This window comes from Micromonospora desertarenae, assembly GCF_056150265.1.
Genome location: NZ_JAXCFQ010000002.1, coordinates 490,815 through 603,227 on the forward strand (window position 1 = coordinate 490,815; position 112,413 = coordinate 603,227).

The following is a 112,413-nucleotide window of genomic DNA, read 5'->3' on the forward strand; positions in this document are numbered from 1 at the left end:
ACTGCGGCCACTCGTAGCCGAGCATCGACAGCAGGGAGGCGAGTTCGCCCGGCAGGGTCAGGCCCACCGTGACTCCTTTCGTGCGTCGCTCGTCCGCCCGGCGCGCCGGGCGCTCGTCCGCCCGGCGCGCCGGGCGCTCATCCGCCCAGTGCGCCGAGCATCGAGCGGAAGGACGCCGCGACGTCCTCCTCGACGGCCCGGTAGCCGTCGGCCATCTGGTGCAGCCCGTCGGCGTAGTTGCCCAGCTCGTCGATGTTGGTGCTCAGGCACTCGGTCAAGGCGTCCACGCAGGACTGGTGGGCGATGCCGAGCAGCGAGCCGATGTCGTCGCCGCCGAACGCGGCGGCGTAGCCGGCGACCGCGGCCTGGAAGCTCTCGAAGATCTGCCGGACGGAATCCCGGGCCTGTTCCAGTTCCGCCGCGCCCCGGCGCAGGGCGTCGATGTCGACGTCGAGGTTCTCCATCGTCAGCTCCGCTGCTGCAGCTTCCGCATGGTCTCGCTGATCGCCTGGCTCATCTCGCGCATCTGCCGCAGGCTCTGGTCCTGGAGGCGCTCGACGGTGGCGGTGATCGCGGCGAGGTCGGGCATCGGCTCGGCGGCGGCCGGGCCGTCGTCCTGGCCGTCGAGCGCGGCGTTCACCGCCAGGCGCAGCTCGTCGGCGAGGTAGTCCGAGCCGTCGCGGAGCACCCGGGGGTCGATCTCGATGGCGCTGACCCGACCGTCGGTGCCCAGGGTGACCCGGATCCGGCCGTCCGCCGCCTCGCCCACCGACTCGGTGCGCTCCGGCGGGGTGACCCCGCGGCCCACCTCGCGCAGCGCGGCCCGGGCCTGTGCCAGTTGCTCTTCCAGGGCGCTCTCGCCCAGCATGTCGCCTCCCCAGACAAGCCGTGCCGAACCGGCCCCAGACTATCGGCCGGCCGCAATCCCCGGCGACACCCCACCGCCGGTCCACCCGGGACGTCCGCGGGACCGGCGGGCCGGCACGTCAGCGCAGGTGACCGTTCCCGGTCACCACGTACTTGGTGGAGGTCAGCTCGGGCAGGCCCATCGGGCCCCGGGCGTGCAGCTTCTGGGTGGAGATGCCGATCTCCGCGCCGAAGCCGAACTCGCCGCCGTCGGTGAACCGGGTGGAGGCGTTGACCATCACCGCCGCCGCGTCCACCCGGGCCACGAACTCGCGGGCGGCGGTGGTCGAGTCGGTGACGATCGCCTCGGTGTGGCCGGTGCCGTACCGCCGGATGTGCGCGACCGCGGCGTCCAGCGAGTCGACCACCGCCACCGAGATGTCCGCCGAGAGGTACTCGGTGGCGAAGTCCTCGTCGGTGGCGGGCAGCACCGCTGCGGAGTGCGCGGCCACCCGCTCGTCGCCGTGCACGGTCACCCCGGCCTCGGCGAACGCGGTCAGCATCGGCGGCAGGAAGGCGTCGGCGACGGCCGCGTGCACCAGCAGCGACTCCGCGGTGTTGCAGGTGGACAGTCGCTGGGTCTTCGCGTTCAGGGCGATCGCCACGGCCTTGGCCAGGTCGGCGGCGGCGTCCACGTAGACGTGGCAGTTGCCGACCCCGGTCTCGATCACCGGCACGGTCGACTCCTCGACCACTGTGCGGATCAGCGACGCGCCGCCGCGCGGGATCAGCACGTCGACCAGCCCCCGGGCGCGCATCAGTTCCTTGACCGAGTCGCGCGAGCCGGCGTCGAGCAGTTGCACCGCGTCGGCCGGCAGGCCGGCCCCGGCGACCGCGTCGCGCAGCACCGCGACCAGCGCCGCGTTGGAGTGCGCCGCCGACGACGAGCCGCGCAGCAGCGCCGCGTTGCCGGACTTCAGGCAGATGCCGGCCGCGTCCACTGTCACGTTCGGCCGGGCCTCGTAGATGATCCCGACCACCCCGAACGGCACCCGGATCTGGCGCAGCTCCAGGCCGTTGGGCAGGGTCGAGCCGCGGACCACCTCGCCGACCGGGTCGGGCAGGGCGGCCATCTGCCGCAGCGCGTCGGCGATGCCGGCCACCCGGCCCGCGTCCAGCGCCAGCCGGTCCAGCACGGCCGCGGTCAGCCCGGCCGATCGCCCGGCCGCCAGGTCCGCCTCGTTCGCGGCCAGGATCTCCGGCGTACGCGCCACCAGCGCGTCGGCCATCGCGTGCAACGCCGCGTCCTTGGCGGTACGGGTGGCGACGGCGAGTTGCTCCGCCGCCGTCCGGGCCCGGCGGGCCTGCTCGGTCACGCTCATCCGACACTCCTCACAGCACCACCAGGTCGTCGCGGTGGACGACCTCCCGTTCGTACGCCGGGCCGAGCGCCGCGGCGAGTTCCCCGGTCGACCGGCCGAGCAGGCCCGGCAGTTCGACCGCGTCGTAGTTGACCAGCCCGCGGGCCACCGGCGCGCCCTCGGCGTCCACCAGGTCCACCGGGTCGCCGGCGGTGAACGCCCCGTCGACAGCGGTGATCCCGGCGGGCAGCAGCGACTTGCGCCGGTCGACCACCGCCGCCACCGCGCCCGGGTCCAGGTGCAGCCGGCCGCGGGGCGAGGTGGCGTGGGCGAGCCAGAAGAGCCGGGCGGCCGGCCGCCGCCGGCTGGGGTGGAACAGCGTGCCGACCGGCTCACCGGCGAGCGCCTCGGCGGCCCGGTCGGCGGCGGTGAGCACCACCGGGATGCCGAAGCCGGTGGCGATCCGGGCCGCCTCGACCTTGGTCACCATGCCGCCGGTGCCCACCCCGGCCCGGCCCGCGCCGCCGATGTCCACGCCGGCCAGGTCCCGCTCGTCGTGCACCTCGCTGATCCGGGCCGCGCCCGGCCGGGTCGGGTCACCGGTCCAGAGCGCGTCCACGTCCGACAGCAGCACCAGCAGGTCGGCCTGCACCAGCGCGGCGACCAGGGCGGCCAGCCGGTCGTTGTCGCCGAACCGGATCTCCTCGGTGGCCACCGTGTCGTTCTCGTTGACGATCGGCACCGCCCGCAGGTCGAGCAGCTTGCGCAGGGTCCGGTACGCGTTGCGGTAGTGCGCCCGCCGGGTCACGTCGTCGACGGTGAGCAGCACCTGCCCGACGGTGAGCCGGTGCCGGGCGAAGCTGGCCGCGTACCGCCCGATCAACAGGCCCTGGCCGACGCTGGCGGCGGCCTGCTGGGTGGCCAGGTCGCGCGGGCGCCGGGCCAGCCCGAGCGGGGCCAGGCCGGCGGCGATCGCGCCGGAGGAGACCAGCACCACCTCGCGGCCGTCGGCGGCCCGGGCGCCGAGGGCGTCGACCAGCGCGTCGACCCGCCCGTCGTCCAGCCCGCCGGCGGCGGTGGTCAACGAGGAGGATCCGATCTTGACGACCACCCGCCGGGCGGCCGTGACTACGTCGCGCACCCGCCCATTCTGCGTGGTCGAGCCGGCCGCGCCCCGCGCCGTTCCCATATCCTGGCCGGTCGTGAGCCCTGATGAATATGTCGAGGCGGTGCTCGAACTGGTCGAGCGGATCCCGGCGGGCCGGGTGATGTCGTACGGGGCGGTCGCCGACGCGCTGGCCGAGCGCTCCGGGCGGGCCTCGGCCCGGCTGGTCGGCTCGATCATGGCGCGGCACGGCGGCGGGGTGCCCTGGCACCGGGTGGTGAACTCGGCCGGCCGGCTGCCGCCCGGGCACGAGCGGGAGGCGCGGGCCCGGCTGCGGGCGGAGGGTACGCCGTTGCGCGGAGTCGGGGTAGACATGGCGGCGGCCGCCTGGTCGCCGGAAGAGGGGATGTGACCCCGGCCATAACGTGAGTAACATTCGGCCCCATGGACGCGCCGCCGGCTGGAACCGGTCCGGTCCCGGGCGGGCTACCGCGTCGGGTGCACGCCGGCTACGCGCTGGGCTCGCTGGCCACCGGGGCGTTCGGCACCGTGCCGGGGCTGTTGCTGCTGCCGTACCTCACCGACACCCTCGGCGTCGCCGCCGGGGTGGCCGCCCTGCTGGTGCTCGGGCCGAAGGCGTGGGACGTGCTGGTCAACCCGGCGGCCGGGCGGATCTCCGACCGCACCCGGTCGCGCTGGGGCGCCCGCCGGCCGTACCTGTTGGTCGCCGGGGTGGCGATGGCGCTGCTCTTCGCGGCCATCTTCGCCGGCCCGGTGGACGCCGGCCCGGCCGCCGCCGGGTACGTGGCGGTCGCCTTCCTGGCCACCGCCACCGCGTTCGCCTTCTTCCAGGTGCCCTACGTGGCGATGCCGGCCGAGCTGACCGGCGACTACGCCGAACGCACCCGGCTGATGAGCTGGCGGATCGCGCTGCTGGCGGTCGCCATCCTGGTGTCCGGGGCGGTCGCCCCGCTGGTCGTGTCGGCCACCGGCGGCGGCGTCGCCGGGCACCGCTGGATGGGGCTCTTCGTCGCGGCGCTGATCGTGCTCGGCGCGGTGGGCGCCTTCCTCGGCACCCGGGGCGCGCCGACCGGCACGGTGGCCGAGAGCGAACCGACGCTGCGCGCGCAGCTCGCGGTGGCCGCCCGTAACCGGCCGTTCCGGGCGCTGCTGCTCTGTTTCGTGGTGCAGTCCGCCGGGGTGGCCACCATCCTGGCCGGGGTCAACTACTTCGCCGGGCAGATCCTGCGCGACCCCGACGGCGGGCCGACCCTCCTCTTCGTCTGCTTCGTCGGGCCGGCGCTGCTGGTGATGCCGCTCTGGACCCGGGTCGGCGCCCGGGTGGGCAAGCTGGCCGCGCTGGTCGCCGCGTCGCTGATCCTCGCGGTGGGCGCGCTCGTGCTGGTGGCCGCCCCGGTGCTGCCGCCGGTGGCGGTCTACCTGGTGGTCGCGCTGATCGGCTGCGGCTACGCCGGCCAGCAGGTCTTCGCGCTGGCCATGCTCCCGGACTGCATCGCCTGGGACGAGGCGCGCACCGGCCGGCGGCAGGCCGGCGTGTTCACCGGGCTCTGGACGGCGGGGGAGACCTTCGGACTGGCCCTCGGCCCGGGCATCTACGGGCTGGTCCTCCAGGTCTCCGGCTACGTCTCCTCCGACACCGGGACGGCGGCCGCCCAGTCGGACAGCGCCCGCCTCGGCGTGCTGCTCGGCTTCACCGTCCTGCCCGCCCTGCTGGTGGCCGTGGCCCTGGTGGCGCTCCGCCCGTACGACCTCACCCCCGCCCGCCTCGCCGAGGCCGGACCGGGTCACCCCGGCGACCAGGCAGTCGCGGTGGGGAACGACAGCCGCTGAGCCGCACGGAAAGGGCAGCACAACTTCCATGAACGACGAGGAGCGGGACGAGCGCGCGCCGCTGGGGCCGGGGGTGCCGGCGCAGACGGTGCTGGCCGAGGTGCGGGGACTGCGCAAGCTGGACCGGCCGACCCACGGCGGGCGGCTGTTCGCGTACGTCTACGACCCGGCGGTGCCCGGGCTGGACGAGCTGGCGATCGCCGCGTACGCGGAGAGCGCGCACGTCAACGGGCTCGACCCGACCGCCTTCCCGTCCCTGCTGGCGATGGAGAACGCGCTGGTCGGCGCGGCCGCCCGGCTGCTCGGCGGCGGCCCCGGCAGCACCGCCCCGGACGTCGTCGGCAGCGTCACCAGCGGCGGCACCGAGTCGCTGATCCTGGCCGTGAAGGCGGCCCGGGACGCCCACCCGGAGATCGCCGCGCCGCGGATAGTGGTGCCGGCCAGCGCGCACGCCGCGTTCGCCAAGGCGGCGCACTACCTGCGGGTGGCGCTCGATCCGGTGCCGGTGTCGGCGGAGACGCTCCGCCCGGCGGTCGCCGACGTGGCCGCCGCGATCGGTCCGGCGACCGTCCTGGTGGTCTGCTCCGCCCCCTCGTACGCGCACGGCGTGGTGGACCCGGTGGCCGAGATCGCGGCGGTCGCCGCGGCGGCCGGGGTGCGCTGCCACGTGGACGCCTGTTTCGGCGGCTGGACGCTGCCCTGGCTGCGCCGGCTCGGCGCACCGGTGCCGCCGTTCGACTTCGCCGTGCCCGGGGTCACCTCGATCTCGGTCGACCTGCACAAGTACGCGTACGCGCCCAAGGGGGTGTCGGTGCTGCTGCACCGGGACCCGTCGTTGCGCGCCGCGCAGTACTTCGCGTTCGCCGACTGGCCCGGCTACACGATGATCAACCCGGTGATCGCCTCGACCCGCTCGGGCGGGCCGATCGCCGCCGCGTACGCCACTCTGCGGCACCTCGGCGACGACGGCTACCTGCGGCTGGCGGCGCTGACCCGGGACGCGGTGGCCGGGCTGGCGGACGCGGTGCGCGGCGTCGACGGGCTGCGGCTGATGGCCGAGCCGGAGTCGACGGTGGTCTGCTTCACCAGCACCGACCCGGAGCTGGACCTGTTCGTGCTGGTCGACGAGCTGGCCGCGCGCGGCTGGCACACCCAGCCCCAGCTCTCGTACGCCGACCTGCCGGCCAGCGTGCACCTGACCGTCACCGCGTCGGTGGCCCCCCGGGTGGCCGAGTTCGGCCCGGACCTGCTCGCCGCGGTGGCCGCCGCCCGGGCCGCCGGGCCGGTACGGCTGCCGGCCGAGCTGCGGGCCCTGGCCACCACGCTGACCCCGGAGGCGCTCAGCCCGGACCTGGTCGCCGGCCTGGCCGCCGGGCTGGGCCTCGGCGCCGGGGCGGACCCCGCCGGGGCGGGTGCCGGCGAAGCGGGCGGCGCGGCGTCCTCCGGCGCCGGGCCGCTGCCGGAGCGGATGGCCCTGGTCAACGCGCTGCTCGACGCCGCGCCGCCGGCGCTGCGGGAACGGCTGCTGGTGGAGTTCGTCGGCCTGCTGCAACGCCCAGCCTGGTGACGGCCCGGTGCGGCGGGAACACCCGCCGCACCGGACCCGCGCTCACCGGTAGTCGATCTTCACCAGGTTGTCGCTGTCGTAGACCTCCGCCACGAAATCGGACCGGCTGTCCATCGGCCGGGCGTCCACGTCGGCCGTGCCCTGGCCGACGGCGGCTCCCGCCGTCGCCCGCAGGCCCAGCGTGAGCCGGACCTCCGCGCCGGCCTCGACCCGGTTCAGGTCGCAGGTCACCGGCTGCCGGGTGGCCTCCGGTTCGTTGCGGCAGGCCGACCACCCGTCGCCGTCGGGGCGCAGCGCCGCCGGCAGGTCGAGCCGGAGCGCCACGTACGCGGCCGGAGCGGTGCCCGCGTTGCGGATCCGCACGGTCACCGTGCCCACCCGGGAGCCGTCCGGCAGGGTGTCGAGCACCAGGTCGGTGGCGGTGACGACCAGGTTCATCCCATGCGGGTTCGGCCCGAACGAGGTCGGCCCCTCGACCTGCGCGAACCGCCCGTCGGCCCAGCGGTAGCCGCGCCACTGCCGCTGCGACCACTCGCCGGGCCAGCCGCCGCCCGGGGCGATGTCGGCAACCTGCACCCGGACCACCCCGTCCGGCCGGACCGCCACGTCGGTGAGCCACTGCGGCGTCTCCCGCGCGGTGGCCACCACCCGACCCAGCGTGATCACCTTGCCGGCCGGGTCGCGGTCGAACACCACCACCTGTTCCGGCCCGCCGGTGCCGAGCAGGCAGTGCACCAGCGCGACCGTCTCGGTGGCGCCGTCACCGTCGACGTCGCCGTACGCCAGCCCCTGGAGCACGTTGGTCTGGTCGCGGGTCGCCGCGCCGGCCAGCCGGGTGTCGGTGACCGGGCAGCTCGGTCCGGGGCGCCAGGGCGGCAGCGACACCGGCGTGGCGAGCAGTTGCGCGCGGCTGATCCGGCCGTCCGGCACCGTCGGGGCCGGGCTGGTGCTGGTCGGTGCCGCCGACGGGCTCGCCGAGGCGGTCGCCGACGGGGAGGCGGACGGGGTGCCGGTCGGGTCGACCGGGCCGGGGCGGGGAGCCGGGTCGGTCAGCGCCGCGTACCCGAAGATCGGGCCGGTGCCCAGCGCCAGGACCGCCGCGACGGCCGTGCCGAGCGTCCGGCGGCGGCGCCGCCGCACCGCCCGGCGGACCGCCGCCGGTCCCGGGGGTTCGACCTCGGCCAGCACCTCGGTGCGGTACCGGGCGAAGCGCTCGGCGAGAGCGACTGCGTCGTGCTCAGACATCGCGTGCCTCCTCGGAGTCCCGCAGGGACGCGGCGAGCGCGGCCCGCCCCCGGTGCAGCCAGGACTTGACGGTTCCCTCCGCGACGCGTTCCTGCGTGGCGATCTCGGCGACGGTCAGGTCGGCGAGGTAGTGCAGCACCACCGCCCGGCGCTGCCGGGGCGGCAGCAGGGCCAGCGCGGCGTCCAGGGCCACCCGGTCCGGCGTCGGCCCGGCCACGTGCACCTCGCGCTGCCGGTGCAGGAACGCCTGCGCGGTGCGCAGCCGCCGCCAGCGGCTGTGCGCGAGGTTCCAGGCGACCCGCCGGATCCAGGCCAGCGGGTCGTCGTAGCCGGCCACCCGGTCCCACCGGGCGAAGGCCCGGCAGAACGCCTCCTGCACCAGGTCCTGGGCCTGCCCCAGATCCCCGGTGTACGCCCGCAGCTGCACCACCAGCCCGCGGAAGTGCGCGTGGTAGAAGTCGTCGAAGAGGGGCGGCGACCCGTCGGGTGTCGCCCCGGACAGGGGGTCGGGCGGTGCCCCGCCGACCCGCGCGTCTTCCGTCACAGTCACTCGTCCTCCCCCGTGGCAGTCCGGAGCGGTGAGCCCCGACACCCGTCACACCGGTCGATGGGTGCGAAGGTTGCAGCGGGTCCGATGGCCGTACTGTCGGCTCGCCGTCTGTCCGGCCCGGGCGATCCGGCGTACCGCGGCCATGGTCCCGGCAACCGACGGCGCCGGCCGGGACGAGCCGCCCCGGCGCGCCGGCACTTCGCCAGACGCGGGCGTTCGGCGGTCGGGTTGCCGCCGCGGCGCTGTGGTTGACTGTCGGGTGGAGGACAGGAAGGGGGCGGTCGTGCAGCTGCCGGGGGTGCTCGGCGAGCCGATCCGGTTCGTGCTGAACTGGGGCCGCCGTTACTCGCTCTGGGTCTTCAACTTCGGCCTGGCCTGCTGCGCCATCGAGTTCATCGCCAGCAGCATGGGCCGGCACGACTTCATGCGGCTCGGCGTCATTCCGTTCGCCCACGGCCCGCGGCAGGCCGACCTGATGGTGGTCTCCGGCACGGTGACCGACAAGATGGCCCCCGCGATCAAGCGGCTCTACGACCAGATGCCCGAGCCGAAGTACGTCATCTCGTTCGGCGCCTGCTCCAACTGCGGCGGCCCGTACTGGGACTCCTACTCGGTGACCAAGGGTGTCGACCAGCTCATCCCGGTCGACGTCTACGTGCCCGGCTGCCCGCCCCGGCCGGAGGCGCTGCTGCACGGCATCCTGCGCCTCCAGGAGAAGATCGCCGCCGAGCAGTCCGGCGTCGGTGGGGTGCCCCGGCCGGACCTGCTCGCCGCGCCGGTGGACGCCCCGCCCCGGGACGGCACGCCGCCGCGTCCGGTCGAGTCGCTCACCGCGCCGCCGGTCCGCCCACCGGCGTCCTGACCTGCCGGACCAGCCCACCGGCCCGGTCCGCTCGGCCGAGCGTGGCACTGGCGGCCGAGGGCTAGCCTGCGCACCATGACCGACTCCGCGGAACGCCGTTCCGCCCACATCGTCGACGTGCTGACCGAGGAGTTCGGCGCCTCGATGGCGCTCGACCCGGCCGCGTTCCGGCGCAAGTTCCGCAAGATGGCGGCCTCGCCGTTCGCCTTCTACCGGGGCAGCGCCTCGCTCTTCTACGCCGACCAGCTCGGCGACTTCGCCGACGACCGGTTCCTCGACGGGCGGACCAGCCGGGTGTGGATCCACGGCGACCTGCACGCGGAGAACTTCGGCACCTACATGAACGCCTCCGGCCAGCTGGTGTTCAACGTCAACGACTTCGACGAGGCGTACGTCGGGCCGTTCACCTGGGACCTGCGGCGGCTCGCGGCCAGCGTGGCCCTGCTCGGCTACGGCAAGGCGCTCTCCGACCGGTCCATCGGTGACCTGGTGGCCGGCTTCGCCCGGTCGTACCTGACCGAGCTACGGGCCATCGCGGCCGGCGGGGACGACGCGATCGGCTCGATCACCCTGGACACCGCCGACGGGGTGCTGCGTCGGGTGCTCCAGCAGGCCCGGCTGAACACCCGGGTGGACCTGCTCGCCGCCCAGACCACCATCGACAACTACGAGCGCCGGTTCTCCCTCGGCGACGGGGTCTTCGAGGTGGACCGGGAGACCCGGGACCGGGTGCGCGCCGCCTTCGAGCAGTACCTGGGCACCCTGCCGCCGTCCTCGGCGCGGCTGCGGCCGGTCGCCACCCGGATCAAGGACGTGGTGCTGCGCAAGGGCGTGGGCATCGGGTCGGCCGGGCTGCCGTCGTACAACCTGCTGCTGGAGGGGCACACCCAGGCGCTGGAGAACGACGTCGTCATCTACATGAAGCAGGCGCAGGTGCCGGCGGTCGCCCGGCACATCCGGGACGAGTCGGTGGCCGGCTACTTCCAGCACCAGGGGCACCGCACCGCCGAGTCGCAGCGCGCGCTCCAGGCGCACGCGGACCCCTGGCTCGGCTTCACCGAGCTGGACGGGGTCGGGCAACTGGTCGCCGAGGTCTCCCCGTACGCGGCCGACCTGGACTGGTCCGACGTCAACGAGCCGGAGGAGCTGGCCGGGGTGCTGACCGACCTGGGCCGGGCGGTGGCCCGGATGCACTCGGTGGCCGACGACGAGTCCAGCCACGACCTGGTGGACTACTCCACGGAGGAGGCGATCGTGGCGGCGGTGGGCGCCGACGAGGACGGCTTCGTCAGCCACCTGGTGGACTTCGCGCACGCGTACGGCGTCCGGACCCGGCAGGACCACCAGCTCTTCGTGGACCTGTTCCGCAACGGCCGGCTGCCCGGCATCTGACCCGCGCCGCCGGCCCGGCCGTGGCGACCGTGCCCGGGGTGCCGACCGTGCCGGGCGTAGCGGCTGTGCCCGCCGTGGCGGCCGCGCCGGCCCGACGTGGCGGCCGGGGCGGTCCGGTCAGGCGGCGAAGTCCAGCACCACCTTGATGTCGTCCGGCCCCGGCGTGTACGCCTCGGCGTAGCGCTCCACCGGCACCCGCCGGGTGATGAGCGACTCCAGCCAGGACTGGTCGGCCCGGGCCAGCGCCTCGGCGGCCATGTCCCAGTGCCGGCGGTTCGCGTTCACCGAGCCGAAGACCACGTTGTTCTCCAGCACCAGGGTGCGGTTCAGCGCTCCGGCGTCGAGGTCGATGGTCCGGCCGCCGCTGGAGACGCCGGCCAGGCAGATCACGCCGGTCGGCGCGGCCTGACACATCACGTCGATCACCACGGTGGGCGCCCCGGTGCACTCGATCACCACGTCCGGCTCGAAGCCGATCTGGTCCACCTTCGTCGAGTGGTACGTCGCGCCGAGCGCGCTGACCAGCGCCGGCTTGGGCCCCTCGGTGGCCAGGTCGAGCACGTGCACGGCGAGCCCGCGCTGGGTGGCCAGCAACGCCGCGAGCAGGCCGATCGGTCCCGCTCCGGTGACCAGGACCGACTGCGGCTGCCACTCGGCCCGGTGCCCGATCCGTTCGATGTGGTCCCAGGCCTTGGCCACCACGCTGGTCGGTTCGAGCAGCATGCCGACCCGGGCCAGCGCCGGGTCCAGCCCGACGGCGAACCGGGGCGGGAGCCGCCAGCGGTCCCGGGCGAAGCCCGGCAGGGCCTTGATGCCGTGCTCGGTGAACCGCCCGTTGCGGCACATGTCCCACTCCCCGACGGCGCAGTTCGGGCAGGGCACCGGGTCGGGGTAGCGGACGATCCCGGCCACCAGGTCGCCCGGCTGGAGGGTGCCGGTCGGGTCCTCCAGCACCCGGCCGAGCGACTCGTGCCCGAGCACCAGGCGGTCGAAGCCGGGCGGGGCCTCGCCGTAGTGGCCGGCGATGATCTCGTGGTCGGTGCCGCAGATGCCGACCGCCAGGGCCTCGACCAGGATCGAGCCCTCGTCGGTCGCCGGCTCCGGATAGTCCTCGACGAGCGACAGCGAGCCGGCGGTACCGGGGGTCACAGTCACAGCGCGCACGAGACTCATCTTTCCCCGGCGCTCGGCCGGCCGCCGGGCAAAGCCGGCAGATCGCCCCGTCGGGGTCGGCGGGGCGTACCGCCGGTGCCCGTCCGGCGGCCCGGCTCGCCCCGGCGCGTCCGGCGGAGCAGGCCATAGGATCAGCCGCATGACTCCGGAAGAGGTCGGCCAGCGGGTGGTGGCGCTGCTCGCGCCCGCCGAGGCCACCCCGTCGGTCTCCGGCGGTCAGGCGCACGCCCGCGCCACCGTCGACGTACCGCCGGCGAGCTGGGCGCAGGCGCTCCGCGCCGCCCGCGACGACGCGGAGCTGGCCTGCGACTTCTTCGACTGGCTCTCCGCTGTCGACGAACTTGCCGAGGGCTTCGCGGTGGTCGCCCACCTCTGGTCCACCACCCACCGGCACGGGGTGTTGCTGCGCACCCGGGTACCGCGCGAGGCGCCGGTGGTGGCCTCGGTGGTCGACGTCTACCCCGGTGCCGCCTGGCACGAGCGGGAGACGCACGAGATGTTCGGCATCGACTTCGCCGGCCATCCCGGCCTGCGACCGCTGTTGCTGCCGCCGGAGTTCGAGGGGCACCCGCTGCGCAAGGAGTTCGTGCTGGCCTCCCGGGTGGCCAAGCCGTGGCCGGGCGCAAAGGAGCCGGGCGAGTCCGAGGCGGGTGGCGGCCGCCGGCCGATCCGCCCGCCGGGGGTGCCCGCGCCCGGCGAGTGGGGCACCACGCCGACACCGGCCGGCGCCGGCGGGGCGGGCGAGGGCCCGCGCGGCGGCGTACCGGCCCGGCCGGCCCGGGAACGGCCCGCCCGGCCGGCCCCCGGCACCCGGCCGGCCCGCACCGCCCGCCCCGCCGGCGGCCCGGCGCCGGGCGCGACCGAGGCGGGCCCGCCGGCCGACACGGCCGAGGCCGGTCCGCTACCGGGCGCACCCGGCGGCCGCGGCCCGGGGGCGGCCCGCTCCGGCCCGCCGGCGGACCGGCCGTCCCGGGAGGGGCCGGCCGCGACCGAGCGGGCCGACGGCGACGGAGGTACGGCCTGATGCCGCTCTGGCTGGAACTGGTGATCCGGGTGGGCGGCGTGCTGGTCGCCTTCCTCACCCTGCCGCTGCTCGTCGGGCAGGCCGAGCACAAGGTCATGGCGCACATGCAGGGCCGGCTCGGCCCGATGTACGCGGGCGCGTTCCACGGCTGGGCGCAGCTCATCGCCGACGGGGTGAAGTTCGTGCAGAAGGAGGACGTCACGCCGGCCGAGGCGGACCGGGCGGTCTTCCGGCTGGCCCCCGCCGTCGCCCTGGTGCCCTACCTGCTCGTCCTGCTGGTCATCCCGCTCGGCCCCGGCGACCTGGTCGGGCAGCCGCTGGACATCGGCCTCTTCTTCGTGCTGGCCGTGGTCGGGGTCGGCGTGGTGGCGGTGCTGATGTCGGCGTGGGCGTCGGCCAACAAGTACAGCCTGCTCGGCGGGCTGCGCGGCGCCGCCCAGCTACTCGGCTACGAGCTGCCGCTGGTGCTCGCGGCGGCGTCGGTGGCGATGGCGGCGGGCACCCTCAGCCTGCCCGGCATCGTCGAGGCATGGCAGCCGTGGTGGCTGCTCTGGCAGGCGCCCGCGATGGTCATCTTCTTCGTGGCCGGGCTGGCCGAGATCCGGCGCCCGCCGTTCGACATGCCGATCGCCGACTCGGAGCTGGTGTTCGGCTACCTGACCGAGTACACCGGCCTGCGGTTCGCCTTCTTCCTGCTCGCCGAGTACGTCGGGATCGTGGTGATCGCCGCGCTGACCACCGTGCTGTTCCTCGGCGGCTGGCACGGCCCGTTCGCCGACGCGCAGCTCGGCTGGCTCTGGACGCTGCTGAAGGTCTTCGCGGTGTCCTTCCTGGTCATCTGGCTGCGGGTGGCGTTCCCCCGGCTGCGCGAGGACCAGTTGCAGCGGCTCTGCTGGCTGGTCCTGGTCCCGGCCGCCCTGGCCCAACTGGTGCTCACCGCCGCCGTCCGGGTCGCCCTCTGACCCACCCCGCTCGGTCGATCATGAGGTTGGCGGCGTCGCCGCCGGCGGATCGCGCCGCCAACCTCATGATCAACAGGCTGGGAACCCTCAGCGGAGGGGGGTGTGGGTGGGGTCGATGCGCTCGGCGGGGGGCGGGGGTGGCGGGGGAGTGCCGTCGCCGAACGGGCGGCCGCCCAGCGCCTCCCGGCCGTGCGGGGTGAGCCAGTTCGCCAGGTCGGGCCCCAGCGGCACCACCCCGGTCGGGTTGATGTCCCGGTGCACCTCGTAGTAGTGCCGCTTGATGTGGTCGAAGTCGATGGTGTCGCCGAAGCCGGGGGTCTGGAACAGGTCCCGGGCGTACGCCCAGAGCACCGGCATCTCGGTGAGCTTGCTCCGGTTGCACTTGAAGTGGCCGTGGTAGACCGCGTCGAAGCGGGCCAGGGTGGTGAAGAGCCGCACGTCGGCCTCGGTGATGGTGTCGCCGACCAGGTAGCGCTGCCCGGCCAGCCGCTCGCTGAGCCGGTCCAGCTGGTCGAAGAGCCGCCGGTACGCCGACTCGTACGCCTCCTGGCTGCCGGCGAAGCCGCAGCGGTAGACGCCGTTGTTGACCTCCCGGAACACCGCCGCGTTGAGCTCGTCGATCTCGTCGCGCAGCCGCTCCGGGTAGAGCTCCGGCGCGCCCTCGCGGTGGTACGCGGTCCACTCGGTGGAGAGGTCCAGGGTCATCTGCGCGTAGTCGTTGGTGACCACCTGCCCGGTCGGCACGTCCACGATCGCCGGCACGGTGATGCCCCGGTCGTAGCCGGGGAACCGGGCGAAGTACGCCTCCTGGAGCCGCTCGATGCCGAGCACCGGGTCACGCCCGCCCGGGTCCAGGTCGAACGTCCAGCTGCGGGCGTCGTGGGTCGGCCCGGCCACCGCCATGGAGAGCACCTCCTCCAGCCCGAGCAGCCGGCGGACGATGATCATCCGGTTGGCCCAGGGGCAGGCGTAGCTGACCGCCAGCCGGTAGCGGCCAGGCTCCACCGGATAGCCGTCCCGCCCGTCGGCGGTGATCCGGGTGGCGATGTAGCGCTGGTCCCGGGTGAACTCGCCGCCCGGCTCGACGTACTTGCCGCCGGTCGTCCCGCCTGATTCGCCGCCCACGCCGTCTCCTCCGGTGTCCTCGGTTGCCCCCATCATCGCGGATCTCGGGGCGGCTGGCCCGCCGCCGCTGACTACGCTGCCGGGATGACCGATGTGGAGGCGGCGGCCCGGCGCTTCATCGCCGACGTCTGGAACGCCGGCCGGGAGGAGTCCGCGTACGAGTTGGTCGCGGCGGAGTGCCCGGGGCTCGGCGGCGCCGGACCGGAGGGCACCCTGGCCTGGCACCGGGACCGCCGGGCGGCCTTCCCGGACCTGCGCTACAAGATCGTGGACCTGGTGGCGGCCGGCAACCGGGTGGCGGTGCACTGGCGGGCGGCCGGTACCCAGGCCGGCCGGTTCGGCCCGGTGCCGCCGACCGGCCGGGTGGTCAGCTACTCCGGCGCCAGCTTCCTGCGCTTCGACGACAGCGGCCGGATCGTCGACGTGTGGAGCGTCAACGAGCTGTTCCAGGTCCTCCAGCAACTCGGCGTCGAGATGCTCCCGCCCGCCCCGGGCGACCTCGGTGGCAGCGGCGGGTGACCCGGTCCCCGCCCGACCGGGTGCAGGGGGTGGTCGCGCGCGCCGCTGGCACAGGGCAGGATGGTCCGCATGAGCGACCGCAGCGAGCGCAGCGAGGCCGGCGGCGGCACCGGCGAGCGCGGCGTGCCCGGCGCGGGCCTGGTCAAGGGGCTGGCGGTCACGCTGAAGACGATGACCCGGCGCTCCACCACCCAGCAGTACCCGGACGTCGCCCCCGAGCTGCCGCCCCGCTCCCGCGGGGTGATCGCGCTGCTGGAGGAGAACTGCACGGTCTGCATGCTCTGCGCCCGCGAGTGTCCGGACTGGTGCATCTACATCGACTCGCACAAGGAGGAGGTGGCGGTGCCCGGCGCCGCCCGCCCCCGCCAGCGCAACGTGCTCGACCGGTTCGACATCGACTTCTCGCTCTGCATGTACTGCGGCATCTGCGTCGAGGTCTGCCCCTTCGACGCGCTCTACTGGTCGCCCGAGTTCGAGTACGCCGAGTACGACATCAAGGACCTGCTGCACGACAAGGACCACCTCGGGCAGTGGATGGGCACCGTGCCGCCGCCGCCCGCGCACGACCCGAACGGCGAGCCGGCCAAGGAGGAGACCGCCGCCGCGCGCAAGGCCGCGGTCCCGGCCGCGCCCGTCGACCGGCCGGTCGCCCCGGCCGTACGCCCCGAGCCCGGGGCCGGCGCATGACCGGTGCGGACGTGCTGCTGCTCGCCCTCGGCGCGGTTGCGGTCGGCTCGGGTGCGCTGGTGGTGGGCACGAAACACCTGGTCCGGGCGGGCCTCTACCTGGTCGTCTGCCTGGGTGCGCTGGCCGGGATCTACCTGGTGCTCGGCGCCGAACTGGTGGCCTGGGTGCAGGTGCTGATCTACGTCGGCGCCGTGGTGGTGCTGCTGCTGTTCGCGGTGATGCTGACCCGGGCGCCGATCGGCGCCTCCGACGACCTGGACCGCCCCGGCTGGCCGGCCGCGCTGATCGGCGGCGGGGCCGGGGCGGGGCTGGCCGCCCTGCTGGTCGACGCGTACCGCTGGACGGCCGTGGCGCTGCCCGAGGCGGGCACCGCGGAACGCCTGGGCGACCAGATCTTCCGCGGCTGGGTGCTCCCGTTCGAGGTGCTGTCGGTGCTGCTGCTGGCCGCGCTGGTCGGCGCGATCGTCCTCTCCCGCCCCGACATCGGCCGCCCCGCCGCCGAGCGGGACCGCGCGGGCCGGCCCGCCGAGCGGGACCGGGCCGGGCATGCCGAGCGGGGGCCGTCGCGGTGAGGCCGGTCATCCCGTACGTCACCGCCGCGCTGCTGTTCGGCCTCGGCGTCTACGGCGTGCTGCGCCGGCGCAACGCGGTGCTGGTGCTGATGGCCGTCGAGTTGATGCTCAACGCGGTCAACCTGGTCCTGGTCACCGCGGACAGCACCGTGCGGGCGGCGCTGCCGCACGGCGGGCAGGTCTTCGCGCTCTTCGTGATCGTGCTGGCCGCCGCGGAGATCGGGGTCGGGCTGGCGATCGTGCTCCAGTTCTACCGGTTGCGGGCCAGCGTCGCCGTGGACGAGGTCCCGCTGACCGAGCGCCCGATCGAGCCGGCCACCGCCGCCGGTGCCGCCGTCGAGGCCGGGGTCCGCCCCGCCGCGCGCCCCGAGGGGGAGCGGTGACCACGACCACCCTGCTCGGCGCGCTGCTGCCGGTCGTACCGCTGGTGGCGGGCCTGGTCGGCCTGCTGCTGCCACCCGCGCCGCCCGACGGTGGCGAAGGGCGGGCGCGGCGCGCGGCGATCGCCCTCGGGGTGGCCGGCGCGGCCGGCGCGCTCGTGCTCGCGGTGGCCCTGCTGGTCACCCTCGACGGGCCGGCGGAGTCGTCCGGCAGCTGGGTCGACCTGGGCGGGTTGGCCGTCACCATCGGCGTCCGGCTGGACGGCGCCGCCGCGCTGGTCGCCGTCGCGGTCGCCGCGGTGGCGCTGGCCGTGCAGGTCTACTCGATCGGCTACCTCAAGCGCGGCCCGCACGACGACGTCGACGTCGACCACCGCTACCCGCCGTACGCGGCGCAGATCAGCCTCTTCACCGCCGCCATGCTGCTGGTGGTGGTCGCCGGTGACCTGATCCTGCTGCTGGTCGGCTGGGAGGTGATGGGCATCTGCTCGTACCTGCTGATCGCCCACGACCGCCGGCTGCCCGAGGCGCCCGCCGCGGCGATGAAGGCGTTCCTGGTCACCCGGGTCGGCGACGTCGGCTTCCTGCTCGGCATCGCGCTGCTCGGCGTCTCGGCGGGCAGCTTCCGGATCGCCGACGTGCTGGCCCACGACCACGCGACCGGCACGCTCACCGCCGCCTGCCTGCTGCTGCTGGCCGGGGTGGCCGGCAAGAGCGCCCAGTTCCCGCTGCACACCTGGCTGCCGGACGCGATGGCCGGCCCGACTCCGATCTCCGCGCTGATCCACGCCGCCACCATGGTCGCCGCCGGGGTGTACGCGGTCACCCGGCTCTACCCGCTCTTCGAACGCGCGCCGGCCGCGCTGGCGGTGCTCGGGGTGATGGCCGTGGTGACCCTGCTGCTCGGTGCGCTCGCCGCCACCGCCCAGGACGACCTCAAGCGGGTGCTGGCCTGGTCAACGGTATCCCAGATCGGCTACATGACCGGCGCGCTGGCGGTCGGCGCGCCCGCGGCGGCGCTGTTCCACCTGCTCACCCACGCCGCGTTCAAGGCGCTGCTGTTCCTCGCCGCCGGTGCGGTGATCCACGCGGTCGGCACCACGCTGATGTCCCGGATGGGCGGTCTGCGGCGCGGCATGCCGGTGACCTTCTGGTGCACGGTGGTCGGTCTCGGCGCGCTGGCCGGGTTGCCGCCGCTCGCCGGTTTCTTCAGCAAGGAGAGCATCCTCTACGCCGCCGAGGACGCGCTGCACGGCGGCGGTCCCGCGCCGGTCTGGGTGGGCTGGCTGTTCTGGCTCGCCGGCCTGGCCGGCGTCGCGATCACCGCCTGGTACGCCACCCGGCTGCTGCTGCGCACGTTCCTCGGCCCGGCGCGCAGCCCGCTCGTCCAGCCGCACGACCCGCCCGCCGTGATGCGCTGGCCGGTGCTGCTGCTCGCCGTCCCGGCCGCGCTGCTCGGGCTGGCCGGGTTCGCCGGCGGGTTCACCGACCTGCTGCGGCCGGTGGCCCCGGCCACCCCGGACCGGCCGTCGGACCTGCTGCCGCCGGCGCCGCTGGTGCACCTCGGCCCGGAGGTGCTGCTGCCGCTCGCCCTGCTGACGCTCGGGGCTGGCCTCGCCTGGGCCCGCTGGCGGCGCGACCCGGCCGGTGACCCGGCCGCCACGCTGGGCCCGCTGCGGCCGGTGTTCGCCCGCGCGTTCCGGCTCGACGACGTCCAGCACGCCCTGGTCGTACGCCCCACCGGCGCGGTGGCGCGCGGGGTGCGTACCGCCGACGAGGTGGTGGTGGACGGCGCGGTCACCGGCAGCGGCCGGGCCGCCGTCGGCCTCGGCGGGGGGCTGGCGGCGCTGCACCGGGCGGCGCTGCCCCGCGCGGCGGCCGGGGTGCTGGCCGGCGCGCTGCTGGTCGGCCTGGCCGCCGCCCTGATCGGAGCCGCGGCATGAGCGAGTGCAGCGAGCGAATCGTCAGGCTCAGTGCGGTGGTGCCTCATGTCGGCACGGAGCGAAGCGGAGTGCCGGCATGAGCGAGTGCAGCGAGCGAATCGTCAGGCTCAGTGCGGTGGTGCCTCATGTCGGCACGGAGCGAAGCGGAGTGCCGGCATGAGCTTGGGGGAGTTCCTGCTGGTCGCGGTGCTGGCGGTGCCGGCGCTCGGCGCGGTCGCGGTGGCCGCGACGCCGCGGGACCGGGCCGCCCGGGTGGTCGGCACGGTGGCCGCCGCGGTCACCCTGCTGGCCGCGGCGCTGCTGGCGCTCGGCGACCGCACCTGGTCCGGCTACACCCCGAGCGCCCCGGCGGTGCGCCCCTGGCACCGGATCGACCTGCCCTGGGTGCCCGGTCTGGAACTGCGCTTCCACCTGGGCGTGGACGGCATCTCCTGGCCGCTGGTCGTGCTGACCGCCCTGCTCACCCTGCTCTGCTGCGGGTACACCCTGTGGCGGGTGCCCGAGGGCGGCAGCGGCCGGGCGCTGGTGGCGCTGCTGCTGGTGGTCGAGGTCGGCATCCTGGGCACCTTCCTCGCCCTCGACCTGGTGCTCTTCTTCGTCTTCTTCGAGATCGTCCTGCTGCCCATGTACGCGGTCATCGCCGGCTGGGGCGGCGCGGACCGGCGGCGGGCGGCCCGCAAGTTCGCCCTCTACACGCTGCTCGGCTCGGTGCTGCTGCTGGTCGGCGTCTACGTCGTGGTGGCCGCCGCGGGCACCGCCGACATCGTGGCGCTCACCGGCGGGGCGGGGCTGTCCCGGGGCACCCAACTGGCCGCGTTCACCCTGCTGGCGTTGGCGTTCGCGGTGAAGAGCCCGCTCTGGCCGCTGCACTCCTGGCTGCCCGACGCGCACACCCAGGCGCCCACCGTGGGCAGCGTGATCCTGGCCGGCGTGCTGCTGAAGATGGGCACCTACGGCCTGATCCGGGTGGCGGTCGGGGTGGCGCCGGAGGGCGCCCGCTGGGCCGCGCCGGTGCTCGGCGCGCTGGCGGTCGCGGCGATCCTGGTCGGCGCGCTGGTCTGCCTCGCCCAGGACGAGCTGAAGCGGCTGATCGCGTACTCGAGCGTGGGGCACATGGGCTTCGTGCTGCTCGGCGTGGCCACCCTCACCAGCACCGGCATCCAGGCCGCGCTGATCGGCAACGTCGCGCACGGGGTGATCACCGGGCTGCTCTTCTTCCTGGCCGGCGCGGTCAAGGACCGCGCGCACACCGGGTCGCTGGCCGAGCTGTCCGGGCTGCGGGAGACCGCCCCCCGGCTGGCCGGGCTGCTCGGCTTCGCCGCCGTCGCCTCGCTCGGCCTGCCCGGGCTGGCCGGCTTCTGGGGCGAGGCGTTCGCGGTGGTCGCCGCCGTTCAGGCCGGCGGGGCGCTCTGGACCACCCTGGGCGTGCTCGCGGCGGTCGGCGGGGCGCTCACCGCGGCGTACTTCCTGCGGCTGCTGCGCCGGGTGACGCACGGCCGGCCCAGCCCGGCGGTCGGGCGGCTCGCCCCCGGCCTGGCCCGCGCCGAACTGGTCGCGTGGGCGCCGCTGGTGCTGCTGGCCCTCGCGGTCGGTCTGGCCCCGACCCTGGTGCTCGGCGTCGCCGAGGCCCCGGTCGACGCCCTGGTGGAGGTGCTGCGATGAGCGCGTGGCGTGCGCCGGCGGAACCGGTCGTGGTCGTCCGGACCGATGGGGTGCCGGCATGAGCGAGCGAATCATCGGGCTCAGCGCGGTGGTGCGTCAGGGCGGCACGCAGCGGAGCGGGGTGCCGGCATGAGCGTGGTGCAGAGCGTCGACAGCGTGGCGCTGCTGCCGGCGTACCTGGCCGCCGGCACCGCCGTCCTGGTGCTGGTCACCGATCTCGTGTTGGCCCGGCCGCGGGCCACCGTCGCGGCGGCCGTCCTGGGCGCGGCCGCCACCGCGCTCGGCTCGGCGCTGGTCGGCGCCGGCGACGAGCGGCGCACGTTCTGCGTCGGCGCGGACTGCTCGTACGTCTTCGGCGGCCGGGCCGCGCTGGTCGGCGTGGTCGTCGCGCTGCTCACCCTCGGCGTGCTGGCGCTGTCCGGCCCGGCGCTGCGGGCCGGGCAGTCGCCGGTGGGGGAGTACGCCTTCCTGCTCGCCTGCTCGATGACCGGCGGCGTGGTGCTCGGCGCGGCCGCCGACCTGATCACGCTGATCGTGGCGCTGGAGACGCTCACCCTGCCGCTCTACGTCCTGGTGGGGCTGCGCCGGGGCAGCCTGGCCAGCGCCGAGGCCGCGGTCACCTTCTTCGTGGTGAGCGTGGTCGCCACCACCCTGACGTTGCTCGGCGCCGCGCTGCTCTACGCGGCCACCGGCGCGCTGCACCTGGGCCGGCTCGGCGCGCTCTTCGCCGACCGGCCGGAACTGCTCGACCTGCCGCTGACCGGCGCCGCCGTCGCCCTGGTGGTGCTCGGCCTGGCGTTCAAGGTGGCAGCGGTGCCGTTCCACGCCTGGGCGCCGGCCACCTACGACGGCGCGCCGCTGCCGGTGGCGGCCTACCTGTCGACCGCCTCGAAGCTGGGCGGTGTGGTGGCCCTGCTCGCCGTGGTCCAGTACGCGCTGCCGGCCGAGGTGACCGGCCCGGTGCTCGCCCTGCTCGCGGTGCTGACGATGACCGTCGGCAACCTGGTGGCGCTGCGCCAGCGGCGTACCGTCCGGCTGCTCGCCTGGTCCTCGGTGGCCCAGGCCGGTTACATCCTCGCCCCGCTCGGCGCGCTGGCGCTGGCGGCCGGGCGAAGCGCCGACGCCCGCTCCGCCGCGTACGCGGCCGCCGTCGCGTACGCCGTCTTCTTCGTGGTGCTGGAGCTGGCGGCCTTCGCGGCCGTGGTGGCGCTGCGCCCGGCGGGCGCGGACGGCGGCACGCTGGACGACCTGCGCGGGGCGGGCCGGCGGCACCCGTGGCGGGCGGCGGCGCTCGGCCTGGCGCTGGTCGGGCTCGCCGGCCTGCCGCCGGGCCTGGCCGGCCTGTTCGCGAAGGTGACGGTGGTCCGGTCGCTGCTGGACGGCGGCGCGGGCTGGCTGGCCGTGGTCGTGGCCGTCAACGCGGTGATCGGCCTCGCCTACTACCTGCGCCTCACCGCGACCCTCTGGGCCGCCCCGACCACCGATGCCGCCGCCGCACTCCCGGCCGCCGATGCTGATGCGGCCGGCCCAACCGGCCCGACCGCCGGTGCCGCCGCCCCGACCGGCGCCGCCGCCCCGGCAGGGGAGGTTCCCGTCGTGCGGACGCGAACGGTCGGCGCGGTGCTGGTCGTGGCGACCGTGGTGGCCGTGGTGATCGGCTTCGCCCCGCAGCTCGTGCTCGACGTCGCCGCCCGCTGAGGCGCCCTCGCGGGCGCCCCCTCGGCAGGGCCCAGCCCTCGGCTCAGTTCAAGACCGACGCCGTCGCCCGTGACACCGGACGAGGTCGGGCACATCGACGCCGTGCTGCTGTCCCACGACGAGCACGACGACAACCTCGACCCACGCCGGCCGGCAGTTCCTCACGCGTGTCCCGCTCGTGCTGACCACCGTCAGCGGCGCTGGGCGTCTCGGTGGAACGGCTCGCAGGCTGGAGTTCTGGGAGGAGGCGACGATCACCGCCCCGGACGGCACCGTCGTCACCGTCACGGGGCTACCCGCTCTCCATGGGCCGGAGGGCGGCGAGGCGGTCGCGGGCGACGTAGTCGGCTTCCTGCTCACGGCCCGGGGCCATCCCAGCGTGTACGTCAGCGGGGACAACGCCTCCATGGAACGTCGCCGAGTGAGAAGGCTTGCCCCGCATCGCACTCCGCCCGGGTGCGATGCGGGGCGCGATCCACCTGACCGCTCGGGTCAGACTCCCAGGTCGGCGAGCCATCGGGTGACCGGGCGCGGGAACAGGCCGAGCGCTTTCTGGGCGCTGTTGTCCTCGCCGATCGTGTTGCCGTTCTGAGTGTTCAGGGCCTGATAGAGGCCGACGACCGGAGCCGCGGCAGGGCCGAACATCGGGGTGATGAGGTCGCCGAACATGTCCGGGGTGATGGCCTCGAAGCGGACGTCGCGGCCGAGGTGCTCGGCGAACGCCGTGGCGAGGTCGGGACCGGTCAAACCCGGCAGGTGTCCGACCGCGACGGTGCCGGTGACGCTGGTGTCGGTGAGCAGGCGGACGACGACCTCGGCGACGTCCAGGTGCGAACTCCACGAGACCGGGAACACCTCCGGCAGCGGGTAGCGCAGCACACCGTCCTCGCGTGCGGGCCCGGCCACCACGGGCAGCAGCAGGTTCTCCAGGTACAAGCGCGGTGCGACGACGGCGGTGGACACGCCGGTGTCGGTGACCTTGCGAATCAGCGTGACGATCGGGCTGTCGTCTGCCGCTTGCAGTAGCGTTCCTGGCTGGTCGACGATCTGCCCGCTGGTGGAGATGACGACCCGCTGCGGCCGGGCGGTCGCGACGGCGGCGGCGACCGCCTCGGCCTGCGCGCTGCCCTGGCCGGGTGCACCGAGCGGCAGGTGAACGAAGACGCCATCCGCACCCGTGTAGGCAGCCGTAAGGGACGCGGCGTCGGCAAGATCGACCGCTACCGCATCGCCCCTGTCCGCAAGGTCGCCGGTGTGACGCACGGCAGCGATCGCCCGCTTGCCGGCGGCACGAAGAGCAGCGAGAACGGGCGAGCCCTGGGCGCCGGTGGCGCCGTGAACGATGTAGGTCATGCACCCATTAGTGCATACGATGCAGCAGTTACGTCAACTGCACTAATGAGGTACCTTCACTGGCATGACGAACGAGGTTGAGCTGCCGGAGTGCGGCGTAGCGCGCTTCCTGATGCTGTTCGACGGCCCGTGGGCGACGCTCATCCTCCGAGAACTCATGCACGGCCCCCAGCGCTTCGGCCAACTCCGTGAGGCACTACCAGGCATCAGTGCTCACACCCTGACAAACCGTCTACGGTTGTTCGAATCGCGCGGCATCGTCACCCGCACCTCCTACGCCGAAATCCCGCCTCGCGTCGTGTACGAGCTGACCGCCCTGGGATGGACGCTTCGTCCGGTGCTCGACGCGATGAACGAGTGGGGTGTGAACGCGCCGGCCTCCGCCTTCGTGCCGGCAGCGCCACGATGAAGCCGGGGTGCAGTGGCAGGCAGTACCCGGGCACCGCCAGCCGGGTGGAGAACAGCCAGGTCGGGGTGTTCCTGGTCTCGCCGGCGGCAATCGGGGGGCGGGCACTCCGGACGTCCCAGGCAACTCACAGCCATGAGACGGATGGTTGACGGGTACCGGGTTGTTGAACCGGTCAGCGGATCCTCGCGATCCGTGCACCGAAGGAGCGAACGTGCATCACAACCGTCTGAAGACCGCCGCGCTGCTCGGCCTGCTCACCTCGCTGATCCTGGCGGTGGGCTACTGGTTCGGCGGCAGTGGTGGACTGGTCATCGCCGTCGTCGTGTCCCTGCTGATGAACGGCTTCACCTACTTCTACTCGGACAAGCTCGCACTGCGCTCGATGCGGGCGCAACCGGTCACCGAGGCGCAGTTCCCCGAGCTCTACCGGATGGTCCGCGAGCTGGCCACCGAGGCCCGGCAGCCGATGCCGCGGCTCTACGTGAGCCCGACGTCGCAGCCGAACGCGTTCGCCACCGGGCGCAACCCGCAGAACGCGGCGGTCTGCGTGACCCAGGGGATCACCGAGATCCTCGACTACCGCGAGCTGCGTGGCGTGATCGGACACGAGCTGTCGCACGTCTACAACCGGGACATCCTCATCTCCAGCGTGGCCGCCGGCCTGGCCGGCATCATCACCACGCTGGCGAACATCGCCTGGTTCATCCCGCTGGGCGGTGGGGACGACGAGGACTCGCCGAACCCGGCCGTGCTGCTGCTCACCATCATCCTGGGCCCGATCGCCGCGACGATCATCCAGCTGGCCATCAGCCGGAGCCGGGAGTTCCAGGCGGACGCCTCCGGCGCCCAGCTGACCCGGGACCCGCTGGCCCTGGCGAGCGCGCTGCGGAAGATCCACATGGGCACCCAGCGCCGGCCGCTGCCGGCTCAGGGGCAGCTCACCAGCACCGCCCACCTGATGATCGACAACCCGTTCCGGGGTGGCGGTGTGGCGGCGCTCTTCTCCACCCACCCGCGGATGGAGGAGCGGGTCGCCCGGCTGGAGCGGATGGCCGCCAGCGCCGGCCCGGTGCAGTTCGAGCGTTGACCTGAGAACCACCGGCTCCGCCCGTACCCGGACCTCCGGGTGCGGGCGGAGCCGTGTGTACGGGCACAAACCGTTTCTCCGACGGGCGACCGAGCGTTAGGGTCAAAACGTCTTCCACTCATTACACCCCTGCGAGGAGGTCGATCGTGGCCGCACTGCGCCAGTACCTGGGCGTCTGGCGGATCCCCGGGGCCCCGATGCTGCTGGTCACCGGCATCGTCGGCCGGCTCGGGATCGGCATGACACCGCTGGCGCTGCTGCTCGTGGTCGAGCAGGTGACCGGGGGATACTCGCTCGCCGCGGTCGCCGGTGGCATCTACGCCCTCTCCGGCGCCGCGCTCAGCCCGGTCGCCGGGCGGATCGCCGACCGGGTCGGCCCCACCCCGGTGCTGCTCGGCACCGCGGTCGCCCACCCGCTCGCCCTGCTGGGCCTGCTCGGCGCGGCCCGCCCCGGCGGTGGCAACCTGTCGATGATCTTCCTGGCCGCCGGGGTCGCCGGCGCCACCTACCCGCCGCTGACCGCCGCGATCCGGGGCGCCTGGAACGACCTGACCGCCCCCGCCACCGGCCGGCACCACCTGCGCAACACCGCGCTGGCCGCGGAGACCACCCTGTTCGAGATCGTCTTCGTGCTCGGTCCGCTGCTGGTGGCCGGGTTCGTGCTGGTCGCCGACGCCCGGGCCGCGTTGGTCGGCTCGGCCGTGGTGACCCTCGTCGGCACCACGGCGGTGGCACTCGGCCGGGTGATGCGCGGCTGGCGTCCGCACCCGCACGAGCACCGGGCCCGCGGCCTCGGCCCGCTGCGCGTCGCCGGCTTCCCGGCGCTGCTGCTCTGCGTGGCCAGCCTGGGCATCGCCTTCGGCGCGGCGGGTGTGATCGTGCCGGCCTTCGCCACCGGCTACACCGCCGACGACCCGGACAGCCTGGCCGGGGTGCTGCTCGCCGTCTGGGGCATCGGGAGCGCCGCCGGTGGGTTCTGGTTCGGCGTCCGCCGGCCGTCGCCCAACATGACCCGGCAGTTCGCCTGGCTGCTCGGCGCGGTGGCGGCCAGCTTCGCCGTCTTCGCGCTGATGCCCACCCCGGCCGCGCTGGGCACCGCGCTGGTGATCGGCGGTGCCACCATCGCGCCCGCGCTCACCCTGGAGAACACCCTGGTCGGGCGGATCTCGCCGGTCAGCATGCTGAACGAGGCGTACACCTGGGTGGTCACCATGTCGGTCGGGGCGAGCGCGGCCGGCGGCGCGGTCGCCGGGCTGATCGTCGACCACGCCGGCGGGGTGCCCTGGGCGTTCCTCTTCGCCGGGGCCGCGGTCGCCGTCGGGGCCGCGGTCGCCGCGCTGCCGGGCGGCCCCATCGCCCGCGCGGAGGCCGCGACGGTACGCGTCGACGAGCCCATCCCGGCCTGACCGGGAGGTCTGGGGCCGACCCGGAACGGGTAGAAGGCGACCATGTTCGTCTTCTTCTCGAACCGGGTCGGCTGCCTCGGCTCGCTGCTGATCAGCGCGATCCTCACGGTGATCCTGCTGCTGATCTTCGCCGGCTGACCCGGATGGCCGGTCAGTGGGCACCGCCCCGGTCGCTGCCGTCGGCGAAGGGCAGCGGGCAGCGGGAACTGCCGGCGCAGGCGACGAGGTCGTCGCAGCCGGCCGAGACGGCCGCCCGCAGCGTGTCCCGGATGACCGTCAGGTCCGCCAGCTTCCGCTCCACCTCGGCCAGCTTCCGCACGGCCCGGGCCCGCAGGCCGGTGTCCGGGCGGCCGCCGTGGTGGTGCCGCCCGGCGTCGATCAGGTCGGCGACCTCGGTGAGGGTGAAGCCGAGGCGCTGCGCGGTACGGATCACCCGCAGCAGGGTGACCGTCTCGGCCGGATACAGCCGATGCCCGCCGGGGGACCGCCGCGGGGCGGCGAGCAGGCCACGACGCTCGTAGTAGCGCAGCGTCTGCGGGTTGACGCCGGCCGCCTCGGCCAGTTGACCGCTGCGCAGCCTGGCCCCGCTCACCGCGCGTCCGCCGTCGCGGCCAGGCCGTCGAGCACCTCGACGTACGCCGCCGGCACCCGGACCTCCAGCGTCAGCGCGTCCGGGCCGGACCGGGCGAGGTCGAAGGTGAAGAACGAGCAGCAGGACGACTCGCGGGCGATGAGGTCCCGCGCCGCCTGCTCCACCCGCGCCGAGCCGTCGAGCCGCAGCCGCAGGTGCCGGGCCGACGGCCGGTCGACGCCCCGCACCGCGGTACGGAGGAACTCGGTGAACTCGGCGAGCCGCAGCGGCCGTTCGGCCGTCGGCAGGGTGCACGCAGCCGGCACCCAGGCGTCGTCCGTGGTGAGGTGGTGTCCGCTCATGCCCCGACGGTAAGCCTGTACCCGGGTACCGGATGCAACCCCGATGACGGAAGCCGGGTGGTGCGGTAGCAGCCGTACCGGGCGCTGTGTCCCACGGCCTGGCCGGGGTAAGCCGGAAGGGTGGGCCGTGCCCCGGCCGAACCGCGGATCGAAAGGAAGACCCCATGCGTGGTGCCGTCCTGCACGCCCCCGGCGACGTCCGGGTGGAGGAGCGCGAGGACGCGCGGATCCTCCTCCCCACCGACGCCGTCATCCGCCTCGCCGCCACCTGCGTCTGCGGCTCGGACCTGTGGCCGTACCGCGGCATCGAAGCGGTCAACGGGCCGTCCCCGATGGGCCACGAGTACGTCGGTGTGGTCGAGGAGGTGGGCAGCGAGCTAGGAACGTCAAGCCCGGCCAGTTCGTCGTCGGCTCCTTCTTCGCCTCCGACAACACCTGCCCCATCTGCCGGGCCGGCTACCAGTCCTCCTGCCTGCAACGGGAGCCGGTCGGCGGACTCGGCGCCCAGGCCGAGTACCTGCGCGTCCCGCTGGCCGACGGCACCCTGGTCGCCACGCCCGAGATGCCCGCGGACGACCTGGTCCCGGACCTGCTCGCGGCCTCCGACGTACTCGGCACCGGCTGGTTCGGCGCGGTGGCCGCCGAGGTGGGCCCGGGCAAGACCGTCGCGTTCGTCGGTGACGGTGCGGTGGGTCTGCTCGCCGTGCTGGCGGCCCGGCGCCTCGGCGCGGAACGCGTCATCGCGGTCAGCCGGCACGAGCCCCGCCAGAAGCTGGCGGCCCACTACGGTGCGACCGAGATCGTCACCGAGCGCGGTGACGAGGGCGTGGCGCGGATCAAGGACCTCACCGACGGGCTCGGCGCGCACTCGGTCATCGAGGCGGTCGGCACCCAGGAGTCGATGATGCAGGCCATCCGCTCCACGCGGGCGGGGGGCCACGTCGGCTTCGTCGGCGTGGCACACGGCGTCGAGGTGCCCGGCGAGGAGCTGTTCTTCTCCCACGTGCACCTGCACGGCGGCCCGGCCCCGGTGCGTCGTTTCCTGCCCGAGCTGATCGACCTGATCTGCCGCCGTGAGATCGACCCGGGCAAGGTCTTCGACCTCACCCTCCCGCTCGAGCAGGCCGCCGAGGGCTACCGGGCCATGGACGAACGTCGGGCGATCAAGGTGCTGCTCAACCCGTGAGCCGGGCCGTCGCCGCCGACCGGTGTTCCGCACGATGGCCGGTGGCGACGACGCCCGCCGGGTCGTCGACGACCACTGTCTGCTGTCGCTACCTGTCCGCCGGCTTTTCGAGGTGGACCAGCACCACGTCGGACGTCAACCGCACCCGACGAACCTCGGTGTAGCCGTGCCGCTCGTAGAGGCGGATGTTGGCGCGGCTCAGATGGCCGGTGAACAGCGTGTAGCGGTCCGCCTTACCGGCTGCCTCGCGCTCAACAGCGGTCAGCAGCCGCGTGCCGATGCCGCGGCCCTGGAGATCCGGCGCAACCACGAGGCGGCCGATATGCAGGACCGACCCCTCGAGACGAGCGCGGACCGAGCCCACGATGCGGTGCCCCAGCGTCGCCTTCAGCGCCAGATCCGACCCGAGCTCGGCGGCCAGCTCGTCGTACGTCTGAGTCAGAGCGGGCAGCGAGGCATCGCTGTAGAGCTGGGCCTCGGTGACGTAGGCGGCCCGCTGGAGGGTGAGGATCTCTCCCACGTCCACGGGCAGTACGGGAGAGATCACGACGTCGACCATCGGGCGATCGTAGGAGCCGACGATGGCCCCAACAAACCGAACTGCTCTGCCGCGATGCGCGCGCCCCCGTCGCGGACGGTGAGGGGGCTCCGCGAAGCGCCTTGAGGATCATGTCGGGCCTCAGACGGGACGCGAGTGTCGAGCAATTCGCGGACACGGCAGGCCGGCTGCCGGCGATGTGGACGCTCCTGTTTGGTCGAGTGGGGAGGGCGGCCCGGCGCACAGGCTCGCTGACGAAGCTCGGAGCCAGGCCGCCGCCAGGCCGTCAGAGGGCGACGCTCACCAATGACGGCAACCGGCGGCGGCCTTTGCCCGGGCAGCGGGTCGGTACGAGCCGACCTGCGACGAAGCGCGGGCCTTACCGGTAGTTGGTGAACTGCAGGGCGACCCCGAAGTCCTCGCCCTTGAGCAGGGCGATGACGGCCTGGAGGTCGTCCTTCTTCTTGCCGGTCACCCGCAGTTGGTCGCCCTGGATCTGGGCCTGGACGCCCTTCGGGCCCTCATCGCGGATCTTCTTGCTGATCGCCTTGGCCTTGTCCGAGTCGATGCCCTGGATGACCTTGCAGTCGATCTTGAACACCTTGCCGGAGGAACGCGGGTCACCGGCGTCCAGCGACTTGAGCGAGATGTTCCGCTTGACCAGCTTCTCCTTGAAGACCTCCAGCGCGGCCCGCACCCGCTCCTCGGTCTCGGCCTGGAGGCTGATCGCCTCCTCGCCCGACCAGGAGATCTCGGCGCCGGTGCCCCGGAAGTCGAACCGCGTCGCGAGCTCCTTCTCGGCCTGGCGGAGGGCGTTGTCGACCTCCTGCCGGTCGACCTTGCTCACGATGTCGAACGACGGGTTCGCTGCCATGCTCATGCTCCTGCTGTCCGGCGGTTTGTGGTCCTGTGTCCCCCGCTGACCAGCGGTACGACCCCCTGACGGTACCCGCTTGCACCTGTGCCGGGGGGAGCCGCTATCCTTGCTCTCGCTGCCGCGTCGCGACGCGGTGGGGTGCCCTGGCGGGTTGCCCGAGCGGCCAATGGGAGCGGACTGTAAATCCGTCGCGAAAGCTACAGAGGTTCGAATCCTCTACCCGCCACCAGGAGCGCCAACGGCCCCTGACCAGCAGAGATGCTGATCAGGGGCCGTTGTCTTTGAGCTAGCTGGGTCCGGCTGAGTCCAGCGGGTCGCGAGTCGTCGTGGGCATACCGTGGGCGGGTTGATCAAGCCGGGTTGCTCGTTCGATGCTCGGGTTGTCGACGGCGTTGCCTGGGCCGCTGAGACGGCCTGTGGCTGTGGGACACGGGGCCGGGGGCGAGCCGATCCGGGGTTTGGACTGGCGCGGCAGACGGAAGCCCTGAGCCGGCCGTTGGCCCGCGTTGGTCGGCTTCCGTACCGCCTGCAGCTGATGCGGCGCGGGGCGGATAGCCGGATGACGTGCAGCCAGGCCCGGGTTTGGCCGTCACACGCGTCGTGGTGGACGTGGTCAGCGCCATGCGCGTGAATATCCTGCGGTGGTGACGATTATTCACGTGCCGTACCACCAGGACGAGCGGCTGGCTGACGACAGTCTCCCGGTGTCCGGCGCCGACACTGTGACCGTCGAGGCCGCGCTACCGGACGGGACTGTCTGGCAGCGCCTCAATGTGCTGTACGACGCCGTCGCCGCCGCCGTGGCGGAGCATACCCGCGGGGGCGCGGTACCGACCGTTGTCTCCGGTGACTGCCTGGTCGCCCTGGCAACAATCGCCGGCGTTCAGCGGGCTGGCGCCGAGCCCGGCGTCGTGTGGTTCGACGCGCACGGTGACGTGCACACCCTGGAAACCTCGACGTCGGGATACCTCGGCGGTCTGGCACTGCGTCTGGCCATGGGCGCGCACGACGAGTTGCTGGCCAAGCCTCTCGGCCTGCGTCCGATCGCCGAGGACCGGGCCATCCTCGTGGACGCGCGCGACCTGGATCCGGCCGAGGTCGCATACCTGGCCCAGAGCAGGCTGGTGCGGCGAACCGTCGATGAGGTCGACGACGTGGTCCTACCCGGAGGACCCATCGTCCTGCATGTCGATGTCGATGTCGTCGACGCCGACGAACTGCAAGACCTGCGGTTTCCAGCGTCGGGCGGGCCGTCCACTGACGCGGTCCTACGGGCAGTCCAGCGGGTGCTCGCGACCGGCCGCGTCGTCGCCTTGAATATCGCGTGCCCGTGGCACCCCGCCCGTGCCGAACGCGACCGTGCCGTCCGCACGGCGCTCCTCACCGCGCTCACCGACGCCTGACCGCACAAGCATGGGTCACCGTCCCGCACCGTGGAATTACCTACTAAGCCGATAGATATTGCCGGAGACTGCCGGCATGGCGGATGTGACGGGAGTCGGAGCCGACGTTTCGCCGGGGTCGCCGGCGGCGCCGGCGGTTCCGGTACGGGATGTGGTGCCGTTCGGGCAGGCGGTCCGCGCCTGGTTCTCGATCTCGCTCCAGACGTTCGGCGGCCCGGCCGGGCAGATCGCCGTGATGCAGCGCCACCTGGTCGACGAGCGCCGGTGGATCGGGCAGCGGCGGTTCCTGCACGCCCTGAACTACTGCATGCTGCTGCCCGGCCCGGAGGCCCAGCAGCTCGCCATCTACGTGGGATGGCTGCTCAACGGGCTGCGGGGTGGCCTGATCGCGGGGATCCTGTTCGTGCTGCCCGGCGTCGTGGCCCTGCTGGCGTTGTCGGCGCTGTACGTGGGGTTCGGCGACACCCGGATCGTGACGGCGTTGTTCGCCGGCCTGGCGCCGGCGGTGGTGGCGATCGTCGCCCAGGCGGTGTGGCGGGTCGGCAGCCGCGCCCTGGCGCACCCGGTCCTGCTCGGCTTCGCCGTCACCGCGTTCGCCGCCCTGGCGGTGTTCGGGGTGCCCTTCCCGATCGTCGTGGCGTTGGCCGCGCTGGCGGGGTGGGCGGTCCACCGGTGGCGCCCGGCGTACCTCACCTCCGCCGGCCACGGCTCCGGCGGGACGGCCGGTCCCGCCCCGCTGATCTCGGACGACGCGCTGCACCATGGCCGGCCGACCGCTCGGCGTGCCCTGACGGTCCTGGTGGTCGGCCTGCTCGCCTGGTTCGTCCCGGTCGCCGCGGTGGCGGCGCTGACCGGGGTCGGGAGCGTCTACACCCAGCAGAGCCTGTTCTTCTCCGGGACCGCCGTGGTGACGTTCGGCGGCGCGTATGCGGTGCTCGCGTTCGTCGCGCAGCGAGCGGTGGAGGAGTACGGGTGGCTGACGGCCGGGGACATGGTCCGGGGACTGGCGCTGGCCGAGACCACCCCCGGCCCGCTGATCATGGTCGTGCAGTTCGTCGCGTTCCTGGGCGCGTACCACAATCCGGGCAGCCTCGATCCCTGGGTCGCGGGCGTCGTCGGCTCACTGTTGACGACCTGGGTGACCTTCGTGCCGTGCTTCCTCTTCGTCCTGCTGGGCGCGCCCTACGTGGAACGCCTCCGGGGCAACCACACGCTGTCCGCCGCGCTGACCGGGATCACCGCCGCGGTGGTCGGCGTCATCGCCAACCTCGGCCTCTACTTCGCCGCGCACACCCTCTTCGCCCGGCAGCACCTGGTGACGACCGGCCCGCTGCACCTCGAACTGCCCGTGCTGACCAGTTGGCGGCCGGTGCCGCTGGCCATCGCCGCGATCTCGGCGGTGCTGGTCTTCGGGCTCCGCTGGTCGGTGCTGCGCGTCCTCGGCGTCAGCGCCGCGCTCGGCCTGGCCGCCGGCCTGGCCGGCCTGCCCGTGTCCTGACGCCCGCGGCCGGCCGTTGCTGATGTGGTCAACTGTCCGGGTGACCCGACCTGTCCCGACACGTCTTCCGCCCGGCGTGGAGGTCCGGCTGGCCGACGAGTTGAACGTGTGGCTGTGCACCCTGCGTCGCGACGGCTCGCCCCACGTGACGCCGGTCTGGTTCGTCTACGCCGACGGCGCCTGGTGGATCGGCTGCGACGATCGCAGCGTCAAGGTCCGCAACGTGCTGGCCGACCCGCGGGTCTCCCTGGCCCTGGAGGACGGCACCAGTCCCGTCGTCGCCGAGGGCGTCGCCCAGGTGCACCGCGGCGACTTCCCGACCGGGGTCGTCGCGGCGTTCGCCGGCAAGTACGGGGGATGGGACGTCCGGCAGCGGGCCGCCGGGGGCGGTGGCCGGGTGCTGCTGGAGATTCCCGTCCGGCGCTGGCTGCTCGCCGGCACTGCCCAGTGAGCCCGAGGCGACGCGGGCCGGTGACGTGACACCGCGACGGAAGGGGTGGGAGTTGGCGCCGGAGGTTTCGCCGCGCCGGGCCTGGGCGGCGCTGGTCGTGCTGTCCCTCGCCGCGTTCGCGTTCATCACGACCGAGCTGCTGCCGATCGGCCTGCTCACCCATATGGCGCCGGATCTCGACCGGTCGCGCTCGCAGGTGGGTCTGCTGGTCAGCGGCTACGCCGTCGTGGTCGTGCTGGCGTCCGTACCGCTGGCCCGGCTGACCCGGCGGATCCCCCGCCGCGCGCTGCTCGGCGCGACGCTGGGGCTGTTCGCGGCCGCGAACCTGGTGGCCGCGCTCGCCCCGACGTACACCGTGCTGGCCGGCGCCCGGATCGTCACCGCGCTCGCCCAGGCCCTGTTCTGGTCGATCGTCTCGCCCGCGGTGACCGGCCTCTTCCCGGTCGCCGTGCGCGGCCGGGTGGTGGCACTGTTCGCGGTCGGCGCGGCGCTCGCCCCGGTGCTCGGCGTCCCCGCCGGCACCTGGCTGGGACAGCAGGCCGGCTGGCGCGCGGCGTTCGCGGTGCTGGCCGCCGTCGGCGCGGCCATCGCCGCCGTGGTCGTCGCGCTGATCCCGTCGTACGCCCCGGCGGCCGGCGGCGCCGCCCGGGGCACCGCGCCGGACGGTCGCCGTTTCCTGATGCTCCTGGTCGCCACCGCCGTCGGCATCGGCGGCTTCATGACCTTGCAGACCTACGTCACGCCGCTGCTGCTCGACGTCAGCGGCTTCGCCGACGCCGCGCTGGCGCCCCTGCTGTTCGTCTCCGGCGCGACCGGCGTGGTCGGCACGATCCTGGTGGGCCGCACCCTCGACGCCCACCCGATCGGGTCGCTGCTGGTGCCGCTGGGCGTCGGCACCACCGCCCTGCTCGGCCTGTACGCGCTCGGCACACTGCGACCCGCCACAGTGGTCCTGCTCGCCGGCGTCGGCTTCGCCTACGCGGCGTTCGGCACCGCTGTGCAGAGCCGCATGCTGCAACTCGCCCCCGGCAGCACCGACATCGCCTCGGCCGGCGTCAGCACCGCGTTCAACGTCGGGATCGCCGGCGGGTCGGTGCTCGGCGGCGCCCTGCTGCCCGGCCCCGGTCCGCGGCTGCTCGCCCTCGTCGGTGGACTGCTGACCCTGGTCGCGCTCGCGGTGCTCGTCGTCGACGCGCGACGGCGCGCGGCCCGACCCGGTGCCCGGTCCGCCCCGTCGGCGGTCGACCTCGGCAGGACCGGGGACGACGAGACGGCCGCGGCCACCCGGTGAGGTGGGCCGCCGTACGGTTGCGGCGGCCACCCGACGGTCGCGGGGGTCGGTCGACGGCCGCGCGCCGGCCCGCCCGGCCCCGGCCGGCCGGGCAGGCCGCTGCCAACGTGCCGGCCCCTCAGCCGGCGAACAGGGCCAGCGAGCCGACCACCGGCGCCGCGTACAGCAGCGGGAACGGGACGTGCGCGTACGACCGGGCCCGGAGCACGGTGACGACCGCGCCGGTGAAGTACAGCGCCAGGCCGACCCCGGCCAGCACCCCGACGACCGGCACGACCAGGCCGACCAGCAGGCCCAGGGCGCCCGCGGCCTTGGCGGCGCCCAGCCAGGGCCACCACGAGCGGGGCACGCCGTAGTCGGCGAGCGGCTCCACTACCCACTTGGCGCCCAGGAACACCGAGGCGGCGGAGAAGCCGACCATCGCGGCGGCCAGGACGGTGACGACGACGTAGCTGGTGGACATGGCGCTGCTCCTCATCGTGCGGATGCCGGTGACCCCGGCTGACTGACTTCCTCACCGCGTTGACCCGCCGCACCGCGCGGGTGTGACAGGAGACCGGAAGAACTTTTCCCGGGTGCCCGCCGCGATCCGGTCGCGTGCGGGGCCGGCGGGTTCCGTGGCTCGGCGGCGGTTACGCAACGGAGGGTGGCGGGGTGCTGGCGTCGGGGAGCGGACGATGTATGGTGGTCGATGTGCCCGCCGCGCTGACGTACCGTCGTGTGGGGAAGCCGATGGTATGGCGGGGTGTGAACCGATCCGTCGGGTACGAGTCGATCAAGCAGTTGCCACGGATTGCCGTGAAGGTCGTAATCCGCAGGGTGCGAAGTGGCCGGTGACCCGCGACCCCCGTGATCTGGGCCGGCTCGACGATGGCGGTGGCCCGAACGGCGCAACCTGGTCAACGCTCGGGCGGGGCGGGTTGGCGCGGCTTTTCCGTGCGCCCGCTCGTGTGGCACGATCGTGGAACCTCCACCATCCCTGTGACACTTCCCCGACAGGAGCAAACATGTCTGGTCGATGGCTGGGCCGACTGGCTGGCTCGCTCCTCGTGCTTGCTGCCGCTGCCGTGATCGTCTACACCACCGGTCTCTACGCCGTCGCCGGCAACTACCAGGCCGCCGACATCATCTGGACCATCAGCCCGGGAGACTCCGCGACCTACCTGGCCGGCGACATCATCTGGACCGTCAGCCCGGGAGACGCCGCCGTCGGCAGCGGTCTCTGAACGGAGCCATGAGCATCACCGGCTGACGGCCGAGGCCGCGCCGGTTGTAGGGGAGCGGCATGGCGCAGCGTGAGCGCCCGCGACGGCGGTCGACCGACCATGCCTGGCTCATCACCGGGCCGCTGGCGCTGTTCGCCGTCGTCTGCGCCACGGTGACCGCGCTGGTCGCCGACGAGGCGGTCGGCGAGTGGCCGCAGGCGGCCCTGCTGCTGGTCGTCATGGTCGGAGTCGGCATCCCGGTGCTCAACTTCGTGGTCCGGCGCCAGTCGTTCGGCGTGACGCTCACCGAGATACCGCTCGTCGTCGCGCTGTACCTGCTTCCGCCGCTGACCGTCGTGGTCATCTACACGGTGGCGTCGGTGGTCACCCAGACCCGGCACCGCTTCTCACCGGCCAAGTTCTGGTTCAACGTCGCCAAGGCGGCGGCGGGCACCTCGCTGGCCGGGCTGGTCCTGCAGGCGCTGCCGCCGATGGGGGTGGTGGGCCCCGGCACCTGGCTGAGCCTCTTCGCCGCCGTCACCGCGGTGATCCTGGTCAGCCTCGCCGCGGTGGTCGGCGTGCACACCCTGTTGCAGGGGTGGCAGGCCGGCCGGGACGCGCTCCGTACCGCTCCGCCGGCGCTGCTGACCGCGGCGATCAACGTCTCGATGGGCCTGATCATCCTGATCGCCGTGACCGCCACCTGGTGGTCGTTGGTGCTGCTGGCGGCGCTGGCGGCGGCGCTGGTCCTGGTCTACCGCTCCTACGCCCAGTTCTTCCGCCAGCACCGCACGCTCGCCGAGATGTACGACCTGACCCGGGCGATCGCCGAGCGCGGCCAGGACGGCAGCCTGGTCGACGCGCTGCTGGGCCGGGTGCGCGCCCTCATGCAGGCCGAGTACGCGACGCTCTGGCTGCCCGCCCAGGGCCGGCACCCGGAGGTCCTGCTCACCGCCCGGGTGGACGACCCGGGCCTGCTCGACGTCGTGCCGACCCCGGCCACCCTCCGCGAGCAGGCCGCGGCCGAGGGCCGGACGATCGCTGTCGGCCGGGCCTTCGACGGCGCCCAGGAGGCGCGCCGGACGCTGAGCGACGGCAAGATCAAGGATGTCGTCGTGGTGCCGCTCCGCTCCGGCCAGGCGGTCATCGGCACCCTGGAGGTCGCCAACCGGCTCAGCGACGTCGGCCACTTCAGCCCGGGTGACATCCCCATCTTCGAGACGGTCGCGGCGCACGCCGCGGTCGCTCTGGAGAACTCGCGGCTGGTGGACCGGCTGCGCCACGACGCCTACCACGACGCGCTGACCAAGCTGCCCAACCGCCGCCGGATCGTCGGCGCGCTGGACGAGTCGGTCCGGATCCGGGCACCCGGCGAGGTGGTGGCGCTGCTGCTCTTCGACGTCGACGGCCTGCGCCAGGTCAACGAGTCGCTCGGCCACGCCGCCGGCGACAAGGTGCTCGCCGAGGTCGCCGAGCGGCTGCGGGCCTCCGCGCCGTCGGCGGCCCTGGTCGGCCGGGCCGGCGGCGACGAGTTCCTGGTGACGCTGCGGCTGGAGAGCGTCGACGCGGCCCTCGAACTCGCTGCCCAGTTGCGGGAGCAGATCCGCGACGAGATGGTCTTCGACGGGCTCACCCTGGACGTCGACACGGCGGTCGGCGTCGCCGTGCACCCGGATCACGGCAGCGACGCGGCCTCCCTGCTGCAACGGGTCGACCTGGCGGCGACCGCGGCGAAGTCGGTGCCGGGCAGCGTGCAGCTGTTCAACCCGGCGCTGGAGTCCCGGTCGCTGCGCCGGCTCGGCCTCGCCGGCGACCTGCGGCGGGCGCTCGACGACGGCGAGCTGGAGGTCTACTTCCAGCCGAAGGTCACGCTGCGGGACCGCCGGCTGGTCGGGGTGGAGTGCCTGGCCCGCTGGGAGCACCCGGCGCACGGCACGGTCGCCCCGGAGGACTTCGTCGCGGTGGCCGAGCACACCGGCCAGCTCGGCCGGTTCACCGAGTTCGTGCTCCGGGAAGGGCTGCGGCGCAGCCGCGACTGGGCGCCCGGCGGCCAGCCGCTCGCCGTCGCGGTCAACCTCTCCGCCCGTACGCTCACCGACCAGCACTTCCCGGCCCGGGTCGCCGAACTGCTCGACGAGTACGGCGTACCGCCGCAGCGGCTCACCCTGGAGATCAAGGAGTCCGGGGTGCTGGACGGCACCGACCGGCCCATCCCCACCCTGCGCCGGCTGCGCGACCTCGGCGTACGGCTCTCGGTGGACGACTTCGGTACCGGCGACTCGTCCCTGGCCCACCTGCGCCGGCTGCCGGTGCACGAGGTCAAGGTCGACCGCTCGTTCGTGCAGGGCATGGCGACCGACCCGGGTGACCTGGCGATCGTGAACGCGGTGGTCACCCTCTCCCAGCAGTTCGGGCTCGCCGTGGTGGCCGAGGGCGTGGAGAGCGAGCTGACCCTGGAACTGCTCCAGGACATCGGCTGCGAGATCGGGCAGGGCTTCCTGTTCAGCCGCCCGCTGCCGTACGAGCGGCTGGAGGCCTGGTTCGGCGCCCAGGTGGACCCGGAAACGATCACCGCGGGCGAGCTGCCGCGCCTGCGTGTGGTGCCCTGACCTGGGGGAACGGCCCGGTGCGGGGTGGGCGGGGGATCCGATTTCACCTCCGGCGTGGGGCCGTGTAGTCTTACCCCTGCGCGTCACCCCCCGGGGAGATCGCGCAGGCCCCCTTAGCTCAGTCGGCAGAGCGTCTCCATGGTAAGGAGAAGGTCTACGGTTCGATTCCGTAAGGGGGCTCGAGGGTTCAGCTGGACCCACCGCGGCGGTGTAGCTCAGATGGCAGAGCAAGCGGCTCATAATCGCTGTGTCGCCGGTTCAAGTCCGGCCACCGCTACTCTCGTCCTCCGGGCGTGCTCCCGGTGGTCGGTAGGACGGGCGCCACTGGCGCCCACTTTGCATGTCCGCGTAGTCAGCGCGTAGGCTGATGCGCCGTAGTTGTTACCCGTAGCGAGGAAGGCACTCCGCCGTGGCGAAGGCGACCGATGTCCGGCCGAAGATCACTTTGGCGTGTGTGGAGTGCAAGGAGCGCAACTACATCACGCGCAAGAACCGTCGTAACGACCCGGACCGCATCGAGCTGAAGAAGTTCTGCCCGCGCGACGGCCGGCACACGGTCCACCGCGAGACCCGCTGACCTGCGGCCGGCCCCGCCGGCCCGGTCCACAGCACCTCCGAGCGCCGATCTGTACGGCATGGCGCGGCCTCCCGCCGCCGCCGACCGCGCAGATCGGCGTTCGCGTTCTGCGTGTAGGTTCGCGGCATGTCCCTGGACCCGTCCTTCGTCGGCCGGAGCTACCCGCCGACCGCCCCGTACCAGGTGGGCCGAGAGAAGATCCGCGAGTTCGCGACGGCGATCGGCGCCACCGACCCGGCCCACCACGACCCGGAGGCCGCCCGCGCGCTCGGCCACCCGGACGTGGTCGCCCCGCCGACCTTCCCCGTGGTGATCACCATGGCCGCCAGCCGGCAGATCATCGAGGACCCGGCGCTGGGGGTCGACTACAGCCGCGTCGTGCACGGCGACCAGCGCTTCGCGTACACCCGGCCGGTGGTGGCCGGCGACGAGCTGGTCTGCGTGAACACCGTGGAGGACATCACCTCCCGCGGCGGGCACGGCTTCCTGACCACCCGCACCGACGTCAGCACGGCCGCCGGCGAGCCGGTGGTCACCGTCTGGTCCAAGATCGTCGTACGGGGGGAGGGCTGAGATGGAACTGCCCGCGAAGACCTTCCGGGTGACCCGGGCGGACCTGGTCCGCTACGCCGGCGCCTCCGGCGACTTCAACCCGATCCACTGGAGCGACCGGACCGCCACCAAGGTGGGCCTGCCCGGGGTGATCGCCCACGGCATGTTCACCATGGCGCTGGTCGGCCGGGCGGTCACCGAGTGGGCCGGCGCGCCCGACGCGGTGGTCGACTACAGCGTCCGTTTCACCCGGCCGGTGGTCGTCCCGGACGACGACCAGGGCACCGAGATCGAGGTGACGGCGGTGGTCCGGGAGGTCACCGAGGACGGCCTGACCAGGCTCGACGTGACCGCCACCTGCCTCGGTGAGAAGGTGCTGTCGCAGGCCAGGGCGACCGTCCGGACGGCCCGCTGACCGGGCTCGCGACGCGCGATGGGCAGACCGGTTGGGAAAGTCGTGCCGCTACCCGTACACTGGTCCGCCGTGGGGCAAACGACCCCTGCCCGGCCGTGCGCGGTGGGGTGGGGCGAGCGTTGCCGCACAGGGGTGTAGCTCAATTGGCAGAGCAGCGGTCTCCAAAACCGCAGGCTGCAGGTTCAAGTCCTGTCACCCCTGCGCCTCAGGCCTGACCGTTCCCGTGGGTCGCGCCGCCGTCCGGCGGCGTTCGGCCCGTGGTGGTGGCATCGGCGGGGTGGCTCCGAGGCATCGGGCCCCCCGGTCGATCCGCCGGCCGCGGCCCGTCGCGGGACGGTTGGTCCGGCCGGCGTGACCAAGCGCCGCGCACGCCGACGGCGTGCGACCCGACATCCCGCACGGAGGGCGAAGTGGCCGACAACAAGCGGCGCGGCGAGGACGCCGGCGACGACCGTCTGCACGACGAGGTCGTCGACGACGTGGCCGACGACGACGCCACCGACGCGGAGGAGCCGGTATCCCGGGGCGGTGGCACCGCCACCCGGTCCCGGGCCAAGGCGGAGTCGGCCGACCGGCCGAAGACCCGGGCCGAGACCGACAAGGTGGGGCTGTTCGGCCGCATCGCCCGATTCATCCGCGAGGTCGTCGCCGAACTGCGTAAGGTCATCTGGCCGACGCGCAAGGAGCTGCTGACCTACACCGCGGTGGTGGTCGCCTTCGTCGCGGTGATGCTGACGATCGTGGCCGGCCTGGACTACGCCTTCGCCAAGGGCGTGCTGTGGGTCTTCGGCAACCCCAGCTGACCGGCTGACTGTGCCGATAGTGACGGAAGTGAGCGAGCGTGCCTGAGTACGACGAGACCGCCGGACCCGAGGACGAGCAGTCCACGGTCGCGACGGCGGCTGGTGACGAGTCGGTCGAGGCCGCCAGCGAGCCGGAGTTCCCCACCAGCGAGCCCGCGCCCGACGAGGACTACGACCCGGTCGCCGAGCTGCGCCAGAAGCTGCGCTACGCGCCGGGCGACTGGTACGTGGTGCACTCGTACGCCGGCTACGAGAACAAGGTCAAGACCAACCTCGAGACCCGGATCACGTCCCTCGACATGGAGGACTACATCTACCAGGTCGAGGTGCCGACCCGGGAAGAGGTCGAGGTCAAGAACGGCAAGCGGTCCCAGGTGCAGGCCAAGGTCTTCCCCGGCTACATCCTGGTCCGGATGGAGCTGACCGCCGAGTCCTACTCCTGCGTGCGCAACACGCCGGGGGTCACCGGCTTCGTCGGCGCCACCGACCGGGCCGACCGCCCGGCGCCGCTCTCCCTCGACGAGGTGCTGAAGTGGCTGGCGCCGGCCGTCGAGACCGAGCAGAAGAAGGCCAAGCCCGAGGTCAAGGTCCTCGACTTCGAGGTCGGCGACTCGGTCACCGTCACCGACGGCGCCTTCGCCTCGCTGCCGGCCACGATCAGCGAGATCAACGCCGACCAGCAGAAGCTCAAGGTGCTGGTGTCGATCTTCGGCCGGGAGACGCCGGTCGAGCTGAACTTCAACCAGGTCGCCAAGATCTGACGTACGTCCGCACCGGCGGTGGGCCTCCCGGCCGGCCGCCGGTGCGCCGTCTGGCCGCCCGCCCGACCTCGGCGGGAGGGCGGCGGACGGCTGCGCTACCCTAGAACGTCGGCTGTCCGCACCGCGCTGACCGTGCGCGCCCGCAGGCCGGCGACATCCCAGTTCCAAGCCCCAGGAAGAGACATGCCTCCGAAGAAGAAGCTCGTCAAGACTTTCACGCTTCAGCTGCCGGCGGGCCAGGCCACCCCGGCGCCGCCGGTCGGCCCCGCGCTCGGCCAGCACGGCGTGAACATCATGGAGTTCTGCAAGTCCTACAACGCGCAGACCGAGTCCCAGCGGGGCGACATCGTCCCCGCCGAGATCAGCGTGTACGAGGACCGGACCTTCACCTTCGTGCTGAAGACCCCGCCCGCCGCCCGGCTGCTGATCAAGGCCGCCGGCGTGCAGAAGGGCTCCGGCGTCCCGCACAAGGAGAAGGTCGGCTCGGTCACCCGCGCCCAGCTGCGCGAGATCGCCGAGAAGAAGATGGCCGACCTGAACGCCAACGACATCGACCAGGCTGAGAAGATCATCGCCGGCACCGCCCGGTCGATGGGCCTCAACGTCACCGACTGACCCCGGTCACCGCCAGATCCAGTTCGTGGGAGGGCGCGCGGAACCCGCGGCCCGCCATAGACCACAGGAGTACCAGAACATGCAGCGCAGCAAGAGCTACCGCAAGGCCGCCGAGGTCATCGACCGGTCGAAGCTCTACACCCCCGCCGAGGCCGTGAAGCTGGCCAAGGAGACCACCAACGTCAAGTTCGACGCCACGGTCGAGGTCGCCATGCGCCTCGGCGTCGACCCCCGCAAGGCGGACCAGATGGTCCGCGGCACGGTCAACCTGCCGCACGGCACCGGTAAGACCGCCCGCGTGATCGTCTTCGCCGCCGGTGCGAAGGCCGAGGAGGCCGCCGCGGCGGGTGCCGACGAGGTGGGCACCGACGAGCTCGTCGCCCGGATCCAGGGCGGCTGGCTGGAGTTCGACGCGGCGATCGCCACGCCGGACCAGATGGCCAAGATCGGCCGGATCGCGCGGATCCTGGGCCCGCGCGGTCTCATGCCGAACCCGAAGACCGGCACGGTGACCATGGACGTCACCAAGGCGGTGCAGGACATCAAGGGCGGCAAGATCACCTTCCGGGTGGACAAGCACTCGAACCTGCACCTGATCATCGGCAAGGCGTCCTTCTCGGAGGCGCAGCTGGTCGACAACTACGCGGCCGTCCTCGACGAGGTGCTGCGGGCCAAGCCGTCCGCGGCGAAGGGCACGTACCTCAAGAAGGTCACCCTCACCACCACCATGGGCCCGGGCGTCCCGGTCGACCCGAAGCTGGTGAAGAACCTGCACGAGGCCCCGGCCGAGGGCTGAGCACCCGCTCCCGCAACGGGGCGTCGCCACACCGTGGCGGCGCCCCGTCCGCGTCCGCGGCATGGCAAGCTCACCGCATGCGGCTGGAGAACGTCTGGTTGCGGTACCGCCGGCGGGGGCCGTGGGTGCTGCGGGGCACGCAGGCCCGGATCGGCCCGGGTGAGGTGGTGGTCGTGCTCGGCCGCAACGGCGCCGGGAAGTCCACCCTGCTCCAGGTCGCGGCGGGCGTGCTGCGACCGGTCCGGGGCCGGGTCGCCGAACGCCCCGGCCGGGTCGGCTGGGTCCCCGAGCGGTTCCCCGCCGACCAGCCCTTCACCGTGCAGCGCTACCTGACCGCGATGGCGCGGGTCGCCGGCCTCGACGCCCCGGCCGCCGGCCGGGCGGTGGCCGACTGGACCTCCCGGCTCGGCCTGTCCGCGTTCCGCGCGGTCCGGCTGCCGGAGCTGTCCAAGGGCACCGCCCAGAAGGTCGGCCTGGCCCAGGCGATGCTCCGCCCGCCCGGCCTGCTGGTGCTCGACGAGCCCTGGGAGGGGCTGGACGCCGGCGCCCGCGAACTGGTCCCGGCGGTGATCGACGAGGTGCTGGCCACCGGCGGCTCGGTGCTGGTCAGCGACCACCGCGGCGAGACCGTCCGGCTGCCCGGCGCGCGGCACTGGACGGTGGCCGACGGCACGGTCACCGAGGAGGCGCCGTCGGCCGCCGCGGCGATGGCCGTGGTCGAGGTCGCGGTGCCCGCCGCGCGGGTCGCCGGCGCCGTCGCCCGGTTGCGCGCCGAGGGCCACCACGTCCTGCGGGTACGCCCCGGCGACCCGCCCGCCGAGCCCGCGTCCACCGACCAGCCCGGCACCGACCCCGCGCTGCCCGGCCTCGGCCAGCCCGGCGCCGACCCCGCGGTGCCCGGTCCGGGCGGCCCGCTCGGCTCGGCGCCGGCGTCATCCGGTCCGGCTCCGGGCGGGGCATCGGAACCCGCGCCGGCCGCCGGGGTGGCCGCCGAGGGCGGTCCGGCCACCGGGGTGTCCCGGTGATCGCGCTGGTCCGGCTGCGCCTGGCCGGCTTCCTGCGTACCGGCCGGGCGCTCGCCCCGGTGCTCGCCGGCCTGGTCGCGCTCGGCGTGCTAAACGGCGGCGGCCGGGCCCAGCCCGCGGAGGCGTACGGCGTCTCGGCGGCGGTGCTCTTCCCGGTGCTCGCCTGGCAGACCAAGGTGCTGCTGGACGTCGAGCCGGACGGCCAGCGCCGGCTGGCCCGGGTGGTGGCCGGCGTCCGGGCCGAGGAGGTGGCCGGGCTGCTGGCGGCGGGCGTGGCGGCGCTCGGCACGGTGGCCGTCGCGCTGGTCTTCCCCTGGCTGGTGGGCGGCGTCACCGGTCCGGTCGAGCCGGGGGACCAGCCGGTGGTGATCGGCGTCACGCTGGGCGCCTGGGCGCACCTGCTGGTCGTACCGGCGGCGGTGGCGCTCGGCGCGCTGGCCAGCCGGGCCAGTACGGGCAGCGCGGGGTACGGCGTCGCGGTGCTCGCGCTCGGCGGGGTCGGCGCGGTCGTCCTCGGCCTGAGCGGCTCGGTGGTTCCGTGGCTGGCGCCACCGGTGATGGCGACCGCCCGGGCCGTCGCCGGCGACCTGACCCTGCCGACCGGTGCGCTGCTCACCGGGTGGGCGGCCGCCTGGAGCGCGGTCGCCCTGGCCGGCTACTCCTGGCGCCGCCGCTCCCGCCCCTGACCATCGGGAGCTGCCGGCGCGGACTGATCGTTTGTCCAGCCGGGCCCAGTCCGGCCCGGCCCGGCGCAGCCCAGTCCGGCCCGACCCAGCCCAGTCCGGCCCGGCCCGGACCGGCGCAGCCCGGCCCGACCCGGACCGGCTCGGTCGCTGCCCGGGCTAGCCGGCGGTACCCGGGCCCGGCCCTTCGCCGAGGCGAGCGTTCGGGCAGGTCGGGGCCGCCGCTTCGGTGCCGGATCCGGGGCCGGAGCCAGGATGAGCCGGGGGAGTGAGCCGGGCCACCCGGGGGGCGATTTGGCGGGCGCGACCGGGTCGCGTAACCTTGGCCGCGAAGTTCCACCCAGAGACCGCTGGTCACCGTGCCCCGGCACGGTCGAAGGTCCCGCGACGACGGGCGACCCGCGCAGGGCGGCAAGCGAAAATCGGCAGTTCAGCATGGTCCGCCGACCGTGCCCGCGGCTGCCGGCCCTCGCCCCGTGCGCCCTGCGCCGGGGCTTTTCTCGTTGTCGTGTCGCCTCCGCCACCGTCGACAGCCTCCCGCTGCCCGACGGTGACCAGCCTCGAGCAACGAGAGAGGAGGGACATGGCGGACAAGCCGATCCGGGCCGACAAGGCCACGGCCGTCGCTGAGCTGACCGAGAGCTTCCGCACCGCGGGCGCCACGGTGCTGACCGAGTACCGCGGTCTGACGGTTTCCCAGCTCACCCAGCTGCGGCGCTCGCTCGGCAAGGAGACCACCTACACCGTCGCGAAGAACACGCTGGCCAAGCGTGCCGCGACGGACGCGGGCATCTCCGGCCTCGACGAGCTGTTCACCGGTCCTACCGCGCTGACTTTCGTTTCGGGCGACGTCGTCGAGGCGGCGAAGGGGCTTCGCGACTTCGCGAAGGCCAACCCGAAGCTCGTCATCAAGGGCGGTGTCTTCGAGGGCAAGGCCATTTCCGCGGCCGAGGTCACGAAGCTCGCCGACCTGGAGTCCCGTGAGGTGCTGCTGGCCAAGCTGGCCGGCGCGATGAAGGGCAACCTGAGCAAGGCCGCGGCCCTGTTCCAGGCTCCGCTCTCCAAGGCCGCCCGTGCGGCGGCCGCCCTGGCGGACAAGCGCGAGAAGGAGGGTGCCGAGGCGGCCTGAGGCCCTCTCGCGCATCCGGTCAATTCTTTGTAATTCCAGTTGGAAAGGACGCCAGACATGGCGAAGCTCAGCACCGAAGAGCTGCTCGACGCGTTCAAGGAGATGACGCTGATCGAGCTCTCCGAGTTCGTGAAGCAGTTCGAGGAGACCTTCGAGGTCACCGCCGCCGCCCCGGTCGCCGTGGCCGCGGGTGCCCCGGCCGCCGGCGGTGCCGCCGCCCCGGCCGAGGAGGAGAAGGACGAGTTCGACGTCATCCTCGAGGCTGACGGTGGCAAGAAGATCCAGGTCATCAAGGTCGTGCGCGAGCTGACCGGCCTGGGCCTGAAGGAGGCCAAGGACCTGGTCGAGGGTGCGCCCAAGGCCGTCCTGGAGAAGGCCAACAAGGAGACCGCCGAGAAGGCCAAGGCCAAGCTCGAGGGCGAGGGCGCCAAGGTCACCCTCAAGTGACCTGAGGTACCACCAGGCGCGCGTCCGGCTCACGTGAGCCGGGGCACACCGCGTCGCGGCGGGCGGTGATCCGGAATCGGATCGCCGCCCGCCGTGTTGGTGTACCCGGCCGGCAGCGGCGTGAGCAGGGCGTCCGTCGCCCGGTGCGGAGCGTGCGGCGCCCCGGTGTCGGTAGTCCGTCGGTGGGAAAGACACGCGACCCGGTTACCGGCCCTTGACGCGGCACCGGCCTGCCAGGCACGCTGACACCAGCAAGACCTTCCGCGCTTGCAACGGCCACCACTTGGGTAATGGCAGCGGCAGCACCATCGGCCGCCGCACCCGAGCGGCCCGGCGGGAACGTTGCGTTCCGAGCGGCCCGGTCGACCCGGTTTCCCGGGGTCCCGAGGCACGTTCCGCAACGACCTGCGGGGTGGGCTGGACAGCGGTTAGCCTCTCGGCTACACTGCTAGTTTGCGCTGCCTTCCGACTTGACCCCTGCTCGGAAATGTCCGTTTGCGGATATTTCTGGTGGGGTCATTGGAGTGCACGCGTACCAGCCGTTCTGCAGCACCGGTCCTCGGAAGGACGCATCTTGGCAGCTTCCCGCCCTGCGAAGACCAGTCGTACGTCGAGCGCTTTCGCTCCCCGCCGAGTTTCATTCGGCAGGATCACCGAACACCTCGAGGTCCCCAACCTCCTCGCCATCCAGAACGAGTCCTTCGACTGGCTGGTCGGCAACGAGGCTTGGCAGGGCCGGTCGGCGGACGACCCGCACGCACGCTCGGGTCTCGCGGAGATCCTCGACGAGATCAGTCCCATTGAGGACTTCTCCGGCACCATGTCGCTCTCCTTCTCGGCTCCGCGCTTCGACGAGGTCAAGGCCTCGATCGAGGAGTGCAAGGAGAAGGACCTCACCTACTGCGCGCCGCTCTTCGTGACCGCGGAGTTCACCAACAACACCACCGGCGAGATCAAGAGCCAGACGGTGTTCATGGGTGACTTCCCGATGATGACGCCGAAGGGCACCTTCATCATCAACGGCACCGAGCGCGTCGTGGTCAGCCAGCTCGTCCGGTCCCCGGGCGTCTACTTCGACAAGCAGCCGGACAAGACCTCCGACCGCGACCTCTCCAGCGTCAAGGTCATCCCGAGCCGGGGTGCCTGGCTGGAGTTCGACATCGACAAGCGCGACACGGTCGGCGTCCGCATCGACCGCAAGCGCCGGCAGGCCGTCACGGTCCTGCTCAAGGCCATCGGATGGTCGGCCGAGCAGATCCGTGAGCGGTTCGGCTGGTCCGAGCTGATGATGACCACGCTCGAGAAGGACCACATCGCCGGCCAGGACGAGGCGCTCCTCGACATCTACCGCAAGCTGCGCCCCGGCGAGCCGCCGACGCGCGAGAACGCCCAGACCCTGCTCGACAACCTCTTCTTCAACCCGAAGCGGTACGACGTCGCCAAGGTCGGTCGATACAAGTTCAACAAGAAGCTCCAGCTGGACGTGCCGATCACCACCGGCACGCTGACCGAGGACGACATCGTCGCCACCGTGGAGTACCTCTGCCGGCTGCACGCCGGTGAGGAGGGCTACGAGGCCGACGACATCGACCACTTCGGCAACCGGCGCCTGCGTACCGTGGGCGAGCTCATCCAGAACCAGGTCCGGGTGGGCCTGTCCCGGATGGAGCGGGTCGTCCGCGAGCGGATGACCACCCAGGACGTCGAGGCGATCACGCCGCAGACCCTGATCAACATCCGCCCGGTGGTGGCGGCGATCAAGGAGTTCTTCGGCACCTCGCAGCTGTCCCAGTTCATGGACCAGACCAACCCGCTGGCGGGCCTGACCCACCGGCGCCGGCTGAGCGCGCTCGGCCCGGGTGGTCTGTCCCGGGAGCGGGCCGGCTTCGAGGTCCGTGACGTGCACCCGTCCCACTACGGCCGGATGTGCCCGATCGAGACGCCGGAAGGCCCGAACATCGGTCTGATCGGCGCGCTGTCCACCTTCGCCCGGGTCAACCCGTTCGGCTTCATCGAGACGCCGTACCGGAAGGTCGTCGACGGTCGGGTCACCGACCAGATCGACTACCTGACCGCGGACGAGGAGGACCGCTTCGTCAAGGCGCAGGCCAACGCGCCGCTGAAGGCGGACGGCTCGTTCGCCGAGGACCGCGTCCTGGTCCGCCGTAAGGGCGGCGAGACCGAGGACGTCCCGCCGGCGGCCGTGGACTACATGGACGTCTCGCCGCGGCAGATGACCTCGGTCGCGACCGCGATGATCCCGTTCCTGGAGCACGACGACGCCAACCGGGCGCTGATGGGCGCGAACATGCAGCGCCAGGCGGTGCCGCTGGTCAAGGCCGAGGCCCCGCTGGTCGGCACCGGCATGGAGTACCGGGCCGCGGTCGACGCCGGCGACGTGGTGGTCGCCGAGGTCGGCGGTGTGGTCGAGGACCTCTGCGCCGACTACATCACCGTCCACCAGGACGACGGCCACCGCCGTACCTACCTGCTGCACAAGTTCCGCCGCTCCAACGCCGGCTCCTGCGTCAACCAGAAGCCGGTGGTCTTCGAGGGCGACCGCGTCGAGGCCGGCCAGGTCATCGCCGACGGTCCGTGCACCGACGAGGGCGAGATGGCGCTCGGGCGCAACCTGCTCGTGGCGTTCATGACCTGGGAGGGCCACAACTACGAGGACGCGATCATCCTGTCGCAGCGCCTCGTGCAGCAGGACGTGCTCACCTCGATCCACATCGAGGAGCACGAGGTCGACGCCCGGGACACCAAGCTCGGCCCGGAGGAGATCACCCGCGACATCCCGAACGTCAGCGAGGAGATGCTCGCGGACCTCGACGAGCGCGGCATCATCCGGATCGGCGCCGAGGTCGTCCCCGGCGACATCCTGGTCGGCAAGGTCACGCCCAAGGGCGAGACCGAGCTGACCCCGGAGGAGCGGCTGCTCCGCGCGATCTTCGGTGAGAAGGCGCGCGAGGTCCGGGACACCTCGCTGAAGGTGCCGCACGGTGAGACCGGCACGGTCATCGGCGTGCGTACCTTCTCCCGGGAGGACGGCGACGAGCTGCCGCCGGGCGTCAACGAGCTGGTCCGGGTCTACGTCGCCCAGAAGCGGAAGATCCAGGACGGTGACAAGCTCGCCGGCCGCCACGGCAACAAGGGCGTCATCTCCAAGATCCTGCCGATCGAGGACATGCCGTTCCTGGAGGACGGCACCCCGGTCGACATCGTGCTCAACCCGCTGGGTGTGCCGAGCCGGATGAACATCGGCCAGGTGCTGGAGACGCACCTCGGCTGGGTGGCCAAGACCGGCTGGAGCGTCGATGGCGACGACGCCGAGTGGAAGCGCCAGCTCCGCTCGATCGAGGCGCACGAGTCGGAGCCGGACACCAACGTGGCCACGCCGGTCTTCGACGGTGCCCGCGAGGAGGAGATCTCCGGTCTGCTCGCGTCGACCCTGCCCAACCGGGACGGCAAGCAGCTGATCGGCTCCAGCGGCAAGGCGCAGCTGTTCGACGGTCGCTCCGGCGAGCCGCTGCCGGACCCGATCGCGGTCGGCTACATCTACATCCTGAAGCTCAACCACCTGGTCGACGACAAGATCCACGCCCGGTCGACCGGCCCGTACTCGATGATCACGCAGCAGCCGCTGGGTGGTAAGGCGCAGTTCGGTGGCCAGCGCTTCGGTGAGATGGAGTGCTGGGCCATGCAGGCCTACGGCGCCGCGTACGCGCTGCAGGAGCTGCTGACCATCAAGTCCGACGACGTCCTCGGCCGGGTCAAGGTCTACGAGGCCATCGTCAAGGGCGAGAACATCCCGGAGCCGGGCATCCCGGAGTCGTTCAAGGTGCTGCTCAAGGAGCTGCAGTCGCTGTGCCTCAACGTCGAGGTGCTCTCCAGCGACGGTGTGGCCCTGGAGATGCGCGAGACCGACGACGAGGTGTTCCGGGCCGCGGAGGAGCTGGGCATCGACCTGTCCCGGCGCGAGCCGAGCTCGGTCGAAGAGGTCTGAGGTGAGCGGTCGGGAGCCGGCTCGCCGGCTCCCGACCCCACCCACTAGCTAAGCAGTACAGACGACGACATAGGGGACATAGTGCTCGACGTCAACTTCTTCGACGAGCTGCGTATCGGCCTCGCCACCGCCGACGACATCCGTCAGTGGTCCCACGGCGAGGTCAAGAAGCCTGAGACGATCAACTACCGCACCCTGAAGCCGGAAAAGGACGGGCTCTTCTGCGAGAAGATCTTCGGTCCGCAGCGGGACTGGGAGTGCTACTGCGGTAAGTACAAGCGGGTCCGGTTCAAGGGCATCATCTGCGAGCGCTGCGGCGTCGAGGTGACCCGGTCCAAGGTCCGTCGTGAGCGCATGGGGCACATCGAGCTGGCCGCTCCGGTGACCCACATCTGGTACTTCAAGGGCGTGCCGAGCCGGCTGGGCTACCTGCTGGACCTCGCCCCCAAGGACCTCGAGAAGATCATCTACTTCGCCTCGTACGTCGTGACGAGCGTGGACGCCGAGGCGCGTCACCGCGACCTCTCGACCATCGAGAACGAGATCCTGGCCGAGAAGCGGCAGGCCGAGAACAGCCGCGACTCGGAGATCGAGAAGCGGGCCGCCAAGCTCGAGGCCGACCTGGCCGAGCTGGAGGCCGAGGGTGCCAAGGCGGACGTCCGGCGCAAGGTCAAGGAGGGCGGAGAGCGCGAGATGCGCCAGATCCGCGACCGGGCCCAGCGCGAGATCGACCGCCTGGACGAGGTGCTGGACACCTTCCGCAAGCTGGAGCCGAAGCAGCTGGTCACCGACGAGCTGCTCTACCGCGAGCTGCGCGACCGGTTCGGTGAGTACTTCACCGGCGGCATGGGCGCCGAGGCGATCAAGGCGCTGGTCCAGAACATGGACCTCGACGCCGAGGCGGAGAGCCTGCGGGAGACCATCCGCTCCGGCAAGGGGCAGCGGAAGATCCGTGCGCTCAAGCGGCTCAAGGTCGTCGCGGCGTTCCTCAACACCCGCAACTCGCCGCTCGGCATGGTGCTGGACTGCGTCCCGGTCATCCCGCCGGACCTGCGCCCGATGGTGCAGCTCGACGGTGGCCGCTTCGCGACGTCGGACCTGAACGACCTGTACCGCCGGGTGATCAACCGGAACAACCGGCTCAAGCGGCTGATCGACCTCGGCGCGCCCGAGATCATCGTCAACAACGAGAAGCGGATGCTGCAGGAGGCCGTCGACGCGTTGTTCGACAACGGCCGCCGCGGCCGGCCGGTCACCGGGCCGGGCAACCGTCCGCTGAAGTCGCTCTCCGACATGCTCAAGGGCAAGCAGGGCCGGTTCCGCCAGAACCTGCTCGGCAAGCGCGTCGACTACTCCGGCCGTTCGGTCATCGTGGTCGGCCCGAAGCTGAAGCTGCACCAGTGCGGCCTGCCCAAGCAGATGGCGCTGGAGCTGTTCAAGCCGTTCGTGATGAAGCGGCTGGTCGACCTCAACCACGCGCAGAACATCAAGTCCGCCAAGCGGATGGTCGAGCGGCAGCGGCCGGTCGTGTGGGACGTGCTGGAAGAGGTCATCGGCGAGCACCCGGTGCTGCTCAACCGGGCGCCGACCCTGCACCGGCTGGGCATCCAGGCATTCGAGCCGCAGCTGGTCGAGGGCAAGGCCATCCAGATCCACCCGCTGGTCTGCACCGCGTTCAACGCCGACTTCGACGGTGACCAGATGGCGGTGCACGTGCCGCTGTCCGCCGAGGCCCAGGCCGAGGCGCGGATCCTGATGCTGTCGTCGAACAACATCCTCAAGCCGGCCGACGGCAAGCCGGTCACCATGCCCACCCAGGACATGGTCATCGGTCTCTACCACCTCACCCACCTCACGCCCGACGAGAAGGGCGCGGGCCGGGCGTTCAGCTCGGACGCCGAGGCGCGGATGGCGTACGACAACGGCGAGCTGCACCTGCAGGCTCCGGTGAAGATCCGGCTGCGGGGCGTGGTCGGGGTCGACAACGGCGCCGGCGCCGAGCCGTGGACCGCGCCGGAGGGCTGGGTCGAGGGCGAGCCGCTGACCGTGGAGACCACCCTCGGCCGGGTGCTGTTCAACGAGACGCTGCCGCAGGGCTACCGCTTCGTGAACTACGAGATCCGCAAGGGTCAGCTCTCCGCGATCGTCAACGACCTCGCCGAGCGCTTCCCCAAGGTGGCCCTGGCGGCCACCCTGGACGGGCTCAAGGAGGCCGGCTTCCACTGGGCCACCTGGTCCGGCGTGACGATCGGCATGGAGGACGTCATCGCTCCGCCGCGCAAGGCGGAGATCCTGGAGCGGTACGAGAAGGAAGCCGACCGGATCGACAAGCAGTACCAGCGTGGTCTGATGACCGCCGAGGAGCGTCGCGGCGAACTCATCGAGATCTGGACCAAGGCGACCAACGAGGTCGCCAAGGAGATGGACACCGCGCTGCCGCAGGAGAACCCGCTGTGGAAGATGATCAACTCGGGTGCCCGCGGTAACCTGCTCCAGCTCCGGCAGATCGCGGCGATCCGTGGTCTGGTGGCCAACCCGAAGGGTGAGATCATCCCGCGGCCGATCAAGGCCAGCTACCGGGAGGGTCTGTCCGTGCTGGAGTACTTCATCTCCACGCACGGTGCCCGTAAGGGTCTCGCCGACACCGCGCTGCGTACCGCCGACTCGGGTTACCTGACCCGTCGTCTGGTGGACGTCTCGCAGGACGTCATCATCCGCGAGGAGGACTGCGGCACCGACCGGGCGATCCCGATGCAGATCGGCCAGCGCACCGAGGACGGCCGGCTCGTCGTGCACGAGCACGCGGAGACCAGCGTGCACGCCCGTACCCTGGCCGACGACATCAAGGGGCCGGACGGCACCGTGGTCGCCGAGCGGGGCGCGGACATCAACTCGATCCTGGTCGACAAGATCGTCGCCGCCGGGGTGGAGTCCGTCCGGGTGCGCAGCGTGCTCACCTGCGAGTCGAAGCTGGGCGTCTGCGGTGCGTGCTACGGCCGCTCGCTGCCGACCGGCAAGACCGTGGACGTCGGCGAGGCGGTCGGCATCATCGCCGCCCAGTCGATCGGTGAGCCGGGTACGCAGCTGACGATGCGTACCTTCCACACCGGTGGTGTCGCGGGTGAGGACATCACCCAGGGTCTGCCGCGTGTCCAGGAGATCTTCGAGGCCCGGATCCCGAAGGGTAAGGCGCCCATCGCCGACACCCCGGGCCGGATCCGGATCGAGGACGGCGAGCGGTCGCGGAAGATCATCGTGGTGCCGGACGACGGCAGCGACGAGATCGTCTACGACAAGATCTCCAAGCGGGTCCGGCTGCGGGCCCACGACGGCGATCACGTCGAGGTCGGGGAGAAGCTCACCGAGGGCACCATCGACCCGCACGAGCTGCTGCGCATCCTCGGCCCGCGCGCGGTCCAGGTCCACCTGACCCAGGAGGTCCAGGAGGTCTACCGCTCGCAGGGTGTGCTCATCCACGACAAGCACATCGAGATCATCATCCGCCAGATGCTCAAGCGGGTGACGGTCATCGACTCCGGCTCGACCGAGTTCCTGCCGGGTGTGCTGGTCGACCGGGCGCTGTTCGAGTCGGAGAACCGCCGGCTCGTGTCCGAGGGCGGCGAGCCCGCCGCCGGTCGCCCGGTGCTGATGGGTATCACCAAGGCCTCGCTGGCCACGGACTCCTGGCTGTCGGCGGCCTCCTTCCAGGAGACCACCCGGGTGCTGACGGACGCGGCGATCCACGCCCGCAGCGACTCGCTGATCGGCCTCAAGGAGAACGTGATCATCGGTAAGCTCATCCCGGCCGGTACCGGTATCAGCAAGTACCGCAACGTCCGGGTGGAGCCGACCGAGGAGGCGAAGGCCAAGGTCTACTCGATGACCGGCTACCCGGAGACCGACTACGGCTTCGGGCCGGCCAGCGGCCAGGCGGTGCCGCTGGACGACTTCGACTTCGGGTCGTACCGCTAATCGCACGAGCGAACGAGGCCCCCGGCAGCCGCCGGGGGCCTCGTCGTTTCCGGGCCGGGAGTGCCCGCCGGTGACGGACGGCCGGGGCATGATGGTGGGCATGACGACAGCACCCGGGCAGGTGCCCGTCGCCCCGCAGCCGCTGCGCCACCCGCTCGACCCGGATCCGGCCCGGGCCACCAAGGCCAGGGCGGTCTTCGCGCTGGGGCTGATCGGCGCGTTCACCGGCCTCTTCCTGGGCGGGGTGGTGCCGGCCACGGTGGCGCTCCAGCTCGCCCGGCAGGCGCGCCGGGAGGCGTACGCCTCGGGTGGTTTCCTGACCGGCGCGGCCTGGCTGCGGCGGGGTGAACGGCTGGCCTGGACGGGCCTGGTGCTGGTCGCGGTCAGCCTGGTGGCCGCCGTGGTGATCGGCGTGGTCCGGCTGGCCGACGCGCCCTTCGGGCAGGACTTCGCCCCGAACGTGGACTGACGCCGGCGAGGGAACCCGTCCCCGCCGGGCACGGCCGCCGTGCGTCGCGGCGGTAGCCTGGCCGGTGTCCGTCGCGCGGCGGTGGACGCCGACGGCCGACAGGAGGAGTTCGTGACGGAACCGGCGCGCCCCACCGGCGGTGACCCCGGGCAGCCCGCCGCCGGCAGCGCGGAGACCGCGCCGGAGGGCGGCAGCGGGTGGGTCCGCCCCGATGCCGGGCCCGAGGCCGCCCCGCCGGCGAGCCCGCCCGCCGGGCAGCCGCCGGCGCCGTCCTCGCCGTCCGCCGCGCCGGAGTCGACGTCGGCCCGGCCCGGGGAGTACCCGTCCCCGCCGTCCCCGGCGTTTCCGGCGCCCTCGCCGTTCCCGCCGTCCCCGACGCCCTGGCCGTCCGCGGCGTCCCCGGCGTCCTCGTCGTCCTGGCAGTCCTCTCCGCCGCCGGCATCCGGTTCGTCGTCTCCGCACCCGGCGTCGGGTCCGGCCGGATCGTCCGAGCCGCGCATCGAGGGAGCGGGGCCGGCGCAGCGCGCGGCCGACGGCGCCGGCACGCCAGCCGACCAGCCGGACACGAGTCCGTGGGGTGCCTCGCCCGGCCAGCCGCCGGTCGGCGGCGCGAGCACGCCATCGGAACAGCCGGCCGCGAGCCCGTCGGGTGCTTCCGGCCAGGTGCCGGCCGGTCCCTGGGGTGCTCCTTCGGGCCAGCCGCCCGCGAGCGCCTGGGGGTCCCCGCCGGGCCCGGCGCCGGCCAGTCCGTGGGCCGCGCAGCCGGGTCAGGCGCCCGGAAGCCCCTCGGGCACACCGTCGGGGCAGCCGGCCGTGACTCCGTGGGGTGGCCCGGGCGGCCAGCCGTCGGGGGGTCACCCCGCCGGGTGGGGAGCGCCCGCGCCGGGCTGGGGTGGGCCGCCGCCCGGCGCGCCGGGGCTGCCCCCGCCACCCCGGGAGGTGACCCGCCCCCGGCGGGTCGACCCGGTGCCCGGTACGCCGTTCGCCGTCGTGCACCTCGACGTACCGCCGGTCACCTCGGGACTGGCAGTGGGCTCGCTGGTGGCCGGGGTCGCCGCGATCCTGGTTTCGGTGCTGGTGTTCTGCTTCGGCGCGACCGGGGCGTCCGCCGGCGGCGTCTGGGCCTCCGGCGCGTTCACCGTGCTGGGCGTGCTGGCCGGGGCCGGCGCCGTGGTGGCCGGCCTGCTCGGCGTGCGGCAGATCCGCCGCCCGGCGGCGCCGCCCGGGGTCCGGTTCACCGGCCGCGGCCTGGCCGTGGCGGGGATCAGCTGCGGTGCGGCCGGGCTCGGGCTCTGCCTGCTCGGGTTGGGGCTGGCGGTGCTGCTGGCGCTGGGCTGAGGCGGCCGGGGCCGCCGGCCGGCCCGGCGTCCAGCAGGTGGGACCGGTCGGTCGGGGCCGACGGGCCGCGCCGCCGAGAAGCCGGTACACTTGTGTCCGTAGGTGCCCATCACGGGCGGTCGGGCACGACGGAGCGATCAACGGGCGGTGACACGTCCGGGTGAGCCACTCCGTTTTGACCTGCGCGGCTGTGGTAGGTACTCTTTCCCCTTGTGCCCGGGCCAGCCCGGGCAACTCGTGCGTGCGCTGGTTCCGGTGAGCCGGAGAGCGGCCGACAGCACGACAGAGCCAGAAGACCCGGCGCGCGGAGAGCCGTGTGCCGGCGACAGACCCCGGTACGTGCGCGAGCGTCCGCACCGGGACCGTGATCTGGGCGACACGCCCGACCGCGGGTGCCGGGACCTCCACGTGGGGCCCTGGTCGGAAGGTAAGAGGGTCGATCACCAGATCGGCTACGGCAGACGGCGCGGCCGCAACACCCTGCGGCCGAAGGGAGCGGAGAAACCCGGTGCCCACGATCCAGCAGCTGGTCCGAAAGGGCCGCCAGGCGAAGACGAGCAAGACCAAGACCCCGGCGCTGAAGGGTTCCCCTCAGCGGCGCGGCGTGTGCACCCGCGTGTACACCACCACCCCGAAGAAGCCGAACTCGGCGCTGCGCAAGGTCGCTCGTGTCAAGCTCAGCAGCCAGATCGAGGTGACCGCCTACATCCCGGGTGTCGGCCACAACCTGCAGGAGCACTCGATCGTGCTCGTCCGCGGCGGCCGGGTGAAGGACCTCCCCGGCGTGCGGTACAAGATCGTTCGCGGTTCGCTGGACACCCAGGGTGTCCGCAACCGCAAGCAGGCGCGCAGCCGTTACGGCGCGAAGAAGGAGAAGAGCTGACATGCCGCGTAAGGGACCCGCTCCGCGGCGGCCGCTGGTCGCTGACCCGGTGTACAACTCGCCGCTGGTCACCCAGTTGGTCAACAAGATCCTGCTGCGCGGCAAGCGCCAGCTCGCCGAGCGCATCGTCTACGCGGCCCTCGAGGGCTGCCGGGAGAAGTCCGGCACCGACCCGGTCGTCACCCTGAAGCGGGCGATGGACAACGTCAAGCCGACGCTGGAGGTGCGCAGCCGCCGGGTCGGTGGCGCCACCTACCAGGTGCCGGTCGAGGTGCGCCCGGCCCGGGCGACCACCCTGGGCCTGCGCTGGCTGGTCACCTACTCCCGCGCCCGGCGCGAGAAGACCATGGTCGAGCGGCTGATGAACGAGCTGCTGGACGCGAGCAACGGCCTCGGTGCCGCCGTCAAGCGGCGCGAGGACACGCACAAGATGGCCGAGTCCAACAAGGCCTTCGCGCACTACCGCTGGTAACACCCTGGTTCCGGCGCTCACGAGGCGCCGGAACCGCCACCAGTTGTGTCGAGACGACGATAAGTAGGGATTGAAGTGGCCGCCGCAGACGCGCTCGCCAACGTACGCAACATCGGCATCATGGCGCACATCGATGCCGGTAAGACCACTACCACCGAGCGGATCCTGTTCTACACCGGTATCACCTACAAGATCGGTGAGGTCCACGAGGGCGCTGCCGTCATGGACTGGATGGAGCAGGAGCAGGAGCGCGGTATCACCATCACTTCCGCCGCCACCAAGTGCGAGTGGAAGGGCCACACGATCCAGATCATCGACACGCCCGGCCACGTCGACTTCACGGTCGAGGTCGAGCGGTCGCTGCGGGTCCTGGACGGTGCGGTCGCCGTCTACGACGGCGTCGCCGGCGTGGAGCCCCAGACGGAGAACGTCTGGCGGCAGGCGGACAAGTACAACGTGCCCCGGATGTGCTTCGTCAACAAGCTCGACCGGACCGGCGCGGACTTCTTCCGCTGCGTGCAGATGATGATCGACCGGCTCAACGCGACCCCGCTCGTCCTGCAGGTGCCGATCGGCGCCGAGTCCGACTTCGTCGGTGTCGTGGACCTCGTCGGCATGCGTGCCCTCACCTGGCGTGGGGAGACCCAGAAGGGTGAGGACTACGCGATCGAGGAGATCCCGGCCGAGCTGGCGGACACCGCCGCCGAGTGGCGCGAGAAGCTCCTGGAGACCCTGGCCGACGTCGACGACTCGGTGATGGAGAAGTACCTCGAGGGCGAGGAGATCTCCGTCGAGGACATCCAGGCCGGCATCCGCCGCGCCACCATCGCGGGCAAGGCCAACCCGGTGCTGTGCGGCACCGCGTTCAAGAACAAGGGCATCCAGCCCATGCTCGACGCGGTCGTCGCCTACCTGCCGTCGCCGCTGGACATCCCGGCGATCGAGGGCACCGCGACCGACGGCGAGACCCCGATGCAGCGGAAGCCGTCGACCTCGGAGCCGTTCTCGGGCCTGGCCTTCAAGATCCAGACCGACAAGCACCTCGGCAAGCTCACCTACGTCCGGGTCTACTCCGGCGTGGTTGAGTCCGGGTCCCAGGTGGTCAACTCCACCAAGGACCGCAAGGAGCGGATCGGCAAGATCTACCAGATGCACGCCAACAAGCGGGAGGAGCGCAGCTCCGCCAAGGCTGGCGACATCATCGCGGTGCAGGGTCTCAAGCAGACCACCACCGGTGACACCCTGTGCGACCCGGCGAACCCGGTCATCCTGGAGTCGATGACCTTCCCGGAGCCGGTCATCGAGGTCGCCATCGAGCCGAAGACCAAGGCTGACCAGGAGAAGCTCAGCACCGCCATCCAGCGGCTGGCCGAGGAGGACCCGACCTTCCGCGTCAAGCTGGACGAGGAGACCGGCCAGACGGTCATCTCCGGCATGGGCGAGCTGCACCTGGACATCCTGGTCGACCGGATGCGCCGCGAGTTCAACGTCGAGGCCAACATCGGTAAGCCGCAGGTGGCGTACCGCGAGACCATCCGCCGCACGGTGGAGAAGGTCGAGTACACCCACAAGAAGCAGACCGGTGGTTCCGGCCAGTACGCCCGGGTGATCATCAGCCTGGAGCCGCTGCCGCTAGACAACGACTCGCCGACCTACGAGTTCGCCAACGCCGTCACCGGTGGCCGTATCCCCCGGGAGTTCATCCCCTCGGTGGACGCGGGCGCCCAGGACGCCATGCAGTACGGCATCCTCGCCGGCTTCCCGCTGGTGGGTGTCAAGCTGACCCTGGTGGACGGCCAGTACCACGAGGTCGACTCGTCCGAGATGGCGTTCAAGATCGCCGGTTCGATGGCGCTGAAGGAGGCGGCCCGCAAGGCCGACCCGGCGCTGCTCGAGCCGATGATGGCCGTTGAGGTCACCACTCCGGAGGAGAACATGGGTGACGTCATCGGCGACCTCAACTCCCGCCGTGGCATCATCCAGGCGATGGAGGAGCGCGGCGGTGCCCGCGTCGTCCGCGCCCTGGTGCCGTTGTCGGAGATGTTCGGCTACGTCGGCGACCTGCGGTCGAAGACCCAGGGCCGGGCTAGCTACAGCATGCAGTTCGACTCCTACGCCGAGGTTCCGGCCTCGGTGGCCAAGGAGATCATCGCCAAGGCGACTGGTGAGTGACGCTCGCCTGAGCTGATCCGATGAACCGGGTCTGGTCGCGGGAGGGTTCTCCCGCCCGCGGCCACCTCGGTCGGAATGTGTGAATCCGGGCCTGTAGGCTTCATCGCCGCAGAACCCACAAAGGCTCTCCGGCCGTCAGGTCGGAAAGGCTGTCGACAGAGTCCTAAGCGCCGACCGGCGCACCGGGGCGAACGAACCAAGAAAGTCCACAGGAGGACACCAGTGGCGAAGGCGAAGTTCGAGCGGACTAAGCCGCACGTCAACATCGGCACCATTGGTCACATCGACCACGGTAAGACGACGCTGACGGCGGCCATCACCAAGGTCCTGCACGACCAGTACCCGGACCTGAACCCGTACACGCCGTTCGACGAGATCGACAAGGCGCCCGAGGAGAAGGCCCGCGGCATCACGATCTCGATCGCGCACGTCGAGTACCAGACCGAGGCGCGGCACTACGCGCACGTCGACTGCCCCGGTCACGCCGACTACATCAAGAACATGATCACCGGTGCCGCCCAGATGGACGGCGCGATCCTGGTGGTCGCGGCGACCGACGGCCCGATGCCGCAGACCCGCGAGCACGTGCTGCTGGCCCGCCAGGTCGGCGTGCCGTACATCGTCGTGGCGCTCAACAAGAGCGACATGGTCGACGACGAGGAGCTCCTGGAGCTCGTCGAGCTCGAGGTCCGCGAGCTGCTCTCGTCGCAGGAGTACCCGGGTGACGACCTGCCGGTCGTGCGGGTCTCGGCGCTGAAGGCCCTCGAGGGTGACCCCGAGTGGACCGGCAAGCTGATGGACCTGATGACCGCTGTCGACACCGCGATCCCGCAGCCGGAGCGCGAGACCGACAAGCCGTTCCTGATGCCGATCGAGGACGTCTTCACGATCACCGGTCGTGGCACCGTCGTCACCGGTCGCGCGGAGCGCGGCGTGCTCAAGCCGAACGAGGAGGTGGAGATCGTCGGCATCCGCGAGAAGTCGATCAAGACCACCTGCACCGGCATCGAGATGTTCCGCAAGCTGCTCGACGAGGCCCGCGCGGGTGAGAACGTCGGTCTGCTGCTGCGTGGCATCAAGCGCGAGGACGTCGAGCGCGGCATGGTCGTCATCAAGCCGGGCACCACGACCCCGCACACGGAGTTCGAGGCGACCGTCTACATCCTCTCCAAGGAGGAGGGCGGCCGGCACACCCCGTTCTTCCAGAACTACCGTCCGCAGTTCTACTTCCGGACCACGGACGTCACCGGTGTCGTCACGCTCCCCGAGGGCACCGAGATGGTCATGCCGGGTGACAACACCACCATGACGGTGAAGCTGATCCAGCCCATCGCCATGGAGGAGAACCTCAAGTTCGCGATCCGCGAGGGTGGCCGCACCGTCGGCGCCGGGTTCGTCACCAAGATCATCAAGTGAGCTAGGTAACCCCGATTAGACCCGCCGCCGGTCGTGCGGCATACTAGTCAGGTTGCGTAACGACAGTTCGTCGCTCGTGTTCGGCCTTCACCGAACCGCCGAGCGGTAGGACAGTCGGGCGTAGGGTGGTTGGCGGCCAGTCCGCCAACCACCCTCGCACGGCGTTCAGGTCGCGGTAGTGCGATCGGCGCCTTGACCCACCGCGCGGTCAGAATCGCTCCGGAGTCCCGGGGCGGAGCCTGGCCCGAGGGCGCGACACGCCCGACCGCGGGGGTCGGCGAAGTGGGCCTGTGCCAGCCGGTACAGGCGCCCGCAACACAGCGGCATCGAGAGAAGGAACAGAAGCCACCATGGCGGGACAGAAGATCCGCATCCGGCTCAAGGCCTATGACCACGAGGTCGTCGACTCCTCGGCTCGGAAGATCGTCGAGACGGTGACGCGCACCGGGGCGCAGGTCGCAGGCCCGGTGCCGCTGCCCACGGAGATCAACCGTTTCTGCGTTATCCGCTCGCCGCACAAGTACAAGGACTCGCGCGAGCACTTCGAGATGCGCACGCACAAGCGGCTGATCGACATCATCGACCCGACCCCGAAGACGGTCGACTCGCTCATGCGCCTCGACCTGCCGGCTGGCGTCGACATCGAGATCAAGCTGTAGGGACCGGACAAATGGACAGGCAAGTTAAGGGGATCCTGGGCGCGAAGCTCGGCATGACCCAGGTCTGGGACAACAACCGTGTTGTCCCGGTGACCGTGGTTCAGGCCGGCCCCTGCGTCATCAGCCAGGTTCGTGACGCCGACAAGGACGGTTACTCCGCGGTCCAGCTGGCGTACGGCACGATCGACCCGCGCAAGGTCAAGAAGCCGATCAGCGGGCACTACGCGAAGGCGGACGTGGCGCCGCGCCGGCACATCGTCGAGCTGCGCACCACCGACGCCGCGGACTACTCGCTGGGCCAGGAGGTCACGGTCGAGCAGTTCCCGGTCGGCATGTCGGTCGACGTGACCGGCAAGACCAAGGGCAAGGGCTACGCCGGCCCGATGAAGCGGCACGGTTTCCACGGTCTGCGCGCCAGCCACGGTGTCGAGCGCAAGCACCGCTCGCCCGGCTCGATCGGCGCCTGCGCCACCCCGGGTCGCGTCTTCAAGGGCACCCGGATGGCGGGCCGGATGGGTGGCGTGCGCTTCACCGTCCAGAACCTGACCGTCCAGGCGGTCGACACCGAGAACAACCTCCTGCTCGTCCGTGGCGCCATCCCCGGCCCCAAGGGCGCGCTGGTCCTGGTCCGCAGCGCGGCCAAGACCAAGGTGAAGAAGGGCGGTGTGGCCAAGTGACCACCGTTGACGTCCTCAACGTCGAAGGCGACAAGGCGGGCTCCGTCGAGCTGCCGGCCGACATCTTCGACGCGCAGGCCAACGTCGCGTTGATGCACCAGGTCGTGGTGGCTCAGCTCGCGGCGGCCCGGCAGGGCACGCACAAGACCAAGACCCGCGGCGAGGTCGCCGGCGGCGGCAAGAAGCCGTACAAGCAGAAGGGCACCGGTCGCGCCCGGCAGGGCTCGATCCGCGCGCCGCAGTTCGCCGGCGGTGGCGTGGTGCACGGTCCCGTGCCGCGCGACTACAGCCAGCGGACCCCGAAGAAGATGAAGGCCGCCGCGCTGCGGGGTGCCCTCTCCGACCGGGCCCGCGCCGGGCAGGTGCACGTCGTCGAGGCGTTCGTCTCGGGCGAGAAGCCGTCGACCAAGGCCGCCCTGGCCACGCTGGCCAAGCTGACCGACGCCCGCCGGGTGCTGGTCGTGCTGAGCAGCACCGACGAGCTGAACTGGGTGTCGCTGCGCAACGAGCCGCGGGTGCACCTGATCGAGGCCGGCCAGCTCAACACGTACGACGTGCTGGTGGCCGACGACGTGGTCTTCACCAAGGACGCCCTGGACGAGTTCCTCGGTGTTCCCGCCGAGACCACCGAGGAGGGTGGCAAGTGAGCACGATCGCCGACCCGCGCGACATCATCGTGGCGCCGGTCGTCTCGGAGAAGAGCTACAGCGAGCTGAACCGCAACTGGTACACCTTCCTGGTGCACCCGGACGCGAACAAGACGGAGATCAAGATTGCGATCCAGCAGATCTTCAACGTCCGCGTCCTGACGGTCAACACGCTCAACCGCGAGGGCAAGCGCAAGCGGACCCGCACCGGGTTCGGCCAGCGCAAGGCCACCAAGCGGGCGATGGTGAAGCTGGCTGACGGTGACCGTATCGAGGCCTTCGGCGGCCCGGTCAGCTGAGGGGTGTAGACAATGGCTATCCGTAAGTACAAGCCGACGACGCCGGGCCGGCGTGGCTCGAGCGTCGCCGACTTCGCCGAGATCACCCGGTCGACGCCCGAGAAGTCGCTGCTGGCTCCGCTGCCCAAGAAGGGCGGTCGCAACGCCCACGGCCGGATCACCACCCGGCACCACGGCGGCGGCCACAAGCGGCAGTACCGTCTGATCGACTTCAAGCGGGTCGACAAGGACGGCGTGCCGGCGAAGGTCGCGCACATCGAGTACGACCCGAACCGCACCGCGCGCATCGCGCTGCTGCACTACGCCGACGGCGAGAAGCGGTACATCCTCGCGCCGAAGGACCTGAAGCAGGGCGACACCGTCGAGTCGGGTCCGGGCGCGGACATCAAGCCGGGCAACAACCTGCCGCTGCGCAACATCCCGGTCGGTACCACGATCCACAACGTGGAGCTGCGTCCCGGTGGTGGCGCCAAGCTGGCCCGCTCGGCCGGTGTCGGCATCCAGCTGCTCGGCCGCGAGGGCGCGTACGCGACCCTGCGCATGCCGTCCGGCGAGATCCGGCGGGTCGACGTCCGCTGCCGCGCCAGCGTCGGCGAGATCGGCAACGCCGACCAGTCGAACATCAACTGGGGTAAGGCCGGCCGGATGCGGTGGAAGGGCAAGCGCCCGACCGTCCGTGGTGTCGCGATGAACCCGGTCGACCACCCGCACGGTGGTGGTGAGGGTAAGACCTCCGGTGGTCGCCACCCGGTGAACCCGCAGGGTAAGCCCGAGGGCCGCACCCGTCGTAAGGGCCAGCCGAGTGACCGGCTGATCGTCCGCCGCCGCTACGCCACGCGTAAGCGCGGCTGAGGGAGATAAGACATGCCTCGCAGCCTGAAGAAGGGCCCGTTCGTCGACGACCACCTGCTCAAGAAGGTGGAGACGCAGAACGACAAGGGCTCGAAGAACGTCATCAAGACCTGGTCGCGGCGCTCGACGATCATCCCCGAGATGCTGGGCCACACGATCGCGGTGCACGACGGACGCAAGCACGTCCCGGTGTTCGTGACCGAGGCGATGGTCGGGCACAAGCTCGGCGAGTTCGCGCTGACCCGCACGTTCAAGGGTCACGAGAAGGACGACCGGAAGAGCCGTCGGCGCTGACGCCGCGGGCATACGGATAGAGGAACAAGGGGTTACAGCGATGCCAGGAAAGGGCGACGCTCCGGTGCTTCCGGGCGCGCGGGCGGTTGCGCGGCACGTGCGCATCTCGCCGATGAAGGCGCGCCGGGTGGTCAACCTCGTCCGCGGTTTGCCCGCGAAGGAGGCGCTCACGGTGCTGCAGTTCGCGCCGCAGGCCGCGAGCGAGCAGGTGTACAAGGTGCTCGCGAGCGCGATCGCCAACGCGGAGAACAACGAGCGGCTGGACCCCGACGCGCTGCTCGTCAGCGAGGCGTACGTGGACGAGGGCCCGACCATGAAGCGGTTCCAGCCGCGGGCGCAGGGCCGGGCGTACCGGATCCGGAAGCGCACCTGCCACATCACGGTGGCGGTCGAGGCCGTCGCGCCGGCCGCCCCGCGTAAGGCCGCGAAGAAGACGGCCCCGGCGAAGCAGGCCGCGCCGGCCGAGACGCAGAGCAACACGGAGGGCGCGGAGTAATGGGTCAGAAGGTTCACCCGCACGGGTTCCGGCTCGGTATCTCGACCGACTGGAAGTCCCGCTGGTTCGCGGACAAGCTCTACAAGGACTACATCGGCGAGGACGTCAAGATCCGCCGGATGATGTCCAAGGGCCTGGAGCGCGCCGGCATTTCCAAGGTCGACATCGAGCGCACCCGGGACCGGGTCCGGGTCGACATCCACACCGCCCGGCCGGGCATCGTCATCGGCCGGAAGGGTGCGGAGGCCGACCGGATCCGCGGCGAGCTGGAGAAGCTGACCGGCAAGCAGGTGCAGCTCAACATCATCGAGGTGAAGAGCCCCGAGTCGGACGCTCAGCTGGTCGCGCAGGGCGTGGCCGAGCAGCTGTCCAGCCGGGTCAGCTTCCGTCGGGCGATGCGCAAGGCCATGCAGTCGGCGATGAAGAACCCGGTCTGCAAGGGCATCCGGGTGCAGGTCTCGGGCCGCCTCGGCGGCGCCGAGATGAGCCGGACCGAGTTCTACCGCGAGGGCCGGGTCCCGCTGCACACGCTGCGGGCCAACATCGAGTACGGCTTCTTCGAGGCCCGTACCACCTTCGGCCGGATCGGCGTGAAGGTCTGGATCTACAAGGGCGACGCGGTGCCGGGTCGGGAGACCCCGGCCGAGGCTCCGTCGCGCCCGCGCCGTGAGCGCGGCGACCGCCCCGAGCGGCCGCGCCGTGGTCGGTCCGGCTCGTCCGGCACGACCGCCGGCGGCACCGAGGCCGGCCGGGCCGCCGCGACCACGCTCGCGCAGCAGGCCGAGACGCCGAGTGGTGACGCGGTGGATCCCGCCGCCGTCGCCGCCGCGGCAGAAACGCAGCAGGAGGGCTGACAGATGCTGATGCCGCGCAAGCCCCCGAAGGGCTTCCGCAAGCCGCACCACCCGGACCGCAGCGGCGCGTCCAAGGGCGGTAACCGGGTGGTGTTCGGCGAGTTCGGGATCCAGGCTCTCGAGCCGGCGTACGTGACGAACCGCCAGATCGAGTCGGCGCGTATCGCGATGACCCGCCACATCAAGCGTGGTGGCAAGGTCTGGATCACCATCTTCCCGGACCAGGCCCTCACCAAGAAGCCGGCGGAAACCCGGATGGGTTCCGGTAAGGGCTCGCCCGAGTGGTGGGTCGCCAACGTGAAGCCGGGACGGGTGCTCTTCGAGATGTCCTTCCCCAACGAGCAGATCGCGCGAGAGGCGATGCGTCGCGCGATCCACAAGCTCCCGATGAAGTGCCGCATTGTGACGCGCGAAGTGGGTGAATCCTGATGGCAGCGGGCGTTAAGGCCGCCGAGCTGCGTGAGCTCTCCGAGGAGGAGCTGGTCACGCGGCTGCGCGAGGCCAAGGCGGAGCTGTTCAACCTCCGCGTGCAGGCCGCAACCGGGCAGCTGGACAACAACCGGCGGCTGCAGGTCATCCGTCGGGAGATCGCCCGGATCTACACGATCATGCGTGAGCGCGAGCTGGGGCTCTCGGCCGCGCCGACTGAGGTGACTGCATCATGAGCGAGAACACCACCGCCACCGCGCGGGCCCGCCGCAAGGTGCGTGAGGGCCTCGTGGTCAGCGACAAGATGGAAAAGACCGTCGTGGTCGAGGTCGAGGACCGGGTCAAGCACGCGCTGTACGGCAAGATCATGCGCCGGACCAGCAAGCTGAAGGTGCACGACGAGCAGAACTCGGCCGGCATCGGCGACCGGGTCCTGATCATGGAGACCCGGCCGCTCTCCGCGACCAAGCGGTGGCGGCTCGTGGAGATCCTCGAGAAGGCCAAGTAGCGAAGGCTCGAGCTCGGCCGGCCTCGGTCGGGCGCAGGTTCCGCCAGGCTCCGGCCGCCGCGGTGCGGCCGGAGAACCGGCAGACATAGGAGATAGACGTGATTCAGCAGGAGTCGCGACTGCGCGTCGCCGACAACACGGGTGCCCGGGAGATCCTGTGCATCCGGGTTCTCGGTGGCTCCGGTCGGCGCTACGCGAGCATCGGCGACGTCATCGTGGCCACCGTCAAGGACGCGATCCCGGGTGCCGGTGTGAAGAAGGGCGACGTCGTCAAGGCGGTCGTCGTTCGCACCGCCAAGGAGAAGCGGCGCCCGGACGGCTCGTACATCCGCTTCGACGAGAACGCCGCCGTCATCATCAAGGACGGTGGGGACCCGCGCGGCACCCGTATCTTCGGCCCGGTGGGCCGGGAGCTGCGGGACAAGCGGTTCATGAAGATCATTTCTCTCGCGCCGGAGGTGTTGTGACCGTGAAGGTCAAGAAGGGCGACACGGTCGTCGTCATCGCCGGCAAGGACAAGGGTGCCAAGGGCAAGGTCATCGCGGCCTACCCGCGGCAGGACAAGGTCCTGGTCGAGGGCGTGAACCGGGTCAAGAAGCACACCCGCATCAGCACCACCCAGCGTGGCGCCAAGACCGGTGGCATCGTCACCCAGGAGGCCCCGATCCACGTCTCGAACGTGCAGGTCCTGGACTCCGACGGGAAGCCGACCCGCGTCGGCTACCGGATCGACGAGAACGGCCAGAAGGTCCGCATCGCGCGTAGCACCGGTAAGGACCTGTGATGAGCACGGCTACCGAAACCAAGACCATGCCGCGCCTCAAGGAGCGGTACCGCAACGAGATCGTGGCCCAGCTGCGCGAGCAGTACAACTACGGCAACCCGATGCAGGTGCCGCGGCTGGTCAAGATCGTCGTCAACATGGGTGTCGGCGAGGCCGCCCGGGACGCCAAGCTGATCGACGGCGCCGTCCGCGACCTGGCCACCATCACCGGTCAGAAGCCGCAGGTGCGGCGGGCGACCAAGTCCATCGCGCAGTTCAAGCTGCGCGAGGGCATGCCGATCGGCGCGAAGGTGACCCTGCGCGGCGACCGGATGTGGGAGTTCCTGGACCGGCTGCTGTCGATCGCGCTGCCGCGTATCCGTGACTTCCGCGGTCTGGACGGGCGCAAGCTCGACGGGCACGGCAACTACACGTTCGGTCTGACCGAGCAGTCGGTGTTCCACGAGATCGACCAGGACAAGATCGATCGGCAGCGGGGCATGGACATCACGGTGGTCACCACCGCCACGACCGACGACGAGGGCCGGGCGCTGCTCAAGCTCCTGGGCTTCCCGTTCAAGGAGAACTGAGATGGCCAAGAAGGCGCTGATCCTCAAGGCGGCCGCGAAGCCGAAGTTCTCGGTTCGCGCGTACACCCGCTGCCAGCGGTGCGGGCGTCCGAAGGCGGTCTACCGCAAGTTCGGTCTCTGCCGGGTGTGCATCCGGGAGATGGCCCACCGCGGTGAGCTGCCCGGCGTGTCCAAGGCTTCCTGGTAATAGCCCGGCGCGCTTCGCGCGTCAGCTGAACTGTCTCTTCGCCGTAGGCCCCGGGCCGTGCCCGGGGAACCCCGGCGAGAAAGGTTGACGAATTTCATGACGATGACCGACCCGATCGCAGACATGCTCACGCGTCTGCGTAACGCCAACCAGGCGTACCACGACCGGGTGACGATGCCGTACTCCAAGATCAAGGCGAACATCGCCGAGGTCCTGAAGTCCGAGGGTTACATCTCCACCTGGTCGGTCGAGGAGCCCGAGGAGGGCGCCGTCGGCAAGCGACTGGTCGTCGAGCTGAAGTACGGCCAGAACCGGGAGCGGAGCCTGGCCGGCATCAAGCGCGTGTCCAAGCCCGGTCTCCGGGTGTACGCCAAGTCGGACGGGCTCCCGCGGGTGCTCGGCGGGCTGGGCGTGGCGATCATTTCGACGTCCCAGGGGCTGCTCACCGACCGGCAGGCCCGCAAGCGGAGCGTTGGCGGGGAAGTCCTCGCCTTCGTCTGGTAACGGGAGACAGGTAGAAATGTCGCGTATTGGACGTAAGTCGATCCCGGTACCGTCCGGTGTCGATATCACCATCGACGGCCAGACCGTCAAGGTCAAGGGCCCGAAGGGCGAGCTGTCGCACACCCTGGCCGAGCCGATCACCATCGAGCGGGCCGAGGACGGGCAGCTGAACGTCAACCGCCCGAACGACGAGCGCAAGGCCAAGGAGCTGCACGGCCTGAGCCGGACCCTGGTCGCCAACATGATCGTCGGCGTCACCGAGGGCTACCGCAAGAGCCTGGAGATCGCCGGTACCGGTTACCGGGTCACGGCCAAGGGCAAGGACCTGGAGTTCGCGCTCGGGTTCTCGCACCCGGTCACGGTGCAGGCGCCGGACGGCATCACCTTCACGGTGGAGAAGCCGACCCTGTTCCACGTGGCCGGCATCGACAAGCAGCTGGTCGGCGAGGTCGCCGCCAACATCCGGAAGATCCGTCCGCCGGAGCCCTACAAGGGCAAGGGTGTCAAGTACCAGGGCGAGGTCATCCGCCGCAAGGCTGGAAAGGCAGGTAAGAAGTGAGCGCCACGCTGCTCAAGCGCCGCCGCGGCGTTGCCGCCAAGCGCGCCGTCGGGCGTGCGCGTCGGCACTTCCGGGTCCGCAAGAACGTCAGCGGCACCGCCGAGCGTCCCCGCCTCGTGGTCACCCGCTCCCTGCGGCACATCGTCGCCCAGATCGTGGACGACACCAAGGGTCACACCCTGGCGTCGGCCTCGACCCTGGACGCGTCGCTGCGCGGTGCGGAGGGCGACAAGAGCGCCCTGGCCGGCAAGGTCGGCGCCCTGCTCGCCGAGCGGGCCAAGGCCGTCGGCGTCTCCAAGGTCGTCTTCGACCGCGGTGGCAACCGGTACGCGGGGCGGGTCGCCGCGCTGGCCGATGCCGCCCGCGAAGCCGGGCTCGAGTTCTAACAACCCCGTCACGAGAGAGAAGGAAGGCTGCTGATGCCAGGTCAACAGCGCCGTGGCGGCGGGTCCGGTGGCAACGAGGGTGGTCGCCGCGACAACCGCCGTGAGGGCGGCCGCGGAAACGCGCCCGTCGAGAAGACCCCGCACCTCGAGCGGGTCGTCGCGATCAACCGCGTCGCCAAGGTCGTGAAGGGTGGTCGTCGCTTCAGCTTCACCGCCCTGGTGATCGTGGGCGACGGCGACGGCACGGTCGGCGTGGGCTACGGAAAGGCCAAGGAGGTGCCCGCGGCGATCGCCAAGGGTGTCGAGGAGGCCAAGAAGCACTTCTTCAAGGTGCCGCGGATCGGTCAGTCGATCCCGCACCCGGTCCAGGGCGAGGACGCCGCCGGCGTCGTGCTGCTCAAGCCGGCCTCCGCCGGTACCGGTGTCATCGCCGGTGGTCCGGTGCGTGCCGTGCTGGAGTGCGCGGGCATCCACGACGTGCTCTCCAAGAGCCTCGGGTCGTCCAACCCGATCAACATCGTGCACGCCACCGTGGCGGCGCTGAAGGGGCTGGAGTCCCCCGAGGCCGTCGCCCAGCGTCGTGGCCTGCCGGTGGAGGACGTCGCGCCGGCCGCCATGCTGGCGTCGCGGGCGGGGGTGGCTTCCTGATGGCACGTCTCAAGGTCACCCAGGTCCGGTCCGAGATCGGGACCAAGCAGAACCAGCGTGACTCGCTGCGTTCGCTCGGTCTCAAGCGGATCAACGACGTGGTGGTCAAGGAGGACCGGCCCGAGATCCGCGGCATGATCTTCACTGTGAACCACCTCGTGAAGGTCGAGGAGGTCGAGTAATGACGATCAAGGTCCACCACCTGCGCCCGGCGCCGGGTGCCAAGACCGCGAAGACCCGCGTGGGTCGCGGTGAGGGCTCCAAGGGCAAGACCGCCGGTCGCGGTACCAAGGGTTCGAAGGCCCGCAAGAACATCTCGGCGGCGTTCGAGGGTGGGCAGATGCCCATCCACATGCGCCTGCCGAAGATGAAGGGCTTCAAGAACAAGTTCAAGGTGGTCTTCCAGGTGGTCAACCTGGACCGGCTCGCCGAGCTGTTCCCGAACGGCGGCCAGGTCGGCCCGCTGGAGCTGGTCGAGGCCGGCGCGGTCCGCAAGGGCCAGCCGGTCAAGGTGCTCGGCACCGGCGACCTCGGTGGCGTGGCTCTCCAGGTGTCGGCGCACGCGTTCAGCGCGTCGGCCAAGGAGAAGATCACCGCTGCCGGTGGCTCGGTCACCGAGCTGTAAGGACTGCACGACCCGTGGCGCCCGTCCAGTTGCCCGCAACTGGCGGGCGCCACGGTCTACCTGGGCCCTGTGCGCCGGGTAACATCAAACTCGGTTTATGTAGCCGGGCACATCTGCCCGGACCGGGATCGGGCTGTTAGAGTCCCTTCCCAGCTATGGATATCGGGCACTCGCCCGGCACCCACCCCGACCCGCCAGGGATCACCGGCGGCCCGCCTCGCGCAGGAGGAAGAAGTTGCTGTCCGCCTTTCTCAGTGCGTTCCGTACGCCTGACCTGCGCAAGAAGCTGCTGTTCACAGTAGGCATCATCGCGATCTACCGGCTCGGCGCCACGCTGCCGAGCCCGGGCGTGTCCTACGGCAACGTGCAGAAGTGCCTCGACACCATCCAGGGCGACTCCACGAGCGTCCTGAACCTGCTGAACCTCTTCTCCGGCGGCGCGCTGCTGCAGCTCTCGGTCTTCGCGCTGGGCATCATGCCCTACATCACCGCGTCGATCATCCTGCAGCTGCTGACCGTCGTGATCCCGCGGCTGGAGCAGCTCCGCAAGGAGGGCCAGGCCGGCCAGGCGAAGATCACCCAGTACACCCGTTACCTGACCCTGGGCCTCGGTGTCCTGCAGGCGTCGGCGTTCGTCGCGCTGGCCCGCTCCGGGCAGCTGTTCAACAACCAGTGCGACCAGTTCCCGATCATCCCCGAGGGCACCGGCATCCCGGACTGGCTGACCCTGACCATCCTGGTGATGACGATGACCGCCGGCACCGGTGTGGTCATGTGGCTCGGTGAGCTGATCACCGACCGCGGCGTCGGCAACGGCATGTCCGTGCTGATCTTCACCTCGATCGCCGCCCGGCTCCCCAGCGAGGGCTGGCAGATCAAGCAGAGCCAGGGCTGGTGGAAGTTCTTCCTGGTCATCGCGCTGGTCCTGGTGGTCATCACCGCTGTCACCTTCATCGAGCAGGCGCAGCGCCGGATCCCGGTGCAGTACGCCAAGCGGATGATCGGCCGGCGGATGTACGGCGGCACCTCGACCTACATCCCGCTGAAGGTCAACCAGGCGGGTGTCATCCCGGTCATCTTCGGGTCGTCGCTGCTCTACCTGCCGCAGCTGGCGCTCCAGTTCTTCGACCAGACCAACCCCGGCAAGACGCAGGCGTGGATCCAGAACAACCTGGTCGACCCGACCAGCCCGATCTACATCGCTGTCTACTTCCTGCTGATCATCTTCTTCACGTACTTCTACGTCTCGATCACGTTCAACCCGACCGAGGTCGCTGACAACATGAAGAAGTACGGCGGCTTCGTGCCGGGCATCCGCCCCGGCAAGCCGACCGCCGACTACCTCGACTTCATCCTCAGCCGGATCACCCTGCCGGGCGCCCTCTACCTGGGCATCATCTCGATCCTGCCGAACTTCTTCTTCATCTGGCTGGACAAGCAGCAGTACATGAACTTCCCGTTCGGCGGTACCGCTGTGCTGATCATGGTTGGCGTCGGTCTGGAGACCACCAAGCAGATCGAGAGCCAACTGATGCAGCGGAACTACGAAGGGTTCCTGCGGTAGATGAGACTCGTTCTGGTTGGCCCGCCGGGCGCGGGCAAGGGCACGCAGGCCGAGTTCATCGCCGCGCACCTCTCGGTGCCGAAGATCTCGACCGGAGACATCTTCCGGGCCAACGTGTCCCAGGGGACCCCGCTCGGCGTCGAGGCGAAGCGCTACATGGACGCCGGCAAGCTGGTGCCGGACGAGGTGACCATCAACATGGTCCGGGACCGGCTCGCCGAGCCGGACGCCAGCGAGGGCTTCCTGCTCGACGGCTTCCCCCGCACGACCCCGCAGGCGGCCGCGCTCGACAAGCTCCTCGCCGACCTGGGCACCGCGCTCGACCTGGTGCTCGAACTGGTCGTCGACGACGACGAGGTGATCCGCCGGCTCTCCGGCCGGCGGACCTGCCGGGGCTGCGGCAAGATCTGGCACGTCGAGTTCGACCCGACCACCCGGGACGGCATCTGCGACCGCTGCGGCGCCGAGCTGTTCCAGCGCGACGACGACAAGCCGGAGACCATCGCCGCCCGGCTGCGGGAGTACGCGGAGAAGACCGCGCCGCTGGTCGACTACTACGGCGCCCAGGGCAAGCTCGTCGGCATCGACGCCACCGGTCCGGTGGAGGACGTCACCGTCCGCGCCATCGACGCCCTGCGCTCCTACAGCGGCTGACGTCCCGCCCACGGCGGATAGAGTGCGAACAGCGGGGTACGTCCGGCGTGCCCCGCTGTTCGGCAACGAAAGGTAACGGCTCCATGCGTCGTCCCCAGCTGGACATCCAGCTGAAGACCCCCGACCAGATCGAGAAGATGCGCGCCGCCGGTCTGGTGGTCGCCGAGGCCCTGCGCCGGATGCGTGCCGCGGTCGCCCCCGGGGTCAGCACCGCCGACCTGGACGCGATCGCCGAGTCGACCATCCGCGAGGCCGGGGCGGTCCCGTCGTTCAAGGGCTACCACGGCTTCCCCGCCTCGATCTGCTCCTCGGTCAACGAGCAGGTGGTGCACGCGATCCCGGCACCCGAGCAGGTGCTCCGCGAGGGCGACCTGATCTCGATCGACTGTGGCGCGGTGCTGAACGGCTGGCACGGCGACGCCGCCATCACCGTCGGCGTGGGCGAGGTCGACCCGACCCTGCTGAAGATGGCCACGGTGGCCGAGGACGCCATGTGGGCCGGTATCGCCGCGGCGGCGCGGGGCGCGGCCAGCGGCAAGGGCCGGCTCACCGACATCTCGCACGCGGTGGAGGACGCGGTCCGCCGGGGCGGGCGGTACGGCATCGTCGACGGCTACGGCGGGCACGGCATCGGCACCGAGATGCACCAGGACCCGCACGTGCTCAACCACGGCCGGCCGGGCAAGGGCCCCCGCCTGGTGCCCGGCATGGCGCTGGCCATCGAGCCGATGATCACGATGGGCTCGCCGCGCACCGTGGAGCTGGCCGACGGCTGGACAGTGGTGACCCGGGACGGCTCGGTCGCGGCGCACGTCGAGCACACGATGGCGCTGCTGCCCGACGGGGTGTGGGTGCTGACCGCCGAGGACGGCGGCCGGGCCCGCCTCGGTGACCTGGTCACCGCCCGCCAACCCGCCCCGACCCCCTGACCCAGCCCTCGCACCATCCGCCCCCGTCCCATCCGTCCCCGTCCCACCCGGGCGGGGCGGCCGGTTCGGGGGTTCGTGGGGGTGGTGGGGCGGTGGCATGCTTGCGGGCATGGAGGGGCGGGACGGGATGCGGGCCGCCGATGCCGACCGTACGGCGGTGGCCGACCGGCTGCGGGTGGCGCTCGACGAGGGCCGGCTGAGCCTGTACGAGTACGACGAGCGGTTGCAGCAGGCCTACGCCGCCCGCACGTACGCCGAACTGGACGCGCTGGTGAGCGACCTGCCGGCGGTGACGCCCCCGGCCGCGTCCGCGCTCGCGGAACCGGCGGACGCCGTCCCGGCGCCGGCCCACCCGGCTACCGCCCGCCGGGCGGCCGCTTGCTGGCTGGCCGAGGTCTGGCTGCCCTACCTCCAGGTGGTGCCGATCGTGGTGGCCATCTGGGCGATTTCCTCCCTGTACGCACGCGATCTGCTGTATTTCTGGCCGGGCTGGATGGCCGGGCCGTGGGGCGCGGTGCTGCTGGTGCGCACCGTCACCGGCCTGGCCGGGGGTGAGCCGCGGCGGTGGGAGGCCGAGCGGGAGCGCCGGCGCCGGCGGAAGCTGGCGAAGCGGGCCCGCCGGCGGGCGCTGGAGGCCGGCGGCCCGGACGAGTAGCCACTCACCCGGCGGGATGGGCGGATTTGCCCGGTACGGTGAATCCGCTGGTGGCCGGTTTGGCGACGGCGTGCAGGCGCGCGTACACTGACTGATCGGCGCACAGCGTCCACTCCGGCATGCCCACCAAGCGCTTCGGTGGGACTCGGAGCCGCGGCTGGCGCGGGCTTTCTGATCATGGTCAGTCACCCGTGTAAGACGTTGTGGGCCGTCCGGAGCAACCGACGTCAGGACAGCGGAGGACATGCCGAAAAAAGACGGAGCCATCGAGATCGAGGGTCGGGTCATCGAGCCCCTGCCGAACGCCATGTTCCGGGTGGAGCTCGCGAACGGCCACAAGGTGCTGGCTCACATCAGCGGCAAGATGCGGCAGCACTACATCCGCATCCTGCCGGAGGACCGGGTCGTCGTCGAACTGTCGCCGTACGACCTGACCCGCGGGCGCATCGTCTACCGCTACAAGTAAGCCTGACGACGGCCGGGTCGTCCCGTGTCCGTCTTCGACGTCCGGGTCGCACGTCGCGACTCCGGGCCAGATGGGAAGTAAGGCAACCGTGAAGGTCAAGCCGAGCGTCAAGAGGATCTGCAACAAGTGCCGGGTGATCCGCCGGCACGGCCGGGTCATGGTCATCTGCACCGACCCGCGCCACAAGCAGCGCCAGGGCTGAACCAGTCCCACCGGTCGTGACACGGCCGGTCGGATCGGTCCGGGCCGCAGATCCAGACAACACATCACCTAGCTCGTCCCAGCCGCGAGCGGTACGCAGCGCGTACTCCCTCGTGGTTGACCCCCGGTCGGAGGCCGGGGCCCGCTCGGGCAGCGACCGATCCCGGTCGCCGGCGCGGTAAGCGTCGGAAGGACGGGACGGTCGGTAGCGGGGTGGGACGGGTCCACACCTCCGCCAGAACATCACGAGGAGTACGCCCGCACATGGCACGTCTAGTCGGCGTCGACCTCCCCCGCGAGAAGCGGATGGAGATCGCGCTCACCTACATCTTCGGCGTGGGTCGCACCCGCGCCCTGGAGACGCTCGCCGCCACCGGCATCTCGCCGGACAAGCGCGCCCGGGACCTCACGGACGAGGAGCTGGTCCAGCTCCGCGACCACATCGAGGCCAACTACAAGGTTGAAGGCGACCTGCGCCGCGAGGTCGCCGCGGACATCCGCCGCAAGGTCGAGATCGGCTGCTACGCCGGTATCCGGCACCGCCGGGGTCTCCCCGTGCGTGGCCAGCGGACGCGGACCAACGCCCGCACCCGCAAGGGCCCGAAGCGGACCGTCGCCGGCAAGAAGAAGCCCGGCAAGAAGTAAGACGAAAACCGGAATCCGGGTCGGCGTCCGCCGAGGTAGGCCGGACTCCAACCTGTTTCGGTAAGTCAACTAGGAGCGCACAGACTTATGCCACCGAAGGCTCGTGCCGGAGCCGCCGTCAAGAAGGTCCGGCGCAAGGAACGCAAGAACGTCGCCCACGGGCAGGCGCACATCAAGAGCACCTTCAACAACACCATCGTGTCCATCACGGACCCGACCGGTGCGGTCATCTCCTGGGCCTCCGCGGGCCAGGTGGGCTTCAAGGGCTCGCGCAAGTCGACCCCGTTCGCCGCGCAGCTGGCCGCCGAGGCCGCCGCGCGCCGGGCGATGGAGCACGGCATGCGCAAGGTCGACGTGTTCGTCAAGGGCCCCGGCTCCGGCCGGGAGACCGCCATCCGTTCGCTGCAGGCCGTGGGCCTGGAGGTCGGTCAGATCTCCGACGTGACCCCGCAGCCGCACAACGGGTGCCGTCCGCCGAAGCGTCGCCGGGTCTGAGAGGTAGAGAGAGATGGCTCGTTACACCGGTGCTGACTGCCGCCGTTGCCGGCGGGAGAAGATGAAGCTGTTCCTCAAGGGCAGCAAGTGTGATGGCCCGAAGTGCCCGTTCGAGTCCCGGCCGTTCCCGCCCGGGCAGCACGGCCGCGGCCGCACCAAGGAGACGGAGTACCTGCTCCAGCTCCGCGAGAAGCAGAAGGCCCGCCGCGTCTACGGCGTGCTGGAGAAGCAGTTCCGCGGTTACTACGAGGAGGCCGTGGCCAAGCAGGCCAAGACCGGTGAGGTCCTCCTGCAGATCCTCGAGTCGCGGCTGGACAACGTGGTCTACCGGGCCGGCTACGCCAGCTCCCGGGACCAGGCCCGTCAGCTGGTCAAGCACGGCCACTTCACGGTGAACGGCAAGAAGGTCGACATCCCGTCGTACCGGGTCAAGGAGCACGACATCATCGAGGTGCGGGAGAAGAGCAAGCAGCTCACCCCGTTCCTGGTGGCGCAGGCTCAGGCCGGTTCGCGGTCGGTTCCGGCGTGGCTGGAGGCCATCCCGAGCCAGATGAAGATCCTCGTGCACTCGCTCCCGGCCCGCCAGGTGATCGACACCCAGGTCCAGGAGCAGCTGATCGTCGAGCTCTACTCCAAGTAAGGGCTCGTTGCGGTGGCCCGCCCTCCGGGGCGGGCCACCGGAACAGTTTGTGTCGTGGGCGTCATATAGCGGGCGCCCCGGAAGAGAAGAGAAGACATGCTCATCAGCCAGCGACCGTCTCTTTCCGAAGAGTCGATCAACGAGACCCGCTCCCGGTTCACCATCGAGCCGCTGGAGCCGGGCTTCGGCTACACCCTGGGCAACTCGCTGCGGCGTACGCTGCTGTCGTCGATCCCGGGTGCGGCGGTGACCTCGATCAAGATCGACGGCGTGCTGCACGAGTTCACCACGATCCCCGGGGTCAAGGAGGACGTGGTCGAGCTCGTCATGAACATCAAGGAGCTCTGCGTCAGCTCGGAGCACGACGAGCCGGTCAGCATGTACCTGCGCAAGCAGGGCCCGGGCGACGTGACCGCGGGTGACATCCAGCCGCCGGCCGGCGTCTCGGTGCACAACCCGGACCTGAAGCTCGCCACCCTCAACGGCAAGGGCCGGCTCGACATGGAGCTGACCGTCGAGCGGGGCCGGGGCTACGTCACGGCGGCGCAGAACAAGCAGGCCGGCGCCGAGATCGGCCGGATCCCGGTCGACTCGATCTACTCGCCGGTGCTGAAGGTCACCTACCGGGTCGAGGCGACGCGTGTCGAGCAGCGGACCGACTTCGACCGGCTGATCATCGACGTCGAGACCAAGCCGTCGATGGGCCCGCGCACCGCGCTGGCCTCCGCCGGGTCGACGCTGGTGGAGCTCTTCGGGTTGGCCCGGGAGCTGGACGAGACCGCCGAGGGCATCGACATCGGGCCGTCCCCGCAGGACGCCCAGCTCGCGGCGGACCTGGCCCTGCCGATCGAGGAGCTGGACCTGACCGTCCGCTCCTACAACTGCCTCAAGCGCGAGGGCATCAACACCGTTGGTGAGCTCATCGGGCGTACCGAGGCCGACCTCCTCGACATCCGCAACTTCGGCCAGAAGTCGATCGACGAGGTCAAGATGAAGCTCGCCGGGATGGGGCTGGGGCTGAAGGACTCGGCTCCGAACTTCGATCCGGCGCACGTCGTGGACGCCTTCGGCGAGGCCGACTACGACACCGACGACTACCGCGAGACCGAGCAGCTCTAGTCCGCGCTGCCGCCACACCTGAGGAGCACCAAGCATGCCCACGCCCACCAAGGGCCCCCGCCTCGGCGGCAGCCCCGCGCACGAGCGGCTGATGCTGGCCAACCTGGCCACCGCGCTGTTCCAGCACGGCAAGATCCAGACCACCGAGACGAAGGCCCGGCGGCTGCGTCCGCTGGCCGAGCAGCTCATCACCAAGGCCAAGCGCGGCGACCTGGCGTCCCGCCGGCGGGTGCTGGGTGTCGTCAAGGACAAGGACGTGGTCTACGCCCTGTTCGACCAGATCGCGCCGCGGTACGCCAACCGCAACGGCGGCTACACCCGGATCGTGAAGACCGGTCCGCGCAAGGGTGACGCCGCGCCGATGGCGATCATCGAGCTGGTCGAGGAGCTTCAGGCCGCCGAGCCGAAGGCGAACAAGAAGACCGCCGCCCGCAAGGCGGCCCAGCAGGACAAGGTCGAGGCGCTCGCCCCGGCGGAGGAGACCCCGCGGTCGAACTCCGGCGACCAGGACGCCGAGCCGCCGGTGTCGGCGTCCGGCGACACCCCGGCCGCGCGCGAGGACAGCGACGAGGCCGGCGAGAACGACAAGGCCTGAGCCAGGCCAATCGGGCCCGGCATCCCTCACGGGGTGCCGGGCCCGACCCGTGAGGCGGAGGTACGAGTGGACGAGCGCACCCGGCTGCGGTTGGACGTCGCGTACGACGGCACCGACTTCTCCGGCTGGGCCGCCCAGCCGACCCGGCGCACGGTCGCCGGGGTGCTCGTGCAGACCCTCGACCTGGTGCTCGGCGCGGGTGTCGCGACCGGGCTGACCGTGGCCGGCCGGACCGACGCCGGGGTGCACGCCAGCGGCCAGGTCTGCCACCTCGACCTGCCCACGGCGGTCTGGCGGGAGCGGGCGGGGACGCTGCTGCGCCGGCTGGCCCGGCTGCTCCCCACCGACGTGCGGGTACGCGCGATGACCGAGGTGCCGGCCGACTTCGACGCCCGGTTCTCGGCCACCTTCCGCCGCTACGAGTACCGGGTCACCGACGCCCCGTACGGCGCGGAGCCGCTGCGCCGGCACGAGATCCTGGCCTGGCCGAAGCCGCTCGACCTGGACGCGCTGAACGCCGCGGCGGCCGGGCTGGTGGGGGAGCACGACTTCGCCGCGTACTGCCGGCGCAAGGAGAACGCCACCACGCTGCGCGAGGTGACCCGGCTGGACTGGCGGCGCGACCCGGACGGCGTGCTGGTCGCCACCGTCCAGGCGGACGCGTTCTGCCAGGCGATGGTGCGCAGCCTGGTCGGCGCGATGCTGGTGGCCGGGGACGGCCGCCGGCCGGTGGGCTGGCCGGCGGGCCTGCTGACCCGGCGGGAGCGGTCCAGCGAGGTGACCGTCGCGCCGGCGCACGGGCTCACCCTGGTGGCGGTCGGCTACCCCGACGACCCGGCCGAGTACGCCCGCCGCGCCGACCTCACCCGCCGGCTCCGGGTACCGACCGAGTCCTGACCGGTCGCCCGGGCGGCCGCACGCCGGACGTCTCGCCCGTCGGTAGTCCGCCCGCCCTCGACCAGGATCACCGCGAGCGCGCCGCTGAGCCCGCCCGCACATGCGAACGGGTGCGCGGCCCGCGGCCGCGCACCCGTGCTCGTCGCAGCGGTCAGTCGCCCGACCGCTCGTCCTCCTCGGCGCGGCCGTTGTCGGCGCCGGTGCCGTCGTCGGTCGGGCCCGCCGTCGGCTGGCCGGCCACGCCGCCGTCGGCCCGCCGCTCCAGCACCCCCTGGTTCAGGTGCAGCTCGATCATGTCGAAGAGGATCTCGCGGACCGCCGTGTCACCGGACCGGATGGTCTCGCCGTCGGCCCGGGCGACCACGGCGTAGGCGAGGTAGTGGCCGCGTACCTGCCAGCCCACCCGGGCCGGGGCGGTGGCCATCGCCTCGGTGCCGGCATCGGCGGCCATGCCCCGGAACCGGCCCTGCCGCTCGTCGAGCAGCTGCCGGATCCGGTCCCGGGCCCGCTCGGCGCTGGCCCGGTCGGTGAGGTTGAACAGCCCGGCGGTGACCAGGTGGTCGCCGTCCGGGGTGCGCAGCGTGGCCCGCACCACCTGGCTGCACCCGAGCCGGACCAGCAGGTCGGCGACCTCGTCGGTGGCCGCCACCGCGCAACTGGCGCTGGACTGGGTCTTCAGCACCTGGTATGCGGGCTGCCCGTCGGCGACCGCCAACTGCTTGCCCGGGAAGACCTCCTTGGCGGTGAGCGGCGCCTGGTCGGTGTCCCGGGAGTCGAGGTAGTCGGACTCGGGCGCGGCCGACTGGGCGACGCCCGGCTGGGTGGTGGCCTCCGGTGTCGGGTTGCCGGTGCGGTCCATCAGCAGGGCGGCGGCCCCGAGGCCACAGAGAGCGAGCAGCACCAGGACGGCGGCGCCGCCGATCAGCACCTGCCACATGCGACCGCCGCGCCGGGCCGCCGGCAGCGGCTCGGCCGGTCCGGCGGCGGTGTACGCGCCGGGCGGTTCGGTCGGCGGCGGCGAGTACCGCTCGGCCGGCGTCGACTCGGCCGGCGGCGGGGGGTAGGTCTCCGGGCGGGATCGCTCGACCGGCGAGGCGGCGTAGCTCGGTTCGGCCGCCGGCACCAGGTCGCTCGACGGCACCGGGTCATGCGACGGCACCAGGTCATGCGACGGCACCGGGTCATGCGACGGCACCGGGTAGCGCGGCGGCGCGGGGTCGTCGGCGGGCGGCGACGCCACCCGGGTGACCCGGGGCAGCGACGGGGTGGGGAAGCGGGACGGGGAGGGCCCAGCCGGCGGTGGCGGACCGGCGCCGAGCACCGACCGGTCGGACCCGGACCCCGGGTACTCCACGTATGCGTCCTCATCGGACTCGTACCGATACACCATGTCGCCCAGACTAGGAGTGATTGTCCCTTTAGGGGGTAATAATGGGAAATTGTCGTGCGGGGTGTTTCGGGTCGTGCTGCGTCCGCACCCCGGACGACCCCGGGAGACCCTCGACGGCCCCGGGACACGACCCCCGACGGCCCGGGCCGGGAGCGCGCACCGGCGGTGCGAGAATTGCCGGCGTGACCGGCGACCACTACTTCACCGCTGAACCCGCGACCGCCGCCGCGCCCCGCGAGGTCGAGTTCTCCGTCGCCGGCCGCGACTACACGCTGGCCTCCGCCGGCGGCGTCTTCTCCGCCGACCGGCTCGACCCCGGCACCGCGGTGCTGCTGCGCAAGGCCGACCTGCCCGCGCCCGGCACCACCGGCGACCTGCTCGACCTCGGCTGCGGGTTCGGGCCGATCACCTGCGTGCTGGCCGACGCGGCACCGGCGGCCACGGTCTGGGCGGTCGACGTCAACGAGCGGGCCCGGGCGCTCACCGCCGCCAACGCCGCGCGGACCGGCGCGGCCGACCGGGTACGCGTCGCCGCCCCGGACGCCGTGCCGGACTCGGTGACCTTCGCCCAGCTCTGGTCCAACCCGCCGATCCGGATCGGCAAGGACGAGCTGCACCGGCTGCTGCTGCGCTGGCTGCCCCGGCTGGCCCCGGACGGGGTCGCCTGGCTGGTGGTCGCCCGGCACCTGGGTGGCGACTCGCTGCACCGCTGGCTGGTCGAGCAGGGTTGGCAGGTCGAGCGGCGGGCCAGCCAGAAGGGCTACCGGGTGCTGCGCGTCACCCGGTAATTGGTTGGGCCGCCCGGCGGGTGCTCGGGCAGGATGCCGGCGTGGGATACGTGGACGTGGCAGCGGTCGGGCACATCCTCCCCGACGGCCGGGAACTCTTCGCCGACGTGTCGTTCCGGGTCGGCGAGGGCGCCAAGGTCGCGCTGGTCGGGCCGAACGGCGCCGGCAAGACCACGCTGCTGCGGATGATCGCCGGCGACCTGCCGGTGCGGACCGGCGCGATCGCGCGTACCGGGGGGCTGGGCGTGATGCGCCAGTTCATCGGGATGATCGGCGACGAGTCCACGCTGGCCGACCTGGCGCTGTCGCTCGCCCCGCCGGCGCTGCGCGACGCCGGTCACCGGCTGGCCGCGACCGAGGCGGCCATGCGGGCGGCCGAGGTGCACGGCAAGTACAGCACCGCCGCCGGCAAGGCCCAGCTGGCGTACGCGGACGCGCTCGCGGCCTGGGGTGAGGTCGGCGGGTACGACGCCGAGGTGCTCTTCGACACCGTCGCCACCATCGTGCTCGACCTGCCCTGGGACGCCGCCCGGGAGCGTCCGGTGCGCACCCTCTCCGGCGGCCAGCAGAAGCGCTTCGCGCTGGAACTGCTGCTCCGCGGTCCGGACGAGGTGCTGCTGCTGGACGAGCCGGACAACTTCCTCGACGTGCCCGGCAAACGCTGGCTGGAGGGGCGGCTGCGCGAGTCGGGCAAGTCGGTGCTCTACGTCTCGCACGACCGGGAACTGCTGGCGCACACCGCCGACCGGGTGGTCGCGGTGGAGGGCGGCAGCGCCTGGGTGCACCCCGGCGGCTTCGCCAGCTGGCACTCCGCGCGGGTGGCCCGGCACGCCCGCCTCGACGAGCTGCGCCGGCGCTGGGACGAGGAGCACCAGAAGCTCAAGGACCTGGTGCTGATGTACAAGCAGAAGGCCGCGTACAACGACGGGATGGCCTCGCGCTACCAGGCCGCGCAGACCCGGCTGCGCAAGTTCGAGGAGGCCGGGCCGCCGCCCGTACCGCCGAAGGACCAGGACATCCGGATGCGGCTGACCGGCGGGCGGACCGGCAAGCGCGCGGTGATCTGCGACAAGCTGGAGCTGGACGGCCTGACCTACCCGTTCGACCTGGAGATCTGGTACGGCGACCGGGTGGCGGTGCTCGGCGCCAACGGCACCGGCAAGTCGCACTTCCTGCGGCTGCTGGCCCGGGGCGGCACCGACCCCGACCCGGCCAACGGCCCGGTCGACGGCGCCGCGGCGCTCGCCCCGGTGGCGCACGACGGGGTGGCCCGCCTCGGCGCCCGGGTGCGGCCCGGCCACTTCTCCCAGACCCACGACCGGCCGGAGCTGATGGCGAAGACCCTCGTGGAGATCCTCTGGCGGGGCGACGAGCACCGGGCCGGCATGGACCGGCACGCGGCGATGGCGGCGCTGTCCCGCTACGAGCTGGCCGGGCAGGGCGACCAGCGGTTCGGCACCCTCTCCGGCGGCCAGCAGGCACGCTTCCTGGTGCTGCTGCTGGAACTCTCCGGGGCGACCCTGCTGCTGCTCGACGAGCCCACCGACAACCTGGACCTGGCCAGCGCGGAGGCCCTCGAAGCCGGGCTGGCCGCGTTCGAGGGCACGGTGGTCGCCGTGACCCACGACCGGTGGTTCACCCGCTCGTTCGACCGGTTCGTGCTCTTCCGCGGCGACGGCGAGGTGGTGGAGACCCCCGAGCCGGTGTGGGACGTCGGGTGAACCCGGTGGAGCTGGCCGGCCGGCTCTGCGCCGTCGACGGGGTGGTGGCCGTGGCGCTGGGCGGCAGCCGGGCGCGCGGCACCCACCGGCCGGACTCCGACTGGGACCTGGGTCTCTACTACCGGGGCGAGCTGGACGTGCCGGGGCTGCGCGCGGTCGCCGCGTCCGTCGCCGACGAGCCGGTCACGCTGACCGAACCGGGCGGCTGGGGACCGTGGGTGGACGGTGGCGGTTGGCTCCGCGTCGGCGGGGTGGCCGTCGACTGGATCTACCGGGACCTCGACCGGGTACGCCGGGTGTGGGCCGACTGCCGGGCCGGCCGGTACGAGGTGGGCGTGCAGGCCGGGCACCCGCTCGGCTTCTACTCCCACGTCTACGCCGGCGAGGTGGCGCTGTGCCGGGTGCTCGCCGACCCGACCGGTGAACTGGCCGCGCTGCGCGAGGAGACGCGGGCGTACCCGCCGGCACTGGCCGACGCCCTGACCCGGGGCGGCTGGGAGGCGGGGTTCCTGCTCTCCGCCGCCGAGAAGGCGGTCACGGCCGGCGACAGCGCGTACCTGGCCGGGTGCCTGTTCCGGGCGGTCGGGGTGCTCGTGCAGGTGCTGCACGCCCGGGCCGGGCAGTGGCTGCTGAACGAGAAGGGCATGGTCGCCTCGGCCGGGCGGCTGCCCGGCGCGCCGGCCGACTTCGCGCCCCGCGCGCAGGCGCTGCTCGGCGCCGTGGGACGGGCACCGGCCGAGCTGGCCGCCACCCTCGACGCCGCCCGCCGGCTCTGCGCCGAGGTGCTCGGCTGAGTCCCGGGTCCGCCACCGGATGGGCGGCTGACCCGACCCGCTCCGCCGGTCGGGCATAGGGTTGATCTCGTGACTGAGATGACCTACCGCCGGCTGGGCGACTCCGGGCTCGTGGTGTCCGTGGTCGGCATCGGCTGCAACAACTTCGGCCGCAAGCTCGACCTCGACGGCACCCGGGCGGTGGTCGACGCCGCGCTGGACGCCGGGATCAACTTCTTCGACACCGCCGACATCTACGGCGAGCCGCAGGGCGGCTCGGAGGAACTGCTGGGCCAGGCGCTCAAGGGGCGCCGGGACGACGTGGTGGTGGCCACCAAGTTCGGCATGGACATGCACGGCCTGAACGGGCCGGACTTCGGCGCCCGGGGCGCGCGCCGCTACATCGCGCGGGCGGTGGAGGCGTCGCTGCGCCGGCTCGGCACCGACCACATCGACCTGTACCAGATGCACGAGCCCGACCCGGGCACCCCGATCGACGAGACCCTCGCCGCGCTGGACGACCTGGTACGCGCCGGCAAGGTGCGCTACCTGGGCAACTCCAACTTCGCCGGCTGGCAGATCGCGGACGCCGACTGGGTGGCCTCGTCCAACGGGCGGTCCCGGTTCATCAGCGCGCAGAACCACTACAGCCTGCTGGAGCGCTCGGTCGAGGCCGAGGTCATCCCGGCCTGCGAGCGGTTCGGCCTCGGTATGCTGCCGTTCTTCCCGCTGGCCAACGGGCTGCTGACCGGCAAGTACCAGCGGAACCAGGCCCCGCCGCCGGGCAGCCGGCTCTCCGCCGGCGGCCGGTACGCGCAGCGCCTCGCCGCCGCCGACTGGGACACCATCGAGGCGATCGAGGCGTACGCGGCCGAGCGGGGGCTGTCGATGCTCCAGGTGGCCATCGGCGGGCTGGCCGCCCAGCCGGCGGTGACCTCGGTGATCGCCGGCGCCACCACGCCGGAGCAGGTGCTGGCCAACGCCGCCGCGGGCGCCTGGCAGCCCAGCGACGAGGACCTGGAGGCCCTGCGCGCCATCCTCTGACCGACCGGTGTGGCGGCATCCCCGGCAGCGGGACGCCGCCACCCCGGCGCGGCGACGAGCCCACCGGCGTGCCCGGCGCGCCGCCGCGGCCGCCGGGTCGACGCGACCGGGAGCGTGGGCGTCAGGCGCGGCGGCGCCGGACGAGCGGCACCGCCACCGCCGCCAGGACGGCGAGCCCGAGACCGGCCAGCGCGAGCGGCCACCAGCCGGTACCCCCGTCGCCGGCGGGGGCTCGGGTGCCGGCCGCCGGGGCGGTCACGGCGACCGGGGCGGGGGCCGGCGGGGGCGACTGGGCACCGCGCGCCTCCACCTGGGCGGCGGCCTCGCCCCGGTGCGGCGCGGGGGCGCTCACCGTGACCCGCCACCGGCCGGGGGAGAGGATCGGGCCGCTGGCGTAGAAGCCCTGCCCCTCGGCGGCCGGTTCCAGTTGCACCGGCCCGACCCGCCGGCCGTCCGGCCCGGTGGCGGTGAGGGTCAGCCGGACCACCTTGTCGAGGCGGTGCCCGTCGGCGTACACCGCCTGCACGGTCACCCCGTCGGCGCCGTCGCCGGCCACGGTGAGCTTGAGTTTCCCGGTGTGTGCGGCGGCCGGGGCGGTGGACAGGAACGCCAGGGCCAGTCCGACGAGCGCGGCGGCGACCGCCTGCCAGGTACGCGTCACGGGCGTCTCCTCGATGGAATCGCGGGAGGGTCCCTTCCCGCCGCCGGGGCGGCGGGAAGGGACCCGCGGATCAGAGCCGGCGACCGGGGGCGATCCGGGTGGGATCGCCGCCGAGCCGGCCGGCGCCGTCGACCGGTTCGCCGTCGTTCGCCCGGACGCCGGCCCGGCTGGCCGTGCCGCCGAGCCGGACGATCATGGCGTCGGCGTCCCGGACCAGGGTGTCCCGGATCTCGGCCTCCGGCACCAGGGTGGCGTCGGCCGCGAGCGTCCGGAAGGCGGTCAGCGCCTTGATCGCCTTCTGGTCGTTGCCGGCCGCCTCGGCCTGCCGGGCGTCGCTGAGCTTCGCCGACAGTTGCTTGTGCGCCTTGGCCGAGAGCCGGCTCGTCGCCTTGAACCGGTCCAGCAGGTTCTGCATGTCCCGGAACGAGGTGGTGACGAAGAACCGGACCTCCGAGGTGGTGACGTTGCCCGCCTTGTCGGTCGCGGTGACGGTCAGCTCGTGCAGGCCGAGCGGCAGCTCGTACATGGCCTGCAGGGTGCCGCTGGCGTACGGCCGGCCGTCCAGGTCGCCGACCACCGAGGCGATGCCCGAGGTCGGGTCGACCGCCTGCCAGGACACCCGGACGTCCTGGCTGTCGCCGTAGAGCTGGCCGTCGGCGATCCCGGACACCAGCAGCGTCGGCCTGGTGCCGTCGATCCGCAGCACCGCCGACTTGAGCGTCTCGGCGTTGCCCGCGTTGTCGGCGGCCCGGAACAGCAGTTCGTGCTGCCCGTCGCCGGTCACCTCGACCGGCGCCGAGTACGGCGTCCACGCGCCGCCGTCCAGCGACCACTCCACCGTCTTCACCCCGGACCCGGCGTCGGTCGAGGTCAGCACGACCGGGACCGTCCCGTCGTGCCAGCCCTCGTCGTTGGCCGGCGCGAACGTCGCCGAGGTGACCGGCGCGGTGGCGTCGATCCGGACCGGCACGCTCTTCGTCGACTCCACGTTGCCCGCCCGGTCGGTCGAGCGGAACCGCAGCTCGTGCTCGCCGTCGCCGCTGACCGGCACCGGGCCGGTGTACGCGGTCCAGGTGGCCGCCCCGTCCAGCTGGTACTCGGTGCCGGCCAGCCCGCTGCCACCGTCCTCGTCGGCGGCGGTCAGCGTGACGGTGACCGGGCCGGTGTGCCAGCCCCCGGTCGGGGTGCCGGAGACCGTGGCCGTGGTCACCGGGGCGGTCCGGTCGGCAGCCTCGGTGGTGAGCCGGAAGTAGTCGAACGCGGCGGTCTTCGACGCGGTCTGGTTGGCGCCGAGGGTGAACAGGCCCACCTTCGGCGTCGCCCCGACGGCGCTGTTGGTGAGCGCCGTCAGCGGCGTCCAGGCCGTCCCGTCGGCCGAGTACGACGCGGTGAAGGTGTCGCCCGTGCGGGCCAGCCGCAGGTACCACACCGAGGCGGTCAGGTTGCCCGCCTCCGGCTGCGGGTTCTGCACCGCGCCGCCGATCTCGCTGCGGAACTCGATCCGCCGCGTCACCGGCTGGCCGGGCTGGTTGTCCACGATGTAGTCGAACTTCAGGTAGTTGTCGTCGTCGGCGTGCACGATCAGGCCGGCCTGCTGGTACTGCTCGTTCAGCAGGCTGCCGTCGACCTTCGTCTCCAGGGTCCAGTCGCCGGTCGGGGCGTTCTGGAGGATGAAGTTCGCCGGCCCGGAGTTGCCGGAGCCGTAGATGTCGCCGTTCGGCACGTCGATCCGCAGCGCGCCGCCGGTGACCCGGTAGCCCGTCGGGTTCTCCCGCAGGATCGCGTCCCAGCGGCACTTGTCGAGCGTGTCGCCGGTGAACTCGTCCGACGGGTCCACCGGTCCGGCCGGCGCGTCCGGCGAGACCTGGAACCAGTCGAAGGCCGCCTCCACCACCGGCGCGTCGGTGCCGCCGTTGAGCGCGAACAGCCCGATCCGCGGGTTGGTGATGCCGGCCAGCGCGGCGGACCGGCCGACCGGGGTGAAGGTCTGCCCGTCGGCCGAGACGGCAGCTGTCAGGTTCGTCCCGTCGCTGGTGAGCCGCAGGTGCAGGGTGTCACCGGCCGGTGCGGCGGTGCTGTCGGCGGCCTCGTTGCGCGGCGCGCCGGCGGTCTCCCGGATGAACTCCACCCGCCGGCCGCCCGAGTAGAGCAGGTCCAGCTTGGCGTAGTTCTCGTCGTCGCCGTACACCAGCAGGCCGGCCTGCTGGTAGTTGGCGGTCACCGGCAGGGTGACCCGGGTGGTCGCCTGCCAGGCCCCGGCCGGCGCCGGCTGGAGCACCAGGTTGGTGGCGTCGTTGCGGCCGCCGTAGAGGTCGCCCACCGCGGTGGGCAGCCGGAGCGCCCCGTCGGAGACCGAGTAGAGCTGGTTCTCCCGGACCACGCCCCAGCGGGCCTTGTCGAGGCCGGCGCCGGTGAAGTCGTCCGAGCGCGCCCCGAAGCAGGACGTGTTCGGCGCGTCCACCCGCACCGGGACGGTGGCGTACGACCTCGCGCCCCTGCTGTCGGTCACGGTCAGGGTGGCGGTGAAGGTGCCCGGGCTGGTGTAGGTGTGCGTGGCGTCCGGGGTGGACGCCGTGCCGCCGTCGCCGAAGTCCCAGGCGTACGTCAGCGGGGTGTCGCCCTCGGCGTCGGTGGCGGTGCCGTCGAAGGCCACGGTGACCGGCGCGGTGCCGGTGGCCGGGCTGGCGGTGGCGGTGACCACCGGCGGCGCGTTCTCGGTGACGCCCCGGCCGAGGAAGTCCATCCAGTTGACGTTGAACAGCGCGCCCGCGCCGCCGGCCGGGTCCCGGGCGACGAAGTACAGCGTGCCGCCCGCCGGGCCGGTCACCGGCGCGGTCACGTCGGCGTACGTCTGCCAGGCGCCGGTGCCCGGCACGGTGCCCGAGGCGACCAGCGGCCCGTCGGGCGCGCCGGCGCGGACCTCGATCCGGCCGCCGCTGGTGGCCGAGGCGGCCCGGAACCGGATCGACGTGATGTTGGTCAGGTCCGCCGGGGCGAGCGACCACCAGTCGCCGTCCTCGATGAACCCGATGTTCTGGCCGCCGCCGGCGGTGTCGCCGGTGGTCTCGCGCTGCACGCCCGGGTCCCCGCCGCCGGTCGCGCCCGGCACCCGGCCGGTGGCGGTGAAGAACTCGGCCTGCTTCCGCTTGGGCTGGAGCTGCTCGATGGCCCGGCCGGTGAGCGGCCCGGCGCCCTCGGCGCCGCCCAGGTCGGTGTAGGTGGCCTCGAAGACGGCGAAGACGTTCGCCTCGGCGCCGTGCCCGGAGGCCAGCGACGTCTGGACCGTGCCGGTGCAGCCGGTGTGCTGCTCCAGCGGGTGGGCGTGCTCGTCGTGGCCGAGCAGCACCTGGAGCCGGACCCGGTCGCAGTCGATCTCCGCGTCCTCGGGGTCGGTGACCGTGACCGTGTAGCGGACCTGGTCGCCCCAGTCGAAGAAGCCGCCATCCGGCGGGAACTCGATGGTCACCGTCGGCGCGGTGTTGCCCACCGTGACCGGTACGTTGGCCACCGCTGTCCGGCCCTTCGGGTTAATGACGGTTAGCTGCGCGTTGTACGTCCCGGCGCTGGTGTAGGTGTGCGTCGGGTTCGGCTCGGTGGCGGACTGCCCGTCGCCGAACGTCCAGGCGTAGCTGAGCGTGCCGCCGTCCGGGTCGCGGGAGCCCGCGCTGGAGAAGGCGACGGTCAGCGGCGCCGGGCCGGAGGTCGGCTCGGCGCTGGCCTCCGCGATCGGGGCCCGGTCGCCGGCGATGTAGTCGATCCGGTAGACGCCGGAGTTGTCGTTGTTGCCGCCGAAGCCACTGCCCCACTCGATGAGGTAGAGCGCGCCGTCCGGACCGAACTCGAAGTCCATCGGCCGGAGCATGGTCATCCCGGTGAGGAGCTGGTTGATGTCGACGAGGCTCCTGCCGTCACCGGTGAGCTGCATCGTGTACATCTTCGACTGGTTCCACTCGCCGAAGAGCGCCTTGCCGTCGTAGTACGCCGGCCACTTGCGGTCCGAGTTCAGCTCGGCGTCGTACCGGTAGACCGGGCCGCCCATCGGCGCACCGCCGCCGCCGATCTCCGGGAACCGCGGGTTGCCGCTGTAGTCGTAGTCGACGGTGGCCGGGATGGCCGGCGGCAGGTTGGTGAGGCCGGTGTTGTTGGGCGAATCGTTCACCGGCGCGGCGCAGTCGAACTTCGGCCCGCTGGGGCCGGACGGGAACGTGTAGTCGTTGTAGGCGTAGTTCGCCCCGGTGCAGTACGGCCAGCCGTAGTTGCCCGGCGTGCCGACGATGTTCCACTCGACGGTGCCCTCGGGGCCGCGGTCGGGGTTGGCGGCGCTGGCGTCCGGCCCGTAGTCGGCGGCGTAGAGGGTGTCGGTGGCCGGGTCGATGCCGATCCGGAACGGGTTGCGGAAGCCCATCGCGTAGATCTCCGGCCGGGTCTTCGCGGTCCCCGCCGGGAACAGGTTGCCGGTCGGGACGGTGTACGTCCCGTTGTCCTCCGGGTGGATCCGGAGCACCTTGCCGCGCAGGTCGTTGGTGTTGCCGGAGGTGCGCTGCGCGTCGTAGTCCTGCCGCCCCGGCCGCTCGTCGATCGGGGTGAACGCGTTGGACTCGAACGGGTTGGTGTTGTCGCCGGTGGCCAGGTAGAGGTTGCCGGCGCTGTCGAAGGCCATGCTGCCGCCGGCGTGGCAGCAGGTGTTGCGCTGGGTGTCCACCCGCAGCACCTGCTTCTCGCTCGCCGGGTCGATGCTGTCGCCGGTCACCGTGAACCGGGAGAGCAGGTTGCGGGCGATCCCGTCGTTCGGGGCGTAGTAGAGGTAGACCCAGTTGTTGGTGGCGAAGTCCGGGTCGAGCCGGATGCCGATCAGGCCGTCCTCGTTGCCGGTGAACACGTCCAGGTCGAGCGCGGTGACCGTGTTGCCGGTGTCCGGCCTGACGATCTGCACCCGGCCGTCGCGCTCGACGTAGAAGACCCGCCCGTCCGGGGCGACGTCCAGCTCCATCGGGTTGCTGGTGTTGCTGTCCAGGGTCACCTTCTCGAAGCTGGCGGTCAGCGACGCGCCGCAGTCGGCGTCCGCCACCCCGGCCGCGGAGCGGATGCCGCCGAGCAGGTGGGCCAGGAACTGCGGTTCGGCGTACGACTCCCGGGTGTGCCCGCCGCCGGTGTACCAGGCGCGGCCGCCCTGGAAGTCGTGGCACCAGGCGATCGGGTGGTCGGCGCCCATCGCCCCCGCGCCGGGGGAGTAGCTGGTCTCGTCCAGGCTGGCCAGCACGTGTACGTCGGGGCGCGGGTTGGACTGGTAGTTGTACCACTCGTCGAACCGGGACCAGCGCTCCGGCAGCCCGGCGGTGGCCGGGTGGGCGTGGTCCTCCACCTTGACCGTGGCCTGCTGGTTCGCCGGGTGGCTGGCGAAGTACGCGCCGACCAGGTCGCCGTACCAGGCCCAGCTGTACTCGGTGTCCGAGGCGGCGTGGATGCCGACGTAGCCGCCGCCGGCGCGGATGTAGCGCTCGAAGGCGGCCTGCTGCTCGCCGTCGAGGACGTCGCCGGTGGTGGAGAGCCAGATCACCGCGCGGTACCGGGCGAGGTTGTCGTCGCTGAACGCGGCGCCGTCCTCGGTCGTGTCGACGGTGAACCCGTGCTCGGCGCCGAGCTGCTGGATGGCGGCGATGCCGGTCGGGATGGAGTCGTGCCGGAAGCCGGCGGTCTTCGAGAACACCAGCACCGAGAACGGCTCGTCGGCCGCCGGCGCGGCTGCGGCCGGCGGCGCGGCGGGCGCCGTCCGTGGCTGGGTCTGCGCGGCGGGCGCCGTCAGCGGCGCGGCCTGCGCGGCGGGTGCGGTCTGCGCGGGGGGTGCGGCCTGCGCGCCGGGGACGCCGAACAGGGTGGTCGCGGTGAGCGCGAGGGGTAGCAGGGTGGCCAGGACGGGTAGACGGGCACGACGAGATCGGGACACGCCGCCTCCTATGTCGCTGTGGACAGGGATCGCGGGGGCCGGCTCGCCGAAGACCGTCCCGGATGGACCGGAGCGGACACCGTGCCAGGATGTCCGCACCAGCATTTTGTCGAATCGCTGAACAAATTAATCCCGCTGGATCCGTTGCGGGCAAGATGCCGGCTGGTAACGGTTTGGCAACGGCGAGCGACATTCCGAACAGGACCGTACGAAGTGCTCCGTCGCCAGGAGGCATCGAGGGTCGTTCACCGCGCCGGACCGGCGTCCTGCGATTGCCGAACCCCGTCTTGGCAGGCCGGCGGATCTGTCGTACGGTGACACCGACGTAACCCACGGGAGCCCGGTGGACCGGGCTGAGAGGGGGGCTGGAAGCCCCCGACCGTCGAACCTGATCCGGGTAATGCCGGCGCAGGGAGGAGTGTTGCCGTGCCGTCCCTTGGGCGACTGCATCTGGTCACCGACACCCGACCCGGGCGGGATCCGCTCACCGTGGTCCGGGCCGCCCTCGCGGTGGCCCGCGCCGAGCTGGTGGTGCAGGTCCGGGTGGCGGACTCCGCGACCGACCGGGAGGCGTACGACCTGGCCCGCCGGGTGGTCGCGCTCTGCGCCGGGTACGGCGCGACCTGCCTGGTCAACGACCGGCTGCACGTGGCGCTGGCGGTGGGCGCCGCGGGCGGCCACGTCGGCGCCGACGACCTGCCGGTCGGCGCGGCCCGCCGGGTGCTCGGCTCCGCCGCCGTGCTCGGCGCCACCGCGCGGCACCCGGGCACCGCCACCGAGTCGGTGGCCGCCGGCGCCAGCTACCTCGGCGTCGGCCCCTGCCACCCGACCAGCACCAAGATCGGCCTGCCGGACCCGATCGGCCCGGCCGGGGTGGCGGCGGTCGCCGCCGCGGTGGACGTGCCGGTGATCGCCATCGGCGGGGTCACCGCCGCGACCGTGCCGGCGCTGCGCGCCGCCGGGGCGTACGGGGTGGCGGTGGTCGGCGCGCTCTCCGGTGCCGCCGACCCGGGCCGGGCCACCGCCGAACTGCTCGGGGCGTTGACGTGCTGACCACCGGCCGCCCCGACGTGGCGGTGGTCGGCGCCGGGCCGGTCGGGCTGGCCGTCGCCTGGCGCTGCGCGGCGCGCGGGCTGCGGGTGGTCGTGCACGACCCCGACCCGGGCTCGGGAGCGTCGGCGGTGGCCGCCGGGATGCTCTCCCCGGTCGCCGAGGCGTACTTCGGCGAGCGCGAGCTGACCGGGCTGCTCTGCGCGTCCGCGGCGCGCTGGCCGGCGTTCGCCGCCGAGCTGACCGAGGCGACCGGGCTGCCGATCGGCTACCGGACCGAGGGCACGCTGATGGTCGGGCTCACCGCCGACGACCTGGCCGAGGCGGGCCGGCTCTGGGCGTACCAGCAGGGGCTGGGGCTGCCGGTGACGCCGCTGCGCCCGACGCAGCTGCGTGACCGCGAGCCGGCGCTGGCGCCCCGGGTGCGCGGCGGCGCGCTGGCCCCCACCGACCACCAGGTCGACCCGCGGCTGCTGGTGCCGGCGCTGCGGGCGGCCGCGACCGCGGCCGGCGCGGTGCTGGTGCCGCACGCGGTACGCGACCTGTCCGCGCTGGACGCCCGGGTCACCGTGGTGGCGGCCGGCTGCGGCGCGGCCGCGCTGACCGGGCTGCCGGTCCGGCCGGTGAAGGGGCAGGTGCTCCGGCTGCGCGCGCCGGGCGGCGAGCCGCCGGGCTTCCGGCACGTGATCCGGGGGTACGCCGACGGCGAGCACGTCTACCTCGTCCCCCGGTCCGGCGGCGAGGTGGTGGTCGGGGCGACGGTCGAGGAGCGCGCCGACCGGAGCGTCACCGCCGGCGCCGTGCTGCGGCTGCTCCGCGCCGCCGTCGACCTGCTCCCCGAGCTGGCCGAGTACGACCTGGTGGAGACGGTGGCCGGGCTGCGCCCCGGCACGCCGGACAACGCCCCGATCCTCGGCCCGCTGCCCGGCCGGCCGGACGTGCTCGCCGCCACCGGCCACCACCGGCACGGCATCGTGCTCACCCCGGTCACCGCCGACCTGATCGCCGAGTTGGCCGCCGGGGGCGAGCCGGACCCGCTGCTCGCCCCCTTCGCGCCGGACCGCTTCGGACCGGCCCACCCACCCGCGCCGGCGCCGCCGGCCGGCTCACCCGGGCAGACGACGGAGGAGGACAGGTGGAACTGACGGTGAACGGCGCCGGGCGGACCGTGCCCGGCGGTGCCACGGTGGCCGACCTGGTCGGCGAGGTCACCCCGCAGCGGCGCGGCGTGGCGGTGGCGGTCAACGGCGAGGTGGTGCCGCGCAGCGGCTGGCCGGCGACGGTGCTGCGCGACGGCGACCGGGTCGAGGTGCTCAGCGCCGCCCAGGGCGGGTGAGCGCGGTGACCTTCGACCTGGGCGGTGTCCCCCTCACCTCCCGGCTGATCCTGGGCACCGGCGGCGCGGCCAACCTGCACGTGCTGGAGCAGGCGATCCGGGCGTCCGGCACCGAACTGGTCACCCTGGCGCTGCGCCGGGTGGACACCACCCCCGCCGGGTCGGGCGGGCTGCTGGAACTGCTCGACCGGTGCGGGGTGCGGCTGCTGCCGAACACCGCCGGCTGCTACACCGCCGGCGAGGCGGTCAAGGTGGCGCACCTGGCCCGGGACGCGTTCGAGACCGACTGGGTCAAGCTGGAGGTGATCGGCGACGAGCGCACCCTGCTGCCGGACGGCGTCGAACTGCTGCGCGCCGCCGAGCAACTGGTCGCCGACGGGTTCACCGTGCTGCCGTACACCAGTGACGACCCGGTGCTGGCCCGCCGGCTGGCCGACGTGGGCTGCGCGGCGGTGATGCCCGCCGGGGCGCCGATCGGCTCGGGGCTGGGGGTGTCCAACCCGCACCACATCCGGCTGATCCGGCAGAGCGTTGACGTGCCGGTGATCCTGGACGCCGGGATCGGCACCGCCTCCGACGCCGCGCTGGCCATGGAACTCGGCTGCGACGCGGTGCTGCTGGCCAGCGCGGTGACCCGGGCCGCCGACCCGGTGGCGATGGCCACCGCCATGCGGTTCGCGGTCGAGGCCGGGCGGCTGGCGTACGGGGCGGGCCGGATCGCCCGCCGCTTCCACGCGCTCGCCTCCACCCCCGACGAGGGAAGGCCCGACCTGTGACCGCGCCGCCAGGGCTGGCCGCCGGTCCGCCCGAGGCGGCAGCGGCCCGGCCGGCAGCCGGTCGGCCAGATCTTGGAAGGAAAGGGCCCCCGGAGGGGCCGGAATCTTCCAAGATCTCGGCGGGCGCCGGGTGGGTGCCCGCCGGGGTGGTGGTGATGACCGATCGGCGGCTCGCGCGGCGGCCCCTGGTCGAGGTGCTGGCGGCGGCCGTGAGTGGGGGAGTTCGGTGGGTGGTGCTGCGGGAGAAGGACCTGCCCCGCGCCGAACGGTTGGCGCTCGCGGCGGAGCTGCGCGCGATCCTCGGCGACGTCGGCGGCACCCTGGTCGTCGCCGGGCCGGACCCGCTCGGCGGTGATGCGGTGCACCTGCCGGCTGCCGGCCCGTACCCGCCGCCGCGCGTCGGCCTGGTCGGCCGCTCCTGCCACGACCGGGCCGAGCTGGGCCGACTCACCACAGAGGACTACGTCACCCTCTCGCCGGTACACCCGAGCAGCACCAAACCCGGCTACGGCCCACCCCTGCACCCCCGGGGACTGGCCGAGCTGACCAAGGTAAGCCCGGTGCCGGTCCTTGCTCTCGGCGGCATCGAAACCCCCGACCAGGTGCACGCCTGCGTCCAGGCCGGCGCCCGGGGAGTCGCGGTGCTGGGTGCGGTCATGCGCGCCGACGACCCCACCGAAACAGCCACCACCCTGACCAGAGCTTTCGCGGCGGCGGCCGCCGCGCCGCAGCCACCAACCGCGACCACTCGAGGAGCGACGTGACCCCCACCACCGTCCTCACCGTCGCCGGCTCCGACTCCGGGGGCGGTGCCGGCATCCAGGCCGACCTCAAGGTCTTCGCCGCCCTCGGCGCGTACGGGACCAGCGTGCTCACCGCGGTCACCGCCCAGAACACCCGGGGCGTCGACGCCGTCCTGCCGCTGCCCCCGCGCACGGTCACCGACCAGCTGGAGAGCGTGCTGACCGACTTCGACGTGCGCGCGGTCAAGACCGGGATGCTCGGCAGCCCGGCGGTCGCCGACGCGGTGGCGGTCGCCGCCCGGGACGGCCGGCTGCCGCACCTGGTCGTCGACCCGGTGCTGGTCGCCACCAGTGGACACGCGCTGGGCGTGGTCGCCGCCGTCGAGCGGCTGCTGCCGTACGCCGAGGTGGCGACGCCGAACTGCGCGGAGGCCGCGGCCATCACCGGACGCCCGGTGACCACCGTCGAGGAGATGGTGGCCGCCGCCGAGGCGCTCGCCGCGGGCGGACCGGCGCACGTGGTGGTGACCGGCGGCGACGTGGACACCGACGGCGAGGCGGTCGACGTGCTGCACGGCGGCGGGGTGACCACCCTGCTGCGGGCGCCGCGGGTGGCCACCCGGCACAACCACGGCACCGGGTGCTCGTTCTCGGCGGCCGTCGCGGTCCGGCTGGCGCTCGGCGACCCGGTGCCGGCGGCGGTGCAGGCCGCCAAGGAGTACGTGACCCGCGGGCTGGCCGGCGCGCGGGACTGGACGTTGGGCGCGGGACGCGGCCCGCTGGACCACTTCGGCTGGTCCGCTTGATCACCAGGGAGGCTGTCATGCAGGCACGTCGCAAGGTGTACGTCGAGGGGTCCCGGCCGGACGTGCGGGTGCCGTTCGCCGAGGTGGACCTGACCGGGGACAACCCGCCGGTGCGGCTCTACGACACCTCGGGGCCGGGCGCGGACCCGGCGGTGGGGCTGCCGCCGCTGCGTGGCCCGTGGATCGCCGAGCGCGGGGACGTCGCGCCGGTGCGCGGCCCGGGTACCCCGCTGGCCGGGGTGGCCGGGAAGCGGCCGACCCAGCTCGCGTACGCCCGGGCCGGGATCGTCACGCCGGAGATGGAGTTCGTGGCGATCCGGGAGGGCATGGCGCCGGAGTTCGTCCGCGACGAGATCGCGGCCGGGCGGGCGGTGCTGCCGCTCAACGTCAACCACCCGGAGTGCGAGCCGGCCATCATCGGCAAGGCGTTCCTGGTGAAGGTGAACGCCAACATCGGCACCTCGGCGGTCACCTCGTCGGTCGCCGAGGAGGTGGAGAAGCTGACCTGGGCGACCCGGTGGGGCGCGGACACGGTGATGGACCTGTCGACCGGCAAGCGGATCCACGAGACCCGCGAGGCGATTGTCCGCAACTCGCCGGTGCCGATCGGCACCGTGCCGATCTACCAGGCGCTGGAGAAGGTCGGCGGCGACCCGGTGAAGCTGAGCTGGGAGGTGTTCCGGGACACCGTCGTCGAGCAGGCCGAGCAGGGCGTGGACTACATGACAGTGCACGCCGGGGTGCTGCTGCCGTACGTGCCGATGGCGGTGGACCGGGTGACCGGGATCGTCTCCCGGGGCGGCTCGATCATGGCGGCCTGGTGCCTGGCGCACCACGAGGAGAACTTCCTCTACACCAACTTCCGGGAGCTCTGCGAGATCCTGGCCCGCTACGACGTGACGTTCTCACTGGGTGACGGGCTGCGCCCCGGGTCCATCGCGGACGCCAACGACGAGGCGCAGTTCGCCGAGCTGCGGACGCTCGGCGAGCTGACCCGGATCGCCTGGGAGTACGACGTGCAGGTGATGATCGAGGGCCCCGGGCACGTGCCGATGCACAAGATCAAGGAGAACGTGGACCTCCAGCAGGAGTGGTGCCACGAGGCCCCGTTCTACACGCTCGGTCCGCTGACCACCGACATCGCGCCCGCGTACGACCACATCACCTCGGCGATCGGCGCGGCGATGATCGGCATGTTCGGCACCGCGATGCTCTGCTACGTGACGCCGAAGGAGCACCTCGGGCTGCCGGACCGGGACGACGTGAAGGCGGGCGTGATCGCGTACAAGATCGCTGCGCACGCGGCCGACCTGGCCAAGGGGCACCCCGGGGCGCAGGCCTGGGACGACGCGCTGTCCAAGGCGCGGTTCGAGTTCCGCTGGGAGGACCAGTTCAACCTCTCGCTGGACCCGGAGACCGCCCGGTCGTACCACGACGCGACGCTGCCGGCGCAGCCGGCGAAGACCGCGCACTTCTGCTCGATGTGCGGCCCGAAGTTCTGCTCGATGAAGATCACCCAGGAACTCAAGGAGTACGCGGCCCGCGGCATGCGGGACAAGTCGGAAGAGTTCGTCTCCTCGGGCGGCCGGGTCTACCTGCCGCTGGCCTGAGCCCGCCGCGCGGGCCGGCCGGTCGCGGCGACGCACGTCGCGCCGCCGGCGGGGTGACGGCCGGTGAAAGTGGTTCTCCGTGGTGGAGCCGGCTGCCGACCGTGTGACCGGCGTTGTGGGTGCGGTCGTTGTCGCTCCAGCGACGACAACCGCACCCACACCACGTCAGTCGCGGTGGTGGCGGCCGCTGGAGCGCAGCGAGCGGCGGCCGCTCTCCTGCTCCGGCTCGTTGTCCGCCAGCGGGCGGCCCAGCCCGGCCACCCAGTCGACGTACTCCTCGTCCTGCGCCGCCAGCGGCTCCGCCTCGGTCTCGCCGGCGCCGCTCTCGTCGGTCGTCCGGGCCCGGTTGCGCCGGAACAGCCCGAGCCGGCCGCGGAGCCGCCCGCCGTTCTGTTCGCCCGCGCCGGCCGCCGCGCCATCGGGCGTCGTGTCCTCGCCGCCGGCCGGTCCCTCCGATGTGGCGTCCGTGGGTGCCGTCGGGCCGGCGCGCCGGGCGGTGGCCAGGGCCTCCCAGCTCGCGGCCCGGTCGAGGTCGGGCAGGGGGGCGCGGTGCCGGGGCCGGTGCCCGGTCGTGTCCTCGGGTACGGCGGTCGCCTCGTCCCGCTCGGCGGAGGTGGGCCGGGGCGGCGCCGACCACGCCGGTGCGACCGGCCAGCTGGAGCGCGGGGCGGCCGGCCGGTCGGCAGTGGGCGTGGCGGGTGCCGGTACCGGCTTGAGGACCGGTCGGGCCGGTTCGCGCGTCCCCTCGCGCCGCTTGCCGGCCGCCGGTGCGCCGTCCCCGGTCGGGGGCGTGGGCCCGGTGGCGGGGTCCGCGCCGGCGGGCGTGGGTTCGGTGGTGGGCCCGGACGGCACCGCGGTCGCCGCCGCTTCGATGCCGGTGATCGGGGTACCGGTGGCGTCCGCGCCGCCGGTCGTGGCCGGGTCGGCCGTGGCGCCGAGCGGTGCGGCCGGCGCCGACCCGGTCGAAGCACCGCCCGGTGCCGCCGGGCTGGTCGGTACGCGGCCGGACGCGGCCGGGCTGACCGAGGCCCTGCCGGACGCCGCCGGGCCGGTCGAAGCGCCGCCGCCGGCCGGGCTGGTCGGGGCGCTGTCCGGTGCCGGTCCGGTGGAGGCGCCGCTGAACACCGGGCTGACCGAAGCGCCGCCGCCGGCCGGAGCGCCGTCGGGTGCCGGTCCGGTCGAAGCGTCACCGGACGCCGGACCGGCCGACGTACCGCTGGACGCTGGGCTGGTCGCGGCGCCGCCGGGCGCCGGCGTCCCGGCGGACGGGGCGCCGGCCGCCGCCGGGTCGGCGGTCGGGGTGGTCGCGTCGGCACGCTTGGCGGTGGCCTTCGCCTTACGGGTCCGGCGGGGCCGCGGGGCGGGCTCGGCGGGCGTCGCGGCGACCGCGTCCGCGTCGGTCGACGCGGCGGTCGCCGGCTCCTCGGCGGCGGTTGCCCGGCGGGTCGACCGGCCGGCCGCCGGGGCCGCCGTGGCGCGGGACGACCGCCCCTTCCTCGTCCGCCCGGCGCCGCCGGGCTGCTCGGCCGCGTCGTCCGCCGCGACGGGCTCCGACTGCCCGCCCGCCGGGGTGCCGCTCGCCGGGTCGCCCGGCGCCCTCGTCGCCATGCCACCGGCGTGCGCGGCGCTGGCCGGTGCCGGGTCGCCCGGCAGGTCACCCGTCACCGCCGTCACCGCCGTCACCGGCTCGGCCGGGTGTGCGGGGCGTGGGGCGGGGGCCGGCGCGGCCACGGCATCCACCCCGGTCGCCCGGTCCGCCGCCGGGTCGGTGGCGGCGTCCGCGCCGCGGTCGGCGGTGCGGGGCGGGACGCCGGTCGCGCCGGTCGTGCCGGTCGCCGGCCAGTCCCAGTGCGGCGGGGTGGCCTGACCCGCTGGTTCGGTGCCGGGCGCGGTGCCCACCGCGCCCGCCTCGGGCCGGGCGGCCAGGTCGGCGCCGGCCACCCGGACACCGGCCGGTCCGCCGGCCCGGTCGGCCCGCTCCGGTCCCGCCTCGGCCGCGCCGGGCAGGGCCGGGCCGGCGGGCAGCGGCCGCAGGATGTCGGTCGGCTCGATGGCCCGGGGCGCGGGAGCGGCCGCGCCGGACGGCCGGCGCGCCAGCGCGGCGGCGGCCGAGCCGAGCGCGCCGGCGGCGACCGCGAGCAGGGCGCCGTAGTAGGGCGCGAGCTGGTAGCGGTCGACGGCGTCACCGGGACCGGCGGCCAGGTAGCCGAACGCCACCAGCACCGGTCCGGCCACCCCGGTCGCCCCGGCCACCAGCGGCGGGTGCCCGCGCCAGCGGGCCAGCGCCCCGGTCGCCGCGCCGGCGAGCAGGGCGATGGTGGGCAGCACCAGCATCGCCAGGCGCTGGGCCGCGTCCGCGTCGAGCCAGGCGGGCTCGAAGACCCCGAGCCGGACCAGCGGCAGCGCGCCGGTCGCGGAGAACGACGGTACGGCCGACAGCAGCGCGAGCAGCCAGAGCGTCCCGGCGACCGCTGCCATGTTCCAGCCGACCGGCGGCTTCAGCAGGACGGCCAGCGCGGCACCCGCGCCCACCACCGCGCCGAGGACGGCGCAGATGCCGACCGCCCAGACCGGGTCGACGGAGATGAGCTCGGCGGCCCGGGCGGGCTGCATGCACAGGGGCGCGACCACGGTGGCGCCGAGCGCGGCGGCGGCCGCGACGGCCAACTGCCGTCCGGTGCCGGTGAGCGCCCCGTCCCGCCGGGCGACGCGTTCGGTGAGGACGGCACCGATCACCGCGGCGTTCGCCGCGCACCAGCCCACCCAGACGAGCTGGGCCGGCCACTGGTTGACGGTGACACCGGTGAAGCTGCCGGTGAGCCGCAGGATGCCGAAGCCGTACGCGAGGCCGAGCTGACCGGCGCCGGCCAGCAGGCTCACCCCGAGCGCCGTGAGCAGCAGTCTGCTCCAGGTCCGAAAGGCCATGTCCGGCACGTTACGGTCCGGTGCGCCCGATCGCCACCGGCGCGCCGTGCGGCGTGGCGGCCCTGCTCGCGGCGGGTCTACTTGAGTTCGACGAGGCGAGCCAGGTAGGTGGTGTCCCCGACGTTGGTGAGCATGTGGATGGCGCCCGGGTCCCGGTAGACCACGCCGCCGGTCGGCTCGTCGGCGTCGATCCGGGTGCCGTCGATCGTCTGCACCACGTTCTTCGCGCCCTGGATCGCCACCACCAGGTACGGGTGGTCGTGCCGGTGCAGCGGCTGCCGCTCGCCGGGTTCGAGCCGGATGTGCCACACCCGTACCCGGTCGTTCTCGTACACGATCTCCTGGCCCACCGGCCCGAGCTCGTGCTCCTCGATCACCTCGGTCATCGGTCTCCGTCCAGGTGGGGGAGCACCTCGGCGGCGATGAGCTCGAGGTGGTCCAGGTCGGCGAAGTCGATCAGGCGCAGGTGCACCCGGGTCGCGCCGGCGGCGGCGAACTCGCCGATCCGGTCGACCAGTTGCGCCGGCGAGCCCACCACCGGGTCCTCCGGCGGGAGGGCGCTCTTGACGTGCAGCGGGGCGGCCCGCCGCTGGGCCTCGGCGTCGGTGCGGCCGATCGCCACCACGATCCCGGCGGAGAGCACCAGCGGCGCCCGCCCGGACGTGGCCCGTCCGGTCCGGTCGCTGGCCTCCCGCACCCGCTCGTACGCGTCGGCGGTCTCGGCCACCGACTTGAACGGCATGTTGAACTCGTCCGCGTACCGGGCGGCCAGTTCCGGGGTGCGCTTCGGACCGCGCCCGCCGATGATCACCGGCGGCCCGGGGCGCTGCACCGGCTTCGGCAGCGCTGGCGCGTCCACCAGCCGGTAGTGGGCGCCGGTGAAGCTGTACGTCTCGCCGGGCGGGGTCCGCCACAGCCCGGTGATCACCTCTAGCTGTTCGGCCAGCCGGTCGAACCGCTCGGTCACGCCGGGGAACGGGATGCCGTACGAGGTGTGTTCCCGCTCGTACCAGCCGGCGCCGATGCCCAGCTCGACCCGGCCGCCACTCATCTGGTCGACCTGGGCCACCATCACGGCCAGCGGGCCGGGCAGCCGGAAGGTGGCCGAGGTGACCAGGGTGCCGAGCCGGATCCGGGTGGTCTCCCGGGCCAGCGCGGCCAGGGTCAGCCAGGCGTCCGTGGGGCCGGGCAGGCCCGGGTCGTCGCCCATCGACTGGTAGTGGTCGGCCCGGAAGAAGCCCTCGAAGCCGCCCGCCTCGGCCAGCCGGGCGAACCGGAGCTGGTCGTCGTAGCTGGCGCCGCGGTGCGGCTCGGTGAAGACGCAGACCCGCACGGTTATCGTCCCTCCGCGCCGGCGGGCGCCGGCGCGTCCCGCTCCATGAGCAGCTCGTGCAGGTCGGCGCTGACCTGGGCGACGTCGGCCAGGTGCGCGTTGCGGCCCAGGGTGCGCGGCCGCGGGATGTTCACGTCCAGGATCCGGCGGATCCGGCCGGGGCGGGGGCTGAGCACCACCACCCGGTCGGCCAGCAGGACCGCCTCGTCGATCGAGTGGGTGACGAAGACGACGCTGGGCGAACTCTCCATGTGGATCCGCTGGAGCTCGCCGGCGAGTTCCTCCCGGGTGAGCGCGTCGAGCGCGGAGAACGGCTCGTCCATCAGCATCACCCGCGGCTCGCCGATCAGCGACCGGCACAGCGAGACCCGCTGCTGCATGCCGCCGGAGAGCTCGTGCGGCAGGCGCTTCTCGAAGCCGCCGAGGCCGGCCAGGTCGAGCAGTTGCCGGGCCCGCTCCCGGTGCTTGGCCCGCTTCCAGCCGAAGATCTCCACCGGCAGCAGGACGTTGTCCAGCACCGTGCGCCAGGGCAGCAGGGCGGGCCGCTGGAAGAGCATCGCGATGTCCCGGCGCGGGCGGGTGATCGGCGTACCGGCCACGGTGATCTCGCCGCTGGTCACCGGGAGCAGGCCGGCGATCAACCGGAGCAGGGTGGACTTGCCGCAGCCGGAGCGGCCGAGCACGGCCACGAACTCGCCCTCCGCGACGTGGAGGTCGATGCCGCGCAGCGCCTCGACCCGGCCGCTGCGGCCGTCGAAGGTGCGGGACACCCCGGACAGTCGGATCATCCCCGGCGGCCCTCCCTGACTGGGCGATCAGTAACGCGGCACAGGGTATCCGGCTCGTGTCCATGACGCACCGTCCGGGGTGGACGTCACTTTGTTTCCGTTCCGCAACCCGGTACGCCTGGCATCACAAAGGTCTGGTTCTCGTACGCTGTGCCCGCGAAGAGTCCCCTCACGACGGTGGTGTCGGCTTCACCCCCTCCGCCGACGCCGTCAGACAACCCCTCCGGTGGCCCGCCGGCCCCGGTCGGAAAGGACATGGTGCACTGATGAGAAGGCTGACCCGTACGGTCGCCACGGCCGCCCTGGCCACCGCGCTGGCTCTGGTTTCGGCATGCGGCGGTGGTTCGGACAACGGCGACGACGCCAAGGGCCCCGAGGGCGCGGCGCTGGAGAAGGTGACCTACCTCACCTCGTTCGGCAACTTCGGCCGCGACTCCTACGCCTGGGTCGCGAAGGAGAAGGGCTTCTTCAAGGACGCGGGCTTCGACGTCGAGATCAAGCCCGGCCAGGGCACCGGCGCCGTCATCCAGACGATCGTCGGGGGCCAGGCTCAGTTCGGCCCGATCGACCTGACCGGTGGCCTGCTCCAGCTCGGCAACGGCCAGGCGAAGGACTTCGTCGCGGTGGCCGCCATCCAGCAGCGCACCATGGCCGCGATCGCCACCGTCGAGGGTAAGAACGTCGCGTCGCCGAAGGACCTGGAGGGCAAGAAGCTCGCCGACACCCCCGGCTCCGTGGTCCGCAACCTGTTCCCGACGTACGCCCGGATGGCCGGCGTGGACGCCAACAAGGTGACCTGGGTCAACGGTGATGCCCAGGGCCTGATGGGCATGCTGGCCAGCGGCCAGGTGGACGGCATCGGGCAGTTCGTCGTCGGGCAGCCGACCATCGAGGCGGTCACCAAGAAGAAGGCCGTCCTGCTGCCCTACAGCAACGTGATGCAGGACCTGTACGGCAACGTGCTGATCACCTCGGCGAAGATCGCCAAGGAGAAGCCGGAGATGGTCAAGCGGTTCACCGCCGCCCTGCTCAAGGGCCTGGAGTACAGCCTGACCAACCCGAAGGAGGCGGCCGAGCTGCTGAAGAAGAACGTGGACGCGACCAACATCGACGCGGCCGCCGCCGAGCTTCAGCTGATGGCCGGCTACGTCCGGTCCAGCAACTCGGGCACCGCGATCGGCACCCTGGACAGCGGCCGGGTCGCCAAGAGCATCGCGATCCTGCAGGGCGCCGGGTCGCTCAAGCAGAACATCACCCCCGACCAGATCATCGACTTCAACCTCGCGCCGAAGGCCTGATCGACGTCGAGCGTGCCGCGGGGGTGCGGCCCACCGGGATGCCCCGGGGGCGCACCCCCGTCGCGTGCCGGCCGCGGCCGGCAGGAGAGGAGGACCCGTGACGGAGACGACCGGTACCCGATCCGGCCCCACCGGGGCGGGGCGGGCGACGGACCCCGGCGCACCCCCGGGGGCGTCCACCACGGCGCCGGCGGTCCCGGCCGCCCGCCGGTCGGACGTACGCCCGGGAGCGGTGGGCCTGCCGCTGCTCGGCCTGGTGATCGCGCTGACCGCCTGGTGGCTGGTCACCTCGGTGCTGGAACTGGTGCATCCGGCGTCCCTGCCGCCACCGCAGGCGGTGTGGAGCTCGCTGACCTCGACGGTCGACGTGCTGCTGCCGGCGTTGGGCTGGACCACCCTGATGACGCTGGTCGGCTTCCTGCTCTCGGCGGTCGCCGGGGTGCTGATCGGGATGGCGCTGGCCGCCTCCCGCCGGGTCGAGCGGATGTTCGCGCCGCTGCTGGTGGCGGTCAACGCGGTGCCGAAGATCGCTCTCGGCCCGCTGCTGGTGGTCTCGGTCGGCTGGGGTGAGAAGCCCATCCTGACCATGGTCTTCCTGCTCTGCTTCTTTCCGATCGTGCTCTCCACGGCGACCGGTCTCACCACCACCCCGGCGGACCTGGCCGAGCTGGCCCGGTCGCTGAACGCCTCCTGGTGGCAGGCGTTCCGCAAGGTGCGCTTCCCGGCCGCGCTGCCGCAGATCTTCGTCGGGCTGAAGGTGGCGATGCCGCTGGCCGCGATCGGCGCGGTGATCGGCGAGTTCTACTCGGACCTGCCGGGCCTGGGCTACCAGATCCTCCAGTACAACGGCATCGGCGACACCGCGACCGCCTGGGCCGCCATCGTGCTGATCGCGGCGATGAGCATCCTGCTCTACAGCGCCCTCTCCCTGGTCGAGCGCCTGGCCCTCCCCTGGCTCCGCGAAACCACCAGCAGCCGCTGACCGACAACGGATACGTCGACACGGGACGGTGGGAGATCCCCCACCGCAACGTGTGGCGGGCCGGCCCCCCGAATGGGAGACCGGCCCGCAGCCGTCCACGACGCCCGGCAACCACGGGGTGTGTGGCCTACCGTGCCCGGCGCAGGGATCAAGTTTGACCGCCCGGAGCCGGGCACGGTAGGCCACACCCCACCGCGCCCACGACGAAACCAGCCAGCGGCAGAACCACCAGAGCCCGAAGATCAGCCAGCCAACCGCCAACGCCCGTTCCGCGCCACCAGCGTGGTGAGCGCCTGCGGCATCAGCCCGGAGTGGTTGTCCGGGGTCATCCGGATCGGCCCGGACAGGCCGTCCATCTGCGACGTCTCCAGCACGTCCCGGATGCCGTCCCGGTTGACCTGCCCGGCCGGCCCGCCGGCGCGCAGTTCGGCGTCGGCGATGAGCTGCACCGCGTCCGCGGCGAACGACGACGAGCCGTGGTAGCCGCCGAAGCGGGCGGTGTAGTCCTGGAACCACTGCCGGCGGGCCGCCTTCGCCGGAGTGGTGGCGATCACGTCATCGATCACCATGGTCTGGGTGAAGATCAGCGTGGCCCGTTCGGTGGCCCGCGCCGCGGTGCCGAGGAAGAGGTCGCCGGCAGCCGAGGCGTCGAAGAAGAGCGAGCCCTCGAAACCGGCCTGCTGGGCCGCGGTCGCGGCGAGCATCGCCTGCTCCGGCGGGGTCCACACGACCAGCGCGTCCGGCTCGCGCGCGGTGAGGACGCCGATCTGCTGGCCGACCTCGGTGGCGGTGTTCCGCACCGCCACCTCGCGCTGCGACTTGATGTTCGCCTTGGCGAACTCGCGGTTCAGCGCGGCCAGCCCCTCGCGGCCGTAGTCGTCGTCGCTGTGCAGCACGCCGACCTTGCGGACGCCGGCGCGGCGCATTTCGGCGGTGAGGGCGGCGGCGCTGTCGGCCGCGTTCGGGGCCAGCTTGAACACGTACCGGCGCTGGGCCACCGGGTCGGCCACCGCACCGGCAGCGGCGAGGGCGATGGTGGGGATGCGCTTCTCGTCGATGGTCCGGGCGGCGCCGACGGCGCACTCGTTGCAGCCGCCCATGATGATCGCGCTGACCCGGGAATCGTCGCTGAATTCGCCGATGTTGCGCAGCGACTCGCTCGCGTCGGACCGGTTGTCCTTCACCTTCAGCTCGATCTTCCGGCCGTTCAGCGCACCGGACGAGTTCAGCTGGTCGACCTTGAGTTCCAGGGCCCGCTGGTACGCCTTGCCGACCGGCGCGGCCGCCCCGGAGAGTTCGAGGTCCGCACCGATGACGATGGGGCTTGTGTCCTGCTCCTCCGCGCCGAACTGGCAGCCGGTGAGTGTGGTGGCCAGCACGGCCGATGCGAGCGCCGCGGCGGTCGCGGAGCGGATGGGGCTCAACTCAGTCCTCCAGGTGCGGCCCGGGCACTACTGCCCGGTCACCGCCGGGTAATCCGTCCTCAGTGGAGGGACGGTATGGTTTCTGCCGTACGGTGTGCGCGAAGCCTGCAAAACCATGCCAACGCCGCGCGCTGCGGTCAAGCGGCAGTGGCCGGAGGCATTTCGGGATACGGATCCCACATGTTGGGGTCACGAGATGTTTGCAAACGCTCACGCTACCGGCACGTATGACCACTCTGAAGTCACATGCCCTGTTCACGGGCTTGGGGAAATGTAGGTATCAGTTGACCGGATCACGGGTTGCGTGCCGTGCGACCGTTTCCTGCCCGCCTGCGGCTTCCCAAAAAACTTCTCGTCTGATGAAATCTCGCCCGTGCCGCGCGTGGCGCTGGCCGCTGCACCAGGCACGGGTCGGTGGGTCAGGCGTGGGAGAAACGACGGAGGCGATGTCGTGAGCACCGGACCGACGACCCTGCCCGAAAGTGGCGACAAGCGTTCGCGCACCCGCCGGCGAATGCCCCGCCTGCGCGACGTCCGGATCCGGTCCAAGCTCGCGCTGATCCTCGTGGTGCCGGTCGCGGCCGTGATCGCGCTCGCCACCGTCCGGCTGGTCTCCGTGGGTGAGGGGGCCTTCGACGCCACCCGGGCCCGGGCCCTCACCGCGCTCTCCATCGACGTCTCCGCGCTCACCCAGGCCGTGCACGCCGAGCGGATGGCGGCGTCGGCCTTCCTGGCCAGCCCGCAGCAGCAGGCCGACGCGTTCAACCTGCGGGTGCGCCAGACCCAGCAGCGGGTCGACGAGTACCGCGCGGAGCGGGAGCGCATCGGCACGCCGCCGGCGGCGGTCCGGGACCGGCTGGCGACCATCGACAGCCACCTGGAGACGCTGGACAGCACCCGGCAGGAGGTGCTGGACCGGCAGCAGATGGCGGTCGCCGAGGCGGCGCTGCGCTACGGGGTGATCGTCGCGGACCTGGTCGCCTACGGCGACGGGCTCGCCCAACTCCCCGGCGACGAGGAGTTGTCGGACAGCCGGCGGGCGGTCGCGGCCTTCGCCCGCGCCAAGGCGGCGGTCGCCGAGCAGGAGTCCGTCGCGTTCACCGCGCTCAGCAGCGGCGAACTCGACGAGGAGCAGTTCTCCTCGTTCGTGGCCACCCAGACCAGCCAGCAGGAGGCGCTGATCGCCTTCTCGCTGGCCGCCGACCCGGCCCAGCGCGCCCTGGTCGACAGCACCGTCTCCGGCGACGCGGTCGTGCTGGCCGACCGGCTGACCGCCGACATCACCCGCTCGGTCGGGCAGCGTCCCCTGGTCAGCGCCCAGGACGCCACCACCGCCATCGGCGCCGTCAACGACCTGATGCGGTGGGCCGAGATCCGGCTGCAGGACCGGCTGCTCGCCCAGGCCGAGGACGCCCGCTCGGCGGTGATCCGGCAGGCCGTCATCGAATCGGTGCTGGTGCTGCTCACCCTGCTCATCGCGGTCACGCTCGCGGTGGTGCTGGCCCGCTCGCTCAACCACTCGCTGCGCCGGCTGCGCGAGGGCGCGCTCTCGGTGGCCAACCACGACCTGCCGGACGCGGTGCAGCGGCTGCAGAACATGGGCAGCGTCTCCGATGGCGGCGTCGACGAGATCGTCCGCGAGGTCCGGGATCCGATCAAGCTGGACAGCCGGGACGAGGTGGGCCAGGTCGCGCTCGCCTTCAACGTGGTCCACAAGGAGGCGGTCCGGGTCGCGGCCGAACAGGCCGCGCTGCGCACCAGCGTCTCGGCGATGTTCCTGAACCTGGCCCGCCGTAGTCAGACCCTGGTCGACCGCATGATCGGCGAGCTGGACGCGATCGAGCGCGGCGAGGAGGACCCGAAGCGGCTGGCCCAGCTCTTCGAGCTGGACCACCTGGCCACCCGGATGCGCCGCAACGACGAGAACCTGCTGGTGCTGGCCGGCGCCGACTCCGCCGTGCCGCGCCGCGACGACGCCCTCCTGGTGGACGTGCTGCGGGCCGCGCAGTCCGAGGTGGAGCTCTACAACCGGATCGAGTTCGGCACCGTCGACACCGACGTCTCGGTCGCCGCGCACGCGGTCAACGACGTGGTCCGGCTGGTCGCCGAACTGCTCGACAACGCCACCCGGTTCTCGCCGCCGAACACCGTCGTGGTGGCGGACGGCCGACGGATCCGCGACTACGTGCTGATCCAGGTCGAGGACCGCGGTCTGGGCCTCTCCGACGAGCAGCTCGACTCGCTCAACCGGCGGCTGGCCGCCCCGCCGAGCGTCGACGTCGCGGCCTTCCGGCTGATGGGTCTGGCCGTGGTGAGCCGGCTCGCGGCCCGCTACGGCATCCGGGTGGACCTGCGGCGCAACGTCGAGGGCGGCACCGTCGCCCAGGTGACGCTGCCCGCCGCCACGGTGGTGCTGCCGAGCCTGCGCAACCGCGAGCAGGCCATCACCCGGCCGCGCCAGCCGCTCGCGGTCGAGCAGAGCCCGCTGACCACCGCCGGGCTCGGCGAGCCGCTCGCCGGGCGTACCGCCGCGGCCACCCTGCCCGACCAGTGGCGCACCGAACCGGCGGCGCCGGCGCCGTGGCCGGCCCGGGAGCAGGCCCGGGAGACGGCCGCCCCGGTGCAGGCCGGTGGCCTGCCGGCCACCCACCCGACGCTCCCCCCGCCGCCGCCGGCCATCCCGGGCTTCGGCGCCGACCAGGCCGGCACGCCGGCCGGCGGTCGCTCCACGCTGGACCGGCTGCCCCGGCGTACCCCGGGTGCGGCGGCCGAGGGCGGGCCGCTCCTGCCGGCCGGCCCGGTCGCCGGCACCGCCGCCACCACGCCCGCGACGAGCCCGATCGCGGCGACCGGCGGCGCCCCGGGCGGCGGCGTCCCCAGCGCCGGCTTCGGCCGGGGGCTGGGCGCCGACCTGGCCGCCACCGCGCCCCTGGCGCCGCCTCCCGCGCCGATCACTCCGCGCCCGGAGCAGCCGGCCGAGGCGCCGATCTTCCGGGAGATGGAAGCGGTCTGGTTCCGCTCGCACGGCGACGACGTGACGACCATCTTCGCCCGGCCCAACTTCGACCAGGACCCGTCCGCCACCGCGGGGGCCGGGGCGCAGCAACCGGCGGCGGCCACGCCCGCGCGGCCACCGCTGCCCACCCGCTCCCCCGGGGCGTCGGCCACGCCGCCGCCCGCCCAGCCCCCGCCACCGTCGTACACTCCACCGGCCGCGGACGCGTCCACCCCGGCGGCGTCGGCCGCCGCGGCGGACCCGGAGGCCTGGCGGACGGCGGCCGACGAGGGCTGGTCCCGGGCCAGCCGGGCGGCCGAGCCCACCGCCGGCGGAACCACCCGGTCCGGGCTGCCCAAGCGGGTCCCGCAGGCGCAGCTGGTGCCGGGCGGCATCGAACCGCGCGGTGGCCGGGCACGGACCCGGCGCACCCCGGACGACGTACGCGGCCTGTTGTCGGCCTACCACCGCGGCGTACAGCGCGGCCGGTCGGCCGGGACGGACCAGAACAGCACCTCGACCAAGGAGACGAGCCGATGAACAGGCCAGCTGCGATGCAGGACATGGGTTGGCTGCTCACCAACTTCGCCGACAGCGTGGCGGGTATCGCCCACGTGGTGGCGGTGTCCGCCGACGGGCTGCTGCTCGCCTCCTCCCGGGACCTGCCGGCGGACCGGGCGGACCAGCTGGCGGCGATCACCTCCGGCGTGGTCAGCCTGACCGAGGGCGCGGCGCGGATGTTCAGCGCCGGCGGCGTGCTGCAGACGGTCATCGAGATGGACAGCGGCTACCTGTTCCTGATGTCCATCAGCGACGGCTCGTCGATGGCCGTGCTCGCGGCCCGCAGCTGCGACGTCGGTCAGGTCGGCTACGAGATGGCACTGCTGGTCGAGCGGGTCGGCGCCGCGCTGGTGCCGCTGCCCCGGGACGCGGTGCGGTCGTAGCCGGCGGCGACGCGCCGGCTCGCGCGTCGACCAGGGACACGTGATCCGGGGCCGTCGGGCTCCGGTCGGGGAGAGGAGGTGACCGCGGATGGACCACCGCCGTGCGGACCCGCGTGGCGAGCTCGTGCGCCCGTACGCGGTCACCCGCGGTCGCACCGAGCCCCGGCAGGTCATCGCCCTGGAGGCGGTGCTCTCCGCCAGTCCCACGGCGGTGGCCGAGTCCCGGTTCGCCGGGCACGACAAGCACCGCATCGCCACGGTCTGCGAAGGCCGGGCGCAGTCGCTGGCGGAGATCGCCGCGTACACCCGGATGCCGTTGGGGGTCGCCCGGGTGCTGGTCGCCGACATGGTGGCCGAGGGCCTGCTGACGCTACACACCGCCGCTCCGGCCGAGGGCTACGAGGAGCGGATGAACCTGCTTGGAAGGGTGCTAAGTGGACTTCGCGAACTATGACCCCGCCGGGGCGAGCCGCAGCCGGGAGATCATCTCCGCGAAGATCGTGGTCGCGGGCGGCTTCGGCGTGGGCAAGACGACCCTGGTCGGCGCGATCTCCGAGATCACTCCGCTGACCACCGAGGCGGTGATGACGGCGGCCGGCGTCGGCATCGACGACCCGTCGAAGGTGCCCGGCAAGGAGACCACCACGGTCGCCATGGACTTCGGCCGGATCACCATGGCCCAGGACCTGATCCTCTACCTCTTCGGCACGCCGGGCCAGACCCGTTTCTGGTTCATGTGGGACGAGATCATCCGGGGCGCGGTGGGCGCCGCGGTGCTGGTGGACACCCGCCGGATCACCGACGCCTTCGCGCCGCTGGACTACTTCGAGAACCGCAAGCTGCCGTACGTGGTGGCGCTGAACCGGTTCGACGGCGCCCCCGAGTACGAGCTGGGCGAGGTCCGCGAGGCGCTGGCGATCCCGCCGGACGTGCCGCTGGTGATG

The 112,413-nt window shown here is 72.7% G+C and carries 114 protein-coding genes, 4 tRNA genes, 2 pseudogenes and 1 riboswitch (1 of these 121 cut by a window edge); of the genes and pseudogenes, 98 read left to right on the forward strand and 22 right to left on the reverse strand.

All coding sequences use genetic code 11. From position 1 onward, the window contains the following. Window positions 1-137: 137 nt before the first annotated feature. From SM577_RS05295 to proB, 4 genes are all read right to left on the reverse strand, one after another. Entirely contained in the window at window positions 138-464 is a 327-nt protein-coding gene (locus SM577_RS05295) for a hypothetical protein (protein WP_302919570.1), read from the reverse strand. A 2-nt stretch (window positions 465-466) separates the two neighbouring features. Continuing rightward, window positions 467-868 (reverse strand): YbaB/EbfC family nucleoid-associated protein, encoded by a 402-nt coding sequence (locus tag SM577_RS05300; protein WP_302919569.1) that lies wholly within the window; start codon window positions 866-868, stop codon window positions 467-469. A 118-nt stretch (window positions 869-986) separates the two neighbouring features. Then, window positions 987-2,228 carry a glutamate-5-semialdehyde dehydrogenase gene (locus SM577_RS05305; protein WP_302919568.1) on the reverse strand — a complete coding sequence of 414 codons (1,242 nt, stop codon included), beginning with the start codon at window positions 2,226-2,228 and terminating at the stop codon, window positions 987-989. A gap of 10 nt (window positions 2,229-2,238) precedes the next feature. After that, window positions 2,239-3,348, reverse strand: a complete 1,110-nt coding sequence (gene proB / locus SM577_RS05310; RefSeq protein ID WP_474586416.1) for a glutamate 5-kinase — start codon at window positions 3,346-3,348, stop codon at window positions 2,239-2,241. Between the two features lie 61 nt (window positions 3,349-3,409). Between proB and SM577_RS05315 the strand changes: the two genes are divergently transcribed. The 3 genes from SM577_RS05315 to SM577_RS05325 are packed head-to-tail and all read left to right on the forward strand — an operon-like array spanning window position 3,410 to window position 6,730. After that, window positions 3,410-3,724 (forward strand): MGMT family protein, encoded by a 315-nt coding sequence (locus tag SM577_RS05315; RefSeq protein WP_302919566.1) that lies wholly within the window; start codon window positions 3,410-3,412, stop codon window positions 3,722-3,724. A 32-nt stretch (window positions 3,725-3,756) separates the two neighbouring features. Continuing rightward, complete coding sequence (locus tag SM577_RS05320) at window positions 3,757-5,163, forward strand: MFS transporter (RefSeq protein WP_474586417.1); 1,407 nt, start codon at window positions 3,757-3,759, stop codon at window positions 5,161-5,163. Between the two features lie 28 nt (window positions 5,164-5,191). Then, window positions 5,192-6,730, forward strand: coding sequence for a pyridoxal phosphate-dependent decarboxylase family protein (locus tag SM577_RS05325; RefSeq protein ID WP_474581466.1), 1,539 nt, complete (start codon window positions 5,192-5,194; stop codon window positions 6,728-6,730). 42 nt (window positions 6,731-6,772) lie between these two features. On the opposite strand, the gene SM577_RS05330 is transcribed toward SM577_RS05325, so the two are convergent. Continuing rightward, complete coding sequence (locus SM577_RS05330; RefSeq protein WP_474586418.1) at window positions 6,773-7,975, reverse strand: hypothetical protein; 1,203 nt, start codon at window positions 7,973-7,975, stop codon at window positions 6,773-6,775. Further along, complete coding sequence (locus SM577_RS05335; RefSeq protein WP_474581467.1) at window positions 7,968-8,525, reverse strand: RNA polymerase sigma factor; 558 nt, start codon at window positions 8,523-8,525, stop codon at window positions 7,968-7,970. Before SM577_RS05335 ends, SM577_RS05330 begins: the two co-directional genes overlap by 8 nt. A 283-nt stretch (window positions 8,526-8,808) precedes the next feature. On the opposite strand from SM577_RS05335, the gene SM577_RS05340 reads away from it, so the two are divergent. After that, a complete protein-coding gene (locus SM577_RS05340) occupies window positions 8,809-9,387 on the forward strand; it encodes an NADH-quinone oxidoreductase subunit B (protein ID WP_302919562.1) in 579 nt (192 codons plus the stop codon). Window positions 9,388-9,462: 75 nt separating this feature from the next. Further along, complete coding sequence (locus SM577_RS05345; protein WP_302919561.1) at window positions 9,463-10,779, forward strand: DUF2252 domain-containing protein; 1,317 nt, start codon at window positions 9,463-9,465, stop codon at window positions 10,777-10,779. Window positions 10,780-10,896: 117 nt separating this feature from the next. Here the strand turns inward: SM577_RS05345 and SM577_RS05350 are convergent, their stop codons facing one another. After that, entirely contained in the window at window positions 10,897-11,943 is a 1,047-nt protein-coding gene (locus tag SM577_RS05350) for a glucose 1-dehydrogenase (RefSeq protein ID WP_302919560.1), read from the reverse strand. 148 nt (window positions 11,944-12,091) lie between these two features. Here SM577_RS05350 and SM577_RS05355 point away from each other — a divergent pair. After that, a pseudogene (locus SM577_RS05355) lies at window positions 12,092-12,691 on the forward strand (NADH-quinone oxidoreductase subunit C); the annotation flags it as partial. A 284-nt stretch (window positions 12,692-12,975) separates the two neighbouring features. After that, the gene (locus SM577_RS05360) at window positions 12,976-13,938 is read left to right on the forward strand and encodes a complex I subunit 1/NuoH family protein (RefSeq protein WP_302919559.1); all 963 of its coding nucleotides are present in this window, start codon (window positions 12,976-12,978) and stop codon (window positions 13,936-13,938) included. Between the two features lie 87 nt (window positions 13,939-14,025). Here the strand turns inward: SM577_RS05360 and SM577_RS05365 are convergent, their stop codons facing one another. Further along, window positions 14,026-15,096 (reverse strand): glutathione S-transferase family protein, encoded by a 1,071-nt coding sequence (locus tag SM577_RS05365; RefSeq protein ID WP_474586451.1) that lies wholly within the window; start codon window positions 15,094-15,096, stop codon window positions 14,026-14,028. Between the two features lie 51 nt (window positions 15,097-15,147). On the opposite strand from SM577_RS05365, the gene SM577_RS05370 reads away from it, so the two are divergent. The 7 genes from SM577_RS05370 (at window position 15,148) to SM577_RS05400 (ending at window position 22,524) form a co-directional block, all read left to right on the forward strand. After that, window positions 15,148-15,582, forward strand: coding sequence for an ester cyclase (locus tag SM577_RS05370; protein ID WP_302919557.1), 435 nt, complete (start codon window positions 15,148-15,150; stop codon window positions 15,580-15,582). A gap of 60 nt (window positions 15,583-15,642) precedes the next feature. Further along, a complete protein-coding gene (locus SM577_RS05375) occupies window positions 15,643-16,269 on the forward strand; it encodes a NuoI/complex I 23 kDa subunit family protein (protein ID WP_474586419.1) in 627 nt (208 codons plus the stop codon). Then, window positions 16,266-16,841: an NADH-quinone oxidoreductase subunit J family protein gene (locus SM577_RS05380; protein WP_474581470.1), complete on the forward strand. Its 576-nt coding sequence runs from the start codon at window positions 16,266-16,268 to the stop codon at window positions 16,839-16,841. The genes SM577_RS05375 and SM577_RS05380 overlap by 4 nt, the downstream gene beginning before the upstream one ends. Next, a complete protein-coding gene (gene nuoK, locus SM577_RS05385; protein ID WP_302919554.1) occupies window positions 16,838-17,224 on the forward strand; it encodes an NADH-quinone oxidoreductase subunit NuoK in 387 nt (128 codons plus the stop codon). Before SM577_RS05380 ends, nuoK begins: the two co-directional genes overlap by 4 nt. After that, window positions 17,221-19,164: an NADH-quinone oxidoreductase subunit 5 family protein gene (locus SM577_RS05390; protein ID WP_474586420.1), complete on the forward strand. Its 1,944-nt coding sequence runs from the start codon at window positions 17,221-17,223 to the stop codon at window positions 19,162-19,164. The genes nuoK and SM577_RS05390 overlap by 4 nt, the downstream gene beginning before the upstream one ends. 156 nt (window positions 19,165-19,320) lie before the next feature. Continuing rightward, window positions 19,321-20,826 (forward strand): complex I subunit 4 family protein, encoded by a 1,506-nt coding sequence (locus SM577_RS05395; RefSeq protein ID WP_302919552.1) that lies wholly within the window; start codon window positions 19,321-19,323, stop codon window positions 20,824-20,826. Window positions 20,827-20,955: 129 nt separating this feature from the next. Further along, window positions 20,956-22,524, forward strand: coding sequence for an NADH-quinone oxidoreductase subunit N (locus SM577_RS05400; RefSeq protein ID WP_302919551.1), 1,569 nt, complete (start codon window positions 20,956-20,958; stop codon window positions 22,522-22,524). A 492-nt stretch (window positions 22,525-23,016) separates the two neighbouring features. On the opposite strand, the gene SM577_RS05405 is transcribed toward SM577_RS05400, so the two are convergent. After that, on the reverse strand, window positions 23,017-23,877 hold the full coding sequence (locus tag SM577_RS05405; protein WP_474586421.1) for an NmrA family NAD(P)-binding protein: 861 nt from the start codon (window positions 23,875-23,877) through the stop codon (window positions 23,017-23,019). Between the two features lie 64 nt (window positions 23,878-23,941). Between SM577_RS05405 and SM577_RS05410 the strand changes: the two genes are divergently transcribed. The 3 genes from SM577_RS05410 (at window position 23,942) to SM577_RS05420 (ending at window position 26,779) form a co-directional block, all read left to right on the forward strand. Further along, window positions 23,942-24,286, forward strand: coding sequence for a winged helix-turn-helix transcriptional regulator (locus SM577_RS05410; RefSeq protein ID WP_474581474.1), 345 nt, complete (start codon window positions 23,942-23,944; stop codon window positions 24,284-24,286). A gap of 211 nt (window positions 24,287-24,497) precedes the next feature. Continuing rightward, on the forward strand, window positions 24,498-25,373 hold the full coding sequence (htpX, locus tag SM577_RS05415) for a zinc metalloprotease HtpX (protein ID WP_302919548.1): 876 nt from the start codon (window positions 24,498-24,500) through the stop codon (window positions 25,371-25,373). A gap of 146 nt (window positions 25,374-25,519) precedes the next feature. Next, the gene (locus tag SM577_RS05420) at window positions 25,520-26,779 is read left to right on the forward strand and encodes an MFS transporter (RefSeq protein WP_302919547.1); all 1,260 of its coding nucleotides are present in this window, start codon (window positions 25,520-25,522) and stop codon (window positions 26,777-26,779) included. Window positions 26,780-26,930: 151 nt separating this feature from the next. Here SM577_RS05420 and SM577_RS05425 read toward each other — a convergent pair whose 3' ends face one another. Both SM577_RS05425 and SM577_RS05430 read right to left on the reverse strand, forming a co-directional pair. Beyond that, window positions 26,931-27,371: a MerR family transcriptional regulator gene (locus SM577_RS05425; RefSeq protein WP_474586422.1), complete on the reverse strand. Its 441-nt coding sequence runs from the start codon at window positions 27,369-27,371 to the stop codon at window positions 26,931-26,933. After that, the gene (locus tag SM577_RS05430) at window positions 27,368-27,712 is read right to left on the reverse strand and encodes a hypothetical protein (RefSeq protein ID WP_474586423.1); all 345 of its coding nucleotides are present in this window, start codon (window positions 27,710-27,712) and stop codon (window positions 27,368-27,370) included. Before SM577_RS05430 ends, SM577_RS05425 begins: the two co-directional genes overlap by 4 nt. 164 nt (window positions 27,713-27,876) lie before the next feature. Between SM577_RS05430 and SM577_RS05435 the strand changes: the two are divergent. Beyond that, window positions 27,877-28,029: pseudogene (locus tag SM577_RS05435) on the forward strand (IMP dehydrogenase); the annotation flags it as partial. 245 nt (window positions 28,030-28,274) lie between these two features. After that, window positions 28,275-28,898, forward strand: coding sequence for a zinc-binding dehydrogenase (locus SM577_RS05440; protein ID WP_474586452.1), 624 nt, complete (start codon window positions 28,275-28,277; stop codon window positions 28,896-28,898). An 88-nt stretch (window positions 28,899-28,986) separates the two neighbouring features. Here the strand turns inward: SM577_RS05440 and SM577_RS05445 are convergent, their stop codons facing one another. Next, window positions 28,987-29,457 carry a GNAT family N-acetyltransferase gene (locus SM577_RS05445; RefSeq protein WP_474586424.1) on the reverse strand — a complete coding sequence of 157 codons (471 nt, stop codon included), beginning with the start codon at window positions 29,455-29,457 and terminating at the stop codon, window positions 28,987-28,989. A 358-nt stretch (window positions 29,458-29,815) separates the two neighbouring features. After that, on the reverse strand, window positions 29,816-30,310 hold the full coding sequence (locus SM577_RS05450; RefSeq protein ID WP_167179840.1) for a YajQ family cyclic di-GMP-binding protein: 495 nt from the start codon (window positions 30,308-30,310) through the stop codon (window positions 29,816-29,818). Between the two features lie 148 nt (window positions 30,311-30,458). Between SM577_RS05450 and SM577_RS05455 the strand changes: the two genes are divergently transcribed. From SM577_RS05455 to SM577_RS05475, 5 genes are all read left to right on the forward strand, one after another. Then, a tRNA-Tyr gene (locus SM577_RS05455) sits at window positions 30,459-30,542 on the forward strand. Between the two features lie 415 nt (window positions 30,543-30,957). Then, complete coding sequence (locus SM577_RS05460; RefSeq protein ID WP_474586425.1) at window positions 30,958-31,716, forward strand: arginase family protein; 759 nt, start codon at window positions 30,958-30,960, stop codon at window positions 31,714-31,716. Window positions 31,717-31,870: 154 nt separating this feature from the next. Next, window positions 31,871-33,214, forward strand: coding sequence for a chromate efflux transporter (gene chrA, locus SM577_RS05465; protein ID WP_302919541.1), 1,344 nt, complete (start codon window positions 31,871-31,873; stop codon window positions 33,212-33,214). 40 nt (window positions 33,215-33,254) lie between these two features. Beyond that, window positions 33,255-33,665 carry a nitroreductase/quinone reductase family protein gene (locus SM577_RS05470; RefSeq protein ID WP_474586426.1) on the forward strand — a complete coding sequence of 137 codons (411 nt, stop codon included), beginning with the start codon at window positions 33,255-33,257 and terminating at the stop codon, window positions 33,663-33,665. A gap of 52 nt (window positions 33,666-33,717) precedes the next feature. Beyond that, window positions 33,718-34,956, forward strand: coding sequence for an MFS transporter (locus SM577_RS05475; protein ID WP_474586427.1), 1,239 nt, complete (start codon window positions 33,718-33,720; stop codon window positions 34,954-34,956). Window positions 34,957-35,074: 118 nt separating this feature from the next. On the opposite strand, the gene SM577_RS05480 is transcribed toward SM577_RS05475, so the two are convergent. Next, entirely contained in the window at window positions 35,075-35,419 is a 345-nt protein-coding gene (locus SM577_RS05480) for a DoxX family protein (RefSeq protein ID WP_302919538.1), read from the reverse strand. Between the two features lie 544 nt (window positions 35,420-35,963). Between SM577_RS05480 and SM577_RS05485 the strand changes: the two genes are divergently transcribed. From SM577_RS05485 to truA, 57 genes are all read left to right on the forward strand, one after another. Then, window positions 35,964-36,182 carry a hypothetical protein gene (locus tag SM577_RS05485; RefSeq protein WP_302919537.1) on the forward strand — a complete coding sequence of 73 codons (219 nt, stop codon included), beginning with the start codon at window positions 35,964-35,966 and terminating at the stop codon, window positions 36,180-36,182. A 59-nt stretch (window positions 36,183-36,241) separates the two neighbouring features. Next, a complete protein-coding gene (locus tag SM577_RS05490; RefSeq protein WP_302919536.1) occupies window positions 36,242-38,770 on the forward strand; it encodes a putative bifunctional diguanylate cyclase/phosphodiesterase in 2,529 nt (842 codons plus the stop codon). 107 nt (window positions 38,771-38,877) lie between these two features. Then, window positions 38,878-38,950, forward strand: a tRNA-Thr gene (locus SM577_RS05495). A 24-nt stretch (window positions 38,951-38,974) separates the two neighbouring features. Then, a tRNA-Met gene (locus SM577_RS05500) sits at window positions 38,975-39,047 on the forward strand. A gap of 132 nt (window positions 39,048-39,179) precedes the next feature. Further along, window positions 39,180-39,347 (forward strand): 50S ribosomal protein L33, encoded by a 168-nt coding sequence (gene rpmG, locus SM577_RS05505; RefSeq protein ID WP_007073056.1) that lies wholly within the window; start codon window positions 39,180-39,182, stop codon window positions 39,345-39,347. Window positions 39,348-39,473: 126 nt separating this feature from the next. Then, window positions 39,474-39,920 carry an FAS1-like dehydratase domain-containing protein gene (locus SM577_RS05510; RefSeq protein ID WP_474581479.1) on the forward strand — a complete coding sequence of 149 codons (447 nt, stop codon included), beginning with the start codon at window positions 39,474-39,476 and terminating at the stop codon, window positions 39,918-39,920. 1 nt (window position 39,921) lies between these two features. After that, complete coding sequence (locus tag SM577_RS05515; protein ID WP_474586428.1) at window positions 39,922-40,314, forward strand: MaoC family dehydratase; 393 nt, start codon at window positions 39,922-39,924, stop codon at window positions 40,312-40,314. A gap of 128 nt (window positions 40,315-40,442) precedes the next feature. Continuing rightward, a tRNA-Trp gene (locus tag SM577_RS05520) sits at window positions 40,443-40,515 on the forward strand. Between the two features lie 209 nt (window positions 40,516-40,724). Beyond that, a complete protein-coding gene (gene secE / locus SM577_RS05525; protein ID WP_109898168.1) occupies window positions 40,725-41,117 on the forward strand; it encodes a preprotein translocase subunit SecE in 393 nt (130 codons plus the stop codon). A 38-nt stretch (window positions 41,118-41,155) separates the two neighbouring features. Beyond that, window positions 41,156-41,878, forward strand: a complete 723-nt coding sequence (nusG, locus tag SM577_RS05530) for a transcription termination/antitermination protein NusG (protein ID WP_088997360.1) — start codon at window positions 41,156-41,158, stop codon at window positions 41,876-41,878. Window positions 41,879-42,061: 183 nt separating this feature from the next. Next, on the forward strand, window positions 42,062-42,493 hold the full coding sequence (gene rplK, locus SM577_RS05535; RefSeq protein ID WP_302919533.1) for a 50S ribosomal protein L11: 432 nt from the start codon (window positions 42,062-42,064) through the stop codon (window positions 42,491-42,493). 79 nt (window positions 42,494-42,572) lie between these two features. Continuing rightward, window positions 42,573-43,289, forward strand: a complete 717-nt coding sequence (gene rplA, locus SM577_RS05540; protein WP_302919532.1) for a 50S ribosomal protein L1 — start codon at window positions 42,573-42,575, stop codon at window positions 43,287-43,289. A 77-nt stretch (window positions 43,290-43,366) separates the two neighbouring features. Then, complete coding sequence (locus SM577_RS05545) at window positions 43,367-44,314, forward strand: ABC transporter ATP-binding protein (RefSeq protein ID WP_474586429.1); 948 nt, start codon at window positions 43,367-43,369, stop codon at window positions 44,312-44,314. Further along, complete coding sequence (locus SM577_RS05550; protein WP_474586430.1) at window positions 44,311-45,000, forward strand: hypothetical protein; 690 nt, start codon at window positions 44,311-44,313, stop codon at window positions 44,998-45,000. Before SM577_RS05545 ends, SM577_RS05550 begins: the two co-directional genes overlap by 4 nt. A 580-nt stretch (window positions 45,001-45,580) precedes the next feature. Continuing rightward, window positions 45,581-46,126: a 50S ribosomal protein L10 gene (gene rplJ, locus SM577_RS05555; RefSeq protein ID WP_109898162.1), complete on the forward strand. Its 546-nt coding sequence runs from the start codon at window positions 45,581-45,583 to the stop codon at window positions 46,124-46,126. 57 nt (window positions 46,127-46,183) lie between these two features. Beyond that, window positions 46,184-46,573, forward strand: coding sequence for a 50S ribosomal protein L7/L12 (gene rplL / locus SM577_RS05560; RefSeq protein WP_167179825.1), 390 nt, complete (start codon window positions 46,184-46,186; stop codon window positions 46,571-46,573). Between the two features lie 574 nt (window positions 46,574-47,147). Further along, on the forward strand, window positions 47,148-50,579 hold the full coding sequence (gene rpoB, locus SM577_RS05565; protein ID WP_109898160.1) for a DNA-directed RNA polymerase subunit beta: 3,432 nt from the start codon (window positions 47,148-47,150) through the stop codon (window positions 50,577-50,579). Between the two features lie 81 nt (window positions 50,580-50,660). Continuing rightward, window positions 50,661-54,551 carry a DNA-directed RNA polymerase subunit beta' gene (locus SM577_RS05570; RefSeq protein ID WP_302919529.1) on the forward strand — a complete coding sequence of 1,297 codons (3,891 nt, stop codon included), beginning with the start codon at window positions 50,661-50,663 and terminating at the stop codon, window positions 54,549-54,551. 100 nt (window positions 54,552-54,651) lie between these two features. Then, a complete protein-coding gene (locus SM577_RS05575) occupies window positions 54,652-55,020 on the forward strand; it encodes a hypothetical protein (RefSeq protein WP_302919528.1) in 369 nt (122 codons plus the stop codon). A 939-nt stretch (window positions 55,021-55,959) separates the two neighbouring features. Then, a complete protein-coding gene (locus SM577_RS05580) occupies window positions 55,960-56,358 on the forward strand; it encodes a hypothetical protein (RefSeq protein WP_474581482.1) in 399 nt (132 codons plus the stop codon). Between the two features lie 508 nt (window positions 56,359-56,866). After that, a complete protein-coding gene (gene rpsL / locus SM577_RS05585) occupies window positions 56,867-57,241 on the forward strand; it encodes a 30S ribosomal protein S12 (protein WP_014440718.1) in 375 nt (124 codons plus the stop codon). A gap of 1 nt (window position 57,242) precedes the next feature. Beyond that, window positions 57,243-57,713 carry a 30S ribosomal protein S7 gene (gene rpsG / locus SM577_RS05590; protein ID WP_046567226.1) on the forward strand — a complete coding sequence of 157 codons (471 nt, stop codon included), beginning with the start codon at window positions 57,243-57,245 and terminating at the stop codon, window positions 57,711-57,713. 75 nt (window positions 57,714-57,788) lie between these two features. Beyond that, window positions 57,789-59,885 (forward strand): elongation factor G, encoded by a 2,097-nt coding sequence (gene fusA, locus SM577_RS05595; RefSeq protein WP_302919526.1) that lies wholly within the window; start codon window positions 57,789-57,791, stop codon window positions 59,883-59,885. A 222-nt stretch (window positions 59,886-60,107) separates the two neighbouring features. Next, window positions 60,108-61,301, forward strand: coding sequence for an elongation factor Tu (gene tuf, locus SM577_RS05600; protein WP_088997372.1), 1,194 nt, complete (start codon window positions 60,108-60,110; stop codon window positions 61,299-61,301). 350 nt (window positions 61,302-61,651) lie between these two features. Then, complete coding sequence (gene rpsJ / locus SM577_RS05605) at window positions 61,652-61,960, forward strand: 30S ribosomal protein S10 (protein ID WP_007073037.1); 309 nt, start codon at window positions 61,652-61,654, stop codon at window positions 61,958-61,960. An 11-nt stretch (window positions 61,961-61,971) separates the two neighbouring features. Further along, a complete protein-coding gene (gene rplC / locus SM577_RS05610) occupies window positions 61,972-62,637 on the forward strand; it encodes a 50S ribosomal protein L3 (protein ID WP_302919525.1) in 666 nt (221 codons plus the stop codon). Beyond that, on the forward strand, window positions 62,634-63,284 hold the full coding sequence (rplD, locus tag SM577_RS05615) for a 50S ribosomal protein L4 (RefSeq protein WP_302919524.1): 651 nt from the start codon (window positions 62,634-62,636) through the stop codon (window positions 63,282-63,284). The genes rplC and rplD overlap by 4 nt, the downstream gene beginning before the upstream one ends. Continuing rightward, window positions 63,281-63,583: a 50S ribosomal protein L23 gene (gene rplW / locus SM577_RS05620; protein WP_088997375.1), complete on the forward strand. Its 303-nt coding sequence runs from the start codon at window positions 63,281-63,283 to the stop codon at window positions 63,581-63,583. Before rplD ends, rplW begins: the two co-directional genes overlap by 4 nt. Before the next feature lie 12 nt (window positions 63,584-63,595). Next, window positions 63,596-64,435, forward strand: a complete 840-nt coding sequence (gene rplB, locus SM577_RS05625) for a 50S ribosomal protein L2 (RefSeq protein ID WP_302919523.1) — start codon at window positions 63,596-63,598, stop codon at window positions 64,433-64,435. Between the two features lie 12 nt (window positions 64,436-64,447). After that, on the forward strand, window positions 64,448-64,729 hold the full coding sequence (rpsS, locus tag SM577_RS05630; protein ID WP_007073032.1) for a 30S ribosomal protein S19: 282 nt from the start codon (window positions 64,448-64,450) through the stop codon (window positions 64,727-64,729). A gap of 40 nt (window positions 64,730-64,769) precedes the next feature. Next, complete coding sequence (rplV, locus tag SM577_RS05635; protein WP_088997377.1) at window positions 64,770-65,225, forward strand: 50S ribosomal protein L22; 456 nt, start codon at window positions 64,770-64,772, stop codon at window positions 65,223-65,225. Further along, window positions 65,225-66,079, forward strand: coding sequence for a 30S ribosomal protein S3 (gene rpsC, locus SM577_RS05640; protein ID WP_088997378.1), 855 nt, complete (start codon window positions 65,225-65,227; stop codon window positions 66,077-66,079). Before rplV ends, rpsC begins: the two co-directional genes overlap by 1 nt. A gap of 3 nt (window positions 66,080-66,082) precedes the next feature. Next, window positions 66,083-66,508, forward strand: a complete 426-nt coding sequence (rplP, locus tag SM577_RS05645; RefSeq protein ID WP_007465292.1) for a 50S ribosomal protein L16 — start codon at window positions 66,083-66,085, stop codon at window positions 66,506-66,508. Then, entirely contained in the window at window positions 66,508-66,744 is a 237-nt protein-coding gene (gene rpmC, locus SM577_RS05650) for a 50S ribosomal protein L29 (protein ID WP_088991888.1), read from the forward strand. The genes rplP and rpmC overlap by 1 nt, the downstream gene beginning before the upstream one ends. Then, window positions 66,741-67,016: a 30S ribosomal protein S17 gene (gene rpsQ / locus SM577_RS05655; RefSeq protein WP_088991889.1), complete on the forward strand. Its 276-nt coding sequence runs from the start codon at window positions 66,741-66,743 to the stop codon at window positions 67,014-67,016. Before rpmC ends, rpsQ begins: the two co-directional genes overlap by 4 nt. 98 nt (window positions 67,017-67,114) lie before the next feature. Beyond that, window positions 67,115-67,483 carry a 50S ribosomal protein L14 gene (rplN, locus tag SM577_RS05660; protein ID WP_007073026.1) on the forward strand — a complete coding sequence of 123 codons (369 nt, stop codon included), beginning with the start codon at window positions 67,115-67,117 and terminating at the stop codon, window positions 67,481-67,483. Beyond that, on the forward strand, window positions 67,480-67,800 hold the full coding sequence (gene rplX / locus SM577_RS05665) for a 50S ribosomal protein L24 (protein WP_172896341.1): 321 nt from the start codon (window positions 67,480-67,482) through the stop codon (window positions 67,798-67,800). Before rplN ends, rplX begins: the two co-directional genes overlap by 4 nt. After that, on the forward strand, window positions 67,800-68,369 hold the full coding sequence (gene rplE, locus SM577_RS05670; RefSeq protein WP_088997379.1) for a 50S ribosomal protein L5: 570 nt from the start codon (window positions 67,800-67,802) through the stop codon (window positions 68,367-68,369). The genes rplX and rplE overlap by 1 nt, the downstream gene beginning before the upstream one ends. Window position 68,370: 1 nt before the next feature. Then, on the forward strand, window positions 68,371-68,556 hold the full coding sequence (locus SM577_RS05675) for a type Z 30S ribosomal protein S14 (protein ID WP_007073023.1): 186 nt from the start codon (window positions 68,371-68,373) through the stop codon (window positions 68,554-68,556). A gap of 96 nt (window positions 68,557-68,652) precedes the next feature. After that, window positions 68,653-69,060, forward strand: a complete 408-nt coding sequence (gene rpsH / locus SM577_RS05680) for a 30S ribosomal protein S8 (RefSeq protein ID WP_088997380.1) — start codon at window positions 68,653-68,655, stop codon at window positions 69,058-69,060. A 16-nt stretch (window positions 69,061-69,076) separates the two neighbouring features. Then, window positions 69,077-69,619 carry a 50S ribosomal protein L6 gene (gene rplF, locus SM577_RS05685; protein ID WP_088991890.1) on the forward strand — a complete coding sequence of 181 codons (543 nt, stop codon included), beginning with the start codon at window positions 69,077-69,079 and terminating at the stop codon, window positions 69,617-69,619. Further along, window positions 69,616-70,005 (forward strand): 50S ribosomal protein L18, encoded by a 390-nt coding sequence (gene rplR / locus SM577_RS05690; RefSeq protein WP_132393096.1) that lies wholly within the window; start codon window positions 69,616-69,618, stop codon window positions 70,003-70,005. The genes rplF and rplR overlap by 4 nt, the downstream gene beginning before the upstream one ends. 33 nt (window positions 70,006-70,038) lie before the next feature. Further along, window positions 70,039-70,653 carry a 30S ribosomal protein S5 gene (rpsE, locus tag SM577_RS05695; RefSeq protein ID WP_088997381.1) on the forward strand — a complete coding sequence of 205 codons (615 nt, stop codon included), beginning with the start codon at window positions 70,039-70,041 and terminating at the stop codon, window positions 70,651-70,653. Next, on the forward strand, window positions 70,653-70,835 hold the full coding sequence (rpmD, locus tag SM577_RS05700; protein ID WP_012015110.1) for a 50S ribosomal protein L30: 183 nt from the start codon (window positions 70,653-70,655) through the stop codon (window positions 70,833-70,835). Before rpsE ends, rpmD begins: the two co-directional genes overlap by 1 nt. Beyond that, the gene (rplO, locus tag SM577_RS05705) at window positions 70,835-71,278 is read left to right on the forward strand and encodes a 50S ribosomal protein L15 (RefSeq protein WP_088991891.1); all 444 of its coding nucleotides are present in this window, start codon (window positions 70,835-70,837) and stop codon (window positions 71,276-71,278) included. Before rpmD ends, rplO begins: the two co-directional genes overlap by 1 nt. Before the next feature lie 235 nt (window positions 71,279-71,513). Next, entirely contained in the window at window positions 71,514-72,842 is a 1,329-nt protein-coding gene (gene secY / locus SM577_RS05710) for a preprotein translocase subunit SecY (RefSeq protein ID WP_302919522.1), read from the forward strand. Then, window positions 72,843-73,496 carry an adenylate kinase gene (locus SM577_RS05715; RefSeq protein WP_302919521.1) on the forward strand — a complete coding sequence of 218 codons (654 nt, stop codon included), beginning with the start codon at window positions 72,843-72,845 and terminating at the stop codon, window positions 73,494-73,496. A gap of 83 nt (window positions 73,497-73,579) precedes the next feature. After that, window positions 73,580-74,425, forward strand: coding sequence for a type I methionyl aminopeptidase (gene map / locus SM577_RS05720; RefSeq protein WP_474581484.1), 846 nt, complete (start codon window positions 73,580-73,582; stop codon window positions 74,423-74,425). Window positions 74,426-74,534: 109 nt separating this feature from the next. Then, window positions 74,535-75,080: a DUF1707 SHOCT-like domain-containing protein gene (locus tag SM577_RS05725; protein ID WP_474586431.1), complete on the forward strand. Its 546-nt coding sequence runs from the start codon at window positions 74,535-74,537 to the stop codon at window positions 75,078-75,080. A gap of 244 nt (window positions 75,081-75,324) precedes the next feature. Continuing rightward, the gene (gene infA, locus SM577_RS05730; protein ID WP_007073013.1) at window positions 75,325-75,546 is read left to right on the forward strand and encodes a translation initiation factor IF-1; all 222 of its coding nucleotides are present in this window, start codon (window positions 75,325-75,327) and stop codon (window positions 75,544-75,546) included. 88 nt (window positions 75,547-75,634) lie between these two features. Further along, on the forward strand, window positions 75,635-75,748 hold the full coding sequence (rpmJ, locus tag SM577_RS05735) for a 50S ribosomal protein L36 (protein WP_012184307.1): 114 nt from the start codon (window positions 75,635-75,637) through the stop codon (window positions 75,746-75,748). 263 nt (window positions 75,749-76,011) lie between these two features. Beyond that, on the forward strand, window positions 76,012-76,392 hold the full coding sequence (gene rpsM / locus SM577_RS05740) for a 30S ribosomal protein S13 (protein WP_007073012.1): 381 nt from the start codon (window positions 76,012-76,014) through the stop codon (window positions 76,390-76,392). 87 nt (window positions 76,393-76,479) lie between these two features. Beyond that, window positions 76,480-76,887: a 30S ribosomal protein S11 gene (gene rpsK, locus SM577_RS05745; RefSeq protein ID WP_007073011.1), complete on the forward strand. Its 408-nt coding sequence runs from the start codon at window positions 76,480-76,482 to the stop codon at window positions 76,885-76,887. A gap of 13 nt (window positions 76,888-76,900) precedes the next feature. Then, a complete protein-coding gene (gene rpsD / locus SM577_RS05750; RefSeq protein ID WP_155330244.1) occupies window positions 76,901-77,527 on the forward strand; it encodes a 30S ribosomal protein S4 in 627 nt (208 codons plus the stop codon). Window positions 77,528-77,623: 96 nt separating this feature from the next. Then, window positions 77,624-78,646: a DNA-directed RNA polymerase subunit alpha gene (locus tag SM577_RS05755; RefSeq protein ID WP_120684293.1), complete on the forward strand. Its 1,023-nt coding sequence runs from the start codon at window positions 77,624-77,626 to the stop codon at window positions 78,644-78,646. A gap of 34 nt (window positions 78,647-78,680) precedes the next feature. Then, window positions 78,681-79,241, forward strand: coding sequence for a 50S ribosomal protein L17 (rplQ, locus tag SM577_RS05760; protein WP_302919518.1), 561 nt, complete (start codon window positions 78,681-78,683; stop codon window positions 79,239-79,241). A 66-nt stretch (window positions 79,242-79,307) separates the two neighbouring features. After that, entirely contained in the window at window positions 79,308-80,138 is an 831-nt protein-coding gene (truA, locus tag SM577_RS05765) for a tRNA pseudouridine(38-40) synthase TruA (RefSeq protein WP_474586432.1), read from the forward strand. A 151-nt stretch (window positions 80,139-80,289) separates the two neighbouring features. Here the strand turns inward: truA and SM577_RS05770 are convergent, their stop codons facing one another. After that, on the reverse strand, window positions 80,290-81,528 hold the full coding sequence (locus SM577_RS05770) for a hypothetical protein (RefSeq protein ID WP_474586433.1): 1,239 nt from the start codon (window positions 81,526-81,528) through the stop codon (window positions 80,290-80,292). Window positions 81,529-81,710: 182 nt separating this feature from the next. Between SM577_RS05770 and SM577_RS05775 the strand changes: the two genes are divergently transcribed. From SM577_RS05775 to SM577_RS05790, 4 genes are all read left to right on the forward strand, one after another. Further along, window positions 81,711-82,316: a class I SAM-dependent methyltransferase gene (locus SM577_RS05775; RefSeq protein ID WP_474581488.1), complete on the forward strand. Its 606-nt coding sequence runs from the start codon at window positions 81,711-81,713 to the stop codon at window positions 82,314-82,316. 41 nt (window positions 82,317-82,357) lie between these two features. Continuing rightward, on the forward strand, window positions 82,358-84,037 hold the full coding sequence (locus SM577_RS05780; RefSeq protein ID WP_474581489.1) for an ATP-binding cassette domain-containing protein: 1,680 nt from the start codon (window positions 82,358-82,360) through the stop codon (window positions 84,035-84,037). Next, window positions 84,034-84,831 (forward strand): nucleotidyltransferase domain-containing protein, encoded by a 798-nt coding sequence (locus SM577_RS05785; protein WP_474586434.1) that lies wholly within the window; start codon window positions 84,034-84,036, stop codon window positions 84,829-84,831. Before SM577_RS05780 ends, SM577_RS05785 begins: the two co-directional genes overlap by 4 nt. A gap of 78 nt (window positions 84,832-84,909) precedes the next feature. Continuing rightward, window positions 84,910-85,854: an aldo/keto reductase gene (locus SM577_RS05790; protein WP_302919692.1), complete on the forward strand. Its 945-nt coding sequence runs from the start codon at window positions 84,910-84,912 to the stop codon at window positions 85,852-85,854. 121 nt (window positions 85,855-85,975) lie between these two features. On the opposite strand, the gene SM577_RS05795 is transcribed toward SM577_RS05790, so the two are convergent. Together SM577_RS05795 and SM577_RS05800 are read right to left on the reverse strand one after the other, a co-directional pair. Beyond that, window positions 85,976-86,515 (reverse strand): hypothetical protein, encoded by a 540-nt coding sequence (locus SM577_RS05795; protein ID WP_474586435.1) that lies wholly within the window; start codon window positions 86,513-86,515, stop codon window positions 85,976-85,978. Between the two features lie 70 nt (window positions 86,516-86,585). Further along, complete coding sequence (locus tag SM577_RS05800; protein ID WP_474586436.1) at window positions 86,586-92,459, reverse strand: ThuA domain-containing protein; 5,874 nt, start codon at window positions 92,457-92,459, stop codon at window positions 86,586-86,588. 322 nt (window positions 92,460-92,781) lie between these two features. Continuing rightward, window positions 92,782-92,891, forward strand: a riboswitch (TPP riboswitch). On the opposite strand from SM577_RS05800, the gene SM577_RS05805 reads away from it, so the two are divergent. From SM577_RS05805 to thiC, 7 genes are all read left to right on the forward strand, one after another. Then, the gene (locus tag SM577_RS05805; RefSeq protein ID WP_302919510.1) at window positions 92,886-93,512 is read left to right on the forward strand and encodes a thiamine phosphate synthase; all 627 of its coding nucleotides are present in this window, start codon (window positions 92,886-92,888) and stop codon (window positions 93,510-93,512) included. It overlaps the preceding riboswitch by 6 nt. After that, a complete protein-coding gene (gene thiO, locus SM577_RS05810) occupies window positions 93,506-94,654 on the forward strand; it encodes a glycine oxidase ThiO (RefSeq protein WP_474586437.1) in 1,149 nt (382 codons plus the stop codon). The genes SM577_RS05805 and thiO overlap by 7 nt, the downstream gene beginning before the upstream one ends. Next, window positions 94,645-94,845, forward strand: a complete 201-nt coding sequence (thiS, locus tag SM577_RS05815; protein ID WP_302919508.1) for a sulfur carrier protein ThiS — start codon at window positions 94,645-94,647, stop codon at window positions 94,843-94,845. The genes thiO and thiS overlap by 10 nt, the downstream gene beginning before the upstream one ends. Further along, window positions 94,842-95,621 carry a thiazole synthase gene (locus SM577_RS05820; RefSeq protein ID WP_302919507.1) on the forward strand — a complete coding sequence of 260 codons (780 nt, stop codon included), beginning with the start codon at window positions 94,842-94,844 and terminating at the stop codon, window positions 95,619-95,621. The genes thiS and SM577_RS05820 overlap by 4 nt, the downstream gene beginning before the upstream one ends. Window positions 95,622-95,776: 155 nt before the next feature. Beyond that, the gene (locus SM577_RS05825) at window positions 95,777-96,385 is read left to right on the forward strand and encodes a thiamine phosphate synthase (protein ID WP_302919506.1); all 609 of its coding nucleotides are present in this window, start codon (window positions 95,777-95,779) and stop codon (window positions 96,383-96,385) included. Next, window positions 96,382-97,170 carry a bifunctional hydroxymethylpyrimidine kinase/phosphomethylpyrimidine kinase gene (gene thiD, locus SM577_RS05830; RefSeq protein WP_302919505.1) on the forward strand — a complete coding sequence of 263 codons (789 nt, stop codon included), beginning with the start codon at window positions 96,382-96,384 and terminating at the stop codon, window positions 97,168-97,170. Before SM577_RS05825 ends, thiD begins: the two co-directional genes overlap by 4 nt. Window positions 97,171-97,187: 17 nt before the next feature. Next, the gene (gene thiC / locus SM577_RS05835) at window positions 97,188-98,780 is read left to right on the forward strand and encodes a phosphomethylpyrimidine synthase ThiC (RefSeq protein WP_302919504.1); all 1,593 of its coding nucleotides are present in this window, start codon (window positions 97,188-97,190) and stop codon (window positions 98,778-98,780) included. Window positions 98,781-98,945: 165 nt separating this feature from the next. Here the strand turns inward: thiC and SM577_RS05840 are convergent, their stop codons facing one another. From SM577_RS05840 to SM577_RS05855, 4 genes are all read right to left on the reverse strand, one after another. Further along, window positions 98,946-101,705 carry a hypothetical protein gene (locus SM577_RS05840; protein WP_302919503.1) on the reverse strand — a complete coding sequence of 920 codons (2,760 nt, stop codon included), beginning with the start codon at window positions 101,703-101,705 and terminating at the stop codon, window positions 98,946-98,948. A gap of 77 nt (window positions 101,706-101,782) precedes the next feature. Further along, complete coding sequence (locus SM577_RS05845) at window positions 101,783-102,091, reverse strand: cupin domain-containing protein (RefSeq protein ID WP_302919502.1); 309 nt, start codon at window positions 102,089-102,091, stop codon at window positions 101,783-101,785. Next, on the reverse strand, window positions 102,088-103,038 hold the full coding sequence (locus SM577_RS05850; RefSeq protein WP_302919501.1) for an LLM class F420-dependent oxidoreductase: 951 nt from the start codon (window positions 103,036-103,038) through the stop codon (window positions 102,088-102,090). Before SM577_RS05850 ends, SM577_RS05845 begins: the two co-directional genes overlap by 4 nt. Window positions 103,039-103,040: 2 nt before the next feature. After that, complete coding sequence (locus SM577_RS05855; protein WP_302919500.1) at window positions 103,041-103,826, reverse strand: ABC transporter ATP-binding protein; 786 nt, start codon at window positions 103,824-103,826, stop codon at window positions 103,041-103,043. A 266-nt stretch (window positions 103,827-104,092) separates the two neighbouring features. On the opposite strand from SM577_RS05855, the gene SM577_RS05860 reads away from it, so the two are divergent. After that, window positions 104,093-105,124 (forward strand): ABC transporter substrate-binding protein, encoded by a 1,032-nt coding sequence (locus SM577_RS05860; protein ID WP_302919499.1) that lies wholly within the window; start codon window positions 104,093-104,095, stop codon window positions 105,122-105,124. 97 nt (window positions 105,125-105,221) lie between these two features. Beyond that, on the forward strand, window positions 105,222-106,106 hold the full coding sequence (locus SM577_RS05865; protein ID WP_302919498.1) for an ABC transporter permease: 885 nt from the start codon (window positions 105,222-105,224) through the stop codon (window positions 106,104-106,106). Between the two features lie 242 nt (window positions 106,107-106,348). Here SM577_RS05865 and SM577_RS05870 read toward each other — a convergent pair whose 3' ends face one another. After that, on the reverse strand, window positions 106,349-107,530 hold the full coding sequence (locus SM577_RS05870; RefSeq protein ID WP_474581498.1) for an ABC transporter substrate-binding protein: 1,182 nt from the start codon (window positions 107,528-107,530) through the stop codon (window positions 106,349-106,351). 451 nt (window positions 107,531-107,981) lie between these two features. On the opposite strand from SM577_RS05870, the gene SM577_RS05875 reads away from it, so the two are divergent. The 4 genes from SM577_RS05875 to SM577_RS05890 form a co-directional block, all read left to right on the forward strand. Beyond that, on the forward strand, window positions 107,982-111,065 hold the full coding sequence (locus tag SM577_RS05875; protein WP_474586438.1) for a sensor histidine kinase: 3,084 nt from the start codon (window positions 107,982-107,984) through the stop codon (window positions 111,063-111,065). Beyond that, entirely contained in the window at window positions 111,062-111,469 is a 408-nt protein-coding gene (locus tag SM577_RS05880) for a roadblock/LC7 domain-containing protein (RefSeq protein WP_030329975.1), read from the forward strand. The genes SM577_RS05875 and SM577_RS05880 overlap by 4 nt, the downstream gene beginning before the upstream one ends. A gap of 88 nt (window positions 111,470-111,557) precedes the next feature. After that, window positions 111,558-111,923: a DUF742 domain-containing protein gene (locus SM577_RS05885; RefSeq protein WP_302919495.1), complete on the forward strand. Its 366-nt coding sequence runs from the start codon at window positions 111,558-111,560 to the stop codon at window positions 111,921-111,923. Next, window positions 111,904-112,413, forward strand: the 5' portion of a protein-coding gene (locus SM577_RS05890) for a GTP-binding protein (RefSeq protein ID WP_302919494.1). The gene runs 114 nt beyond the window's last position; only the first 510 of its 624 coding nucleotides appear in the window; it begins with the start codon at window positions 111,904-111,906; its stop codon lies off the right edge, out of view. The genes SM577_RS05885 and SM577_RS05890 overlap by 20 nt, the downstream gene beginning before the upstream one ends.

What these genes read in the sequence shown, in the direction of transcription:
- SM577_RS05295 (WP_302919570.1), bottom strand. Translation starts at nt 464, where the DNA reads ATGGAGAACCTCGACGTCGACATCGACGCCCTGCGCCGGGGCGCGGCG.
- SM577_RS05300 (WP_302919569.1), bottom strand. Translation starts at nt 868, where the DNA reads ATGCTGGGCGAGAGCGCCCTGGAAGAGCAACTGGCACAGGCCCGGGCC.
- SM577_RS05305 (WP_302919568.1), bottom strand. Translation starts at nt 2,228, where the DNA reads ATGAGCGTGACCGAGCAGGCCCGCCGGGCCCGGACGGCGGCGGAGCAA.
- SM577_RS05320 (WP_474586417.1), top strand. Translation starts at nt 3,757, where the DNA reads ATGGACGCGCCGCCGGCTGGAACCGGTCCGGTCCCGGGCGGGCTACCG.
- SM577_RS05325 (WP_474581466.1), top strand. Translation starts at nt 5,192, where the DNA reads ATGAACGACGAGGAGCGGGACGAGCGCGCGCCGCTGGGGCCGGGGGTG.
- SM577_RS05330 (WP_474586418.1), bottom strand. Translation starts at nt 7,975, where the DNA reads ATGTCTGAGCACGACGCAGTCGCTCTCGCCGAGCGCTTCGCCCGGTAC.
- SM577_RS05345 (WP_302919561.1), top strand. Translation starts at nt 9,463, where the DNA reads ATGACCGACTCCGCGGAACGCCGTTCCGCCCACATCGTCGACGTGCTG.
- SM577_RS05360 (WP_302919559.1), top strand. Translation starts at nt 12,976, where the DNA reads ATGCCGCTCTGGCTGGAACTGGTGATCCGGGTGGGCGGCGTGCTGGTC.
- SM577_RS05365 (WP_474586451.1), bottom strand. Translation starts at nt 15,096, where the DNA reads ATGGGGGCAACCGAGGACACCGGAGGAGACGGCGTGGGCGGCGAATCA.
- SM577_RS05370 (WP_302919557.1), top strand. Translation starts at nt 15,148, where the DNA reads ATGACCGATGTGGAGGCGGCGGCCCGGCGCTTCATCGCCGACGTCTGG.
- SM577_RS05375 (WP_474586419.1), top strand. Translation starts at nt 15,643, where the DNA reads ATGGTCCGCATGAGCGACCGCAGCGAGCGCAGCGAGGCCGGCGGCGGC.
- SM577_RS05380 (WP_474581470.1), top strand. Translation starts at nt 16,266, where the DNA reads ATGACCGGTGCGGACGTGCTGCTGCTCGCCCTCGGCGCGGTTGCGGTC.
- SM577_RS05395 (WP_302919552.1), top strand. Translation starts at nt 19,321, where the DNA reads ATGAGCTTGGGGGAGTTCCTGCTGGTCGCGGTGCTGGCGGTGCCGGCG.
- SM577_RS05400 (WP_302919551.1), top strand. Translation starts at nt 20,956, where the DNA reads ATGAGCGTGGTGCAGAGCGTCGACAGCGTGGCGCTGCTGCCGGCGTAC.
- SM577_RS05405 (WP_474586421.1), bottom strand. Translation starts at nt 23,877, where the DNA reads ATGACCTACATCGTTCACGGCGCCACCGGCGCCCAGGGCTCGCCCGTT.
- SM577_RS05410 (WP_474581474.1), top strand. Translation starts at nt 23,942, where the DNA reads ATGACGAACGAGGTTGAGCTGCCGGAGTGCGGCGTAGCGCGCTTCCTG.
- SM577_RS05430 (WP_474586423.1), bottom strand. Translation starts at nt 27,712, where the DNA reads ATGAGCGGACACCACCTCACCACGGACGACGCCTGGGTGCCGGCTGCG.
- SM577_RS05440 (WP_474586452.1), top strand. Translation starts at nt 28,275, where the DNA reads ATGCCCGCGGACGACCTGGTCCCGGACCTGCTCGCGGCCTCCGACGTA.
- SM577_RS05445 (WP_474586424.1), bottom strand. Translation starts at nt 29,457, where the DNA reads ATGGTCGACGTCGTGATCTCTCCCGTACTGCCCGTGGACGTGGGAGAG.
- SM577_RS05450 (WP_167179840.1), bottom strand. Translation starts at nt 30,310, where the DNA reads ATGGCAGCGAACCCGTCGTTCGACATCGTGAGCAAGGTCGACCGGCAG.
- SM577_RS05480 (WP_302919538.1), bottom strand. Translation starts at nt 35,419, where the DNA reads ATGTCCACCAGCTACGTCGTCGTCACCGTCCTGGCCGCCGCGATGGTC.
- SM577_RS05485 (WP_302919537.1), top strand. Translation starts at nt 35,964, where the DNA reads ATGTCTGGTCGATGGCTGGGCCGACTGGCTGGCTCGCTCCTCGTGCTT.
- SM577_RS05490 (WP_302919536.1), top strand. Translation starts at nt 36,242, where the DNA reads ATGGCGCAGCGTGAGCGCCCGCGACGGCGGTCGACCGACCATGCCTGG.
- SM577_RS05510 (WP_474581479.1), top strand. Translation starts at nt 39,474, where the DNA reads ATGTCCCTGGACCCGTCCTTCGTCGGCCGGAGCTACCCGCCGACCGCC.
- SM577_RS05515 (WP_474586428.1), top strand. Translation starts at nt 39,922, where the DNA reads ATGGAACTGCCCGCGAAGACCTTCCGGGTGACCCGGGCGGACCTGGTC.
- rplK (WP_302919533.1), top strand. Translation starts at nt 42,062, where the DNA reads ATGCCTCCGAAGAAGAAGCTCGTCAAGACTTTCACGCTTCAGCTGCCG.
- rplA (WP_302919532.1), top strand. Translation starts at nt 42,573, where the DNA reads ATGCAGCGCAGCAAGAGCTACCGCAAGGCCGCCGAGGTCATCGACCGG.
- SM577_RS05545 (WP_474586429.1), top strand. Translation starts at nt 43,367, where the DNA reads ATGCGGCTGGAGAACGTCTGGTTGCGGTACCGCCGGCGGGGGCCGTGG.
- rplJ (WP_109898162.1), top strand. Translation starts at nt 45,581, where the DNA reads ATGGCGGACAAGCCGATCCGGGCCGACAAGGCCACGGCCGTCGCTGAG.
- rplL (WP_167179825.1), top strand. Translation starts at nt 46,184, where the DNA reads ATGGCGAAGCTCAGCACCGAAGAGCTGCTCGACGCGTTCAAGGAGATG.
- SM577_RS05575 (WP_302919528.1), top strand. Translation starts at nt 54,652, where the DNA reads ATGACGACAGCACCCGGGCAGGTGCCCGTCGCCCCGCAGCCGCTGCGC.
- rpsG (WP_046567226.1), top strand. Translation starts at nt 57,243, where the DNA reads ATGCCGCGTAAGGGACCCGCTCCGCGGCGGCCGCTGGTCGCTGACCCG.
- rpsJ (WP_007073037.1), top strand. Translation starts at nt 61,652, where the DNA reads ATGGCGGGACAGAAGATCCGCATCCGGCTCAAGGCCTATGACCACGAG.
- rplC (WP_302919525.1), top strand. Translation starts at nt 61,972, where the DNA reads ATGGACAGGCAAGTTAAGGGGATCCTGGGCGCGAAGCTCGGCATGACC.
- rplB (WP_302919523.1), top strand. Translation starts at nt 63,596, where the DNA reads ATGGCTATCCGTAAGTACAAGCCGACGACGCCGGGCCGGCGTGGCTCG.
- rpsS (WP_007073032.1), top strand. Translation starts at nt 64,448, where the DNA reads ATGCCTCGCAGCCTGAAGAAGGGCCCGTTCGTCGACGACCACCTGCTC.
- rplV (WP_088997377.1), top strand. Translation starts at nt 64,770, where the DNA reads ATGCCAGGAAAGGGCGACGCTCCGGTGCTTCCGGGCGCGCGGGCGGTT.
- rpsC (WP_088997378.1), top strand. Translation starts at nt 65,225, where the DNA reads ATGGGTCAGAAGGTTCACCCGCACGGGTTCCGGCTCGGTATCTCGACC.
- rplP (WP_007465292.1), top strand. Translation starts at nt 66,083, where the DNA reads ATGCTGATGCCGCGCAAGCCCCCGAAGGGCTTCCGCAAGCCGCACCAC.
- rpmC (WP_088991888.1), top strand. Translation starts at nt 66,508, where the DNA reads ATGGCAGCGGGCGTTAAGGCCGCCGAGCTGCGTGAGCTCTCCGAGGAG.
- rpsQ (WP_088991889.1), top strand. Translation starts at nt 66,741, where the DNA reads ATGAGCGAGAACACCACCGCCACCGCGCGGGCCCGCCGCAAGGTGCGT.
- rplE (WP_088997379.1), top strand. Translation starts at nt 67,800, where the DNA reads ATGAGCACGGCTACCGAAACCAAGACCATGCCGCGCCTCAAGGAGCGG.
- SM577_RS05675 (WP_007073023.1), top strand. Translation starts at nt 68,371, where the DNA reads ATGGCCAAGAAGGCGCTGATCCTCAAGGCGGCCGCGAAGCCGAAGTTC.
- rpsH (WP_088997380.1), top strand. Translation starts at nt 68,653, where the DNA reads ATGACGATGACCGACCCGATCGCAGACATGCTCACGCGTCTGCGTAAC.
- rplF (WP_088991890.1), top strand. Translation starts at nt 69,077, where the DNA reads ATGTCGCGTATTGGACGTAAGTCGATCCCGGTACCGTCCGGTGTCGAT.
- rpsE (WP_088997381.1), top strand. Translation starts at nt 70,039, where the DNA reads ATGCCAGGTCAACAGCGCCGTGGCGGCGGGTCCGGTGGCAACGAGGGT.
- rpmD (WP_012015110.1), top strand. Translation starts at nt 70,653, where the DNA reads ATGGCACGTCTCAAGGTCACCCAGGTCCGGTCCGAGATCGGGACCAAG.
- rplO (WP_088991891.1), top strand. Translation starts at nt 70,835, where the DNA reads ATGACGATCAAGGTCCACCACCTGCGCCCGGCGCCGGGTGCCAAGACC.
- SM577_RS05715 (WP_302919521.1), top strand. Translation starts at nt 72,843, where the DNA reads ATGAGACTCGTTCTGGTTGGCCCGCCGGGCGCGGGCAAGGGCACGCAG.
- map (WP_474581484.1), top strand. Translation starts at nt 73,580, where the DNA reads ATGCGTCGTCCCCAGCTGGACATCCAGCTGAAGACCCCCGACCAGATC.
- SM577_RS05725 (WP_474586431.1), top strand. Translation starts at nt 74,535, where the DNA reads ATGGAGGGGCGGGACGGGATGCGGGCCGCCGATGCCGACCGTACGGCG.
- infA (WP_007073013.1), top strand. Translation starts at nt 75,325, where the DNA reads ATGCCGAAAAAAGACGGAGCCATCGAGATCGAGGGTCGGGTCATCGAG.
- rpsM (WP_007073012.1), top strand. Translation starts at nt 76,012, where the DNA reads ATGGCACGTCTAGTCGGCGTCGACCTCCCCCGCGAGAAGCGGATGGAG.
- rpsK (WP_007073011.1), top strand. Translation starts at nt 76,480, where the DNA reads ATGCCACCGAAGGCTCGTGCCGGAGCCGCCGTCAAGAAGGTCCGGCGC.
- rpsD (WP_155330244.1), top strand. Translation starts at nt 76,901, where the DNA reads ATGGCTCGTTACACCGGTGCTGACTGCCGCCGTTGCCGGCGGGAGAAG.
- SM577_RS05755 (WP_120684293.1), top strand. Translation starts at nt 77,624, where the DNA reads ATGCTCATCAGCCAGCGACCGTCTCTTTCCGAAGAGTCGATCAACGAG.
- rplQ (WP_302919518.1), top strand. Translation starts at nt 78,681, where the DNA reads ATGCCCACGCCCACCAAGGGCCCCCGCCTCGGCGGCAGCCCCGCGCAC.
- SM577_RS05770 (WP_474586433.1), bottom strand. Translation starts at nt 81,528, where the DNA reads ATGGTGTATCGGTACGAGTCCGATGAGGACGCATACGTGGAGTACCCG.
- SM577_RS05790 (WP_302919692.1), top strand. Translation starts at nt 84,910, where the DNA reads ATGACCTACCGCCGGCTGGGCGACTCCGGGCTCGTGGTGTCCGTGGTC.
- SM577_RS05825 (WP_302919506.1), top strand. Translation starts at nt 95,777, where the DNA reads ATGACCGATCGGCGGCTCGCGCGGCGGCCCCTGGTCGAGGTGCTGGCG.
- thiC (WP_302919504.1), top strand. Translation starts at nt 97,188, where the DNA reads ATGCAGGCACGTCGCAAGGTGTACGTCGAGGGGTCCCGGCCGGACGTG.
- SM577_RS05840 (WP_302919503.1), bottom strand. Translation starts at nt 101,705, where the DNA reads ATGGCCTTTCGGACCTGGAGCAGACTGCTGCTCACGGCGCTCGGGGTG.
- SM577_RS05845 (WP_302919502.1), bottom strand. Translation starts at nt 102,091, where the DNA reads ATGACCGAGGTGATCGAGGAGCACGAGCTCGGGCCGGTGGGCCAGGAG.
- SM577_RS05855 (WP_302919500.1), bottom strand. Translation starts at nt 103,826, where the DNA reads ATGATCCGACTGTCCGGGGTGTCCCGCACCTTCGACGGCCGCAGCGGC.
- SM577_RS05860 (WP_302919499.1), top strand. Translation starts at nt 104,093, where the DNA reads ATGAGAAGGCTGACCCGTACGGTCGCCACGGCCGCCCTGGCCACCGCG.
- SM577_RS05880 (WP_030329975.1), top strand. Translation starts at nt 111,062, where the DNA reads ATGAACAGGCCAGCTGCGATGCAGGACATGGGTTGGCTGCTCACCAAC.
- SM577_RS05885 (WP_302919495.1), top strand. Translation starts at nt 111,558, where the DNA reads ATGGACCACCGCCGTGCGGACCCGCGTGGCGAGCTCGTGCGCCCGTAC.